At 57.8% G+C, this 115343-nt stretch carries 105 protein-coding genes, 1 tRNA gene and 2 pseudogenes (2 of these 108 cut by a window edge); 84 read left to right on the top strand and 24 right to left on the bottom strand.

Annotated elements, in window-relative coordinates; all coding sequences use genetic code 11:
• The 4 genes from hisD to L2D14_05340 form a co-directional block, all read left to right on the top strand.
• Positions 1-41: the 3' portion of a histidinol dehydrogenase gene (gene hisD, locus L2D14_05325; protein WNK00847.1), read on the top strand. It extends 1267 nt beyond the left edge of the window; only the last 41 of its 1308 coding nucleotides appear in the window; its start codon lies beyond the left edge, outside the window; the stop codon is at positions 39-41.
• 36 nt (positions 42-77) lie between these two features.
• On the top strand, positions 78-488 hold the full coding sequence (locus L2D14_05330) for a universal stress protein (GenBank protein ID WNK00848.1): 411 nt from the start codon (positions 78-80) through the stop codon (positions 486-488).
• A gap of 96 nt (positions 489-584) precedes the next feature.
• A complete protein-coding gene (locus L2D14_05335; protein WNK00849.1) occupies positions 585-1346 on the top strand; it encodes an SDR family oxidoreductase in 762 nt (253 codons plus the stop codon).
• Between the two features lie 9 nt (positions 1347-1355).
• Entirely contained in the window at positions 1356-2360 is a 1005-nt protein-coding gene (locus tag L2D14_05340; protein WNK00850.1) for an alcohol dehydrogenase catalytic domain-containing protein, read from the top strand.
• A gap of 3 nt (positions 2361-2363) precedes the next feature.
• Here the strand turns inward: L2D14_05340 and L2D14_05345 are convergent, their stop codons facing one another.
• Positions 2364-3194 (bottom strand): SDR family NAD(P)-dependent oxidoreductase, encoded by an 831-nt coding sequence (locus L2D14_05345; GenBank protein WNK00851.1) that lies wholly within the window; start codon positions 3192-3194, stop codon positions 2364-2366.
• Positions 3195-3333: 139 nt separating this feature from the next.
• On the opposite strand from L2D14_05345, the gene L2D14_05350 reads away from it, so the two are divergent.
• Entirely contained in the window at positions 3334-4116 is a 783-nt protein-coding gene (locus L2D14_05350; GenBank protein ID WNK00852.1) for an SDR family oxidoreductase, read from the top strand.
• Here the strand turns inward: L2D14_05350 and L2D14_05355 are convergent, their stop codons facing one another.
• Positions 4117-5892, bottom strand: coding sequence for an NAD(P)/FAD-dependent oxidoreductase (locus L2D14_05355; GenBank protein ID WNK00853.1), 1776 nt, complete (start codon positions 5890-5892; stop codon positions 4117-4119).
• 189 nt (positions 5893-6081) lie between these two features.
• On the opposite strand from L2D14_05355, the gene L2D14_05360 reads away from it, so the two are divergent.
• The 16 genes from L2D14_05360 (at position 6082) to L2D14_05435 (ending at position 21237) form a co-directional block, all read left to right on the top strand.
• Complete coding sequence (locus L2D14_05360; GenBank protein WNK00854.1) at positions 6082-7056, top strand: aldo/keto reductase; 975 nt, start codon at positions 6082-6084, stop codon at positions 7054-7056.
• A 34-nt stretch (positions 7057-7090) separates the two neighbouring features.
• Complete coding sequence (locus L2D14_05365; protein WNK00855.1) at positions 7091-8101, top strand: aldo/keto reductase; 1011 nt, start codon at positions 7091-7093, stop codon at positions 8099-8101.
• Between the two features lie 325 nt (positions 8102-8426).
• A complete protein-coding gene (gene urtA / locus L2D14_05370) occupies positions 8427-9662 on the top strand; it encodes an urea ABC transporter substrate-binding protein (protein ID WNK01651.1) in 1236 nt (411 codons plus the stop codon).
• A gap of 81 nt (positions 9663-9743) precedes the next feature.
• Positions 9744-11360, top strand: coding sequence for an urea ABC transporter permease subunit UrtB (gene urtB / locus L2D14_05375; GenBank protein WNK00856.1), 1617 nt, complete (start codon positions 9744-9746; stop codon positions 11358-11360).
• Positions 11357-12496 (top strand): urea ABC transporter permease subunit UrtC, encoded by a 1140-nt coding sequence (gene urtC / locus L2D14_05380; GenBank protein ID WNK00857.1) that lies wholly within the window; start codon positions 11357-11359, stop codon positions 12494-12496. Before urtB ends, urtC begins: the two co-directional genes overlap by 4 nt.
• 8 nt (positions 12497-12504) lie before the next feature.
• Positions 12505-13245 (top strand): urea ABC transporter ATP-binding protein UrtD, encoded by a 741-nt coding sequence (gene urtD, locus L2D14_05385; GenBank protein WNK01652.1) that lies wholly within the window; start codon positions 12505-12507, stop codon positions 13243-13245.
• A gap of 4 nt (positions 13246-13249) precedes the next feature.
• Positions 13250-13945, top strand: a complete 696-nt coding sequence (urtE, locus tag L2D14_05390; protein WNK00858.1) for an urea ABC transporter ATP-binding subunit UrtE — start codon at positions 13250-13252, stop codon at positions 13943-13945.
• Positions 13920-14786, top strand: a complete 867-nt coding sequence (locus L2D14_05395; GenBank protein WNK00859.1) for an urease accessory protein UreD — start codon at positions 13920-13922, stop codon at positions 14784-14786. The genes urtE and L2D14_05395 overlap by 26 nt, the downstream gene beginning before the upstream one ends.
• Positions 14787-14804: 18 nt before the next feature.
• On the top strand, positions 14805-15107 hold the full coding sequence (locus L2D14_05400; protein ID WNK00860.1) for an urease subunit gamma: 303 nt from the start codon (positions 14805-14807) through the stop codon (positions 15105-15107).
• Positions 15108-15120: 13 nt separating this feature from the next.
• Positions 15121-15435, top strand: a complete 315-nt coding sequence (locus L2D14_05405; GenBank protein ID WNK00861.1) for an urease subunit beta — start codon at positions 15121-15123, stop codon at positions 15433-15435.
• Positions 15425-17137, top strand: coding sequence for an urease subunit alpha (ureC, locus tag L2D14_05410; protein WNK00862.1), 1713 nt, complete (start codon positions 15425-15427; stop codon positions 17135-17137). The genes L2D14_05405 and ureC overlap by 11 nt, the downstream gene beginning before the upstream one ends.
• Before the next feature lie 8 nt (positions 17138-17145).
• Positions 17146-17655: an urease accessory protein UreE gene (locus L2D14_05415; protein ID WNK00863.1), complete on the top strand. Its 510-nt coding sequence runs from the start codon at positions 17146-17148 to the stop codon at positions 17653-17655.
• 5 nt (positions 17656-17660) lie between these two features.
• A complete protein-coding gene (locus L2D14_05420) occupies positions 17661-18335 on the top strand; it encodes an urease accessory protein UreF (protein ID WNK00864.1) in 675 nt (224 codons plus the stop codon).
• Positions 18332-18985 carry an urease accessory protein UreG gene (gene ureG, locus L2D14_05425; protein ID WNK00865.1) on the top strand — a complete coding sequence of 218 codons (654 nt, stop codon included), beginning with the start codon at positions 18332-18334 and terminating at the stop codon, positions 18983-18985. Before L2D14_05420 ends, ureG begins: the two co-directional genes overlap by 4 nt.
• A gap of 274 nt (positions 18986-19259) precedes the next feature.
• Entirely contained in the window at positions 19260-20228 is a 969-nt protein-coding gene (locus tag L2D14_05430; GenBank protein WNK00866.1) for an LLM class flavin-dependent oxidoreductase, read from the top strand.
• Positions 20229-20274: 46 nt separating this feature from the next.
• On the top strand, positions 20275-21237 hold the full coding sequence (locus L2D14_05435; protein WNK00867.1) for an NAD(P)-dependent oxidoreductase: 963 nt from the start codon (positions 20275-20277) through the stop codon (positions 21235-21237).
• A gap of 21 nt (positions 21238-21258) precedes the next feature.
• Here L2D14_05435 and L2D14_05440 read toward each other — a convergent pair whose 3' ends face one another.
• Positions 21259-22491: a D-amino acid dehydrogenase gene (locus tag L2D14_05440; GenBank protein ID WNK00868.1), complete on the bottom strand. Its 1233-nt coding sequence runs from the start codon at positions 22489-22491 to the stop codon at positions 21259-21261.
• A 380-nt stretch (positions 22492-22871) separates the two neighbouring features.
• Here L2D14_05440 and L2D14_05445 point away from each other — a divergent pair, with 380 nt between their 5' ends.
• A complete protein-coding gene (locus L2D14_05445; protein ID WNK00869.1) occupies positions 22872-24692 on the top strand; it encodes a DEAD/DEAH box helicase in 1821 nt (606 codons plus the stop codon).
• Between the two features lie 35 nt (positions 24693-24727).
• On the opposite strand, the gene L2D14_05450 is transcribed toward L2D14_05445, so the two are convergent.
• Both L2D14_05450 and L2D14_05455 read right to left on the bottom strand, forming a co-directional pair.
• Entirely contained in the window at positions 24728-24988 is a 261-nt protein-coding gene (locus L2D14_05450; protein WNK00870.1) for a GIY-YIG nuclease family protein, read from the bottom strand.
• A 111-nt stretch (positions 24989-25099) separates the two neighbouring features.
• The gene (locus L2D14_05455; protein ID WNK00871.1) at positions 25100-26038 is read right to left on the bottom strand and encodes a LysR substrate-binding domain-containing protein; all 939 of its coding nucleotides are present in this window, start codon (positions 26036-26038) and stop codon (positions 25100-25102) included.
• 88 nt (positions 26039-26126) lie between these two features.
• Between L2D14_05455 and L2D14_05460 the strand changes: the two genes are divergently transcribed.
• From L2D14_05460 to L2D14_05495, 8 genes are all read left to right on the top strand, one after another.
• Entirely contained in the window at positions 26127-27140 is a 1014-nt protein-coding gene (locus L2D14_05460; GenBank protein ID WNK00872.1) for a class 1 fructose-bisphosphatase, read from the top strand.
• 23 nt (positions 27141-27163) lie between these two features.
• Positions 27164-28036, top strand: coding sequence for a phosphoribulokinase (locus L2D14_05465; protein WNK00873.1), 873 nt, complete (start codon positions 27164-27166; stop codon positions 28034-28036).
• A gap of 39 nt (positions 28037-28075) precedes the next feature.
• Positions 28076-30094, top strand: coding sequence for a transketolase (gene tkt, locus L2D14_05470; protein WNK00874.1), 2019 nt, complete (start codon positions 28076-28078; stop codon positions 30092-30094).
• 2 nt (positions 30095-30096) lie between these two features.
• Complete coding sequence (gene fba, locus L2D14_05475) at positions 30097-31176, top strand: class II fructose-bisphosphate aldolase (GenBank protein WNK00875.1); 1080 nt, start codon at positions 30097-30099, stop codon at positions 31174-31176.
• 36 nt (positions 31177-31212) lie between these two features.
• Entirely contained in the window at positions 31213-32592 is a 1380-nt protein-coding gene (locus L2D14_05480; GenBank protein WNK00876.1) for a ribulose-bisphosphate carboxylase, read from the top strand.
• A complete protein-coding gene (gene gph, locus L2D14_05485; protein WNK00877.1) occupies positions 32589-33251 on the top strand; it encodes a phosphoglycolate phosphatase in 663 nt (220 codons plus the stop codon). Before L2D14_05480 ends, gph begins: the two co-directional genes overlap by 4 nt.
• Positions 33248-33934 (top strand): HAD family hydrolase, encoded by a 687-nt coding sequence (locus tag L2D14_05490; protein ID WNK00878.1) that lies wholly within the window; start codon positions 33248-33250, stop codon positions 33932-33934. Before gph ends, L2D14_05490 begins: the two co-directional genes overlap by 4 nt.
• Before the next feature lie 192 nt (positions 33935-34126).
• Positions 34127-34822, top strand: coding sequence for a nitroreductase (locus tag L2D14_05495; protein ID WNK00879.1), 696 nt, complete (start codon positions 34127-34129; stop codon positions 34820-34822).
• Here L2D14_05495 and L2D14_05500 read toward each other — a convergent pair.
• The 6 genes from L2D14_05500 to L2D14_05525 form a co-directional block, all read right to left on the bottom strand.
• Positions 34819-35946: a thiolase family protein gene (locus L2D14_05500; protein WNK00880.1), complete on the bottom strand. Its 1128-nt coding sequence runs from the start codon at positions 35944-35946 to the stop codon at positions 34819-34821. The two genes, L2D14_05495 and L2D14_05500, sit on opposite strands and share 4 nt — an antisense overlap.
• Before the next feature lie 10 nt (positions 35947-35956).
• A complete protein-coding gene (locus L2D14_05505) occupies positions 35957-37399 on the bottom strand; it encodes an AMP-binding protein (GenBank protein WNK00881.1) in 1443 nt (480 codons plus the stop codon).
• Positions 37396-37950: a biotin transporter BioY gene (locus L2D14_05510; GenBank protein WNK00882.1), complete on the bottom strand. Its 555-nt coding sequence runs from the start codon at positions 37948-37950 to the stop codon at positions 37396-37398. The genes L2D14_05505 and L2D14_05510 overlap by 4 nt, the downstream gene beginning before the upstream one ends.
• The gene (locus tag L2D14_05515; protein ID WNK00883.1) at positions 37950-38594 is read right to left on the bottom strand and encodes a CbiQ family ECF transporter T component; all 645 of its coding nucleotides are present in this window, start codon (positions 38592-38594) and stop codon (positions 37950-37952) included. The genes L2D14_05510 and L2D14_05515 overlap by 1 nt, the downstream gene beginning before the upstream one ends.
• A complete protein-coding gene (locus L2D14_05520) occupies positions 38564-39286 on the bottom strand; it encodes an ABC transporter ATP-binding protein (GenBank protein ID WNK00884.1) in 723 nt (240 codons plus the stop codon). Before L2D14_05520 ends, L2D14_05515 begins: the two co-directional genes overlap by 31 nt.
• 231 nt (positions 39287-39517) lie before the next feature.
• Positions 39518-41050, bottom strand: coding sequence for a DHA2 family efflux MFS transporter permease subunit (locus L2D14_05525; protein WNK00885.1), 1533 nt, complete (start codon positions 41048-41050; stop codon positions 39518-39520).
• Positions 41051-41124: 74 nt separating this feature from the next.
• On the opposite strand from L2D14_05525, the gene L2D14_05530 reads away from it, so the two are divergent.
• The 3 genes from L2D14_05530 (at position 41125) to L2D14_05540 (ending at position 44036) form a co-directional block, all read left to right on the top strand.
• Positions 41125-41625, top strand: coding sequence for a MarR family transcriptional regulator (locus tag L2D14_05530; GenBank protein ID WNK00886.1), 501 nt, complete (start codon positions 41125-41127; stop codon positions 41623-41625).
• Positions 41618-42739 (top strand): HlyD family secretion protein, encoded by a 1122-nt coding sequence (locus L2D14_05535; protein ID WNK00887.1) that lies wholly within the window; start codon positions 41618-41620, stop codon positions 42737-42739. Before L2D14_05530 ends, L2D14_05535 begins: the two co-directional genes overlap by 8 nt.
• Positions 42740-42875: 136 nt before the next feature.
• The gene (locus tag L2D14_05540) at positions 42876-44036 is read left to right on the top strand and encodes an acyl-CoA dehydrogenase family protein (protein WNK00888.1); all 1161 of its coding nucleotides are present in this window, start codon (positions 42876-42878) and stop codon (positions 44034-44036) included.
• Between the two features lie 235 nt (positions 44037-44271).
• On the opposite strand, the gene L2D14_05545 is transcribed toward L2D14_05540, so the two are convergent.
• From L2D14_05545 to L2D14_05565, 5 genes are all read right to left on the bottom strand, one after another.
• On the bottom strand, positions 44272-45987 hold the full coding sequence (locus L2D14_05545; GenBank protein ID WNK00889.1) for an IlvD/Edd family dehydratase: 1716 nt from the start codon (positions 45985-45987) through the stop codon (positions 44272-44274).
• Between the two features lie 329 nt (positions 45988-46316).
• Entirely contained in the window at positions 46317-47495 is a 1179-nt protein-coding gene (locus L2D14_05550) for a CaiB/BaiF CoA-transferase family protein (protein WNK00890.1), read from the bottom strand.
• A 325-nt stretch (positions 47496-47820) separates the two neighbouring features.
• Positions 47821-48936, bottom strand: coding sequence for a C4-dicarboxylate TRAP transporter substrate-binding protein (locus tag L2D14_05555; GenBank protein ID WNK00891.1), 1116 nt, complete (start codon positions 48934-48936; stop codon positions 47821-47823).
• 125 nt (positions 48937-49061) lie between these two features.
• On the bottom strand, positions 49062-50369 hold the full coding sequence (locus tag L2D14_05560; protein WNK00892.1) for a TRAP transporter large permease: 1308 nt from the start codon (positions 50367-50369) through the stop codon (positions 49062-49064).
• Positions 50370-50380: 11 nt separating this feature from the next.
• Positions 50381-50923, bottom strand: a complete 543-nt coding sequence (locus tag L2D14_05565; protein WNK00893.1) for a TRAP transporter small permease — start codon at positions 50921-50923, stop codon at positions 50381-50383.
• Positions 50924-51135: 212 nt separating this feature from the next.
• Between L2D14_05565 and L2D14_05570 the strand changes: the two genes are divergently transcribed.
• Positions 51136-52527 (top strand): MmgE/PrpD family protein, encoded by a 1392-nt coding sequence (locus L2D14_05570; GenBank protein ID WNK00894.1) that lies wholly within the window; start codon positions 51136-51138, stop codon positions 52525-52527.
• A gap of 37 nt (positions 52528-52564) precedes the next feature.
• Positions 52565-53350 carry an SDR family oxidoreductase gene (locus L2D14_05575; protein WNK00895.1) on the top strand — a complete coding sequence of 262 codons (786 nt, stop codon included), beginning with the start codon at positions 52565-52567 and terminating at the stop codon, positions 53348-53350.
• Between the two features lie 48 nt (positions 53351-53398).
• Here L2D14_05575 and L2D14_05580 read toward each other — a convergent pair whose 3' ends face one another.
• Genes L2D14_05580 through L2D14_05590 form a run of 3 tightly spaced genes read right to left on the bottom strand, consistent with a single transcriptional unit; the run spans position 53399 to position 57294 of the window.
• Entirely contained in the window at positions 53399-54136 is a 738-nt protein-coding gene (locus tag L2D14_05580) for an enoyl-CoA hydratase/isomerase family protein (GenBank protein ID WNK00896.1), read from the bottom strand.
• Positions 54133-55725 carry an FAD-binding protein gene (locus tag L2D14_05585; protein ID WNK00897.1) on the bottom strand — a complete coding sequence of 531 codons (1593 nt, stop codon included), beginning with the start codon at positions 55723-55725 and terminating at the stop codon, positions 54133-54135. Before L2D14_05585 ends, L2D14_05580 begins: the two co-directional genes overlap by 4 nt.
• A gap of 30 nt (positions 55726-55755) precedes the next feature.
• On the bottom strand, positions 55756-57294 hold the full coding sequence (locus tag L2D14_05590) for a carboxyl transferase domain-containing protein (protein ID WNK00898.1): 1539 nt from the start codon (positions 57292-57294) through the stop codon (positions 55756-55758).
• A 207-nt stretch (positions 57295-57501) separates the two neighbouring features.
• Here L2D14_05590 and L2D14_05595 point away from each other — a divergent pair, with 207 nt between their 5' ends.
• Complete coding sequence (locus L2D14_05595; GenBank protein ID WNK00899.1) at positions 57502-57735, top strand: acetyl-CoA carboxylase biotin carboxyl carrier protein subunit; 234 nt, start codon at positions 57502-57504, stop codon at positions 57733-57735.
• A gap of 78 nt (positions 57736-57813) precedes the next feature.
• On the opposite strand, the gene L2D14_05600 is transcribed toward L2D14_05595, so the two are convergent.
• Positions 57814-58311, bottom strand: coding sequence for a flavin reductase family protein (locus L2D14_05600; GenBank protein WNK00900.1), 498 nt, complete (start codon positions 58309-58311; stop codon positions 57814-57816).
• 216 nt (positions 58312-58527) lie between these two features.
• On the opposite strand from L2D14_05600, the gene L2D14_05605 reads away from it, so the two are divergent.
• The 7 genes from L2D14_05605 to L2D14_05635 all read left to right on the top strand — a co-directional run bounded on the left by L2D14_05605 (position 58528) and on the right by L2D14_05635 (position 66425).
• Positions 58528-59682: an acyl-CoA dehydrogenase family protein gene (locus tag L2D14_05605; protein WNK00901.1), complete on the top strand. Its 1155-nt coding sequence runs from the start codon at positions 58528-58530 to the stop codon at positions 59680-59682.
• 22 nt (positions 59683-59704) lie between these two features.
• On the top strand, positions 59705-60163 hold the full coding sequence (locus L2D14_05610; protein ID WNK00902.1) for a MaoC family dehydratase N-terminal domain-containing protein: 459 nt from the start codon (positions 59705-59707) through the stop codon (positions 60161-60163).
• 11 nt (positions 60164-60174) lie between these two features.
• Positions 60175-61788, top strand: coding sequence for a rhodanese-like domain-containing protein (locus tag L2D14_05615; GenBank protein WNK00903.1), 1614 nt, complete (start codon positions 60175-60177; stop codon positions 61786-61788).
• Positions 61789-61895: 107 nt separating this feature from the next.
• Entirely contained in the window at positions 61896-62654 is a 759-nt protein-coding gene (locus tag L2D14_05620) for an alpha/beta fold hydrolase (protein WNK00904.1), read from the top strand.
• 159 nt (positions 62655-62813) lie between these two features.
• Complete coding sequence (locus L2D14_05625) at positions 62814-64286, top strand: 3-oxoacyl-[acyl-carrier-protein] synthase III C-terminal domain-containing protein (protein WNK00905.1); 1473 nt, start codon at positions 62814-62816, stop codon at positions 64284-64286.
• Positions 64279-65481 carry an acetyl-CoA acetyltransferase gene (locus tag L2D14_05630; protein WNK00906.1) on the top strand — a complete coding sequence of 401 codons (1203 nt, stop codon included), beginning with the start codon at positions 64279-64281 and terminating at the stop codon, positions 65479-65481. Before L2D14_05625 ends, L2D14_05630 begins: the two co-directional genes overlap by 8 nt.
• Positions 65482-65510: 29 nt before the next feature.
• A complete protein-coding gene (locus L2D14_05635) occupies positions 65511-66425 on the top strand; it encodes an SDR family oxidoreductase (protein ID WNK00907.1) in 915 nt (304 codons plus the stop codon).
• A 31-nt stretch (positions 66426-66456) separates the two neighbouring features.
• Here the strand turns inward: L2D14_05635 and L2D14_05640 are convergent, their stop codons facing one another.
• Positions 66457-67842 carry a PLP-dependent aminotransferase family protein gene (locus L2D14_05640; GenBank protein WNK00908.1) on the bottom strand — a complete coding sequence of 462 codons (1386 nt, stop codon included), beginning with the start codon at positions 67840-67842 and terminating at the stop codon, positions 66457-66459.
• 397 nt (positions 67843-68239) lie between these two features.
• Between L2D14_05640 and L2D14_05645 the strand changes: the two genes are divergently transcribed.
• From L2D14_05645 to L2D14_05665, 5 genes are all read left to right on the top strand, one after another.
• Positions 68240-69853, top strand: a complete 1614-nt coding sequence (locus L2D14_05645) for an AMP-binding protein (GenBank protein ID WNK00909.1) — start codon at positions 68240-68242, stop codon at positions 69851-69853.
• A gap of 62 nt (positions 69854-69915) precedes the next feature.
• Complete coding sequence (locus L2D14_05650) at positions 69916-71532, top strand: AMP-binding protein (protein ID WNK00910.1); 1617 nt, start codon at positions 69916-69918, stop codon at positions 71530-71532.
• A 4-nt stretch (positions 71533-71536) separates the two neighbouring features.
• Positions 71537-73159: an AMP-binding protein gene (locus tag L2D14_05655; GenBank protein ID WNK00911.1), complete on the top strand. Its 1623-nt coding sequence runs from the start codon at positions 71537-71539 to the stop codon at positions 73157-73159.
• A gap of 35 nt (positions 73160-73194) precedes the next feature.
• Complete coding sequence (locus L2D14_05660; GenBank protein WNK00912.1) at positions 73195-74583, top strand: hypothetical protein; 1389 nt, start codon at positions 73195-73197, stop codon at positions 74581-74583.
• Positions 74584-74635: 52 nt separating this feature from the next.
• On the top strand, positions 74636-75409 hold the full coding sequence (locus L2D14_05665) for an enoyl-CoA hydratase/isomerase family protein (GenBank protein WNK00913.1): 774 nt from the start codon (positions 74636-74638) through the stop codon (positions 75407-75409).
• Here the strand turns inward: L2D14_05665 and L2D14_05670 are convergent.
• Positions 75406-76659 (bottom strand): MFS transporter, encoded by a 1254-nt coding sequence (locus L2D14_05670; protein ID WNK00914.1) that lies wholly within the window; start codon positions 76657-76659, stop codon positions 75406-75408. The two genes, L2D14_05665 and L2D14_05670, sit on opposite strands and share 4 nt — an antisense overlap.
• A gap of 155 nt (positions 76660-76814) precedes the next feature.
• On the opposite strand from L2D14_05670, the gene ribB reads away from it, so the two are divergent.
• The 13 genes and pseudogenes from ribB to L2D14_05735 all read left to right on the top strand — a co-directional run bounded on the left by ribB (position 76815) and on the right by L2D14_05735 (position 90781).
• On the top strand, positions 76815-77963 hold the full coding sequence (gene ribB, locus L2D14_05675) for a 3,4-dihydroxy-2-butanone-4-phosphate synthase (protein WNK00915.1): 1149 nt from the start codon (positions 76815-76817) through the stop codon (positions 77961-77963).
• A 231-nt stretch (positions 77964-78194) separates the two neighbouring features.
• Positions 78195-78968: a 3-oxoacyl-ACP reductase FabG gene (gene fabG, locus L2D14_05680; GenBank protein WNK00916.1), complete on the top strand. Its 774-nt coding sequence runs from the start codon at positions 78195-78197 to the stop codon at positions 78966-78968.
• Positions 78969-78998: 30 nt separating this feature from the next.
• On the top strand, positions 78999-80657 hold the full coding sequence (locus tag L2D14_05685; GenBank protein WNK00917.1) for an AMP-binding protein: 1659 nt from the start codon (positions 78999-79001) through the stop codon (positions 80655-80657).
• 35 nt (positions 80658-80692) lie between these two features.
• Positions 80693-81856, top strand: coding sequence for an acyl-CoA dehydrogenase family protein (locus tag L2D14_05690; GenBank protein WNK00918.1), 1164 nt, complete (start codon positions 80693-80695; stop codon positions 81854-81856).
• A 16-nt stretch (positions 81857-81872) separates the two neighbouring features.
• The gene (locus L2D14_05695) at positions 81873-82310 is read left to right on the top strand and encodes a MaoC/PaaZ C-terminal domain-containing protein (protein WNK00919.1); all 438 of its coding nucleotides are present in this window, start codon (positions 81873-81875) and stop codon (positions 82308-82310) included.
• Positions 82310-83167, top strand: coding sequence for an alpha/beta hydrolase (locus L2D14_05700; GenBank protein ID WNK00920.1), 858 nt, complete (start codon positions 82310-82312; stop codon positions 83165-83167). Before L2D14_05695 ends, L2D14_05700 begins: the two co-directional genes overlap by 1 nt.
• Positions 83164-84525 (top strand): biotin carboxylase N-terminal domain-containing protein, encoded by a 1362-nt coding sequence (locus L2D14_05705; GenBank protein WNK00921.1) that lies wholly within the window; start codon positions 83164-83166, stop codon positions 84523-84525. Before L2D14_05700 ends, L2D14_05705 begins: the two co-directional genes overlap by 4 nt.
• A 37-nt stretch (positions 84526-84562) precedes the next feature.
• A complete protein-coding gene (locus L2D14_05710; GenBank protein ID WNK00922.1) occupies positions 84563-85138 on the top strand; it encodes a biotin transporter BioY in 576 nt (191 codons plus the stop codon).
• A 126-nt stretch (positions 85139-85264) separates the two neighbouring features.
• The gene (locus tag L2D14_05715; GenBank protein ID WNK00923.1) at positions 85265-86131 is read left to right on the top strand and encodes a TauD/TfdA family dioxygenase; all 867 of its coding nucleotides are present in this window, start codon (positions 85265-85267) and stop codon (positions 86129-86131) included.
• 359 nt (positions 86132-86490) lie between these two features.
• The gene (locus L2D14_05720) at positions 86491-87390 is read left to right on the top strand and encodes a DUF2877 domain-containing protein (GenBank protein ID WNK00924.1); all 900 of its coding nucleotides are present in this window, start codon (positions 86491-86493) and stop codon (positions 87388-87390) included.
• Entirely contained in the window at positions 87390-88979 is a 1590-nt protein-coding gene (locus L2D14_05725) for a gamma-glutamyltransferase family protein (protein ID WNK00925.1), read from the top strand. Before L2D14_05720 ends, L2D14_05725 begins: the two co-directional genes overlap by 1 nt.
• Before the next feature lie 245 nt (positions 88980-89224).
• Positions 89225-89674: pseudogene (locus L2D14_05730) on the top strand (DDE-type integrase/transposase/recombinase).
• 216 nt (positions 89675-89890) lie between these two features.
• On the top strand, positions 89891-90781 hold the full coding sequence (locus L2D14_05735; protein WNK00926.1) for a hypothetical protein: 891 nt from the start codon (positions 89891-89893) through the stop codon (positions 90779-90781).
• A 396-nt stretch (positions 90782-91177) separates the two neighbouring features.
• On the opposite strand, the gene L2D14_05740 is transcribed toward L2D14_05735, so the two are convergent.
• Entirely contained in the window at positions 91178-91801 is a 624-nt protein-coding gene (locus tag L2D14_05740; protein WNK00927.1) for an XRE family transcriptional regulator, read from the bottom strand.
• A gap of 112 nt (positions 91802-91913) precedes the next feature.
• Here L2D14_05740 and L2D14_05745 point away from each other — a divergent pair, with 112 nt between their 5' ends.
• From L2D14_05745 to L2D14_05780, 8 genes are all read left to right on the top strand, one after another.
• Positions 91914-93482 carry an ABC transporter substrate-binding protein gene (locus L2D14_05745; GenBank protein ID WNK00928.1) on the top strand — a complete coding sequence of 523 codons (1569 nt, stop codon included), beginning with the start codon at positions 91914-91916 and terminating at the stop codon, positions 93480-93482.
• A 72-nt stretch (positions 93483-93554) separates the two neighbouring features.
• Entirely contained in the window at positions 93555-94469 is a 915-nt protein-coding gene (locus tag L2D14_05750) for an ABC transporter permease (protein ID WNK00929.1), read from the top strand.
• Positions 94470-94474: 5 nt separating this feature from the next.
• On the top strand, positions 94475-95377 hold the full coding sequence (locus tag L2D14_05755; protein ID WNK00930.1) for an ABC transporter permease: 903 nt from the start codon (positions 94475-94477) through the stop codon (positions 95375-95377).
• A gap of 11 nt (positions 95378-95388) precedes the next feature.
• Positions 95389-96381, top strand: coding sequence for an ABC transporter ATP-binding protein (locus tag L2D14_05760; protein WNK00931.1), 993 nt, complete (start codon positions 95389-95391; stop codon positions 96379-96381).
• Complete coding sequence (locus tag L2D14_05765) at positions 96382-97377, top strand: ATP-binding cassette domain-containing protein (protein ID WNK00932.1); 996 nt, start codon at positions 96382-96384, stop codon at positions 97375-97377.
• Positions 97378-97427: 50 nt separating this feature from the next.
• Positions 97428-98438, top strand: coding sequence for a dipeptidase (locus L2D14_05770; protein ID WNK00933.1), 1011 nt, complete (start codon positions 97428-97430; stop codon positions 98436-98438).
• 59 nt (positions 98439-98497) lie between these two features.
• The gene (locus L2D14_05775) at positions 98498-99748 is read left to right on the top strand and encodes an FAD-dependent oxidoreductase (protein WNK00934.1); all 1251 of its coding nucleotides are present in this window, start codon (positions 98498-98500) and stop codon (positions 99746-99748) included.
• 13 nt (positions 99749-99761) lie between these two features.
• The gene (locus L2D14_05780) at positions 99762-100703 is read left to right on the top strand and encodes an ornithine cyclodeaminase family protein (GenBank protein WNK00935.1); all 942 of its coding nucleotides are present in this window, start codon (positions 99762-99764) and stop codon (positions 100701-100703) included.
• 884 nt (positions 100704-101587) lie between these two features.
• Here L2D14_05780 and L2D14_05785 read toward each other — a convergent pair.
• Positions 101588-101676: transfer RNA gene (locus tag L2D14_05785), tRNA-Ser, on the bottom strand.
• Positions 101677-101928: 252 nt separating this feature from the next.
• Between L2D14_05785 and rplU the strand changes: the two are divergent.
• The 15 genes and pseudogenes from rplU to L2D14_05860 form a co-directional block, all read left to right on the top strand.
• Positions 101929-102237, top strand: a pseudogene (gene rplU / locus L2D14_05790) (50S ribosomal protein L21).
• 234 nt (positions 102238-102471) lie between these two features.
• Positions 102472-102732, top strand: a complete 261-nt coding sequence (rpmA, locus tag L2D14_05795; GenBank protein ID WNK00936.1) for a 50S ribosomal protein L27 — start codon at positions 102472-102474, stop codon at positions 102730-102732.
• A gap of 148 nt (positions 102733-102880) precedes the next feature.
• Complete coding sequence (gene obgE / locus L2D14_05800; protein ID WNK00937.1) at positions 102881-103924, top strand: GTPase ObgE; 1044 nt, start codon at positions 102881-102883, stop codon at positions 103922-103924.
• Positions 103921-105036, top strand: a complete 1116-nt coding sequence (proB, locus tag L2D14_05805) for a glutamate 5-kinase (protein WNK00938.1) — start codon at positions 103921-103923, stop codon at positions 105034-105036. The genes obgE and proB overlap by 4 nt, the downstream gene beginning before the upstream one ends.
• A gap of 10 nt (positions 105037-105046) precedes the next feature.
• Positions 105047-106315 (top strand): glutamate-5-semialdehyde dehydrogenase, encoded by a 1269-nt coding sequence (locus tag L2D14_05810; protein ID WNK00939.1) that lies wholly within the window; start codon positions 105047-105049, stop codon positions 106313-106315.
• 126 nt (positions 106316-106441) lie between these two features.
• Positions 106442-106930, top strand: a complete 489-nt coding sequence (locus L2D14_05815) for a YtoQ family protein (GenBank protein WNK00940.1) — start codon at positions 106442-106444, stop codon at positions 106928-106930.
• A gap of 6 nt (positions 106931-106936) precedes the next feature.
• On the top strand, positions 106937-107521 hold the full coding sequence (locus tag L2D14_05820; GenBank protein ID WNK01653.1) for a nicotinate-nucleotide adenylyltransferase: 585 nt from the start codon (positions 106937-106939) through the stop codon (positions 107519-107521).
• A 131-nt stretch (positions 107522-107652) separates the two neighbouring features.
• The gene (rsfS, locus tag L2D14_05825; protein ID WNK01654.1) at positions 107653-108006 is read left to right on the top strand and encodes a ribosome silencing factor; all 354 of its coding nucleotides are present in this window, start codon (positions 107653-107655) and stop codon (positions 108004-108006) included.
• 95 nt (positions 108007-108101) lie between these two features.
• Positions 108102-108557 carry a 23S rRNA (pseudouridine(1915)-N(3))-methyltransferase RlmH gene (gene rlmH, locus L2D14_05830; GenBank protein WNK00941.1) on the top strand — a complete coding sequence of 152 codons (456 nt, stop codon included), beginning with the start codon at positions 108102-108104 and terminating at the stop codon, positions 108555-108557.
• Positions 108558-108639: 82 nt separating this feature from the next.
• Positions 108640-109071: a heme-binding protein gene (locus L2D14_05835; GenBank protein WNK00942.1), complete on the top strand. Its 432-nt coding sequence runs from the start codon at positions 108640-108642 to the stop codon at positions 109069-109071.
• A 73-nt stretch (positions 109072-109144) separates the two neighbouring features.
• Positions 109145-110719, top strand: a complete 1575-nt coding sequence (gene gpmI / locus L2D14_05840; GenBank protein WNK00943.1) for a 2,3-bisphosphoglycerate-independent phosphoglycerate mutase — start codon at positions 109145-109147, stop codon at positions 110717-110719.
• Positions 110720-110801: 82 nt separating this feature from the next.
• A complete protein-coding gene (locus L2D14_05845; GenBank protein ID WNK00944.1) occupies positions 110802-111944 on the top strand; it encodes a peptidoglycan DD-metalloendopeptidase family protein in 1143 nt (380 codons plus the stop codon).
• Positions 111941-113266: a S41 family peptidase gene (locus L2D14_05850; GenBank protein ID WNK00945.1), complete on the top strand. Its 1326-nt coding sequence runs from the start codon at positions 111941-111943 to the stop codon at positions 113264-113266. Before L2D14_05845 ends, L2D14_05850 begins: the two co-directional genes overlap by 4 nt.
• A gap of 80 nt (positions 113267-113346) precedes the next feature.
• Positions 113347-115029, top strand: a complete 1683-nt coding sequence (locus L2D14_05855) for a divergent polysaccharide deacetylase family protein (GenBank protein WNK00946.1) — start codon at positions 113347-113349, stop codon at positions 115027-115029.
• Between the two features lie 16 nt (positions 115030-115045).
• A protein-coding gene (locus tag L2D14_05860) for an RNA pyrophosphohydrolase (GenBank protein ID WNK00947.1) crosses the window boundary here: on the top strand, positions 115046-115343 show its 5' portion. Its footprint extends 212 nt past the window's final position; the window shows 298 of its 510 coding nt (coding positions 1-298); it begins with the start codon at positions 115046-115048; its stop codon lies beyond the right edge, outside the window.

The following is a 115343-nucleotide window of genomic DNA, read 5'->3' on the forward strand; positions in this document are numbered from 1 at the left end:
ACTTCCCAGGTGAAAACTTCGACCTTACAGCCAAAGGATAGTTTGGCGTAGGGCACGGAAAATCAAAGGGAGCAACGATGTATCAAAAGGTCCTAGTACCCATGGCATTGGACCATGGAATTTCACCACAGACTTTGGAGATCGCCCGGGCACTTTTGTCGCCGGGAGGGTCGATCGTCGCCCTGCATGTATTCGAGGTGCCGAAGGGTTCGGTCTCCGCCTATGTTGGTGACGATGTCATCCAAAAGGGTTTCGATAAGGCAGCCGAGATTTTGCGGGAGAAGGTCTCTCATCTTGACGGTGTCGTCACAGACATCATTCGCGGAGAAGCCCATCGCAAGATCATCGATTACGCCGTCGAGCATGGTTGTGATTGTATCGTCATCGGGTCCCATAAACCGGATATCACTGACTACTTTATCGGTTCGACCGCCGCGCGGGTGGTCAGGCACGCGCCCTGCGCAGTCCATGTGCATCGCGACTCCTGACGGTGTGGCAGGATCGGTGATTGCACCTGGCTGAAGCGTTGCTGGCTGAAATAGTCTTACGTCATCCTTGAAGGGATGGGATTGGAAAAACGACCTATGCCGTCGCAATTTGATCTTACTGGTTCTGTCGCTCTGGTCACCGGCGCATCTTCCGGCATCGGCCGGCGCATGGCCGGTGCGCTGGCGGGGGCCGGTGCCAAGGTGATACTTGCCGGTCGGAACGAAGCGCGTCTTGGCGAGGCGCAGGCGTCGATTACAGAGGCAGGCGGCGCGGCAGAGACCGTGACCGCCGACCTGAACGACAAGGCCGTCATCGACGATCTGTATGCCCGCGCCACCGCACCGTTCGGGGCGCCGACGATCCTCGTCAATGCGGCGGGCATAAACCTGCGTGAACCGTGGGCCGAGATCAGCATGGAAAGTTGGGACAGGACCATTCACCTGAACCTGAGCGTGCCGTTTTTCCTGGCCCGCGCCTGTGTGCCGGGGATGGCCGATAAGGGCTATGGCCGGATCATCAACATCGCATCGCTGCAAAGCTACCGGGCGTTTGCCAACTCCATGCCGTATGGCGCGTCGAAGGGCGGGGTCGTGCAATTGACCCGCGCCATGGCCGAAGCGTGGTCGAAGGATAAAATCAACGCCAACGCCGTTGCCCCCGGGTTTTTTCCGACCGAGCTGACTCAGGCGGTTTTCAACAATCCGCAACTCGTCGCGCACAATGCGAAAATGACGGCCATCGGGCGCAACGGCGAACTCGCGGACCTTGACGGCATAACGGTATTTCTGGCCTCGCCCGCGTCGGCCTACATCACCGGCCAGACGATCCCCGTCGACGGCGGCTTTACCGCCAAGTAGGAGGCTTCGATGAAAGCACTCGTCTATACCGGTCCGAAACAGATCGTCTTTCAGGATTCCCCGGACCCCGAAGCCGAAGCAGGCGATGTCCTGATCGAGGTCGGTGCGGTCGGCATTTGCGGATCGGACATGCATGCCTATCTCGGTCATGACGAGCGCCGTCCGGCGCCGCTGATCCTGGGACACGAGGCCGCGGGCGTGGTCCGTGGCGGCATGCATGACGGCAAGCGCGTGGTCGTCAATCCGCTGGTGACATGCGGGGTGTGCCGCGATTGTCTGTCGGGCCGCGAGAACCTGTGCGCCAAGCGGGAAATCATCTCGATGCCGCCACGCCAGGGCGCGTTCGCCGAAAAGATCGTGATCCCGGCGCGCAACATGATCGAGGTGCCGGAAAATCTCGACCTGACCCATGCCGCGCTGGCCGAGCCGCTGGCGACGTCGTGGCACGGGGTGGCGCTGGCCGACCGTCACGCGGCGAGGCCGCTGGCCGAAGCCCGTGCACTGGTCATGGGATCGGGGGCCGTCGGGCTGGGGGCGGCACTGGCGCTCAGGGCCTTCGGCTGCTCAGACGTGACGGTTGGCGAAACCAACGAATTGCGCCGCAAGACGGCCTTCTCGCAGGGCTTCGACAAGGTCGTCGATCCCACTGTTGACGGCGCGCTGGATGCGGGCTTCGCCGATGTCGTCATCGATGCGGTGGGCAACAAGCATACCCGCGCCGCGGCGGTGCGTTCGGCCCGGCCCGGTTCGGTGATCGTGCATATCGGCTTGGGCGATGGGACCGACGGCTTCGATGCCCGGCGCGTAACGCTGCAGGAAATCACCTTCGTCGGCGCCTACACCTATACCATGACGGATTTTCGCGCCACGCTGGCGGCGATGGCGTCAGGCGCGCTCGGCGATCTCGACTGGATCGAGGCACGCGGCCTCGAAGACGGTATTCAGGCCTTCGACGACCTGCTCGAAGGCCGCACCGGGGCGGCCAAGATCATCCTCCACCCGGCTTCTTTGTAGGTTCTAATCCGTCTCGAAAGCCTTGAAGGCATCGCCGTAACCGCCGTGCCAGCGCGACAGCGCCGGACGGTTTTCGGTGACGTCGCCGGCGCTCCACAGGATGCGGGCGCGGTCCATGCCCGGCGTCACTTCGCCGTCGGGGCAGACGATATAGAAATCGCCGTTCTCGATCCGGGGCATCATCACGTCGACGACCTGTTCGGGCAGCCACGCGCCGGGTTTGTGTTCGCGGTGCCCGGTGGTTGTCCAGCCGGGGATCACCAGATGCGCCGAGACGTTCGGATTATCGCCGTTGCGCAGTTCGTGTTGCAGGCTTTCCGTGAAGGATTTGATCGCCGCCTTGGTCAGGTTATAGACGGTGTTGCCGGGCGGATTGGTGATGCCCTGTTTGGAGCCCATGTTGATGACGTATCCCGGCCGGCCGCTTTCGATCATCCCGGGTACAAAGGCCCTGACGCCATGAATGACACCCCACAGGTTGACGTCGACGGTGCGCCGCCAGTCATTGAGGTCATCCCAGAAACCGGGGCCGACACGGCTCACGGCATTGTTCATCAGGACATCGACAGGGCCGAACCTGCCGGTGACGGTGTCGCGCAGTTTGCTCATCTGGCCCAAGTCGGCGACGTCGGCGCTGACGGCCATGACGTGTTCCGGATCGGCGGCGGCTTTGCGGACGACGTCCAGTGCGGCATCGAAATCTTCGGACGCCAGATCGGCCATGCAAACCCGCATGCCGAGAGCGGCGAAACGGTGCGCGGCGGCACGGCCGATGCCGAGCGCGGCACCGGTGATAACGGCGGTGTTGCCGGCCTTGAAAAGGGTTTCGGGCATATGGACCTCCCTCGTTTTCGATTCCGTAAGCATGCCATGCCGAGGATCGTGGTCAACGCTCAACGCATCAAGGTACACTCTTGAAAGACGCCGTTACAGGCAGCACCTATGAACAAACACATTTGGGGAGGACACATTCATGGAAGTACGTATGGACGGCCGCAACGCGATCATCACCGGCGGCAGCGCCGGTCTCGGCAAGGCCATGGCCCGGGAATTCGTAAGCTCGGGCGGCAATGTCGCCATCGTTGCGCGGCGTCAGGAAATTCTCGATCAGGCCAAGGCGGAAATCACCTCGGCGGGTGGCGGCAAGGTGGTGGCGATCTCGGCGGATATCCGCCAGGCATCCGAATGCACCCGTGCCTTCAGCGAAGCCCAGGCAGCGCTCGGCCAGATCGACATTCTGGTTAATAACGCCGGCACGTCCCGGCGCGGTCCGTTTCTCGACATCAGCGACGAAGACTGGCAGGAAGATTTCGACCTCAAGGTTTTCTCGGCGATCCGTTTCGCCCGCCTTGTCATCCCCGGCATGCGTGAACGGAAATGGGGGCGCATCATCAACGTGCTGAATTCCGGCGCCAAGACCCCGCCCGCCGAAGGGGCGCCGACCGCCGTTACCAGGGCTGCCGGCATGGCCATCATGAAGGTGCTGGCAAACGAGAATGCCGCGCACAACGTGCTCGTCAACTCGCTGCACGTCGGCAAGATCCGCAGCGAACAATGGGAAAAACGCCATGAAAAAGACGAGCGCGGGCTGACGCTCGACGAGTGGTACGACGAAGAAGGCAAAACCCAGCCCATGGGGCGGCTCGGCACGCCCGAGGAATTTGCCGCCATCGCGTGCCTGCTGTGCTCGGACCGGGGGTCTTATATTTCCGGTGCGGCGATCAACGTCGACGGTGGTCTCTCGAAGGCTGTGTGATCAGGTGTCGTGTGTGATCAGGCCTTCTTCGAGGGCCTTGATCTGCAACGCCAGGAAGCGGGAATAGATCCGGCACTGCGCCAGCGAGCCGGCGGTGAACCATAACCCCGGCTGCGGCGTGCGGCACCACATGTTGTTCAACTCGCCGCCGTCGCTGAATCCCCAGACCGGGCCGACCTTGTCGGCGATCTCGTCGCCCATGAACTGGCGCACGGTTTCCTGCTGCATCTTGTAGCCGGTGGCCATGACGATCAGATCGGCCTCAAGAACGGTGCCGTCCTTGAGCCGGGCGCCCTTGTCGCAGAAGCTATCGATGTCGGCATAATTGACGATATCGATTTCACCGTCGGCGATCAGTTCCGAGCAGCCGACGTCGAAATAATATCCGCCGCCGCGCTGCAGATAGCTCATCTGGAAGCCGCAGTCGTCGACCCCGTCATTGGTGCGAAAGCCGCGTGCTTCCAGTCTGTCGAGCAGGGGCTTGTCGATCTCCTTCGACATCTGCGTGGCGCGTTTGTAGGCGACCTTGAGAACCGGAAACGGGAACGATGTCGCCAGCAAGTCGCAATCGTCGATCGACGGTCCTTCGGCATACAGCAGATACACCCGCTGCGCTTCCTTAAGGCTGACGATGTGCGACGATGCGCGCTGGATCATCGTCGTCTTGACGCCGCAGGCGTGCAGGTCCTGGGCAACATCGTGCGCGCTGTTGCCGGTGCCGATGACCATCGCTTTCTTGCCGGCCCATTTGTGGCCGATTTCATAGGCGCCGGAATGCATCACCTCGCCCTTGAAATCCTTCAGCCCCGGCAGCTCCGGCATGATCGGAATGCCGCTGGCGCCGGTCGCCATGATGACGTGGCGCGGGCGGACGATACGTTCGCTGCCGTCGCTCTTTTTCAGTGTGACGATCCACTCATTCCTGTCGTCGTCGTAATCGGCCGACGTCATCTCGGTGCCGGTCCAGTAATTCAGTTCCAGCGCCTCGACATAACATTCGAACCAGTTGGCCAGCATGTCTTTCGGGATATACACCGGCCACGTCGGCGGGAACGGCATATAGGGCATGTGGTTGACGTAGACTTCGTTGTGCAGCGTCAGCGAGTGGTAGCGCTTTCGCCAGTTGTCGCCGATGCGTTCATGCTTGTCGATGATCAGCGTATCCACGCCCAGGTGCGTCAGCCGCGCCGCCACGCCAAGCCCGGCCTGACCGCCGCCGACAACCAGCACCGCCGGGTCGCGGTCTTCATAGGCGCGCTGGCGGTCGCGAAAATCCTGCCAGTTCTCGCCACCCCATTCGCGGCTGAAGGCATCGCCGCCGGCGCGCTCGGCGCTGGTGCGCTCGGGAAAACCGTTCAGCGCCTGCAACGTTGTCGACAGGGTCCAGGCGCGCCATTCATTATCCGCATCCATGTCCTCACGCAGCCGGAGCACACCCGAGCCGGTGCCGACGGCTGTTGAAAAATCGAAGATAACCTCGATGGAATCGCTGCCCGCGCGCGTCACCATGCGCGGTCCCGCGTGGTCGTCGCTGAGATGAAAATCGGAGGGTTTCGCCGTGGCCAGTGTGGCGGCCAGTTTTGCGGCGATGGCTTCAGGGCCGCTGACCGTCGCAATCCGCCAGTCGAACGCCAGAACATCGCGCCAGTGGCCGTCTTTCATGAAAAGCGCGGCGGCGGCGGCTGTGTCGCCCGATGCCAGGGCATCGTTGAACGCGGCGAGCCAGGTTTCGGCGATTTCCAGCAGCGGAAGGTCGGTATCGGCGTCTTTGGGCATGTTCGAATCCATCTCTTATTGAGGAGGCGATGGTAAGGCACAGGCCACAGGGATCAAGGGCCGAGAGACCGGTAACAGGGCTTTGCATGGTCTGTCCGCGCTATATACTTGCCCGTCAGAACTTGAATGCAAGAATGGACACATTACGTGTCATAACGGATCAAGAAGACAGAAATTCCGGGGGGACTTATGGATTACAAATGGCTCGGCAGCACCGGCGTCAAGGTGTCGCAACTGTGTTTCGGCACCATGTCTTTCGGCGGCGATGCCGATGAGGCGGAATCCGCGAAAATGTATGCCGCGTGCCGCGATCGGGGGATCAACTTCTTCGACTGCGCCAACGGCTATTCGCAGGGCAAGGCGGAAACCATCCTCGGCAAGCTGATGGCGTCCGAACGCGACGATCTGGTGATCACGTCGAAATGCTTCGTCCCCATGGGCGACGACATCAACATGCGTGGCGGCAACCGCCGCCATATCGCCACGGCCGTCGAGGCCAGCCTGAAGCGCCTGAAAACGGACCGGCTCGACGTTCTGTTCATGCACCGCTGGGACACGCAGGTGCCGCTCGAGGAAACGCTCCGCGCACTGGAAAATCTCGTCTCCCAGGGCAAGGTCATTTACCTCGGCGCCAGCAACTATACCGCCTGGCAGACCGCCAAGGGTCTCGGCATATCGGAACGCATGGGCTGGCCGCGCTTCGACGTCATTCAGCCGATGTACTCGCTGGTCAAGCGTCAGGTGGAATCCGAGATATTCCCGCTGGCGCTGGAGGAAAACCTCGGCGTCATCACCTACAGCCCGGTTGGCGGCGGCCTGCTCAGCGGCAAGTACGGTCCCGGCCAGCGCCCCGAACAGGGCCGTCTGATGACGAACAAACAGTACACCGACCGTTACGGCGAGGAATGGGTGTTCGAGACCGCCGGCAAGTTCACCGAACTGGCGAAATCGAAGGGGGTGCATCCGGTCAGCCTTGCGGTCGCCTGGGCGGCGGCACATCCGGCGGTGACGTGCCCGATCATCGGCGCCCGAAGCCTGGAGCAGCTTCAGCCGTCACTGGACTCGCCAAGCATCGACATGACGCCGGAACTGCACGCAGAGATCGCCCAGCTCGGGCGCACACCGCCGCTGGCAACGGATCGGCTCGAAGAACAGCAAAGCTGACGCGGGTGCGTCCGCGTGCGAATGGGGGAATAGCATGAAATACGCCGGGCTCGGGACCAGCGGTCTCAAGGTGTCGCCGATTTGTCTCGGTGCGATGACGTTCGGTAAACAGACCAGCCCCCAGGTCGCGGCGAAGATGGTCGGGCTGGCGCGGGACGCCGGGGTCAACTTCATCGATACGGCTGAATCCTATGTCATGGGGGAATCCGAAAAGATCGTCGGCAAGCTGATCAAGAAGGATCGGTCCGACTGGGTCGTCGCGACCAAGCTCGGCTCCAAGGCCGTTGGCGACGGCCCCAACCAGCGCGGCCTCAGCCGGGCGTGGATGATCGACGGATTGAACGCAAGCCTGAAGCGGCTTGGCACGGATTACGTCGATATCTATTACCTGCACCGGGCCGACCCGACGACGCCGCTGGTTGAAACCCTCGAGACGATGGGCGAGCTGATCCGTGCCGGCAAGGTCCGCTATTGGGGGTTCAGCAATTTCCGCGCCTGGAAGATCGCCGACATGGTGCACCTGTGCAGGGAACTGGGCGTGCCCAAGCCAGTCATCGCGCAGCCGTTCTATAACGCGATCTATCGCGTGCCGGAACTGGAATATCTGCCGGCCTGTCAAGAATTCGGCATTGGCGTTGTCCCTTACAGCCCGCTGGCGCGGGGCGTGCTGACGGGGAAATACGGTCTGGATGTCGGATCCGCCAAGGACACCAAGCGCGGCGCCGGGGAAATCGATACCTATGGCGATGTCTATACCCGCGATTGCCTGCGCATAGCGGCGAAGATCAAGGCCCGTGCCCAGGCGCGCGGCATGACGGCGGGCGACATGGCGATCAACTGGCTTTTGAACAACAGGATCGTCAGTTCGATTGTCACCGGCCCGCGTACGCTGGCGCACTGGAAAGCGTATCTCGGCGCGCTCGAGCACGCATTCACCGCCGCAGACGAAGCGTTCTTCGAAAAGCTCGTGCCGGGATGCTATCCGCTGGGAATCGGTTACACCGAACAAAAGGATCCGCCGCAGGGCCGCGTCACATATACATGAGCTAAGCGTATATCAGACAGAGTGTGATTAATTATTTATGAATAAAATTTAATCACACCGTATAAAATGCCTATTAAATAATCTGTTTTTGCCATGGCAAGCCTTGCGGTCGCCCGTATAGACCCCTTGATCCGGCCCCTGCCTCTTCCCGTTTATCCATTTTTATCAATCTTCTAGGTGCGGCCTTCGGGGTTATACACAGCGTCCCCGGATTCTTGGCCCATTTTTTGTAATGCCTTGCTGCAGTGCAACAACATCCTAGGGGAGTCACTTCATGCAAATGAGATGTAAATCACTCGTCACTGCCGGCGTTCTTGCCGCGTCCATGGCGATCAGCAGCGTCGCATCGGCGGCGGACACGATTAAGGTCGGCATTCTTCACTCGCTTTCCGGCACCATGGCGATCAGCGAAACCACGCTGAAAGACGCCATGCTGATGCTCATCGAAGATCAGAACAAAAAGGGCGGCATACTCGGCAAGAAACTTGAAGCCGTCGTCGTCGACCCGGCCTCCAACTGGCCGCTGTTCGCCGAAAAAGCCCGCGAACTCATCTCCGTCAACAAGGTTGATGTTGTTTTCGGTTGCTGGACGTCCGTTTCGCGCAAATCCGTTCTGCCGGTGTTCGAGGAACTGAACAGCATTCTGTTCTACCCGGTGCAGTACGAAGGTGAAGAAAGCCAGAAGAACGTTTTCTATACCGGTGCGGCCCCGAACCAGCAGGCTATTCCGGCTGTCGATTACCTGATGGAAGAAGGCGTAAAGCGTTGGGTGCTTGCCGGTACCGACTATGTGTACCCGCGGACCACCAACAAAATTCTTGAAGCCTATCTCAAGGACAAGGGTGTCGCCGCTGGCGACATCATGATCAACTACACGCCGTTCGGTCATTCCGATTGGCAGACGATCGTCTCCGACATCAAGAAGTTCGGCTCGGCCGGCAAGAAAACCGCTGTGGTTTCGACCATCAACGGTGACGCCAACGTACCGTTCTACAAGGAACTGGGTAACCAGGGCCTCAAGGCCGAAGACATTCCGGTCGTCGCGTTCTCGGTCGGCGAAGAAGAACTCGCCGGTCTCGATACCGCACCGCTGGTCGGTCACCTGGCTGCATGGAACTATTTCATGTCCGTCGACAGCCCGGAAAACGCCGACTTCATCAAAAAGTGGAAAGCCTTCACCAAGGATCCGAAGCGCGTATCCAACGACCCGATGGAAGCACACTACATCGGTTTCAACATGTGGGTTAAGGCCGTTGAAATCGCCGGGACCACCGACGCCGACGCGGTCATCGACTCGCTCGTCGGTGTTGCGGTGCCGAACCTGACGGGCGGTTACTCGGCGATGATGCCGAACCACCACATCACCAAGCCGGTCCTGATCGGCGAAATTCAGGCCGACGGCCAGTTCGAGGTCGTGACCTCGACGCCGGGCCTGGTCCCGGGTGATGCCTGGTCCGACTTCCTGCCGGGTTCCAAGGACCTGATCAGCGATTGGCGTGCGCCTATGTCGTGCGGCAACTTCAACACCAAGACCGGCAAATGCGGCGGTCAAGGCAGCTAAGCACATGATCGTTCGGGGGTGGCATCATGCCACCCCCGGGCATCTGCTCTTCACATCTTTACTGATGGCGGACCTGCCTCCATGAATACGCCTACAAAGACCGGAACACCCTTCTTCCTTTTCCTGTTTATTCTTTTTCTGATCTCGCCGGTGCGTGCCGACGATCTGGGCGCACAGATCGATGCTCTGGCCGAAGGCGGATTCAGTGCCCGCGCCAAAGTCATCGACGCGCTCGCGGCAACCGGCGATAGCCGCGTCATCCCGGCGCTCGAAGCGCTCGGTGACGGCAAGCTCTACCAGCAAAAACTCGGCGGCAAGGTCTTCATTACCGAAAAGACCGGCAGCCAATACAAACTGATCGATCCGCTGACGCTGGCGCCCGGCGAGACCGTCGCCAAGGGCGCGCTCAAGAAAATCAAGGTCAACAACCGGCTGCGGCGTGCCGTCCGGGACGCGCTGGGCGGGCTGCAGCTTCGCTCCAAAAAACCCGAAGACCGTATGGCGGCAGCCGAGTCCGTCTTTAAATCCAAGGATCCGAACGCCATTCCGCTGCTCGACAAGGCGCTTGCGCAGGAAGCCGATGACGCCGTGAAAAAGGTCATGCGCGAGGCGCGCGCCACGGCGGTGCTGGCGAGCGGGCTGGACGAAGCGGCCAAGCTCGACGCCATCAAAGTCCTGACCGAACGGTCCGGGCGCGATTCACGCTCGATCCTTCTGGCCTTCGCCAACACCGCCGAGGGCACGCTGAAAACCGCGGCCACCGAAGCCGCCGCGCTGATCGAACGCTCGCTCGCCGCCTGGGCGACGGCACAGAACGTCTGGTACGGCCTGTCGCTGGGCTCGGTGCTTTTGCTTGCCGCCATCGGCCTTGCCATCACCTTCGGCGTGATGGGCGTGATCAACATGGCGCACGGCGAGATGGTGATGCTCGGCGCCTATACGACGTTCGTCGTGCAGGACGTGATCCGAACGTCATATCCGCAACTGTTCGAAATTTCCCTGCTGATCTCGATCCCGCTGGCGTTCCTTGTCGCCGGCGGCATCGGCGTCGCCATCGAACGCGGCATTATCCGGTATCTGTACGGCCGGCCGTTGGAAACGCTGCTTGCGACATGGGGCATTTCACTAGCGCTGCAGCAGACCGTGCGCTCGATCTTCGGGCCGACCAACCAGGAAGTCGGCACCCCCGATTTCATGTCCGGCGCCTTCGAGATCGGTCAGATGACGATCACCTATAATCGGCTTTATATTCTTATCTTCGCGATGGTCGTGCTTTTCGTCCTCATGCTGGTCATGAAAAAAACGCCCTACGGTCTGCAGATGCGCGCGGTCACGCAAAACCGTTCGATGGCCGGGGCCATGGGAATTCGCACCGACTGGGTCGACGCGCTGACCTTCGGACTCGGCTCCGGCATCGCCGGGATCGCCGGTGTCGCGCTCAGCCAGATCGATAACGTCAGCCCCAACCTGGGCCAGTCTTATATCATCGACAGTTTCATGGTCGTCGTCTTCGGCGGTGTCGGAAATCTGTGGGGGACGCTGGTCGGCGCCATGACGCTGGGGGTCGCCAACAAATTTCTTGAACCCTTCGCGGGCGCCGTGCTCGGCAAGATCGTCGTGCTCGTCTTCATCATCCTGTTCATTCAGAAGAAGCCCCGCGGCATGTTCGCGCTCAAGGGCAGGGCGGTGGAAGCATGATGACCAACTTCATGGCCGGGGCGCTGGGACTGCGCACGTATCTGTTCATCGGCATTCTGGCGGCGGTTATCGTGACGGTCGGCATCCTCAATCTCGCCGTGCCGGAAAGCCACCCGCTGCACACCTCGACGTACGTCGTATCTCTGTTCGGCAAATATCTCTGCTACGCCATGCTGGCGCTGGCGATCGATCTGGTGTGGGGCTTCTGCGGCGTGCTGTCGCTGGGGCACGGCGCGTTCTTCGCGCTCGGCGGCTACGCCATGGGCATGTATCTGATGCGCCAGATCGGCACGCGCGGCGTTTACGGTCACCCGGAGCTGCCGGACTTCATGGTGTTTTTGAACTGGAAGGAACTGCCCTGGTACTGGTATGGCTTCGACAGTTTCTGGTTCGCCGCCCTGATGGCGGTTTTGGTGCCGGGGCTGCTGGCGTTCGCCTTCGGCTGGTTCGCGTTTCGCTCTCGCGTGACCGGCGTTTATCTGTCGATCATCACCCAGGCCATGACCTTTGCCCTGTTGCTGGCGTTCTTCAGGAACGACATGGGCTTCGGCGGCAACAACGGCCTGACCGACTTTAAGGACATCCTCGGCTTCGACGTGCAGACCGACGCCACGCGGTTCGGCCTGTTCGCGGCCAGCGGCATCGCACTGATCGCCGCCTTCCTGATCGCCCAGGCGATCGTGCATTCCAAGCTCGGCAAGATCCTGATCGGTGTTCGTGATGCCGAAAGCCGGACCCGTTTCCTTGGCTACCGGGTCGAACACTACAAGCTGTTCGTGTGGGTGTTGTCGGCGATGATCGCGGGGGTCGCAGGGGCGCTTTATGTGCCGCAGGTCGGTATTATCAACCCGTCCGAGTTCTCGCCCGCCAACTCCATCGAAGCGGTGATCTGGGTCGCCGTCGGCGGGCGTGGCACGCTGGTCGGCGCGGCGCTGGGCGCGGTGCTGGTCAACGGCGCCAAGACGATCTTCACCGGCATCCTGCCGGAAGTCTGGCTGTTTGCGCTGGGCGCGTTGTTCATCGCCGTCACCCTGTTCCTGCCGAAAGGCATCCTCGGTCTGGCGAACCAGATCATCGCCCGGCGCAAGACCCGTGCCGCGACAAGTGCGCAACCGCAACCGCAAGAGGCCGACTGATGACGCAAATGGGCGATACGCTTTTGTATGTGGATAACGTCTCCGTCAGTTTTGACGGGTTCAAGGCGTTGAACGGTCTGTCGCTGTATATCGCCGAAGGAGAGATGCGCGCCATCATCGGCCCCAACGGCGCCGGCAAGACAACGATGATGGATGTCATCACCGGCAAGACCCGGCCGGATACCGGCATCGTCGCCTTCGGCGCATCGCACGATCTGACGAAAATGGATGAAGCCGAGATCGCCAAGCTCGGCATCGGCCGCAAGTTCCAAAAACCGACGGTGTTCGAAAGCCATACGGTGTACGACAACATCCTGCTGGCGCTGGACCGGCCGCGCGGCGTGCTCAGCACCCTGTTCGACAAATCGAACGGCGCCGATCACAAGCGGATCGACGAGATTCTCGAAATTACGCGCCTCGGCGATCTCAAGAACGAGCTGGGCGCCAACCTGTCGCACGGTCAGAAACAGTGGCTGGAAATCGGCATGTTGCTGGCGCAGGACCCGATGCTGTTGCTGGTCGACGAGCCGGCCGCGGGCATGACGGATGCGGAAACCGCCGAGACGGCAAGGCTTCTCAAGGAAATCGCCAGGACCCACTCCGTCGTCGTCGTCGAACACGACATGGATTTCGTCCGCGATCTCGGCGTCAAGGTGACGGTGCTGCACGAAGGTTCCGTGTTGGCGGAAGGCTCGCTTGAACAGGTGAGCGCAAATCAGGACGTCATCGACGTGTACTTGGGGCGCTAGGAACATGCTGAACGTTGAAAACGTCGATCTTTTCTATGGCGCGGCGCAGGCGCTGAAAAGCGTTTCGTTACAGGCCGAAACCGGCAAGGTCACCTGCGTCATGGGCCGCAACGGCGTCGGCAAGACCAGTCTGATGCGCGCTGTCGTCGGCCAGCAGCCGCTGACGCGGGGCGCCGTCAAATGGGATGATAAGGATATCTCGACAATGCCCGTGTTCGAGCGTGCGCGGCTCGGGATCGCCTTTGTGCCGCAGGGGCGCGAGATTTTTCCGCTGCTTAGCGTCGAGGAAAATCTCGAAACCGGCTACGCGTGTCTGCCGCGCGGTGAGCGATCCGTGCCCGACGAAGTGTTCGAACTTTTCCCGGTGCTGAAGGACATGCTGAAACGCCGGGGCGGCGATCTGTCCGGCGGCCAGCAGCAGCAACTCGCCATCGGCCGCGCGTTGGTGACACGGCCGAAGCTGCTGATCCTCGACGAGCCGACCGAAGGCATTCAGCCATCCATCATTCAGGATATCGGCCGCGCGATATCTTATCTCAGGGATACCGGCGAAATGGCGATCGTCCTGGTTGAGCAGTATTTTGAGTTTGCGCGTGACCTTGCGGACCGCTTCACTGTCATGGACAGGGGCGAGGTTGTTCTCGCCGGCGACAAGGCGGATATGAACGAAGCCGATGTTCGACGACACCTCACCGTTTAATGCGTCCGCGATCGATGCCGCACCGGCCCTGCAACGGACCCGGGGCCGGGCCGAATGCACCTTCAAACAACGCGACGGCAAAACGGTTCTGGACCGGCTGCATCAGTCCGGGTCGTTCAAGGTCAGAATGCCGCGTCTCGATCCCGGCCAGTCCCCGGAAGCGGTTTTGCTGAACACGGCGGGCGGCCTGACCGGCGGCGACGTGCTGTCGTTCGAGGGTGGCGTCGATAGCGGGGGCGATGCGGTCTTCACGACCCAGGCCAGCGAGCGGGCGTATCGATCCATATCGGGTTGGGCTCGGGTGACGACAAAGCTTCACGCCGGGGCGGGTAGCCGTCTCGCCTGGCTGCCGCAGGAAACAATTCTGTTCGACGGCGCGCGGCTCAAACGGTCCTTCGACGTCGATCTTGCCGGCGACGCCGTACTGATCGCGCACGAGTCCGTTATTTTCGGCCGCGCCGCCATGGGCGAAGTGATACGCTCGGGCGCGTTTTCCGATATCTGGCGCATCCGCCGCGATGGCACACTGATCCATGCCGATGCGCTGCGCGTCTCGGGCGACGTTGCCGGAACGCTGGCGGGTGCTGCCGCGCTGGACGGTGCGCACGCCATGGCGACGATCCTGTACGCTGCCGCCGATGCCACGGAACGGCTGGACGCGGTACGCGAACGCATCGACACTATCACCCCCGCAACGGGCGTCGCCGGGGCCAGCGCATGGTCCGGCAAGCTGGTCATCCGCTGCATCGCCGAAAGCGGCCGGCATTTGAGAAAAATCGTGGAACCGCTGATTTCCGAACTGCGCGACGGGCAGCCGATGCCCCGCGTGTGGTCGACATAAAAGAGTGAGGAGAGGGACATGAACCTGACCCCCAGGGAAAAGGACAAGCTTCTGGTGTCGATGGCGGCGATGGTCGCCAGACGCCGATTGGAACGTGGTGTCAAGTTGAACCACCCGGAAGCGATTGCGCTGATCACCGATTACGTGATCGAAGGCGCACGCGACGGACGCTCGGTCGCCGATCTGATGGAAGCAGGGGCAAGCGTCATCACCCGCGATCAGGTCATGGAGGGCATCGCCGAAATGATCCACGACGTGCAGGTCGAAGCGACCTTCCCCGACGGCACCAAACTCGTCACCGTTCACGAACCGATCCGCTGAGGAGAACGCCGATATGATCCCAGGAGAAATCATCCCCGCCGACGGCGAGATCGAACTGAACGCCGGGCAGCCCACCGTCACCATCGAGGTTTCGAACACCGGCGACCGCCCGATCCAGGTCGGCAGCCATTATCATTTCCATGAAACCAATTCGGGCCTCGACTTCGAGCGCGAAAAAGCACGCGGCATGCGGCTCGATATCGCCGCCGGCACGGCTGTGCGTTTCGAGCCGGGGCAAAGCCGCGAAGTGACGCTGGTGCCGTTGCTGGGCGTGCGCGCCGTATACGGCTTCAACCAGAAAATCATGGGAGGCCTCGATGCCGGCTAAAATCTCACGCGCCGCCTATGCGGACATGTTCGGCCCGACGGTCGGCGACAAGGTCCGCCTCGCCGACACCGAACTTTTTATCGAGGTCGAGAAGGATTACACGACCTACGGCGAGGAAGTGAAGTTCGGCGGCGGCAAGGTGATCCGCGACGGCATGGGCCAGTCGCAGACCCCACGCGCGCTGGGTGCGGTCGATACCGTCATCACCAACGCGCTGATCGTCGATTACTGGGGCATCGTCAAAGCCGACGTCGGCCTCCGTGACGGCCACATCGTCGGCATCGGCAAGGCCGGCAACCCGGACACGCAGCCCGATGTCGACATCGTCATCGGCCCCGGCACCGAGGCGATTGCCGGCGAAGGCAAGATTCTGACTGCCGGCGGCTTCGACGCACACATTCACTTCATTTGTCCGCAGCAGATCGAAGAAGCGTTGATGTCGGGCGTCACCACCATGCTGGGCGGCGGCACCGGCCCGGCGACCGGCACCAACGCGACGACCTGCACGCCCGGCCCCTGGCATATCGGCCGCATGATCCAGGCGGCGGACGCCTTTCCCATGAACCTTGCGTTTTCCGGCAAGGGCAACGCGTCCAGGCCCGAAGGTCTTTATGAGCAAATTCTGGGCGGTGCCTGCGCGCTGAAACTGCACGAGGACTGGGGCACCACACCCGCCGCCATCGATTGCTGTCTCGGCGTTGCCGATCAGATGGACGTGCAGGTGATGATCCACACGGACACGCTGAACGAATCCGGTTTCGTCGAGAACACCGTCGCGTCGTTCAAAGGCCGCACCATCCATGCCTTCCATACCGAAGGCGCCGGCGGCGGCCATGCGCCGGACATCATCAAGGTCTGCGGCGAGGAAAACGTCATCCCGTCGTCGACCAACCCGACGCGGCCCTACACCGTCAACACGCTCGAAGAGCACCTCGACATGTTGATGGTCTGCCATCATCTGGATAGCAAAATCCCCGAAGACGTCGCCTTTGCCGAGAGCCGTATTCGCCGCGAGACCATCGCCGCCGAGGATATCCTGCACGACTTGGGCGCGTTTTCGATCATCGCGTCGGACAGTCAGGCCATGGGCCGGGTCGGCGAAGTGCTGATCCGCACCTGGCAAACCGCCGACAAGATGAAACGCCAGCGCGGCGCGCTGCCGGAAGAAACCGGCGACAATGACAACGTGCGGGTCAAACGCTACATCGCCAAATACACCATCAACCCGGCCATCGCGCAGGGCATGGCGGCGCACATCGGCTCCATCGAAGTCGGCAAACGCGCCGATCTGGTTTTGTGGTCGCCCGCGTTCTTCGGCGTCAAACCGGATATGGTGCTGATCGGCGGCACCATCGCGGCGGCGGCCATGGGCGATCCCAACGCCTCGATCCCGACGCCTCAACCTGTCCACTACCGGCCCATGTTCGGCGCCTTTGGCAAATCCCTGACGGCCAGCGGTGTGACCTTCGTGTCGCAGGCGGCTCTCGAACAGGGTTTGCAACAGATCCTCGGCGTTTCCAAGGAGATGCTGCCCGTCGCCAACACGCGCGGCGGCATTTCCAAGAAATCCATGGTCCTGAACGATTACCTGCCGCAGATCGAGGTCGATCCGGAAACCTATGAAGTGCGTGCCGACGGCGAGTTGTTAACCTGCGAGCCGGCGGACGTGCTGCCGATGGCGCAGCGCTACTTCCTATTCTGAGGTCCGTCATGCTGCGCGCCACCGACATCAAACGCAAAGGTACCTGGGACGGCATCGCCGTGGATACCGTGGTGCTCGGCTATGACGACCGTTATCGCCGGCGCATGGCGATGACCGGCACCGGCGGGTTGGGCTTCGTGCTCGACATGGCAAGCGCCAGCGTTCTCGCCGACGGCGATGCGCTGGTCCTCACGGACGGACGGCTGGTTGCGGTCAAGGCCGCCGCCGAGCCGTTGTTGGAAATCACCTGTGCCGACCCGGTGCATCTGGCCCGTGTCGCCTGGCATCTCGGCAACCGGCATCTGCCGACCGAAATCGACGGGACGCGTATCCTGATCCGCGAAGATCACGTCATTGCCGACATGGTGCGCGGGCTGGGCGCCGACGTGAAGCGTGTAGACGCACCCTTCACGCCGGAAGGCGGCGCGTATTCGGGCGGTGGACATCACCATCATCACCACGACGACGAGGACAGCGACGGGCACGGTCATCATCACGCAGGACACCATCATGGATAATGCCCATGAATAATTCCGGTCTTTATCGCCTGATGGCGTGGCTGTCGCCGAGCTATCCGGTCGGTGCCTTTGCCTATTCGCACGGCATCGAGTGGGCGATCGAGGACGGCCGCATCCGCGACGAAGCTACCCTCGCCCATTGGATCGGCGGCATCGTCCGCTTTGGCGCCGGGTGGAGCGACGCCGTACTGTTTTCGGAGACGTATGCCTGTGACGGCGATGCCGCGGCACTCGGTGCGTTGAACGCGTTCGCCGTCGCGCTCGCGCCGTCGTCGGAACGGCATCTGGAAACGACGGCGCAGGGCACCGCGTTCCTCAAGGCCACAAGGGACGCCTGGCCATGGGACGGCGTCGAGGACATCAAGGCCTCGCTCGGTGCCGAAATCGCCTATCCGCTCGCTGTCGCCGCCGCCGCGCACGGACACGGTATCGACAAGGCACCGGCGATCCATGCCTACCTGCACGGCTTCGCCGCCAATCTGGTATCGGCGGGCGTGCGGCTGATCCCGCTCGGTCAAAGCGCCGGACAGCGCGTGCTGGCCGGATTGGAGGGCGTCATCGACGAAACTGCGGCTGCAGCCCTGGAAGCCACGCTCGACGACGTCGGCGGCATCGCGGTGCTTAGCGATATCGCCGCCATGCAACACGAAACCCAATACACGAGGTTATTCAGATCATGAGTTCTTCGCATAACGGACCTTTGCGGGTCGGAATCGGCGGGCCGGTCGGCTCGGGCAAGACGGCATTGATGGAGCGGTTATGCCAGACCTTCCGCGACGTCTATGACATCTGCGCCATTACCAACGATATCTATACCAAGGAAGACGCGCTGATCCTCAACCGCGCCGGCGCGCTGCCGGAGGAACGCATCATGGGCGTCGAAACCGGCGGCTGTCCGCACACCGCAATCCGCGAAGATGCGTCGATCAACCTTGCCGCTATCGACACCATGAATGCCAAGTTCCCGAACCTGGACCTGATCCTGATCGAAAGCGGCGGCGACAACCTGGCGGCGACCTTCTCGCCGGAGTTGGCCGATATCACGATTTATGTGATCGATGTATCGGCGGGCGAAAAAATCCCCCGCAAAGGCGGCCCCGGCATCACGCGCTCCGACCTTCTGGTCATCAACAAGACCGACCTGGCGCCGTTGGTCGGCGCCTCGCTCGAAGTCATGGACAGCGACACCAAGCGCATGCGGGCAGACCGGCCCTATGTCTTCACCAACATGAAGACCCGCGACGGCGTCGACACCATCGCCGATTTCATCGTCGCCGCCGGCGGGCTCGGCCCGGTTTCCCTGGATAAGCCGCTATCTCAAACGCAATAAGGGCTTATCGACGGCTCTGTGATAAATGATTGCGGATTATTAGAAGCTTACCTCCCGGTATTCTCGCCATGCACCGATTGCGGCGGAGTCTTATGAGTAAACGGCGACCCCTGAGCAATGTTCGAACTTTTTTGTGTCTCCGTCGCAGAAATCCAAACAAAACGCCGGTGCAAGGGTTGCGGCTCGCACCGGCGGCAGGGAAACTGTCAGCGATGATTATCCGCGTGCCGCATGCATATATGCATGCGCCGCAGGCTCGGAATGGTGATAGACGATGAGCGGCAAGGTCAAATTCGGTATCCGTCTGGCGGTACAGGGCGAAATGGGCGCGACGTCGGCGGGCTTCACGTATGCCCTTGAAATGGCGCAAATCGCCGAGGATCTGGGATTCGATTCCGTGTGGATTCCCGATCACGTCGAAAATGCGCATCTCGACCGTTCCAAGCCGATCCTCGAATACTGGACCGCGATGTCGGCCATCGGCGCGCTGACCAAGCGGGTTCGGCTCGGCGGGCATTCCATCAACAACACCTTCCGCCATCCGGGTCTGACGGCGAAGATCGTCTGCACGCTCGATGAAATCACCGGCGGCCGGGTGATTTTGGCTCCCGGTTCCGGCTGGTTCGCAACCGAGGCAAAATCCTACGGCTTTACGGAATGGTCGGACGATGGCCTGACGCGGATCGCACGTCTCGATGAATGCCTCTCGATCATTCGCGGCTTGATCACGAACGAAGAACCGGAAGGATTCAGTTTTTCGGGCGAGTTCTATAACCTGAAGGATGCTTTCTGTAACCCGAAGCCCCCGCAGAAACCCTATCCGCCGATCTGGATCGCGGGCGATTCGCCACCGACGCAGGAACTCATGGTCAAACATGGCGACGTCTGGTTCATGTACTCGAAGGCGCCGGCGATTGTCGCGGAACTCATCAAGGGTATGAAGGAGAAATTGACGGACCGGGCCTGGGAAACCGCGATCTCGACCGTCGGGTTGACGGGAACAAGCGAAGCGGAAACCCTGAAATGGGCCGAGATGTACGCGGAAGAGCGCAAACACCGTTTTCCGATTCCGCCGACCGTCGATGATATTCTGCAATCCAACCTGTATGGCGATGTCGGGCAGGTCTGCGGCCGGATCGATGAATGGATCGATGCCGGCGTCACCAACATCGTCATTCAACCGATGCCGCCGATGGACGGGATGCGGTTCTTCGGCGAGAAAATCATTCACCGCTATAGTTGATGCGGCTTCGGGTTCGTGCCACTTTCGCCGCCGAAAGGGCATATCCATGACTTATAAAATCCACGTCGAAGGGCCGATCCACGCGCATGGGCGCGCCATGCTGGAGGCGCGGTCGGACATCGACTTCGAGGTACACGAGAAGCTCGCGCCGGACGAGATCAAGGATGCGCTCAGGGACGCGGATGGCATGATCCTGCGCCTGTCGCCGCTCACCGCGGACATGATCGAAACCGCAGCCAGTCTGAAAATCGTGTCGCGCTATGGCGTTGGCTACGACCATGTCGATGTCCAGGCCTTGAGCAAGCGCGGGGTTCCTCTGGCCATATGCGGCGATGCGCTGTCGTCATCGGTGGCCGAACACACGCTGCTTTTGATGCTGGGCGTCTCGCGCCGGATCGCCATCCTGGACCGCAATTCGCGCAACAGGGATTACGCCGAGCGCTATACCATCCCCGGCCACGATATCTTCGAAAAGACCGTTCTGCTGATCGGTCTGGGAAAGATCGGGTTGGAAACGGCGAAGCGATGCCGGGCGTTCGGCATGCGGGTCATCGTCGCAGGCCGTGAAAGCTCCCGCGTCCGCGCGCGCGAACACGGCTATGAATTCGTCGACGATTTCCACGACGCCCTCGGCGAGGCGGATTACATCAGCCTGCATCTGCCGGGCCAGGAAGAACTGGTCGTTCTGGGCGCCGCCGAGTTCCAGGCGATGAAGCCCGGCGCCTATGTCATCAATACCGCGCGCGGATCGCTGATCGACGAGGATGCGCTTTATCATGCCCTGACGGCGGGCACGCTCGGCGGTGCCGGGCTCGATGTCACCGTAAACGAACCGCCGCTGGCGGATTGTCCGCTGCTGGGGCTGGATAACGTTTTGTTCACGCCGCACAACGCGGCACTGACCGAAGAAACCGGCCTGCGCGTCAGCGATGTCTGTGTGCGGAATCTGTTCGATGGCCTCGACGGCAAGCTGGATGCAAGCTGTGTCGTCAATCCGGAAACCCTTTGAAACAAGATTTCGGCCGCTTTTCTAAGGGGCGTCCGCGTCAATGATTTCGGCAATGCGCTGCGCCGTTCCGGCCGACAGGGTCCAGCCCAGATGTCCGTGCCCGGTGTTGTAATAGACGCCTGGCAATCTGCCACGCCCGATATGGGGCACCATTCTGGGCATCATCGGCCGCAGACCGGCCCAGGGGGTGGTGTTTTCCTGTGCTAAGTCCGGGAAACGCGCCCGGCACCAATGCGACAGAATGCCGATCCGCCGCGCATCGATGGTTTTGTCGGCGCCGTTGAATTCCGCCAGTCCGGCAATGCGCAACCGGTTGGCGAGCCTGCTGGTGACGATCTTTGCGGCTTCATCCAGCAGGCAGACACGGGGGGCTGCGTCCGGCGCATCGGACAGATCGATATCGACGCTCAGGGAATACCCCTTGACCGGATAGACATTGACGCGATCGCCCAACATGCGGGCCAGTCTGCGCGATCCGACACCGGCACAGACGACGATTTTGTCGAAGACCGCAACGGCGGGCCGGTCGTTTGCCGGTGCCGTAACATTGCGATGGTGGACATGAATGCGGTCGCTGTCCGCTTCAAGGGCCAGAACGTCATGCTCCAGACAGGCGCGCATCCCGAGGGTGCGGCAGACATCGAAAAGGCCCCGGGTGAAAAGGTGAACGTCGCCGGCAAAATCGTCGGGTGAGAACAATCCGGCATAAAAATCGCCTCGTAGCGCGGGTTCGATGGATTTTATTTCGTCTTTTGTGACGGCGTAGCGTTTGAGGCCTGATTGCGTCAGCAACACATTGGCCTTGGCGGCGTCAGCAAACTGTTCTTGCGTCTTATAAACGTGCAGCAGGCCGCTTTCATTCATGTCGAAGGCGATTTTCTCCCGCGCCGCGATCTCACGCAGGGCGCGCCGGCCGTGCATGGCCATGGCCGCCAGTTCGGCGGTATTGCGGCGGTGATGAAAACCGGCAGTCAGGAAGGCGGCAAACCAGCTGATTTTGTGCCAATCGGGCAGGGGGTGGATGCGGATCGGCGCGTTGCGGTCGAATGCCGCGCCCAAGGCCTTGCGGATGGAAGGCCAATTATTCCAGACTTCGGCATTGGAGACGGAAATTTGGCCGCCATTGGCGAAGGACGTTTCCATCGCTGCGCTGTCATGAGCATCGAAAACACACACCTCATGGCCGTTTTTCAAAAGCTGATAGGCGGTCGTAATGCCGGTCACACCGGCGCCGATGACGGCTATTCGGGGCATGGGGTACTCATTAGCGGAGGCATGTGGCGGTCACGCAAGAAAATCATTCATTCGTCGCCGCGGACAATCGTATGTAGAGCTGTAAGTGTCAAATCGAGGCTTCATGGTGCGCATAAAATACAGTCGAAACACACTGTTGCCTGTTGGCGCTTCAATTTTCTTGAAGATCGGCGTGCCGCTTTGAACAAGCTGGTGCACGTCAGAATGCAATCCAACTCTGCCAAACGTGTTGCCTCGACGGAGCAAACAGGGGAAAACCCTATTCCCTGAAAAGACAATCATCGTTCTGATATCGAACAGTTAGCTGTTTCCGGGATTTTATGGCTATTTCATGCAAACCGTGCATGCTAGTGGGCTTTGTTTCTTGAGTTAGGATTTTGATGCAGCTCCGCAATTGGCAGCAGAAGATCATCGACGATTTTCCGACGATCACGGCCAACTACAAACGGTTTATTCTGAAAGCGCCGACCGGTGCGGGTAAAACCGTGCTCGCCCGGCAGATCATCGATCAGTTTTACGCCGACAAGAAAGTTATCGTGCTCTGCCATCGGCTGGTGCTGCTGGACCAGCTGCAATTGGCATTGGGCGAAAGCCGGCGGGTCCGCACGCTGGCCGTCTCTGAAAAGGGAACGGCTTTCGACGACTACGATATCCTTCTGTCCACCAGCATGCGCGCGAAGGATGTCCTTGATGATGCGATACCCAAAGCGGACCTGATTATCGTCGACGAGGCGCACCGTGTATCGCCGAACGGCCGAGGATACCGGCGGATCATCGAGAAGTTCTATCAGGAAGGTAAGCGGGAAGCTCATTTCATGGGGCTGACCGCCTCGCCGGAACGCCGTACGGGCGATCAGCGCGATCAGTTGAGCCTGGCGTTCGATGCGATCATCGACTGTGCGGATATCCAGGAACTGATATCCGAAGGCATTCTTGTCCAGCCGGAATACCGCCCGCACTTCGTCCACGATCTGGATCTGGACGATATCGACGTCAGCGCAGGCGAGTATCCGGTCTCGCGGCTGACCGATGAGATCATCAAGTCATCCATGCTCGATTACGCCATGCATGCTTATCAGGAAGAGCGGGCGGCAATTGGTACATTGCCGATTTCCGCCTGGTTCTGCCCCGATATCCGCGTTGCCGAAATCACCCGCGACAGGATCGAAAGCTCCGGCATCACCGCGGCGATCATCACGGCCGGGACACCGTTGAAGGAACGCCGGCGTATTCTCGCCGGGCATGACTGCGGTGATATTGAAGCGCTGGTTTCAGTCGGGGTGCTGACGGAAGGCTGGGACAATCCCGAGTGCAATATCATCGTACATATGCGGCCGACGTTGTCGAAAGTGTTGTGGGGGCAGTCGGTCGGTCGTGGATTGCGCTCTTCGCCAGGCAAAACGAAATGCGTCGTCATCGACGTCAGCTCGAACTGGACGACGTTCGGGCCGGTGGAAAAGCTGAAGTGGACCCTGTGGTCGCCGCCAAGATCGTTTTTGCAGTATAAGAACCGCTTTAACTGGATCGGACAGCAACAGGACGATGAAGAAGAGTCGGAGACCTATCTGCTGTGCAAGAACGATATCGCGCGTGGCCGGCCTTGTTCGCATATTTATAAAAAGAACGAGACTGAAGGCGATGCCTGCCCCGTATGCGGGACGTACTCGGCGGTGGATATCTATAAGGAGCGCAGGCTCGATCTGACGATCAACGACAACAAGCTGCATAAAATCTTCTTCACCAAGGTGCCTGAAATTTATGACGGGCTGAATATCTCGGTCTGGAACAGTCTCGGTGACAGTGCATGGCGCACGGCGACGCGCCAGGAAATCGCTTATCTGCTGTTTTGCGATGCCTTTGTACGGGCCTCGGCCGAGACGGCGGCGTCTGAAGGCGAGTACTGGGAGGCAACGTTGCAGACAGAAGCCGAGATGCGGGCCGATATTCTTGAACGCGGCTACAGTGTCGACAAGCAGATGGAGTTCGACCTGGGCTGGATTGCCGACGGTCTGGAAACCCGCCGTGAAGTGCGGACTCTGCAGGCCAATTACGGCGTCGCCATCGTCGGCCCTGTTCTGAATGCAGTGTCACGCAGCGAAAGCGAGACGAAATACCAGCGTGCGGTCAAAATTACCGAACGCCTGGTGACGCTCGGCTGCACGGTGAATGACGACTTGCCGTACTTCAAGGCGCAGCCCTGACGCATGGCGCCTGACGGTCCGCCGATTTCCTTTTTTCAGTAATCGACCTGTAAGGCCTGCCGAAGGCGGTCCCTGAGGGCGCGGTCTTTTTTCAAATACCACTCGCGGCTCATGGCTTCGCTGCGAGTCTCGTATTTTTCCAGATACAGAAGCTGCCAGTCGCGCCCCCGTGTGCTTTTCGCGCCTTGCCCGGCGTTGTGCGCGCCAAGCCGCGCTTCCGGGTCGACCGTCCAGCCGACATAAGTCCGGGACGCCGGTTTGTTTTTCGATCCGATGACGTAAACGTAGGCTGCCATGAATGCCTGCCGGTACAATTGATGCTCACCCTGACAAGGGCGTCATTTTATAGCAGTGAAATAGGTAATGCCGGGTTAATCCTCTGTTTTGCCGACAACCTGTAAAACATGTCAAACGTGCGGCAGGAACGATCCGTTCAGGCTGATGACAAAATCGCGGCAGTGCGTCGCGGCAGGCGTCAGCTTCCTGTCTGCGCTGTGCACGACAAACCAGCGACGGACAATCGGCAGGCCTTGCATGTCGATGGTCATGAGCCGGCCGCTTTCCAGTTCCGCAATGACCGTATGTGCGGAAATAAGCGCAATCCCGAGACCGGCAATCACCGCCTGCTTGATGGTCTCGTTGGTCCCCAGTTCGATCTTGTCGTACGGTTGACCTTCACCGATCCGGTCCAGATAGCGTTCCATCAGAATACGCGTCCCGGATCCCAGTTCACGGCAAAGGAACGTCTCTTTCAGCAAATCTTCTGCCTGGACCTGTTTGCGCGCAAGCAGGGGATGGCCCGGCGGGGCAATCAACAGATGCGGGTGCGGCCCAAGGTCTTCGGCATCGACGACGGGCTCGCGCGGCGGGCGCCCCATGATCGCCAGATCGACATCGTGATTCCGCAGCTTTTCAATGATTTCGCCACGGTTGCCGACGACCAACTCCAGATCGATATCGGGCAGCGCCTCTCTGATCTGAACAAACAAACTGGGCGCGTAGTACTTCCCGGTACTGACGACACCCAGAATCACATGACCTTCCTTGCCGGATTTGAGTGCGTCGACACGCTTCATACAGTGCAGCAGCGACGTTTCGATCTCGTCCACGGCCGTCAATACCGCCTGCCCTGCCGGCGTGACGTCAACATAGCCGTCCGGGCCGCGCACCAGCATGGGGGTGCCGAAATTCTCTTCCAGATTGCGCAGTTGGGTGGACACCGCAGGTGTCGTGACATTCAAGGCTGCTGCGGCTTTCGACAGGTTACCGAACTCCACGATCGCGGCCAGCGCACGCAGTTGTTTGAGGGTGAGAGATTTCTCGAAGATCATAGTTTTATTTAACACTATGAAAAAAATATTCAATTTATTTTTATGCTGGTGACTGGCACCAATTCGTCCCAAGGGAAACGCGCTTCACGCTTGGGAAAAAATAATGACATCCAAGACCGAACTGGACGATTACCTGAAGGCGCATGTGGACAGTGAGCTGTCCACCGTCATCTCGGCTGTTGCCGACGTCGCCGTGCAACTCTCCGCCCGCATTTCGGCCGGCCCGCTTGGCGGTGCACTTGGTGATGCCGCCGGTGTAAATACCGATGGTGATCAGCAAAAAGTCCTCGATATCGAAGCGCACGAAGCGTTCGTCGCGGCTTTCCATGGGACACCGGTCCGCTGGATTGCTTCGGAAGAGTGCGAAACGGCCATCGAACAATCGTCTGATGGCAAACTAGCGGTCGCCATCGATCCGCTGGACGGCTCGTCGAATATCGATGTGAATGTTTCCATCGGCACGATTTTCTCGGTTTTCGATTCTGGAGAGACAGCCGACGAGACGTTTCTGCGCCCGGGAAGCGAGCAGCTGGCGGCGGGTTACGTAATCTACGGGCCGCAGACGGCATTCCTTCTCACCTTCGGCAACGGCGTTCTTCATTTTGTACTCGAACCGGCATCGCACAAATTCGTGCTTGTCTCTGGCGCGCTTCAGATCCCGTCGACGGCCACCGAGTTCGCCATCAACGCTTCCAATTTCCGTCATTGGTCAGCGCCTGTGCGGGCTTATATCGACGACTGCCTGGCTGGCGACGAGGGACCACGTGGAAAGAACTTCAACATGCGCTGGGTCGCTTCACTTGTCGCCGAAGCGCACCGGATCATCATACGCGGCGGCATCTTCCTGTATCCGGCGGATGCACGCGCGGGATACGAAAAAGGCCGGTTGCGCATGGTTTATGAATGCGCCCCGATCGCCATGCTGGTCGAACAGGCCGGTGGACAAGCGACGGACGGTTCCGAGCGCATTCTCGACCAGGTTCCCGCAAACCTGCACGCACGCTCACCGCTGGTGTTCGGTTCAACCGACAAGGTCGCCCGCGTGACCGCTTATCACGACCTGCCTGCCGCCGAGGTTTCGCCATTGTTCGGCACACGCGGCCTGTTCAGCGCCTGAACAAAAGAACCCTGAGGGACACCATGAGCAAAAAGCATCCGATCATTTCCGTAACCGGCTCATCCGGTGCAGGCACATCGACGGTCAAGCATACGTTCGATCAGATATTCCGCCGTGAGAACATCAATGCGGTATCGATCGAAGGCGATGCGTTTCACCGATATGAACGCGCTGAAATGAAAGCCGAGCTGGACAGGCGGCTTGCCGAAGGGGATGCCACATTCAGTCATTTCAGTTATGAGGCCAATATCCTGGAAGAGCTTTCCGAGGTGTTCCGCATCTATGGCGAAACCGGAAAAGGCCAGACACGTCATTACGTACATGATGAAGCGGAATCCGAAAATTATGGCGCAGCACCGGGCACATTTTCCGCATGGGAAGATTTCGATGCCGGGTCAGACCTGCTTTTTTACGAGGGCCTGCACGGTGCGGTCGTCACCGACAGCGTCAATGTCGCGCAGCATGCGGATCTGAAGATCGGGGTGGTGCCGGTCATTAATCTTGAATGGATTCAGAAAATCCACCGAGATCGCGCGATGCGCGGTTACACAACCGAAGCCGTCACCGATACGATCCTGCGCCGTATGCATGCATATGTTCATTGCATCACGCCGCAATTCACCGAGACGGATATCAATTTCCAGCGCGTCCCGGTTGTCGATACCTCGAATCCGTTCGTTGCGCGCTGGATCCCGACAGCCGATGAAAGCCTTGTGGTTATCCGCTTCAAGAACCCGCGTGGCATCGATTTCGCCTATCTGAGCAGCATGATCCAGGGCAGCTGGATGAGCCGTGCAAACTCCATTGTGATCCCCGGCGGCAAGCTGGATCTCGCCATGCAATTGATCCTGACACCGATGATTCTCCGCCTGGTCGATCAATCGAAACGCGCCTGAAACATGTCCCTGAAGTGAGCCCCGGAGAGGAGTTGTTCCATGAACGTTCAAGCCGCAGCAGCCAGGCAAACAGCCGTATGGAGCGAGAAGGAAATGGCAACGGCAATCCGGGCACTGGCGATGGATGCCGTCGAAGCCGCCAACTCCGGTCATCCCGGCATGCCGATGGGTATGGCTGACGTTGCTGCGGTGCTCTTCAACCGGTTCATGGACATCGATCCCACCGATCCGGCGTGGCCGGACCGGGACCGGTTTGTGCTTTCGGCCGGTCACGGATCAATGCTGCTGTATGCCATCCATCATCTGCTCGGCTACGGCGATATGGACGTCGAGGAACTGAAGAATTTCCGCCAGCTTGGCCGCCGAACGGCGGGGCATCCGGAATACGGGCACGCCGCAGGTATCGAAACCACGACCGGGCCGCTGGGGCAGGGGGTATCCACCGCCGTCGGCATGGCGCTCGCAGAGCGTATGATGAACGCGCGTTTCGGCGACGACCTTGTCGATCACTTCACGTACGTCATCGCCGGCGACGGTTGCCTGATGGAAGGCATCAGCCACGAAGCCATCGATTTAGCCGGGCACATGTCTCTGGGGAAGCTGATTGTGCTCTGGGACGACAACGAAATTTCCATCGACGGGGCGACGTCGATCTCGACGTCGACGGACCAGCTCGGACGATTCCGCGCCGCCGGATGGCACGTCCAGGCCATCGACGGCCATGACTATGAAGCCATCGCCGCCGCCATTCACACGGCGCGCTTCGATCCGCGTCCGTCCATGATCGCGTGCAAGACGGTGATCGGTTTCGGCGCACCGAACAAGCAAGGCACGGCGGCGACGCATGGCGCACCGCTCGGCAAGGATGAAATCGCGGCGGCCCGCGAAACGCTAGGATGGCCGTACGCGCCGTTCGAAGTGCCGGCCAGCACCGTCACCTTGTGGCGGAGTATCGCCGCGCGTGGCCGAGAACGGCGTCAACGCTGGTCCGGGCGACTACAAGCCAGCGATTCACAACAGGCGTTCAACGATGCGCTCTCGTACAAGCACCTGAATGACCTGAACGCGGCCATCTGCACCTTTAAGAAAGTGATGTCGGAAACCACGCCAACGGTCGCAACACGTAAAGCCTCCGAAATGGCGCTTGAGGTCATCAACGCGACACTGCCGAACACCGTCGGCGGATCAGCGGACCTGACCGGGTCCAACAACACACGGTCCAGCGGCATGACACCGGTCAGCCGCAACGACTATTCCGGCAATTACATTCACTACGGCGTGCGCGAGCACGGCATGGCCGCCGCCATGAACGGCATTGCGCTGCACGGCGGGTTCATTCCCTACGGCGGCACATTCCTGGTGTTCGCGGATTATTGCCGCCCGGCCATCCGCCTGTCCGCGCTGATGAGAAAACGGGTTATCTACGTCATGACCCACGACAGCATCGGCCTTGGCGAAGACGGCCCGACACACCAGCCGGTCGAGCACCTGGGCTCGTTGCGCCTGATGCCGAACGTCAAGGTCTTCCGGCCCTGCGACGCCGTTGAAACAGCCGAATGCTGGGCGCTTGCGCTCAATGACAATACCGGTCCGTCGGTGCTGGCACTGTCACGCCAAAACCTGCCGACGGTACGCACCGATCACACCGACGACAACTTGTCGGCAAAAGGCGGCTACGTGCTGCGCGTGGCATCTTCGAAGCCCACCGTGACACTGGTTGCGACCGGCTCGGAAGTGGAACTCGCCATCAAGGCCCGGGACATGCTCGAAGCCGACGGCATCCCCGCTACCGTCGTCTCCATGCCGTGCTGCGAACTGTTCGACGCCATGGATGCGACGTACCGAAACACCGTTCTGCCGGAAGACGCCGTCACCGTCGTCATCGAGGCCTCATCAGCGGACGCATGGGCGCGTTACGCGGGCTGCGACGGCGGCGTCATCGGCATGCACGGGTTCGGGGCGTCGGGCCCGGCGCCGTTGCTGTACGAGGAATTCGGCATCACCGCCACAGCCGCCGCCAATCTGGCGAAATATCTGCTCGCGAAGAAAGGAAGCTGAAGATGGCCATTATCACGTTACGTCAACTGCTCGATCACGCCGCCGAACACGGCTACGGCGTGCCCGCCTTCAACATCAACAACATGGAGCAGGGCCTCGCCATCATGAAGGCGGCCGAAGCCTGCGACGCGCCGGTGATCCTGCAGGCCAGCCGGGGCGCGCGGTCCTATGCCGGCGACGTGATGCTGCGCCGGATGATCGAGGCGTTCGCCGAGATGTACCCGCAGACCCCGATCTGCATGCATCAGGATCACGGCAACAACGAAGCAACCTGCATGTCGGCGATCCGGCACGGCTTTTCGTCGGTGATGATGGACGGCTCGCTGGAAGCCGACATGAAGACGCCCGCCAGCTACGACTACAACGTCGATATCACCGAGCGGGTGTCGCGCATGGCGCACTGGGTCGGCGCGTCCGTCGAAGGAGAGCTGGGGTGCCTCGGCTCGCTGGAGACCGGCATGGCCGAAAAGGAAGACGGCAGCGGCGCCGACGGCAAGCTTTCCGAAGGCCAGTTGCTGACTGACCCGGACCAGGCCGTCGATTTCGTTGCCCGCACCAAGGTCGACGCGCTGGCCATCGCCTGCGGCACGTCGCACGGCGCCTACAAATTCTCGCAAAAGCCGACCGGCGAAACGCTCGCCATGTCGGTGATCGAGGCGATTCACGAGAAGCTGCCGAATACGCATCTGGTGATGCACGGCTCGTCATCGGTGCCGCAGGAACTGCAGGACGTCATCAATGCGTTCGGCGGCGAGATGCCGCAAACCTACGGCGTGCCGGTCGAAGAGATCGAACGCGGCATCCGCTCCGGCGTGCGCAAGGTCAACATCGACACCGATTGCCGCATGGCCATGAGCGGTCAGTTCCGCAAGGTCGCCAGCGAAAAACCGGAAGAATTCGATCCACGCAAATTCCTGGTCCCGGCCATGCAGGCCATGGAAGACATCTGCCGTGACAGGTTCGAGCGGTTCGGCACCGCCGGCAACGCGTCGAAGATCGACGTCATCCCCATGGACGACATGGCGAAACGATACGCCGACGGCACCCTGGATCCGCGCGTCGCGGTTTCCGAAGCAGCCTGAACAGACCAAGAAATCATAGTTGGAAGGAACAGACACATGGACCAGTCAAATCGATACGCCAATCTCGAGCTCCGCGAAAGCGACCTGATCGCAGGCGGAAAACATGTTCTCTGCGCGTACATCATGAAGCCGAAGGCGGGATACGGTTACCTTGAAACGGCAGCGCACTTCGCGGCCGAAAGCTCAACCGGCACCAACGTCAATGTATCGACGACGGACGATTACACCCGCGGCGTCGACGCACTGGTTTACGAGATCGACGAAGCCACCGAGCTCATGAAAATCGCCTACCCGGTGGAGCTGTTCGACTTCAACATCACCGATGGCAAAGCAATGATCGCGTCCTTCCTGACGCTCACCATCGGCAACAACCAGGGCATGGGCGACGTCGAATACGCGAAAATGCACGACTTTTATGTGCCCAAGGACTACCTGAACAAGTTCGATGGCCCCGAGACCACGATTTCCGATCTGTGGCGCGTGCTTGGGCGTCCGGAAAAGGACGGCGGTTTCATCGTCGGCACGATCATCAAGCCGAAGCTCGGCCTGCGTCCGCAACCGTTCGCGACGGCGGCTTATGAATTCTGGCTCGGCGGGGATTTCATCAAGAACGACGAACCGCAGGGCAACCAGTCGTTTGCGCCGATGAAGGAAGCTATCCCGCTGGTTGCCGACGCCATGCGCCGCGCTCAGGATGAAACAGGCATGGCAAAGTTGTTCTCGGCGAACATCACAGCCGACGATCATTACGAAATGCTTGCACGCGGTGATTATATACTCGAAACTTTCGGCGAGAATGCGGACCACGTGGCGTTTCTGGTCGACGGTTACGTGACCGGTCCGGCGGCGATAACCACCGCGCGACGGAGTTTCTCCAAGCAGTTTCTGCACTATCACCGGGCGGGACATGGCGCCGTGACGTCACCGCAGAGCAAACGTGGTTACACTGCTTATGTGTTGTCGAAAATGTCGCGTCTGCAGGGCGCATCCGGCATTCACACCGGGACGATGGGATACGGCAAGATGGAAGGGGAATCCGCAGACAGGATTATCGCGCACATGTTGGAGCAGAATTTTGTTAAAGGCCCTTACTATGCACAGGAATGGCACGGGATGAAGCCGACCACCCCGATTATTTCCGGCGGCATGAACGCTCTCAGGATGCCCGGGTTTTTCGAAAACCTGGGGCACTCCAACCTGATCATGACAGCGGGTGGCGGAAGTTATGGGCATATTGACGGCCCGGCCGCGGGCGCCACATCGCTCAGGCAGGCTGAAACCTGTTGGCGTGAGGGTGCCGATCCGATCGCGTTCGCACGCGAGCACCCTGAATTTGCCCGCGCATTCGAAAGCTTCCAGAGCGATGCCGACAAGTTGTATCCGGAATGGCGGCAAGCGCTGAACATCGCCGCATGAGTGCAATCGTCTTCGATCTCGACGGGACAATGGTGCATTCCGCACCTGACCTGCACGCTGCTGCTGTCAGAATGTTGGGCGATTTTGGCCTGCCGCCGCTCTCACTCGGCAAGGTAACGTCCTTCATCGGCAACGGTGTGCCGGTACTTGTTGCAAAATGTCTCGGCGAATCTGGGGCCGCCGATGTCTCTCATGACGATGCACTGGCGTGCTTTCGTGAGCATTACATGGCGGATCCGGCGACGCTGAGCCGACCCTTTCCCGGCGTGCTTCATATGCTGCATATCCTGCGGCACAACGGTTACCAGCTTGGAATCTGCACCAACAAATCGGCGGATCTGACGCTGGAGGTCCTGAAGCGGCTCGATCTTGTCGTCTATTTCGATGTTGTCATCGGCGGGGACAGCCTGGCGAGCCGGAAACCCGATCCTGCACCGCTGTTAGCCGCCTTCGATAGGCTGGGTGCAGATATTTCCAACGGGCTTTATGTCGGCGACAGCGAAGTTGACGCAGCAACCGCAGCAGCGGCGCACTGCGATTTTGCGTTGTTCAGCGGCGGGTATCGGAAAACGCCGGTCGAACAACTGCAGGCAAGATACGTATTCGATTCATTCGAAGCCCTCACGGATTACATTCTCACGAACAAGAAAACTGCATGACGCTCTCGGCTATTATCTTCGACGTTGACGGCACGCTTGCCGAGACCGAGGAGCTACATCGTCAGGCCTTTAACGCTGCCTTTACCGAGGCCGGGATGGACTGGCATTGGGGCCGGGAACTGTATGGCGAGTTGTTGAAAACGACGGGTGGAAAGGAGCGGATCCATGCCTACCACCACAACTATAAATCAAACCGGGCGATTATAACCCGCGAACAGATCGCCGAGCTACATCGTGCGAAAACGCTGCGCTACGGGGAATTGCTGGATGGTGGCGGCCTTGAACTGCGTCCGGGGATTGCGACGTTGATCGAACAGGCCCGGCAAGAAGGAATCCGGCTTGCCATTGCCACCACGACCAGCCGCGCCAACGTCGACGCGTTATGCCGTACATGCTGGAAATCAGAACCTGAACGAATATTCGAGGTCATAGCCGCCGGTGACGAAGTGCCGAATAAAAAACCGGCGCCGGACGTCTATCTTCTTGCCCTTGAGCGGTTGGGACTGGCGGCGAATAAATGTGTTGCGATCGAGGATTCGCGGAACGGCGTTTTTTCGGCAATCGAAGCGGGGTTGCGCGTTCACGTTATCCCGAGCACTTATACCGCTGCCGAGGAGTTCGGCGACCGGGCGAGGATTTGGCAAAGTATGCCGACCCTGGAAGAAATCCTGCAAATATTCTAGTTTCTGATCGCTGAAACCCACAGAACCGGTCTTGTCTCAACGATTCCCTTCAAAGTCGGCAGGGAATAACATGCAGACAATAAAATGAAACATGTGCCGCTCAGAGAATGATTGGCATGTCATAAGTGTTGATAGGGATAATCAATTTGAAATGTGAAAGTGCCCTTTGTTTGCTGAATGTAGGAACACCCAATGTTGCACGATGAGGGAAGAAGTTTTTCTGACCTGATGCGCGCGCGTTTCTCGACGCGCCGGTTTAAGGATATGCCGGTAAGCCGTAACGAACTTGAGGAGATTTTCGAGACTGCGCGGCGGGCACCGAGCGGCGCTAATATTCAACCGGGAAAACTGTATGTGATGAACGGTGCGTCGAAGATACGTCTTGCCGATGCGCTGAGCGCCGCTTTTCTGTCGGGAGATAAGGGAAGCGAGGAATATTCATACTTTCCATCGCCGATGCCGCCGCATCTAAAGCAACGCCAGCATGCGACCGGATGGGCCCTGTACGGCAGTTTGGGTATCGAGCGTCGGGATGTTGCCGGGCGCCGCGATCAGCACCTGAAAAATTACCGGTTCTTCGATGCCCCCGTCGGCCTGATCGTCACGATCGATAGGGCAATGGGTGCGGGTTGTTACATGGACCTCGGTATGTTTCTGCAATGCCTGATGCTGGCGGTTAAGGCACGCGGCCTTGATAGCTGCGCGATTGGCGCGCTTTCCCCATATCATCGTATCGTTCGTGAATTTGTACCGGTCCCGGATGAAGAGATTGTCATTTGCGGGATGGCGATCGGATATGGAGACGATGAAGCCCCGGAAAACAATTTCCGGACGACGCGGGCGCCATTAGAGGAATTTACGGATTTCTCGGGTTTTGATCAGGATTAAACCCGCTTAAGCAGAATGCATGAAGCGAGGCCGCCGGCCCCTGCGATAGCTGCTAAGCCCATACTTCCCGGCGGAAGCCGGCGCAACTCATGAACCAATCTAACGACCAGGATTGCACCACTCGCACCAATTGGATGGCCTCTGGCAAGGGCGCCGCCGGAGATGTTGAGCTTAGATGATGGTAAGCTGAGCGCTTCAATAAACGCCTGCGCCTGCGCGGCAAACGCTTCCATGATTTCGATGCAAGCCAAATCCCCGGCGTGTAGCCGGTTTCGATGCAGTAAAGCCTTCGCAGCATCTATGGGGGCTAACCCGGGCATTGCCGGATCGCCCCCAAGGCTCAAATCGTCGAGGACCCTGATCGCAGGCGTGGCCGCGGGCGGTGCATGGTGCAATGTCACGAACGCTGCAGCATCGGCTTCAACCGCCGTGGTTGCCGTCGTGATTGCCGTCGGGCCTTTGCCTGCCAGATCAGGCAGGCGTTCGCATAGCCGTTGGCTGAGTTCGCGCGTGAATTCGTCATTCGACGTTCCGGCAATCGGGACGATCTCCGCAGAGAAATTTCCGGCGGCAATCGCAATGCGTGCCTTCGCATGACTCTGGATGGCGAATTCTTCCTGATCCGAACGGGTAATATTATGTGAAGTTGCCAGCTCAGCAGCAGCGTCGAGCATGTCTGGGTCCCGTTCCGGCCACGGTGTAAATGGGGGCCGGTTATACGGAACGTGTTCGTCTGCGGGACCGTACCCGCGATGCATGCGGATCGGGGCGCGGCTGAAACTCTCGACCCCTCCGGCGAGGGCATATTCCGCCCGGCCGGATCGAATGGCGCCGGCTGCCAGCGAAATCGCATCCATACCGGCGCAGCATTGCGTATCGATGGTCATGGCAGGCACCCGTTCACTGATACCGGCATCCAGGGCAATCAGACGCGCGGGATTGCCGCCGCCATAAAGCGCGTTACCGATCACAACCAAATCCACGGCCGATAATGAAGACGCCGGGTCATGCATCGCGCCGATTACCGGCGTGCAAAGATCCTGGACACGCAAGGAGGAGAATGCCCCGCCACGGGGGGCGACAGGTGTCCGCCTGGCGTCAGAGATGAAAACATCATTGCTCATTGCGGTATGTTCATAATTGCGGCAACGCTTCGGGGGCGTTTGCCATCGCCAGCAGGGCTTGATGATTAGTCTTTCCGGATGCGGCCAGCGGCCAATCATCGACGAGATAGAATTTAGAAGGTATCGCGTGCCGCCCTAACTGCGATCTGCAAATTGCGGCAAATTCCCGGGCATTCGGCTTGCACCCGTTCTGCTTGAGCTTCAGAAACGCAATTACACGCTGCCCGCGGAGCGCCTCATCTATTCCGATTACCGAGACATTCTCGACGGATTCATGTACGCCGATTGCGGCTTCGACGGCTTCTGCATAAAGATTGGCACCAGAGGTTATAATCATCCGCATTTCACGGCCGGCTAAATACAGAAACCCGTCCGTGTCCAGATAGCCGTGATCGCCGACCGTAAAAAAACCTTTGTCCCACATGCATTCAGGGCTTTCACCGATCACATAACGGCTGAACAGCATCGGACTCCTTACCCAAATCGCGCCGGTCCGCCCTTGTTCCAGGCTGGTGCCGTCAGCGCCACGGATATCTATTTCAACCCCGTCGAATGCTTTGCCGACGGAATTTGCCGGCGGGTTATCGCCGGGGCGGGCGATGCTTACAAAACTAAGTTCGGAAGCGCCGTAAAACTCCAGTATTTCCGCATTCTGTATTGCGCACTGTTGGTCATTCGTGATGCCGCCACGCCATTTTGCACCGCTTGTAATTATTAAACGAAGCGAGTCCGAAAGCGGCACGCCGGATCGACTGGCCATGTCGATAAGAAGCTTGGCCTGGGTTGGAACGGCCAGCAATACAGTGCTCCTGTCAGAGCGCATGTCCGCAAGAATATTCTTTGGCTGGAACTGCTGGCAAAGCCTTAGGCTGGCGCCGACATAAATGCAGTGCGCCAAAGCATAAAGAAACAAGGAAAAAGACACCGACCCCGGTGCACAGACGCGGTCGTCATGGCGCATTGAGAATTCGGATTGCGCCGCAAGGATGCTTGAGACCCAAGAGCCATGCGTCCGCTCAAAGCCTTTAACCTTGCCGGTCGAGCCGGACGTGAAGCCGACCATCAATGGGGTGTCTGCGTCAGGTGTTTTTATCGAGAGGCTCGCGCATGGAAGGGTGCGGATATCCGGGAACGATGTCTGCGAAACACACAGATCAACCTGCACCGATTTCTCGACGTCCGATCGGATTGTCGGCGACCATGTGTTGTCATAGATAATAGCCCGGCGACCGGCGTTCGCGGTCGCAAGGAACGTCACCGCAAACTCTATTGATGTTGGGATATCTATCGCAACACTCCCGTCCTCGGGTGTTTGCGATGCTATCCATGCCCCCAGAATCTCAACCTGATTGAAAAGTTCGGCCCATGTAAGCTGTGACTTGCTGCAGTACAAGGCAACGTCATCTGGCCGTTCGGCAGCATGAGCTCCCAAAAATTCAGTTAAGTAAGTCATGACCTGCTTAACAACGACTCGGGTTGAAAGCGGTCAACGGTTCTGGCGATGAGTGCGCAGATAATGACTTTGAGAATATCGCCAGGAATGAAAGCCATGCTCCCGACTGCTGCGGCAGTAATTGTTAGATCCGCCATCGCGGCGAGCACGGGAATACCCAAGATATATACGACGCCTATTCCGCCGACGGATGCGGCAATTAAGGCCGCGGTGAAGACCGGCAGCCTTTTTAAAGACGTCATCAGCGCACCAGAGACAAGCGCGCCGAGCGGGAACCCGATAAGAAATCCGGCAGATGGGCCAAAGAATACGCCGAGGCCGCCGCGACCGCCGGCAAGCAGGGGCAAGCCGATGGCCACAACAAATAAAAACAGCAGACACGCGAGAAACCCGCGGACAGGGCCAAGCATCACGCCGGCAAGCATCACGCCAAGGGTTTGCGCGGTAATGGGTACACCGCCGGCAATCGGGATGTTGAATTTTGGCAGCAGCCCCAGGATGCCAATCAGGGCTGCGTATATTGCAATGTGCGAAACGGATCGTGCGTTCATTAGGCTTCCTTACCCTTGGTATTTTGCCGTGAAAAACCGCGTGCTTCCAAGGCCGTGCCGATATTGTTCGATAGTTGCAGGACACCTAGAAAATAGGCGGGCAGCAATCGCCAGGTATTTCTCCCGCCGCCACGCGCGCGCCATGAACGTTCCCGGGCATCCCACTCGGCGAACAGTACGGGTATGAACCGGAGGACAAGCGCTACAGCCAGCGCAACCGTTGTCGGCTGGAGACCAAACCGCCGAAATGGAGAGAACAGCGGGATAACTGCGTCCATCATGTCCGACATAGTTGTCGTCATGGTTACGGCGTTTGCCAACAATACCATCGCCAAGAGGCGGCTTACGGCGACGAGTCCAACCTGCCAGTCCGTGACCCAAAGATGGAGTGCGAACAGCATGGCCAGGATTGGAAGCAGCGGTCGCAGGACGGATAACATCCGGACGGCTTCCTTGCCGAGCGACACATAGAGCAACAGCACGGCCGCAAGAACGCCAAGCATAATCCCGGTGTCGTTTACGGGCAGTATGGAAATGCTGATCAAACATAATGCGACCAGTTTGACGCCCGCCGAAAGCTGATGCGCCCATGTCTTATTTGAAAGTTGGAGGTTTAAAATTCTATGCCTCCTGCAGAATTCCACGCATCTTCGCGGTATTCCGGCAATACGTCCGATGGCTTTCCGTCAGAATGAACCTGTCCGCTATCCAGCCATATAATGCGGTCGAAATCGCTGAGTACCTCCAGATCGTGGCTGATCAAGAATATCTGCTGGGTAAACTTGGAAATCCACTTCACAAGCCGATACCTGTTGAGGAGATCCAGGCTGGAGAAAGGCTCGTCCAGGACAAGAACTTTAGGTTTGGTAACGAGAACCGCATGTATGCATAGCCACTGCTTCTGACCTTCGGACAACATATGAACGGGGCGATGCGTTAAATTTGAGGCACCCAGAGAGGTCAGGTATTCGGCGGCTATCGATTTGGCATCTTTCCGTTCGGTGCCGGACATCTCCAATGAGAATGCGATCTCTTCAATGACCGTCGGAAAAATGATCTGATGGTCTGGGTTCTGAAAAATATACCCAACATTCGCGCGTCTATCGCGGCCCTTGTCCGTAACGTTGACACCGTTTATCAGCACTTGCCCTGATGTCGGCTTCAACATGCCGTTGAAAAGGCTCACGAGTGAACTTTTGCCCGATCCGTTTCGGCCTATCAAACCGATGCGTCGTTCCGACAGCTGCAAACTGACATTGTCGAGTACGCAGTTTCCTGCGCGCTCCAACGTTACGTTTCTGAGCGTCAGTGAATCCGTGATGGGGATACTATTCATTTTGGAAATTCTAGCACCGAATGACGATTATCAGGAAAAACCTATTTAAAGAGCGATAGCATCGGATTTTAATGTTGCTCTAACTCTATGACAAATCGATAAAATATCCGCCTTCGTACGGATAAATTAATGATCAGGCAGAGGGCCGTTCAATCGTGGCGCCGGCCCGATTGGGGACGATTCCGGAAAGAGAGTTAATGCCGAAGTTCGATTACCCTGCGGCCCTTTCTGTTACCCTGTGGGTCGTGGACGGCTGACAAACAAGATCAACGGGATTGCCGCTGCCGAGGCGATTGTATACAGGCCGAATGCGTTCAGGTAACTGATCAGCGATGCCTGATGGACAATTTCCCTGGATAGCCGTTCAAGCCCGACAACAGTTCCCACATCCCATTGCCCCATTGCCCATGGCATTTTCAATATTGGATTGAAGTTCGAAATGTTTTCCGTCAGTCGCTCATAATTGGTTGCGGTTGAGCGGATAATTTCTGTCACGGACATGGAAATGAAAAAACTGGAACCGATATTCCGCAACAAATGATAGACGGAACTGGTCTCGTCAAAATCTTTCGGATCTAAAGTCGAGAACGTCACGACGGTCAACGGAACCCAGATCGATCCGACGGCGAGCCCTTGGACGATCCCATTGAGGACGAATTCGACGGGTGCCGTATTCAGATTTACCGTCATCAGCCACAGGCCGGCGATGACCTGAAATGAAAAGCCCAGGGCGATCGATTGCCTGGGAAACTTCTGGCCAAAGAAAATGGCGGCAAAAAAGCCGACCATTGCCCCGACGCCGCGCGAGCCGACGACATAGCCGATCAGGGAATCCGGCAAGCCGACATGTTCCCTCAACAACCCGGGCAGAATCACCATCGGCGTAAAGTTCAGCATGCCGTAGATCGTCACCAGGACCAGTCCGATCGAATAATTCCGGTTCAGCAACAGTTTCAGATTCAGAAATGGTTTTTCGTGCGTCAGGCTATGCACGACAAAAAGGTAGAGCGTCAGCACCGCCAGAAAAACCTCAATCAGGATCTCGGTGGATTGGAACCAGTCAAGCCGTTGCCCGCGTGACAGCGCCAACTGGGTGCAGGCGATTGTCACGGTTAACAGAAGAAATCCCGTCCATTCCAGTCTGACGGGGGATGCATTTCTCATGCGCGGCAAAGTCAGCATTACGCCGATAGAAGCAATGGCGGCGACCGGAACGATCAGATAAAAAGCATACCGCCAGGTATAGAGTTCCGCCATCACGCCGCCGATCATTGGCCCAATGAACGCGCCCATGACGACCCCGATCCCGAACAGCCCGATGCATATGCCATGCTGGTGCTTGGGAAAAATAGCCAGTGTGATGGTTTGGCCGATGGGGGCGAGCGGCGCACCTGCGGCGCCTTGTACGATCCGCCAGAAAATCAATGCTTCCAACGACGTTGCAGCACCGCAAAAATATGTGGCGACGGCAAAAATAGCGACGCTTCCAGCCATCAGGTTGCGCCGTCCAAGACGACCTGCAAGCCAGCCCGATAAGGGTGTCGCCACCGCCGTCGCCAGGATGTTGAACGTCATGGTCCAGGAGATTTCATCGGGCGTCGCCGATAGCGATCCCTGTATCTGCGGCAAAACGGCGGCACCGATCAGGATCGACGTGCCGTAAAGTGTCACGCTCAGGACAACCATCGACAGGATCACATAACGCCGTGCCGGCGTTATTTCCGGGGGCTGTGCAGCAGCATCATGTGAGTTGGCGGCAGACATCTAAAAGGTATATGTGTTGACAGTAATCTAGGCAATAGTAACAATCATTACTATATTTTATGAGGTTTTCAGCCATGGCTAAAAACAGCCCGCCGGCGCTTTCAGAGGGGCGCTCACTGGCACTGATGATTCAGGAGGCGGCGCGTCTGCAGCGGACGGTTTTCGATCGCCGTGTGCACAAGATCGGCTTTACACGTACGCAGTGGCAGGCCCTTAGACAGGTCATTGATCTGCCGGGCGTCAGCCAGTCGGAATTGGCGGAACTTCTCGAAGTTGAAAAAGCCTCGGCGGGACGTTTGATTGACAAGCTCGAAGCCTTCGGATGGCTAGAACGTCGTCCGGATAAGGCCGACAGGCGGGTCAAGCGTATCTATGCGACCGAGCTTGGGCGCCGCATCCATCGGAAGATTACACCCGTCGCCGAGGCCATGGTCGAAGAGGAATTATCAGGATTAAGCAAGCGTGAGCGGGAAATGCTGTCCGGGCTTCTGCTCAATATCAAGCATCGGCTTCAGGAGATGGCACTGGCAAATGATTTGATCGATTTGAAAGAGCTCGAAAAAGACAATGCCTGATGACGTCTCTATTTCCGGCATCGGCGAGACCGAGTTGCCTATTCTCAAGCGGTCCAGAAAAAAACTGCTGACACGCCTCGTCCTGCTTGGTGTCGTGCCGCTGATTGCGATCGTTTTTGCTGTCGGATACTGGATGTATAGCGCCCGCTATGTCTCGACCGAAAACGCATATGTGAAGACCAACATCGCCAAATTGGCGGCTGAGGTTTCCGGCAGGGCAATCACGGTCAACGCGCACGCCCATCTGAAAGTCAGGAAAGGGGATGTTCTGGTCCAGATTGATCCACGTCCCTTTGAGATTGCTGTCGAGCAAGCCCAGGCGGACCTCGACGCCGCCAGACAGGAAATCGAAACTCTTGCCGCCACACTGAAGGAAGCCAGAATTGAGCTCAAGGACGCACAGGACCGGGCCGCATACTTTCGCAAGCGCTTTGAACGGCAAATTCAACTGACAAAACAGGGCATTACATCCGCAACCCGGAGTGATGAGCTGGAAAACGATGCCAATGCCGCCGCCGATCATGTCACGTTGGTGCGCCAGAAAATACAACGGGTAAAAGCGGCATTAGGCGGCAACGATCAACAACCGATAGACAAGCATCCGCTGGTCCGGGTGAAGATCGCAGCGCTCGAACAAGCCCGGCTGGATCTTGAGAACACGACGATCAAATCGCCGGTAAACGGGACCGTGGTCACCGTGCCGTTGCTGCCTGGTGAACAGATAACGGCAGCAGAACCGTTGTTCGCCATCGTCAGCGATACGGCCCCCTGGGTCGATGCCAATTATAAGGAAACAGAACTGACACATGTCAGCGTTGGACAGAAGGCTACGGTGGTCCTGGATATTTACCCGGACTATACCTGGCAAGCCGAGGTGCAAAGCATTTCGCCTGCAACGGGGGCGGAATTTGCCATCCTGCCGCCACAAAACGCTTCGGGTAACTGGGTCAAGGTCGTGCAACGGTTGCCGGTTCGCCTGAAACTGTCTCCATCCCCCGAAGCGCCGGCCCTGCGCGCCGGGATGACCGCCACGGCAACCGTCGACACAGGACAGAAAAGAACACTTGCCGATTTGCTGGGCGGCATTCAGGCAATGGCGAAATCGCTGCAATAATTTTAAGGTAAAAAGGTGCCGGATTCCCTGGTTGACCCGACTTGGTCAAATGCTATGTGCAGTGCGCTACCGGCGCAGGCGCAAATAGGCGAACAACCGACAAACGCAAAGTATTAATAACAGTAAGAGTGAGACGATGGATTTTTCGCTGAATGATGAACAACGCGCGATGCAGGAATCTGCACGGCGATTTGCTGAGAAAGAGTTGGCCGAGCCTGCCAAGGAAATTGAAGAGACCGGCCATGCGGCGGGCCTCAGTGTCATGAAACGCTTCGCCGATATGGGGATGTTAGGTATTAATTTGCCGTCGGAACTTGGTGGTGCCGGGCTTACACATTTTGATGCGGTATTAGCGCTTGAAGAAATTGCCAAGGTGTCTTGCGGCGTTGCATTTCCGGTTTTCGAGTCTTGTTTCGGGCCCGTCTTGGCCATTGCTCATTTCGGCAGCGAAGAGATGAAGCAGCGAATTGTTCCGAAAGTCTGCGCCGGCGAAATGATTGTTGCCGTCGCCATGTCTGAACCAAACGCCGGAACAGCACTGACGGATCTGACGACGCGCGCCGATGTGAATGGCGATAAGGTCGTGGTTAACGGCACCAAACGCTGGTGTTCCGGTGCCGGTCATTCGGATGTCTATGTTGTATATTCACGGATGTCCGATCAGCAGGGGGCCGCAGGCATCGGCGCCGTTCTGGTTGAAAAAGACCGCGATGGCGTTTCGTTTGGCAAGCCTGAGATTCATATGGGGCTGCGCGGGATGGTCAGCGCCGATATCTTTTTTGATAATGTTGAAGTGCCGGCCGAGAATGTTCTGGTTCCGGCTGGCGGTTTTAAAAAGCTTATGGAGGCTTTTGATCTGGAACGGTGCGGCAATACAACGATGAGTCTTGCCGTGGCCCAATCGTCACTTGATTACGTTCTGGATTATGTTCAGGAACGCCAGCAGTTCGGGCGGCCTATTGTCGAGTTTCAGGCCGTGCAACTGCATCTTGCTGAAATGAAAATGAAGGTCGATGCAGCGCGCCTGCTTTTATACCGTGCTGTCGTAAATGCATCTCAAGGATTGCCATCGGTTGGCGACAGCTCTGTTGCCAAGTGTTATGCCAATGAAATCGCTCGCGAAGTCACCGGCAAGGCGATGCAACTGATGGGCGCTTATGGGTATTCGACCGAATTTCCTATCGAGCAAAAGATGCGCGATGCGTGGGGCTGGGGTATTGCCGGCGGTTCAATCGACATTCAGAAAGTCAACATTGCCGCATCGATGGTTGGGCGGCGTTTCTCGCAGCGGAACTGACCAAACGGATTAGATGATCGAAACCTGCGGTTGGGGGGCCGTTGTGAGTAAGCTTGCAAAGCTGCCTAGGCCGGCTTCGATTATCCCATGCTGAGGAATGATGCCGACGGAAATACGGACGCCGCGTGGCGCGCTGATCCTGCCTGCCGCAGAGTTTTCAGCGCTTACCACGGCCACGCCGTGCATTTCTTCTCTATCAGGATGATGAATAAGCCCGTCCGCGCCCCGAACACGGTTAAGGCGTTGTGTCCGTGTATGGCTGCTTTACGAGAAAGTCGAAATCAACACCGCTTCCGGCTTGCTGGATGTGTTCGTTGAACAGCTTGGCATAGCCACGCATGGGGGGCGTGATCGGCGGTGTCCATGCTGCCCGCCGGCGGTCGAGCTCCTCGTCCGTCACCTCGAGTTGCAAAAGCCGTTTCGGGACGTCCAGGCGGACGATATCACCGCTCTCAACGAGGGCCAATGGACCGCCGATGGCGGCTTCCGGCTCTGCATGCAGCACGATGGTGCCGAATGCGGTGCCACTCATCCGGCAGTCGGAGATTCTGACCATATCCTTGATCCCCTGGGCCGCCAGTTTCCTGGGGATCGGTATATATCCCGCTTCCGGCATACCTGGGGCACCCTTCGGGCCGGCGTTGCGCAGGATCAGGATATCCTCGGCAGTGACATCAAGGTCGGGATCGTCAATTCGTGCGGCCAGATCCTCCAGGGAGTCGAAGACGACGGCGCGACCGGTATGGACAAGTAGATCCGGGGAACAGGCCGACTGTTTGATGATGGCGCCGTCGCCCGCAAGATTACCTTTAAGGAACGCAATGCCGCCGCCCGAATGGATCGGATCGGAAAGCGGGCGGACCACGTCCTGGGCGTGTCCCGGCGGCAAAGCCTCGATTTCCTCGCCGAGGGTGCGGCCGGTCACGGTCATGCATTCCAGATTCAAAAGCGGTTTGAGTTCACGCAGGATGGCTGCTGTCCCGCCGGCGCGGTGCAGGTCATCCATGTAATATTTTCCGGACGGGTTCAGATCCACCAGCACGGGCGTTTCCTCGCCCATGCGGTCGAAAGCCTCCATATCGACCTCAATACCGAGTCGGCCGGCGATCGCCGCAAGATGCACGACACCGTTCGTCGACCCGCCGATGGCGAGCAACATGCGCAGGCCGTTGGCGATGCTGTCCGGAGTCAGGATCTTTGAGGGGCAGAGGCCTTCCGTCGCAATTTCCATAGCCCTGGCGCCGGCGGCTTCCGCATGACGCAGGCGGTCGGCATACACCGTCGGAATGGTGGCGCCGCCGGGCAGCATCATGCCCATCGCTTCAGTCATGCAGGCCATCGTCGAGGCCGTCCCCATAACGCCGCATGTGCCGGCTGTCGGGACCAATCGGCCTTCCACCCTGTTGATTTCATCGCTGTCGATGTTTCCAGCCCGATATTGCCCCCAAAAGCGCCGGCAATCTGTGCAGGCGCCAACACGTTCCTCGCCATGGGTTCCCGAAAGCATCGGGCCGGTGACGACCTGAATGGTCGGAATGTCGGCGCTGGCCGCGGCCATCAGTTGCGCGGGCACCGTCTTGTCGCAGCCGCCGATCAGGACACAGGCGTCCATGGGCAACGCGTGCATCATTTCTTCCGTGTCCATGGCCATGAGGTTGCGCAGGTACATGCTGGTCGGAAATGAAAACGATTCGTGAAGCGAGATCGTCGGGAACGTCATCGGCAGACCACCGGCCAGCATGACCCCGCGCTTAACGGCTTCGGTGATCTTGGGCACGTTGGCATGACAGGCATTGTATTCGGAAAAGGTGTCGGCAATCCCGATCACTGGGCGCGACAACGCATCATCCGAATATCCCATGGCCTTGATGAACGCCTTGCGCAGATAAAGCGCGAATTCCTCATCGCCGTAGCGGGTAAGCCCGCGCCGCATGCCTGTTAGTTTTGCCATCTTCTGATTTTCGCTCCCAATTGGTATCAGTTCGTTGCCATCCTGCCGCCGAAAAATGGTTCCGGCAACTGGATCAAGGTCGTTCAGCGCTTACCGGTGAGACTGAAATTTATCGCACACACTGATTCGCTGGTTCGGCACGCCGGTATAACGGCAACCGTCGATATGGGCCAGAGATGGCCACTTTCCGGCCTGTTGAGCGGCATCCAGGCGAGGGCGGAACCCTTACAGTAACGTCGGTCTGCGTTTTTGCCAGACGGTATCGGGTTTTAATATCTTTTTATGAGCCCGTTCGATGATAAGACGTTTGTATATTTCCCGGTCTCAATTCATTCATGCTCAGCGGCCTGATAGAGCACCTTTTTCTCGATAAGCGTATCAATTTCATTCTTTTTATATCCCCATTCGGCAAGCGCCGAGATGGTGTCCGCGCCTTCCCTGGCGGGGGCATTCTGGATCGCCCCGGGCGTTCGCTCAAAGCGTGGGGCAGGCGCAGGTTGGATATCGCCGTTCACATCAATGAATGTCCCGCGCGCCTGATTGTGCGGTTCTGCAGGTGCTTCCGATAATGTCATCACCGGTGATAGGCATGTTTCGGCATCGGCAAAAAGACGCGCCCACTGATCGCGGGTTTTCTCACGGATCACAGCGGCGATACGTTCCTTTAACGCAGGCCATTTCGCGCGGACGTTCTGGTCTTGCGCCAAAGATACCGGTAGACCGAGACGGCGCAAAAGCTCTGTGAAGAATTTGGCTTCGACAGCACCGACAGCAACAAACCTACCATCGGACGTCTGATAGCAGGTATAGAAAGGCGCGCCGCCATCGAGCACATTGTTGCCGCGATTGCTGTCAGACCATTGTCCCGCCCGCATCATGCCGAAAAATGACGTCATCATGCTTGCGGATGCATCAATCATCGCAGCGTCAATAACCTGCCCGGTATTCGAGTTTGATCTTTCGAAAAGCGCAGCGACGATACCGAAGGCAAGCAGCATGCCGCCGCCATAATCACCGACAAGATTGAGCGGCGGCACAGGGTATCCATCCGGACTGCCGATGCCCGCCAATACGCCCGTGGTCGCGATGTAGTTGATGTCATGTCCGGGAAGGCCGGCATTCGGGCCTTCCTGTCCCCAACCGGTCATGCGCCCGTAAATGAGCCTGGGATTCTTTGCCTGAGCAACATCGGGACCAAGGCCCAGCCGTTCCATGACGCCTGGGCGCATGCCTTCTACCAGTACGTCGGTTTTGGCGATGAGATCCAACGCAAAGGCTGTCGCCTCGGTGTTCTTGAGGTCTATGGCAATGGACCGGCGTCCCCGGTTCATGGGGTCATGTTGCGTCTTCGCCATGCTGGCGTCCGCCACCGCGCGGTCCAGCCGCAGAATGTCGGCGCCTAAATCCGAAAGCAACATGCTGCAATAGGGGGCCGGTCCCTTGCTTGCGAATTCAAGGACCCGCACGCCGACAAGTGGCCCTTGTGCTTTTTTAGGAGACTCAGTCATCTGCGATCACGTTTGTCGGGACCGCTATTAAGTGCCACGTGCGGCAAACGATGCGGTTCTCAAAATCATGATTTGCGATAAATTGAATCATCACACCTAAACCAATTCCATCAGATTGTTGTAGTATTTAACCCTAAAATTCCCAGCTTCACATATCAATCAAGATCGCTGAAAAGCCAAGGCTTCACGCACATAACATGAATCTGCGTGTAGATATTCCGGACGAACAGCAGCGTAAAAAAAACGGGGAGCAAATTAGATTGCTCCCCGTTCAGTTGGCTAGCGGAATGTCAGGGAGGACACCGCTGAGAGATAATTTTTCGAATTATTTGACAGGCATTTTGCTGTAAATTTCCTGCCACAGCAGTTTCTCGAGGGTTTCCGGCGTACGGCCGTTATCCGCAATCAGCTTTTTCCATTTGACCGTCAGACGCTGCATCGAAGCGAGGATTTTTGCAGGATCCTTGATGCCGCGCGATTTGCCTTTGTCGACGACTTTGTTCTTGATGAAATCAGCCCGGAACTCCGTGATGAATTTCGCAAGGTCAGGGTCGGCTGCATAGAACTTGTTACCCTTGGCTTCCATTTCCTTTTTCACGGAAATGTCCTGATTGACGTAGTTAAAAACGCTGCTGGAGATCAGCTTCGGCAGGTTTTTCAGGATTGCCGTCTTTTCGTCTGCTGTCAGGTTGTCCCATTTGTCCGTGCGAAGGTTGATCAGGGATGCGCCCATGAAACCACCAAGAGAGTTGGTGATGATGTTGTGCGCCACTTCACCCAGAGAACGCGTTTTCTGGCTGGTGATGCTGTGGGTGGCACAGTCGATGATGCCTCTTTCGAGCGCTTCGTACATTTCGTTGGCGGAAACGGAAACCGGAACGGCATCCATACCCTTGATCATTTCAGTCCAACCCGCAAAGCCGCGTGCTTTCTTCCCTTTGAAGTCAGCAAGGCTCTTGAGCGGTTCTTTGCACTGGAAAAGATAGTCCGTCAGCGCATACGTACCCAGGAACTGGGTGTTGAAATTCTCGCGGTATTCGTCCGCGCATTCATCACATTCGAACAGAACCAATTCGTTGAGAGCGCCGGTCATCGCGATGGCGTCATCGTTCAGGAATGCGAAATCACCGATGAAGTTATCTACCGGCATTTCCGAAGGCACATACACGCCAACGAAATAACCGGCATCGGCAATACCGTCACGAATGCCGGCGGGAATGTCCTTTGGGCCGAGCAGTGAAGATGCGAAGTGCCATTCCCATTTAAGGCTGCCGTTGGAATCTTCTTCAACAGCCTTGAAGAACTTTTCTAGTTCAGGGTTGGTCGAGTGTTTCAATCCAAGGTAGTTGGCGTATACCAGTTTTTTCTCTGCTGATGCAGGATAGGCGAACGCCAGGACGGCAAGAGCAAGTGCCGCCATTTTCAATATTGAGTGTTTCATTTCCGTCTCCCAACTAAGGTAGTGGTGTTAATTTTTCGATTCTCAACTGTTTACACCACGGAAACAGATGAGATGTTGGCCGTAAAAAATTCTGATGGCCGCATGTGGTTGTGATGCATATCCCGTTACCTCAACATCATTGTCGGCAACAGCAGGGATATGTCCGGGAACGCAATCAGCAGGGCCAGCGTGACGATGTCGGCCAGGACAAACCACAAGACGCCCTTGAAGATCGTCTCAAGTGGAACTTTGTCGCCAACGACACCCTTGATGACATAAACATTGAGGCCGACCGGCGGCGTGATAAGGCCGATCTCGAGATATTTGATCACCAGCACGCCAAACCAGATGATGTCGGCGCCCGATGCCTCAAACAGCGGCAACAGAACGGGCAGCGTCAGGAGCATCAGGCCGATAGAGTCCAGGAACATCCCGAGGACGATGAATATCACCGAAGATGCGATCACCAGAACGATCGGGTCCAGGGCGTGGTCGCCAAGCGCCAGGCTGAGGGCTGCGGGAACGCCGGACATGGCCATGAAGCGGGTGAGCATGATGCCGCCAAGGGCGATGAAGAAAATCATCGATGTCGCTTTAAGGGATTCGATGACTGATTCTTTGAAGACCTGCATCGTCAGTCGACGCTGCATCCCGGCGATAACGAAGGCCAGGAAGGCGCCGCCGGCACCGGCTTCGGTCGCTGTGAATACGCCTGAATATATGCCGCCGAGAACACCGAGAATGAGAACCGGCAGCGGCCAGATATCGCGCAGCACGGCAATACGCTCGCCCCAAGTGACGCCGCCTTCGACCTTTGGTGCCAATTTCGGATTGATGATGCACCGGGTCACGATCATCGTTGCGAACACCAGAGCCGAAAGAATGCCGGGTAAAATACCCGCGATCAGCATTTGACCAATTGATGCTTCGGCGAAAATAGCAAACAGAATGATCAGGATGGACGGCGGGATCAGCGATCCCAGCGTGCCCGCCGCAGCGACAGTGCCGGTCGCAAGGCCCGGATCGTACTTGTATTTCAGCATTTCCGGGATGGCGATCCGGCCCATGGCGGAGGCGGTGGCGACGCTTGAGCCCGAGGCTGCAGCAAACAGTGCGCATGCCGCAGTGCTGGCGATGGCAAGGCCACCCGGCAGTGAGCTGAGCCAAAGACGCGTCGCGCGGTACAGGCTCTGCGTCAGACCCGACTTATACGCGACGTTCCCCATCAGCAAGAACATTGGCACGGCGGACAGCGACCAGTGCGCAATGAAGTTGAATGTCAGCGTTTCCAGGGCGGCAACGGCAGGCATCGGGCCTCGAATAAGGGCAATGCCGCCTAGTGAAACAAGACCGAGAGCAAACGCGATTGGAATGCGAAGAGCCAACAGCACGAGCAGGACGGTAAGTCCTATGATTCCGATAGTCAGGGCCATTTATAGATTACTCACACTTGTTCGGAATCTTCGGCGTGCATCGGTTCTTGATAATGCTCGCCGGTGATTGCGGATTGGAATTCACGGATGGCTTGAAGAAACATAATCAGCATCATGATGCCGAGGCCAAAAGGCAGTGCCCAACGCGCCGGCCAAATGGTGACCTCGATCATACCGATCCACATTTCGTTCTTTGCCGTCATCTTTATGGCTTTGTCGAAGGTGGCGTATGTGAAAACCGCGAGGGCGCCGCCACAGATTATGTAGACAAAGCCGTCGATCCAGGCCTTCAGACGCGGACCGGCCTTGAGAGTAAACAACTCGATAATGACGTGACCGCGTTCAAGCTGCACGTAGGCAAGCGGCAGAAAAACCACGGCGACCATATAGTAGCCGGAGACAATTTCTTCCGTTCCTGGAATGGATTTGTTGAACAAGGTCCGCAGTATGACTTCAAGCATGACATGCGTCATCATCAGGACGATTGCTACGGCGCCTACGAACAGCAGGGCTCGTGCGCACCAAGATATGAGTTTTTCCGTAATCTCCAGCATGTAACCACCCATTAAAAGGCATCTATTCCGATTCCGGATCGTCCAAAATCGCCAGTGCCTATTTATCAATTTGATAACGCAAACTATAACATTGTATCAATTCTAATCAACACAAAGATATCAAATCGCCTAAAAAAAAGTAATCAATATTGGTGCTTTGCCTCTATATAAGAGGTGCGATAATGTGGAGAAGCAAGGAGTGACATAAACGGATGCCGGATAATGGGATTATAGAAGACGTTACAAAGTCCTGCCATGACGACAGCAATCGGCTTCTGGCATCGTTTGTTGCCAGCGGGGATTTCGGCGCCTTAACCGAGGAGGGATGGATATCCGCCGCTCGGCAGATTGCCGATACCGTTGCTGTCGGCTGGGCCGGCAGTGTCGAGGCGGGGGCTTCCCAGGCGGCGGAGCTTGCGCTGCTCGAATCCGCAGCACCGGCCGCACGTTTATGGGGCCGCGCCGAATCGGTCAGTGTCGCGCAAGCGGTTTTTGTGAATGCGGTTTCCGCCGCGGCATTGGATTACGATAGCGTGCATCAGGAATCGCTGCTGCATCCAGCGGCCATTACCGTTCCCGTCGCTCTGGCCATCGGCGAGGACATAAAAGCGAGCGGCGAACAGATCGTTGCCGCGCATATTGCCGGCTGCGAAGTCATGTGCCGGATATCGCTGGCGACGCCTCGCCAGTCGAACTGGTTCCCGGCCTCGGTCTATGGCGTATTTGGCGCAACGGCAACGGCGTCGGCGCTGCTCGGTCTGAGCACCGAGCAAACGCTGAATGCCTTCGGTCTGGCCTTAGCCCAGACTTCCGGAACAAAACAGGCGATTGTTGAACGCGCCCTTGCGAAACGATATCAGACGGCTTTTGCCGCGCGTGCGGGTGTGCTTTCGGCGGCGCTGGCGAAGCGTGGGGTTACGGCGGCGCACCGTTTTCTTGACGGTCCGGCGGGGCTTTTTTCGCTGTACGAGGAAGGTCAACCTGAGCAGGTGGTGGCCGGTCTGGGGCAGACATACGTCTTTCAGAACGTGACAATCAAGCTTTTCCCGACCTGCCTGTGCACCCACGTCATCATTGATGCCGTGCTGTCGCTGATGGCCGCGCACGGTTTTACCAAGGATGACGTCAGCGCGCTGAAGGTGTGTATAACGCCTTATATGAATCGCATCATCGGCGGCGACTACACGCCGGACGCCAACCCGCAGGTCGCGGCGCAGTTTTCCGCCCGTTACGCGGCGGCACGCGCGCTGTTTTCCGGCGGCGTCAAACTGGCCGATATCGAACCCGCGCAGGCGCTGGACCCGGAGGTCGTCCGCTTTGCCCGGGCATTGGATTTAACGCTGTTCGACGATAGAGACGGCCACGTCGCGCCGTGCGAGGTGACGGTTGAGCTGAAGGGGGGGCAGACACATACGCAGCATGTACGCGATGTGCCGAATGCCGCCGAGGGCGCGGATGCCCACGCGGTGCTCGCCGAAAAAGCCGGCGATTGCCTGACGCGCGGAGCCAGCCCGATGCAGCCGGATGCAGCGCGGCGTGTCTATGAGCGGCTGGTCGGTCTGCGGCAGGCCCCCTCGCTTGATGGTTTGTACGACGGCGCCTGAGACGGCCCATACATTATAAATAAGAGGAGAGAACATCATGGAGCGCATGCTTGAGGGGAAAACCGCCTGGATTACCGGGGCCGCCGGCGCGTTGGGCGCGGCGATCACCCGCCGTTTCGCCGCCGAGGGTGCCAGCATCGCGCTTTCCGGCCGGAACGCCATAACCCTGGCCGAGGTCGCGGACGGGCTGCCCGCCGGGACCAAATCGCAGGTTTTCGTGATGGACGTTGTCGACCGCGATCAGGTGGATGCCACGGCGAAGGCGGTGTTCGACAGCTTCGGCGCAATCGACATTCTGGTGAACTCGACCACATGCCCGATCTTCGCCGATTTCTTCGATCTTTCCGACGATGACTGGATGGCGGTTCTGGATGCCAAGGCGCTGGGCTATATGCGCACATCGCGCGCAGCACTGCCGTTTATGCTCGAAAATGGCGGCGGCAGTATCGTCAATGTTTCAGGGCGTGGCGGCCACCAGCCGAATTCCCCTTCGCACCTGGCAGGAAGTTGTGCCAATGCTGCCGTGAATACGCTGACCAAGGGCTTGGCGAATATTTACGGTCCGCAAGGGGTCCGCATCAATGCCATTGCGCCGGGACCGGTCCGCTCGCCGCGCTATGACAAGATTGCGGCCGCCAACGAAAAGATTTCCGGTGCCACCGGCAGCGATTCCAGAAGCGGCGCCAAGGCCGCGAACCCGCTCGGCGAGATGGCCGAGGTCGACGATATTGCTGATGCTGCGCTGTACCTCGCTTCTGGAATGTCACGGTTTGTCACCGGTACGATCATGCAAATCGACGGCGGCGGGACGGTCTCCCTCTGAACATCGTCAGGGGGGATTGGTCAGGGGGGATTGATCAGGGGGGATTGATCAGGATTTGTCCCTGAGTTCCAGGCGTGCCCGCGCATTCATGCGCCGAGCGATGCCCAGTCCGTCTTCGAGAGACACATTCTCACAGTCCTTGGTGAGTTCCTTGATCCAGGCGAGAATCCTCGGGTCGTGCGCCTTGATCGCCGCGGCCCACGCCTGTGCTTCGCCAAGCGCTTCTCCCACGGCAACGACTTTGCTGACAAGTCCGAGAGCGAACATGTCCTCGGCGCTATACTGCTTGCCGCTCGCCAGAAACTCGAACGCTCTGCGCGGCCCCACCCGTTTCACAAGGTTTGGCGTTACCAGTGCCGGCATGACGCCTTTCTTGATCTCCGGATACCCGAAAACCGCATTGTTCGAGGCGATAAGGAAATCGCAGGCCAGCGCCAGACCGCAGCCGCCACCGAGCGCATAGCCTTCGACCGCCGCGAATGTCGGCTTGGTCATGCGCGGAATTGCCAGGAACAGATCGGCCACGCGGCCTGCATGGGCGACGATCTCCGTTTCTTCCTTGAGGGCCGATGTTTCCTTAAGGTCCACGCCGGCACTGAAGGCCTTGTCGCAGCCCCCTAGTACGACGGCCTGTACCCCGGCATCATCCTCCGCGTCATGCAAGGCGACGGTGAGGGCTTCGATCAGTTCGCGTCCAAGTGCGTTGAGTTTTTCAGGGCGCGACAGCGTCAAGGTGCGGACGCCGTTGTCGTCATCAAGTCGAAGGCATGAAGACGTGCTGCTCATGGCGCCGGTTTCCGGCTTTCCAGTTTGCTTGCCTCGCTGGCGGCGATGCGGCCGCCGACGAAGCATTCCGCAAGATTTCCGCCACCGACATACAGATGTCCGAACACACTGCCCAACTCGCCGGCGGCATACAGCCGCGGGATCGGTTCGCCGAACGGGTTGAGGATTTCCTGCCTGACGTTATGGCGCGGCCCACCTTGCGTGTTGATGACGACCGGATAGATCTCCGCGAAATAATATGGCGGGGTTTGAATAGGCACCATGGTGTCGGGCTGTCGGCCGAACTCTTCATCGTGGCCGGCGGCGACGGCGGCATTCCAGGTTTCGAAGGTGCGCTTCAACTGGTTTGCGCCGACATTCAGCTTGGCGGCCAACTCCTCGATCGTGTCGGCTTTGATCAGGATGCCGTTCTCGACCTCTTTGAGGTTGTCCGGACTCCAGTCGTAGTGCGCATCGGCGTCGTTGTAGGCTGTGCGGCCCATGGCGTACATCTGCCGGCCGTGTTCATCGAAGATAGCATACGCCGGGATGCGCGGGAATTTCTGCCGTTTCGAATCGTACTGATCGAGGGGCCGGATACCGGTGTCGCCAGGATAGGGCGGGTATTCGTCCATGAACCGCTTGCCGTCCTGATCGACCAGTATCCACGCGATCTTGGCGAGCGATTTCTGTGACAGCGGCTTGCCCGCGTCATCGACGACACCAAGATCGGAAACGCTTTCCGGGTGCCCCGGCGTCCACATCGGCACGGCTTTCATGTACAGACCGAATGGATATTTCCCCGAAGGATCCTTCATGCCGTAGGGGCCGTGATAATGCCACATGTGCCAAAGGTCGGCGCCGACCGCCTGCGCCATGCGGATGCCGTCGCCGGTATTGCCGGCGAACGAGCCGGTCAGGACCGGCTGCGCCTGGAAATACTGTTGCTTCATTTCGTCATCGTTCTCAAAGCCGCCGCAGGTCAGGATCACCGCCTTGGCGGCATGAATCATAACGTCCTTGCCGTCGATGCGGGCCATGATGCCGCAAACCTCGCCCTGAGAATCGGTAATCAGTTTTTGCGCCGGCGCATTGTAATGAACCGGTATATTGCGTTTCTGGACATTATCTTCGAGGACCTTGAACAGCCGCCCGCCGTTTTTCGTCGCGTGGGTCGCGTGGTAGCGCGTGCCGTTCTCGAGTGCCGGTACTTCGCTGACTTCGCAATACGCCAATGCCTCGCAGCCCGGGAGCGGATAGTTGCCGAGCGCCGGCGTGACCTTGACCGTGGCGCCGTTGATCTCGGCCAACCCTCGCAGATAGGCCGGGACCTGGGTCATCCCGTCGGCAAGAACTTTGAGAATATCGTCCGGGGTTCGTCCGCCGCAGGTCGCCTTCAGATAGGCAAAGGCCTCGTCGGCGCTTTCGGAAACACGGATGCCCCCGGCGGAAACAGCGGAAAGCCCGCCCGGAAAGGGCATCTTTTCAAGGATCATGACACGGGCGCCGGCGTCCGCTGCATCAATTGCGGCGACGCCGCCGGCAGCACCGAAGCCGACAATGACGATATCGGTTTCGATATCCCAGGCAGCAATGTTTTCAAGTTTCATAGGACAGGCGTTCCTGTTGGGCGTAATGGATCAGGGGTCGATACGGTGCTTGAATCCGGTGGTGCGGACACTTTGTGCGCGCGCGAACGTGCTTTTGATTATGTCGCGCGTTTCGGCGGGAAGAATGACGTCATCGATCAGCGCCATCTCCGCTGCATGGTGCGCGGCGGCGACCTCTTCGGCTTCCTTCAGATAGGCCGCGCGGGTGGCGGCCGGATCAGGCGACGCGGCAATCTTCTTGCCGTAGCTCAATTCGACACCGGCCGCAGGCCCCATCACGTCGAACTGTGCCGTCGGCCAGGCGACGATCGTGTCCGGTCCCATGGTCTTGCCGCCCATTGCAAGATAGGCGAGGCCGATGGCCTTGCGGATAACGATCGTGGTGATCGGAACGGTCGTTGCGATCATTGTATTCAGGAACCGCGCAGCCAATGAAACCATACGCTGATTCTCGATCTCAGGCCCAACGACGAAGCCGGGGCAGTCGGTCAGGAACACCAGGGGTATGTGATATGCGTCGCACAGCTCGACGAATTTCCGGGCCTTGCGGATGGCCTTGTCGTCCAGCGCACCGGCCCAGTGTTTCGGCTGGTTGGCGACGATCCCGACCACTTCGCCGTCGATGCGGCTCCAGGCTGTAATCAGGTTGCGGCCGTACAGTTCGCGGTAGTGGAAGAATTCCCCATTGTCGACGATCAGTCGGACCAGTTTTTCCATGTCGTAGGCGCGCCGGTGATTGTCGGAAACGAGGGCATCGATTTCTTCGCGCCCCTCTGGCGTGTCGATCGGTGCCGGTGCCGGTTCGGCGCGCGGCGGCAGCTCGTCGCAGTTGTTGGGAAAGTAAGACAGGAATTCGCGGATAGAGCGGATGCAGTCCTGTTCGTCGCTGGCCATGTAATCGACCTGACCGGTTTCCTTGGCAGCTTTCTCGGCGCCGCCGACTTCCTCTGCGGTGACGTCGCGGCCGATGCCGACCTTAACCACAGGCGGGCCGGACATCCCCATGTATCCCGTCGGATTGACGATCGTGACGAAGTCGGACTGCATTGCCGTGAAGGACGGGCCGCCGAAGCAAGGCCCCATGAAAGCGGAGACGACGGGCGCGTGGCCGGAAAGTCTGTAGTGTTCCCGGAACCGGTCGCCGATACCGGCGGCAATGGCGCCGTTGGCTTCCTGGAAACGGCCGGCGCCGGCCTCCATCAATGCGATATAAGGTGCGTTATGCTTGGCGCAAAGTTCGCGGATGCGGCGCGTTTTCGCTTCGCCGATGCGACCGCGCGTGCCGGCCAGCACGGTGTAGTCATCGGAGGTGACGTAGACGGTGCGGCCATGAATTTTTCCGGACCCGGCGATCAAGCCGTCCGCCGGCGTGCGGTCATGAAGTGTCGGGTGCTGGCTGCGGGCCAGGATGCCGATCTCTTCGAATGTGCCGGGGTCCAGCAATAAATCGATACGCTCGCGTGCGGTTAGTTTGTTTTTTTGATGCAAAGCATCGATTTTTTCCTGACCGCCCATTTGCATAGCTTCCCGGCGGCGGCGTTCAAGCTCTTCAATCGTCGTTTTTTCCATGTTCGCCCCAAATATTCTCATCGCCCGGCGGGACTGCGGCAGTATATTAGCATTGTTTTGGCCGATAATTCCCGAGGGCACTTGCCTCATTTTTGTTGTTTCTTATTCCATAATGTCCTAGGTCATATCAACACATTTAACGAATATTGAATCGGTTTTGATCATGACAAGCGCATCTTCAATGCGCTGAAGAAACACGAAGGGGGCATGAAAATGGCACAAATCGAGGTCTTGGCATCGGTGACCGGCTCGGTCTGGAAGATTGAAAAAAAAGTTGGCGAATCGGTCAGCGCAGGCGAGGAGATTATGATCTTGGAGTCCATGAAAATGGAAATCGGTATCGAAGCCCCTGCTGACGGAACGGTCTCTGCCATCAATGTTGCAGAACAGGATGCCGTTGATGAAGACCAGGTATTGGCGCTTATCGAAACGGCGGATTAAACCTTCACGATCTGTGGGGTGGGCGTTGGCGGGCGGCACCCCTCAGGCCGCACCCTGCCGGCGCCGTCCGGTTGGGGCTCAGGAAAACGGCTCCACGCTCAATCCCGAATAGCATCCGTTATGATACAAAAGCGGCCGGCCGTCGACATCGGCGAAGCGGATGGCGGCGACTTCACCGAAGAATACCGTGTGTGAGCCTGCTTCAACCGCATTGACGACACGTGCATCGAAATTCACAAGGGCATCGCGAATGGCCGGCGCCCCCGTTTGAAGCCTGTCCCAATCGCACAGCTTGAATCTCTCCGCGCCGCTGACAGACAAGAATTTTGACGCCGTACCAAGCTGGCGTTCGTCCAGAACACTGACGCAGAAACAACCACTCTCAACGACGGCGGCATGCATTGACGCACTTTTGTTGATGCAGACCAGCAGTGTCGGCGGTTCCGCGCAGACCGAGCACACTGCTGTTGCCAGCATGCCGCGCGGCTCGTCGTTTTCCATCGTCGAGATGACGCTTACGGCCGCTGCAATATGGCGCATGCCGAGCTTGAAGTCGTCGCTAGATACCAGAGTCATGGTTGTTTCCTGCGTGAATCATAATAGCCGCGGTTAAGGTTTGTCTCTTGCGGCACGATTTATGCGATATTGGAAAACAAATGCACTTGGCGCAAGAAAAAATGTACCCATCAAAGATTGACAATTAATGCAAAAAGTAGCGTTATATATTGATACAATATAAGAATATTGATCTGGAACCGCGCCGCGATTCTGGATGTCCGGGCAGGAGGAAACATGGACTTTGCACAAACCGAGAGCCAAAAGGAACTCGTTGAGGCCGCACGTGAGGCATATGCCCGCAAGCTTGAGCCGTTAACCGCCGACAAATCGCCGGAAGGTGTCCGCAAGCTGCGAAAGGCAATGGCGGAACAGGGATTGCTGGGACTGAACATGCCCACGGAATATGGCGGTCTCGGCTTGCCTCTTCTCGACACGGTGATGGTCATTCAGGCACTGCATGCCTGCTCGCCTGCTACAGGCGGTCTGGCGCACCGGACGTCGACGGGCGCTTGCGGTGCAATCGAGGCTTATGGGACAGACGAGCAGAAGGAAAAATACCTGCGCGGAATCTCGCAGGGCGATATCGGTATTTCCATTGGTATCACCGAACCCGAAGCGGGATCGGCGGCGACGGCGATGCGGACAAGGGCGGAAGTTGTCGGTGACGAAGTCGTTATCAACGGCAGCAAGCAGTTTGTCAGCGCGGTCGATGTTAACGATTTTACCGTCTTGTATTGCCGCTTCGGCAACACCGGCAAGTCCGCCGATATCGGTGCCGTGATCGTGCCGCACGACGCGCCGGGATTCAGCCGCTCGACCGGAACGGTAAACATGGCCGATGAGCTGTTGTTTGAATTGTACTTCGACGACTGCCGGGTGCCGAAATCCAATATCCTGCTGGACGGCAATGCCTTCGGTAAACTGATCAGCGTCTATAACGCCGAACGACTTGGCAGTATTTCCAGGATGCTCGGCTCGGCCCAGGCGGCGTACGAATATGCGCTCGAATATTCCAAGGAGCGCCGTCAGTTCAATCGCGAGATCAGCGACTTCCAGGGCATCCAGTGGATGCTGGCGGAAATGCGGGTCAAACTGGATGCGGCGCAACTGCTGACCTACCGGGCAGCATCCACGGCGCAGGCGACAGGCCTGCCCGATGCGCTTGAGACCTCGATCGCCAAGGTCTTTACGGCGACGGCGGCCAAGGAAATCTGCGACGACGCAATCCAGATCATGGGTGCCAACGGATATACCAAGGAATATCCGCTTGCGCATCGCTATGCCGAAGTACGTGGCGGCTCGATCTATGGCGGCACCGTGCAGATCCACAAGAACATGATCGCCGGAAAGATTCTCGGGCGCAGTAACAGTCAGTGGAAAAAGAACTAAGAATAACTCCGGAGGAAACACCGTGTCGGAAATTGACCGCTCATTGATCGGATCGGAATCGGCCCCTTATGTGGTCGAAGTCGAGAAAGGTGCCATACGTAAATTTGCGGACGCCATTGGCGACGCTTCTGCGTTTTATCGTGATGAGGCTGCTGCGAAAGAAAACGGATATCCCGGGATCATTGCCCCGCCGACATTTCCGGTTTCATTCTATCCGCCGGAAGAGCCGGCGTGGACGCGTGATCTCGACCGCAAACGCATCCTGGCCGGTGAGCAGGGCTTCAGGTATTCCCGCCCGATCGTCGCCGGCGACGTGCTGACCTGCAGGATCGTTTTCAAATCCGTTGAGGAAAAACAGGGCAAGTCCGGCCGCATGGAAATCCTCTATCAGGAAGTCATCGGCGAGGACGGTGACGGCAATCACGTCTTCACGAACTGGAAGTCCACCGTCTACCGGGAATCCCCCAACGAGCTTAAGTAAGGACGCGCGTCATGGATTTTACTTCGGTCCAGGATCTACATTCGGCTTGCAATGCAGAAGACGGCATCTGGCCACACCGCAGCTGGGCGCTATTTGATGTGCGTGAGCTTGGCGAAGCGCAGAAGGGGCATATTCCCGGCGCGACGTTCCTGCCGCGTCGCATGATCGAACTCAGGCTGGAGGAACTCCTGCCTGCGCCGAAAACCCGCATCGTCGTTTATGACGATGGCGGCGATGACAGTCGTGCGACGCGTGCGGCGCAAACCATGTCGGATTTCGGATACGTGAATGTCAGTGTGCTGGAAGGCGGCTTGCGCTCCTGGCAGGCGGCAGGCCATGAAGTGGCAACCGGTTGGAACGTGCCGTGCAAGGACTTTGGCGAGCGATTGCTGGTTTCGAGCAAGGTTCCCTATATCACGTCGGATGATCTGGCTGCCCGGATCGATGCCGGCGAGAACATCGGTGTGTTCGATGTCCGCACACCGCAGGAATACACGGAAGGGTCCTTGCCGGTCAGCACATCCGCGCCATCGTTCGACTGGAGTCTGCATGTCGATGACTGGGCCAGGAACTATGACGGCATCGTCATTCATTGCGCGGGGCGGACGCGCTCGATCTTCGGTACGGAAACAGGGCGTCTGCTCGGGATGAAGAATCTGTGGGCGCTGGAAAACGGCACCATGGGATGGCGTCTTTCGGACCGCGAGCTGGCCGCCGGGCAGAACCGCACACTGCCGCCACCGAGCATGGACAGCATCGCCGGGGTGCGAGACCGGGCGCTGGAACTCGCCAGTGCCGAGGGGGCGAAAATCCTCACACCGGCCGAACTGAGCCAGCGTGTCGACGCCCGGCTCGAAAAGCCGATTTACATTTTCGATACCCGCGACGTCGCGGCTTTCAAGAACGGCCACATCTGCAGTTCGATCCTGCTGCCCGGCGGTCAGGCGTGTCAGCGGGCCGACGATTTCGCCGCCGTACCGGACGCGGATATTGTCTTCGTGGATGATAACGATTCCCGTGCCGGCGTGACGGCGTACTGGTATCGCCGCATGGGCTTCCGCAATGTTTTTGTTTTGCAAGGCGGTGTCGAGGCGTGGCGTGTGGCAGGCTTGCCGATCGCGACGGGTCGCGGCCGAACGCCGCCGCTGGGTTTATCCGAAGCCGAGACGGCGACGCCGTCATGCAGTCTTGATGAACTGAACGCGGCTTTGGCGGCAGACGCGGCGTTAGTGGTTGTCGACGTCGGCAAAGGCAGCGATTACAAGGCATGCCATGTCAAAGGCGCGCACTGGATACCGAGAGGATATCTTGAGGACCGGATCGCCGACACGGCGACGCCGTCGCAGCCGGTCGTTATCACGGCCCGCGATCCTGCGCAGGCGGCGTACGCGGCCGCAGCCCTGGCCGGCATGGGCTACGGCGATGTCCGGTGGCTGAATGCGCCGGGCAAGACCTGGCAGGGGGCGATTTCAACGGAGGCCGGTTCGGCCGGCGACGATGCGCTGATCGATGACGCGCTCGCCATTCCATATAAGAAGACCAAAAAAGAGATGGTCGAATATCTGGAATGGGAAGAAAAGCTGGGCGAGAAGTATAAAGCTGCCGGCTCGGACGAGAGTGCGTAAGCGGCATGGTACCGTCTTCCGGAAATCGGGCCTGGCTTGGAATGGCGGAAGTCGAGCGCCTGGACCGGTCGGCGAAGAAACATGAAACCCCTTGCGGGGACGGCATCATGGTTTGGCGCGAATGGGGTGCCGGCCCGGCGCTGGTTCTGCTGCATGGCGGTTTCGGCTCGTGGAAGCACTGGGTCAGCAATATTCCCGCACTGGCGGACACGTTCACCGTTTATGCCGCGGACCTGCCGGGACTGGGCGATTCCAATATGCCGCCGGAACCCATCAGCGCGGAAAGTGTCGGCGACATTATCGGGGACGGCATCGATGCACTGATTGGCCCCGATGCCCGTTTCAGCATCGGCGCGTTTTCCCTGGGCGCGGTCATCGCGACGCTGATCGTTAAGTCGCGTTACGCGCGTGTCGATCAGGCCGTGTTTATCGGCGCCGGCGGCCTGGGGCCTTATTGGCGCAACGCGGTCGGCGATTTACGCCGCCGCAGTTCGTCAATGACCGAGGAAATGCTGCGCGATCTGGTGCGCGAGAACCTGAGCCAGACCATGATCGGCAATCCGGCATTGATCGATGAGGATGTAATCACATTGCAATTGGGCCTGCTGAACAGGCGGGAGCGCCTGATCGGGCTGCCCATGTCGGAGTCAGATATTGTCCTGCGCTGCCTGCCGGTGATCGCTGAAAAGTCGGTTTTCGTCTGGGGGCGTATGGATCCCTATCTGGATCCGGATGTCGGGCAGGGCATTGAACGGTTGCAAAAGGAATTCCCTTCGCTCGATGCGCGGATCATCGAGGATGCCGGGCACTGGGCCAATTTCGAGCAACCCAAGCGCATAGAGCAACTTTTCCTTGAGCGGCTTTAGGGTAACATTTTTCTATAATTGCCACGTTATATTTGATACAATACGTCACAATTGACTTGAAAACAGGGCTCTCAGGGGGGACAATCCTGAAAATGAAAACGGACGGCGCATGCTTGCGTGCGAGCGTCCTGTTTCAAACATGTGATCTGGAGGAAACGAATGGTAGGTCTGACCGGCTTCGGTGGATATGTACCTCGGTTGAGGTTGTCGAGGAAAAGCGCCGCGGATGCGAACGGCTGGATACAGCCGGGTGTGAAGCGCTTCGGCAAGGGTGAACGAAGCATCTGCAACTGGGATGAGGACAGCGTCACGATGGCGGTCGAAGCCGCACGTGATTGCCTGGAGGAAAAGCCGGACCGCGAGATCGCCTCGATCTACATGGGATCGACGACGTTTCCGTTTCAGGACCGTCAGAACGCAGGCATCGTCGCCGCGGCCATGAACCTCGATGAAAATCTTTCCACTGTCGATATCGGTGCATCGCAACGCGCCGGCACCTCGGCATTGGGTGCGGCACTCGACGCGGCCAAGGGTGTGGACAACCAACATATTCTTGTGCTCGCCAGCGATGCCCGGCGGACACGCGCCGGCGCCCAGGACGAAATGATTTTCGGCGATGGTGCGGCATCCCTGATGGTGGGCAATACCGGTGTCCTCGCAGAACTGGTTGGGCGCCATTCCGTTGCCATCGATTTCGTCGATCACTATCGGGGTGAAAACCGCGCCTACGACTACAACTGGGAAGAACGCTGGATCCGCGATGAAGGCATTCTGAAGATCGTGCCCGATGCAATTAACACCGCCTTGTCGAAGGCCGGGGTTGCGCCGGATAGCGTGAACACATTGATCGTCCCCTCGGCGATGAAACGGGTGCCTTCGAAAATTGCCAAAATGACCGGAATCGCCGAAGACGCGCTGATGGAATCCATGGATGGCGTGATCGGTGAAACCGGCTGTGCGCATCCGTTATTGATGCTGTCGCTGGCGCTGGAAAGCGCGGTTGCGGGGCAGATCATTGTAGCGGCGTCGTTCGGTCAGGGATGTGACGTGCTGATCTTCAAGGTCACGGATGCAATCGCGTCATATAAAAAGAAAGCCGGTGTTTCCGGTTACATCGCGCGCCGCCGCGAAGAAACCAACTACGGCAAATTCATGGCCTTCAACGACCTGGTCGTACAGGAAAAGGGCATGCGCGCCGAGCTGGATAATCAGACCGCGCTTACCCAGCTATATCGCCGCCGCGACATGCTGAACGGTCTTGTCGGCGGTGAGTGCGAGAAATGCGGCACGCGGCAGTTTCCGCGCTCCAGGGTCTGCGTCAATCCGAACTGCAATGAATGGAATTCGCAAAAGCCGTTCGTATTTTCGAATGTGCCGGCAAAGATCATGACATGGTCGGCAGACCACCTGACATACTGCCCCGATCCGCCGTTGCATTACGGGATGATCCAATTCGAGGGCGGTGGCCGGTTTCTTGCCAACTTCACCGACGCCGATGTCGGCAAGGTCGGGGTCGGGCAGGATGTCCGCATGATGTTCCGGATCAAGGATTTTGATAACAACCGCGGGTTCCGGAGATATTTCTGGAAAGCAGCACCCGCTATGGCAAATGAGGCACAGAACAATGGCTAATGGAATCAGAGATAAAGTCGCGATCATTGGCATGGGGTGTTCGAAGTTCGGTGAACGCTGGGATTGCGATGCCGAAGACCTGATGGTTGAAGCGTTCGAGGAATGCATTGAGGACGCGGGGATCGACTTCAAGGAAATCCAGGCCGCCTGGCTGGCCACGGCGATCGAGGAAATCCACGTCGGCAAGGGCGGCCTGCCGCTCGCCTTCGCGCTACGCCTGCCGTATATCCCCGTGACGCGGGTCGAGAATTTCTGTGCCAGCGGTTCCGAAGCGCTGCGCGGCGCGACCTATGCGGTTGCGTCGGGAGCCTGCGATATCGCCCTGGCGCTTGGCGTGGAGAAGCTGAAGGACACCGGCTATGGCGGCTTGCCGCAACGCAGCCGGGGATCGCTCAATTCCATGTGGTGGGCCAACTATTCCGCGCCGGGTTCGTTTGCCCAGTTGGCGTCGGCATACCGGGGCAAGCACGGCATTGATGCAGCCGAATTGAAGCGCGCCATGGCACACATTTCAATCAAAAGTCACGATAACGGCGCCAAGAATCCGAAGGCTCACCTGCAGCGTCAGATCACCGAGGAACAAGTGCTGTCCGCACCGATGGTGGCCGAGCCGCTTGGCATTTACGACTGTTGCGGCGTCAGCGACGGTGCCGCCTGCGCCATCGTGACCACGCCGGAAATCGCCAAGGCGATGGGCAAGAAGGATCTGATCACGGTCAAGGCACTGCAGCTTTCCGTCTCCAATGGGATCGAAGCCGGCCACAATTCATGGGATGGCAGCTATTTCATGACGGCGCGGATTGCCAGCAAGCGTGCCTATGAAGAAGCCGGGATTCGTAATCCACGTGAAGAGATCAGTCTTGCCGAAGTACATGACTGCTTCTCGATTACCGAGTTGGTGACGATGGAAGATCTGTATCTGTCACCCGAAGGCGGCGCGGTGAAAGACGTTCTTGACGGATTTTACGATTCCGACGGTGGGCTGCCGTGCCAGATCGACGGCGGCCTCAAGTGTTTCGGCCACCCGATCGGATCGTCCGGGCTGCGCATGATCTATGAATTGTATCTGCAAATGCAGGGTCGTGCCGGCAAACGGCAGGTCAGCAATCCGACGATGGGCCTGACGCATAATCTGGGCGGCGCGCCGCATCAGAATGTGTGCTCGGTTGCGATTATCGGTCAAATGGGCGCGTGACGCCTTCTAGCGGACGAAAGGGATCGAACATGGGGAAAATGCTTGAGGGCAAGGTAGCGATCGTTACCGGTTCCGGCCGCGGTATTGGCCGTGGCATTGCCGAGATGATGGCCGAGAATGGTGCCCGGGTCGTTATCAACGACCTTGGCGCGACGGAAGCCGGCGAGGGGCAGGATACGGGGCCGGCCACTGAGGTCGCCGAGGCGATCAAGTCCAAGGGCGGCGATGCCATCGTCAACGGCGACAGCGTCGCAAGTTGGGATGGCGCGCATGCGATGGTCGACGCCGCGCTTTCAAAATGGGGGCGCATTGATTGCGTCGTCAATAATGCCGGCATCTTGCGCGACACCATATTTCACAAGATGGAAGAAGCGGATTTCGATGCCGTGATCGGCGTGCACCTGAAAGGCGCCTTTAACGTATCGCGCGCCGCCGCACCGCATTTCAGACAACAGGGTAGTGGCGCATATGTGCACATGACGTCGAATTCAGGGCTGATCGGCAACTTCGGACAATCGAACTATGCCGCCGCAAAAATGGGGATTGTCGGCCTGTCGAAATCGATCGCCCTGGATATGGCCAGATTCAATGTCCGCTCGAACTGCATCTCACCGACGGCATGGAGCCGGTTGACGGGTTCCATTCCGCAGGAAACGGAAGATCAGAAGGCGCGCGTGAAGAAAATCATGGCGATGACGCCTGATAAAATCGCGCCGCTGGCGACATTCTTATGCAGCGATGATGCCGACGCCGTTAACGGTCAGATCTTTGCCGTGCGGAACAATGAAATTTTCTTCATATCCCAGAACCGGCCAATTCGCTCAGTGCACAATTCCGAAGGATGGACGCCGGAACGGATCAAGGATCACGCGATGCCGGCCTTGCAGGCCTCGTTCTATGACCTTGATCGTTCGGCGGATGTCTTCAGTTGGGACCCGATCTGAGCCGGAGGCCGTCACGGGCATCCGGAAAAAATCAAACGACTGCAAATCTGGGGCTCGGATGTTCTTCGGCGACCTTTCGCATGATGCGAAGGGCGTCCTTCAAGCCTGTCATGTTGGTTTGCGGGTTGAGGGAAATGCGAACGCCGCGTGGCGTCTCTCCTCCGCCTGCGTTGAAGTTCTCCGACTGTACCACCGACACGCCTGCGCGTTGAACGGCATCCGAAAACTCACTGGACGTCCAGTGGTCAGGTAAGTTCAGCCACGCGAAGAAAGCTGCCGGATTGTGGCTGACGTTCATTCCCTTGAGCTCTTTCATGAGGAGGTTGTGGCGGATTGCAAGCTCCTCATTGTTCTGTTTTGCGATCTTGTCGGCGACGCCGTCCATGATCAGGACCGACGCCGTTTCGAAAATAAGCGGCGGATTCGCCAGCGACAGAGTATGGATGGTGTTGGACAGCGGCTCGACCAGTGCCGTTGGCGCCGCCATGAAGCCGGCGCGAAGAGCCGGGCTGACGCATTTCGACATGCTTGTGATATAGATGGTCCGCTCAGGTGCCAGTGCGGCAATCGGCACATCGCGTTCCGTCTCTCCGGCGGCAGCAACATCGTCCTCGATGATGATCAGATCATAGGCTCGCGCGATTTCGGCAATCTTTTCACGGCGTTTCATGGACATGGTGCAGCCGAGCGGGTTATGCACGGTCGGTTGCACGTAAACGATCCGGCCGTTCGATTTCTTGTGCGTGGCTTCCAGCGCTTCCGGGAGAATGCCCTCTTTGTCCATCTCCAAGGGTTCCAGCGGAATTTCGCGCAGGGCTGCAATTGATTTCAGGCCGGAATACGTCAGTCTTTCCGACAGAATCGGCCCGCCAAGGCTGGCAAGCGTCATGATGGCCGTCAGCAATGCCTGCTGCCCACCGTTGCAGACAATTACCCGTTCGGGCGGGACATTGAGCCCGCTACGGCTGATCCATGCCGCGCCCGCCGTGCGATGCGTGGTGAATCCGGATGCCGGCGGGTAGGCAATCAGAGGCAGCAACACGGTATGATTGGCGACTTCGGCGAATGAATTCGCGAGCGAGCTCACAATGTCGTCAACGGGGATCCTGAAGCAGGCGAGATCAATCGTGCCTGGCTTGCGCTCGGGCAGAAAGTTGGCATATGCCCCCTTGTCTTCCAACTTCTTGACGAAAGTACCCCGTCCAACTTCGCCGCTCACAAGTTCACGTCTTTTCACCACCATGTAAGCTCGGCCGACAGTGCCGACGGTAACGCCGAGCTTTTCCGCGAGTTCCCGTTGCGGCGGCAATTGTGTGCCAGCCGCCAGCTCCCCGCTGTTGATCGCTTCGGCGATAGCGCTGGCCAAGGCCAGATATCTTGGTCCGCCTATACCTGAAATATCAGGTGTCCACATCATTGTGCTCCTCTTGTCCGCAAACAAATTTGATATCAATTTTGCAAAATTATACCTTAAAGCATTGTTACATTGATCTCATATTGAAACGATATTATTGTAACCTCTCTGGCGCATTCGCTATGTCAGATGCTCAGGCTTTCTCTCGTTCCCGAGGGATTTGGGCAATTATAGCAGATAATTGAAAATGTTACAGCCAAGACCAACACAATATCACTACTCAAATACGTGTCAGAATCGCATACAGCTCATTTCATTTTCTTCAAAATGGAATGCTTGGGTGAAACAACACAATTTCCCAAGATTGAATAGTGAAACTCAACAAGTAAGTCGTTGTGGCACCTGTGTCTATTAAAAGATGTATTTCTATAATCGCTAGGTGCTAAAGCCTGGAGTAAATATGAACGAGTTTGCAGGAAAAACATACGCTGAAGCGATCTCCATGGTTTGCACCCGCTATGCGGACCGGAAAGCGCTGGTTTTTCAAGGCATGCATTATTCCTTCGCAGATATCAAAGATGAAATCGATAATGCATCGCGCCGTCTTCTTGAACTTGGTCTGCGTCGGGGCGACAAAATTTCCGTCTGGATGCCGAATTGCCCTGAGTTCATCTTTATCTGGATGGGGGCGTCCCAGATCGGGCTGGTAACGGTCATGTTGAATACCCGGCTCCGCATCGAAGAAGCGCAATACCAGATCATGCAGTCCGATAGCCGTGCGGTCGTCGTCCCGGGCGGCGGCGCGTACCGGGATTTCCTCGGCGATGTGCTGACGATGTTGCCAAAGGACAGCGGCGCGGCGGGTGCAGGTATTGGTGGCGGCAATCTGCCGATGCTGGAATACATCATTACAACCGGGCTGAAAGGGGAACATGGGCCAGGCATGTACCACTGGCCGGACATAACGTTCGCGGAAAACAGTGCCATCGACTATGAAACCGATCCCCAGGCTCCGGCGCAGATTGTTTACAGTTCGGGCACGACGGCGCTGCCGAAGGGCGTGATGTTGTCGCACGCCGTCTGGCGCAAGGCTGCCGACCATGGCGCGCGGTTCTATCAGAATCCTGACGACCAGCTATATCTCTGCATTCCGCTGTTCTCGATATTATCGACCGTAAACGGGGTAATGACGTTCTGGGTCGGCGGCTCGTCCGTTGCGCTGGACGATCAATTCGACGCCGAGAGGCTGCTTTCGACGGTGCAGGCCGAACGAAGCACGGCGATTTATCTTCTGCCGGTCATGATGAACCGGATGCTCGAACTGCCGGATTTTGACAGTTATGACATTTCAAGCCTGCGGACCGGCATTCTGCTGACGCTTGAGCGGGACGTCTATATGACGGCGGTCGAAAAATTCGGGATCGATGGCGTCTTTACCAGTTACGGGATGACGGAAACCTCAAGCGCATGCACGCGGACCTGGGCCGACGATCCTTTGGAAACACGCATTACGACGCACGGCAAGCCCTTGCCGGATATTGAGGTACGCATCGCCGATCCGGATACGAACCGGGAACTGCCGCCGGGACAGATCGGCGAGATCCAGGTGCGCGGCTACAACACGATGATTGGTTATTACAACAAGCCCGAGGAAACCGCGCGCGCGTTCACCGCCGACAGGTGGTACAAAACCGGCGACGCCGGCGAAATGCTCAGCGACGGATCGTTCAGATTTATCAGCCGTCTGGTCGATGGCTACAAACACAAGGGATTCAATGTCTCCACTGCGGAAGTGGAGACGGTTTTATCGCGTCACCCGTCGGTCGCGGAAGCGGCGGTAACGGCCATACCTCACAAGGATTTCGGCGAAGTTGGCGTTGCTTTTGTCATCCTTGCGCCGGACACCGCTTTCGATGAAGCGGGGATGATCGAATTCGTCAAAGAGCATCTGGCGACCTTCAAGGTGCCGGCACATGTGTTTGAGACGGATTCCTTCCCGACGACCTCAGGCACCGGAAAAGTCCAGAAGTTCAAGTTGCGCGAACAGGCGCTCGAACTGCTGCAAGCGAAATAAGCCTCAATCTATAAAAACAAGATCTGGTATGGAGACACGAACGGATGAATCCTTTTCTAAATATGACATACGCTCAGAGCATTGCCTATATCGCCGACAAATTCGGCGATCGGGAAGCGGTTGTCTTTCGTGATCAGAGATTTACCTACGCCGATGTTAAACGCGAAATCGACAGTGCTTCGGCGCGGTACGCCTCGCTCGGTTTAAAGCCGGGCGACAAGGTTGCCATCCTGCTGCCGAACCGTCCCGAATTCATCTGGTGCTGGCTGGGCGCGTCGCAAATGGGGCTGGTCGCCGTGATGATCAACACCAGGCTGCGTCAGGAGGAATTGTCCTATCAATTGGCACAATCCGATACGCGTGCCGTCGTCATCCCGGGCGAGGGGGCGTTCCGCGACTTTCTTGATGAACTGAGCGAGCTGGCACCGGCCATTCGCGATGGCGCGCCCGGGGCGCTGGGCAGCGAGAAGCTACCCGAGCTTTCATATGTGCTGGTGGTTGATGATTTCGATACTCAGTACAAGGGGGCGCTTTCATGGTCCGAACTGGCGCTTGATGATCTGCCATTGCCTGAAATGGAAAAGGATCCAAACGTCGCCGGGCTGATAAGCTACAGTTCCGGCACGACGGCCCTGCCGAAGGGCGCGATGATTACGCACTGCGTCTGGCGCAAGGCCTATGACATCGGGGATCGTGTGGATATGACGTCGGAGGACTGCCTGTATATGGCAATTCCGATGTTCGGCTCCATGGCGGTTCTGAACGGCGTTCTGCCCTATCTGGCGCGGGGGGCGAAACTGGTCATTGGCGAGCAGTTCGATGCCGATAAATGTCTGGCAGCGATCGAACAGGAAAAAGTGACGGCGATGCATCTGTTGCCGCCAACGGTCAAGCAGTTGATCGAATGTCCGAACTTCGATAAGTATGACCGCTCGTCGCTTAAAATCTCATATACTTTATCGATCGACCCGGACATTCTCGATGCAGTTGCAGACGTCATCGGCATCCCCGGCGTGATGACCGGATATGGCCTGACGGAGACGACGACCGTGGCCACGCGTAACCGTTGGGATGACTCACGCGAGATCCGTCATACGACACAGGGATGGGCGCTGCCGGACGTCGAAATCAAGGTTGTCGATCCCGAGACCTTCAAGGAACTGCCTGAAAACGAACCCGGCGAGCTTTGGGTGCGCGGTTATTGTGTGATGCTTGGATACTACAAGAAGCCCAAGGAAACCGAAGCCGCCATTCGCCCCGATGGCTGGTTCAGGACAGGGGACATGGGAAAGATGGATTCCACCGGCAGGATTCAATTCCTGGGCCGGTTGGGCGACGGTTATAAATCGCGCGGCTTTAATGTCTCGCCGGAAGAAGTCGAATTCACGATTAACCAGCACCCGTCGGTCTATGCCGCCGCCGTGATCGGCGTGGCGGACCCGGTCGCGGAAAAAATCGGCGCGGCGTTCATCGTCAAGCGCAAGGGTTGCGAGCTTGATGAGCAGGCGCTCCTGGATTTCCTCAAGCCGAAACTCTCCGGCTACAAGATGCCGAAGTACGTTTTATTCGTCGATGAGCTGCCGCTCACCCCGGGAACCGGCAAGGTGCAGAAATTCAAGCTGCGTGAACTTGCCGCGGACCTCCTGGAGTTGGAAAATTTTTCTGCAAAGAGGGCATGACTCCATGTCCCATGGCAAGGAAAACAACCCGTTCAGGGGACTGACATATGCGCAGTCGATCAATCATATCGCGGATACCTATGGCGATAAAACTGCCCTGACATTCCAGGGGCGGTCATACTCGTTTCGCGACCTGAAGCGTGAAGCGGACCTGGCATCGTCCCGTCTTGTTGCGCTTGGGGTGCGGCCTGGCGAAAGCATCGGAATCTGGATGCCGAACCGTCCCGAGTTTCCTTTCCTGTGGTTCGGCGCGGCGCAGATCGGCGTCATACCGGTTATAATCAATACACGCCTCAAACAGCACGAGTTCGAGTATCAGATCAGGCAATCCAAAAGCGTGGCGATCTTCGTGCCCGGGGCGGGGGCGTTCCGGGATTTTATCGGTGAATTGACGCAATCCCATCCCGCCATCGCATCGGGCAAACTCCCATCTGACCCGTTCCCCGATTTACGATCCGTCGTTTCCATGGATCCGGTGCCCGACAATGCCGGCAACGTTATCGGCTGGCATGATCTTGGAGAAGATCATCCGGTGCCGGCATATAACACGGACCCCGATTCCGTCGGCCTCATCGCCTACAGTTCCGGGACGACATCCCTTCCCAAGGGCGCGATGCTGTCGCATTGCATATGGCGCAAGGCGTTCGACGGTGGCCGGTATCTGAGGCTGACGTCGGCGGACAGCCTTTACCTGACGGTGCCATTGTTCGGCGTGCTTGGATGCCTCAACGGGTTGTTGATGTTCTGGTCCAGGGGCTGCGAGATTCATTTGCGCGAACGATTTGATGAAGAGGACTTCATAACGTCGCTGAGCGAGACAAGGTGCACGTTTGCGCATTTGCTGCCGACCATGATCGAACGCATCGCCAGACACCCTGCTTATGACAAGGACAAATTCAAATCCTTGCGCGGCGGCGTGATCCTGAGCAGCCAGGGCAGTCATTTCCTGCGCGCCATCGAGGTTTTGGGGGCGGAGGGATTTACCTCGGGTTACGGACTAACGGAATCCACAGGGTTGGTCAGCCGGTGCTATCTGGATGACCCGCTTGAGGACCGGTTGGGCCATCAGGGCTGGCCTTTGCCGGACTGCCCGATCCGCATCGTAGACCCGGAAACGAGGGAAGACCTGCCACCTGGGCAGGAAGGCGAAATCGTCATCGGCGGATACTCGGTAATGTTGGGCTATTTCGACAAACCGGAAGAAACGCAAGCATGCATATCGGATGACGGCTGGCTTTATTCAGGCGACCTCGGGGTCATGAGCGAAGCCGGTGCGCTGAAGTTCCTGCGACGGGTCAAGGACGGCTACAAACACAAGGGGTTCAACGTTTCGACGCCGGAAGTGGAAGCCGCCATCCTGAAATTCCCCGGGATCCGCGCAGCGGCAGTCGTCGGTGTACCGGACCCGGAATTCGGAGAAACCGGCGCGGCCTTTGTCATTCCCGACGGCGATGTGGAACTGGATGAGCATGAATTGCTGACATACCTCGACGCCGAGATTTCTTCATTTAAGGTGCCGGGCGCGGTCTTTGTTGTGAATGAATTCCCGCTGACAGGGGGCACCGACAAGGTCCAGAAGTTCAAGCTGCGCGAGCAGGCGATGTCCAGACTCGGGATTGCGGGTTGAACATGGATCGGACGCAAACAGGAACCATCGGGACGATGCAGTCCACCAGGTTGCAAATCGGCAATCTGAGCGGTGCGATGTTGCTTTTCCTCTGCAGTTCCCTGGCGAGTGCTGGGATACTCGGTGGCTGGCCGCAATCGACCACGGCCGCAACCGTGGTGCTGGCGATCTTCGTCGCATTACAAATATACAAGGTCCCCCGCCAGCAACTGTTCACAGGACTGTTTCTGGTGCTGATCGGCAGCCTGGCCGCTTTTCCGGAAGGCGGCATCATCGATTCAGCGATCAAGGCGTCAAAGGGGACGTTGATCTTTGTCGCTTTGTTCGTCGCCGTGGCGTTCCTGCAATACCCGGCGCTGAACAGTCCCTCAATGTTTGCTGTCAGAGAGGTGATCGTCAGCCAGCCGGCCGGCCGGCGTTATGCGACACTTACCCTGTCGGCGCACTTCTTCGGTGCCTTGACGAATTTTGCCGCGCTCAGTCTGCTCTCCACATTCCTCTTCGGTAATCTCGATACCAATGCCCGTGAGCGGATGGCGTGTGCCATGATTCGCGGTTTCGCTCTCGCTGCGTCATGGTCTCCGTTCTTCGTGAGCGTCGCCGTAATCCTTTACATCATGCCGGACCTGAGCTGGTTCAGAATTGCCTTGCCGGGCGTGCCGCTGGCTTTTCTGCTGCTTGTATACGGTTGGGGGTTCGATCGTATGGCGCATCGCAAGCCGCCGCCGCCGGGATCGAAGCCGATACAAGCCCCGGCGCCGGTAAAGCTGGAAGCGGAAACGATTTACAAGATCGGTGTGCTTGGTCTGGTGCTTGTCGGCTCGATCCTTTTCGTTTCGGAAACGCTGGCGGTTTCCATGCCGATCGCCATCTTTCTCGTCACACCGCTGATCTCTGTTATCTGGCAGGCATTGCTGTCGAGGCGGGATGGGCACGGCAGCCTTGGCGAAATGGCGAAAAGCGTCATCGAGAATATTTCCAAGTTGCGTGCGGAGATCGTGGTTTTTCTTTCGGCAAATTTTCTGGGGTATTCCGCCGCGCTGATCATTGATCCGGCGACGATTTCATCGACCCTCATAAACGCCGGGATATACGGATGGTCGGCGATCTTCGTGCTGTTGGGTTTCATGTTGATGTGTACCATGCTGATGGTGCACCCACTGGTCCTGATCGTCCTGCTGGGGCAGATATTCCCGGGCGAGGCGCTCGGGGTGCAAAGTGTGAGCCTCGCTTTATGCATGTCGGCGATTTGGGGTGTCGGAACGCCGTCTTCGCCCGGCTCCGGGTTGACCCTGTTCATGACACGTATTCTGGAACGCTCGCCTTGGTATGTTTCATGGCGGTTGAATGCTGCGTATTCTGTGGGCGGTATTGTTGTGGCGGGTGTTTACATCGCGATCGTTAACCGCTGGTTTTTGCTGTGATCGCTTAAATGGCGGTGTTTCGCCGCAGGGAAGTTTGGGAAGGAACGAAACAATGAACGATAGCCAGATCGTCGTCACCGACTATCCGAGTGAATACATTGCCAGAATCAGCCTGAACCGGCCGGAAAAAAGGAATGCGTTGGGGCCGGAATTGCGCGAAGGCCTGCTGGTCGCGTTGCACGATGCCATGGTCAATGCGGATATCCGGGTACTGATTATCACGGCCAACGGCGGACATTTTTCCGCCGGCGGCGATCTGGCGAGCTTGGCCGATGTCGACATGGTGTCCGGGCGGCACCGCATCAAGCGCGGACACATGGTGGCGCGCGCGATCCTGACGTCTGAGAAACCGGTTGTCGCCGCCGTCGAAGGTTACGCGATGGGCGCCGGCGCGGCGCTGGCCATTGCCTGCGACACGGTCGTGGTGGATGGCGAAGCAACGCTCGGCTTCCCGTTCCTGAAGGTCGGCCTGGGGCCGGACTTCGGCGTTTCCTATACCCTGCCCAGGCGTATGGGGGCCGGCCGGGCCCAGCATGCCTTTCTGCACGCGAAGAATTTCAAGGGCGAAGCGGCGGTCGATTGCGGGCTCGCGGATGTATTAGCGGAAACGGGCCAAGTTCAGGCGCAGGCGCTGGATTTGGCGAAGGATCTGGCGGCGTTACCGCCGAATGCGCTGGCGCTCGCCAAAAGACAATTCGCGGCGGCGCCGTGCGATTTCGAAACCGCGGCGGAAATGGAGGCCATGGGCCAGGCGCTCTGTTTCGCGGGAACGGAATTTCCAGAAGGCGTGGCGGCCTTTCAGGAAAAGCGGAAACCGAAATTCTAGCCTTTCGGCGGGATATCCTTGGTCCGGCGATAGGATAGCATCATCAGGAAGAACGCGACGCCAACCGACGCGAACACGAGCCGGTAGCCGAGCGTCGATCCGGTGACGTTCGGATCGTCCGTCACCGAGGATATGAGAAAACCTGTCAGATACTGCATTACGAAGATGCCGGAAATCGCCAGCAGATTGACCAGCGAGACGACCCGGCTTGCGAACTCGGCGTCGAACAGAGCTTGGGTATGGGCCAGCACGAGGACGAAAAAGGGCGCGCTGACCGTGATCACAACAAATAACGGCACAGCCATCCATACATGCGCATAGCCGACCGCGGCGAGGAATACAAAGAGGGCGGAAATGAACGACATGGCGCAGAGGATGACTTTGCGCCGGGTGTTGAAATACTGCTCGATGGGCGCATAAATCAGCATGCCGATATTCATGCCGATGGCCATGAAGAAAAGGATATAGCTGCGGTCGATTGCCGCAATGTGATGCACGTCCTTCAGGAATGGTCCCGCCCACAGACCGATCAGAACCTGTAACGGTGCATACATGAACATCGATATGCTGAGCGCCGGCCAGATTCGACGATCTTTCAGAACGGATAGCAGTCCGATAACGCTGCTGCGCAGGGTTACCGGCTCTGACGGCTCGCTGGCGTTGTCTTTCATGGTCGGGACATCGCGGACAGAGATGTAGGTTGCGATGGCCATGCTCAGAGTCGCGATGCCGATGAACAGAAAAACCACCCGCCAGGAAAATATTTCGATCAGATAGGCGAACGGCGCCGTGGCGAAAAGCCCGCCGAAACTGCCGAAGAACAGGAACCGGCCGGTCAACGAGGCGATGTTGCGGGGCTCGCCCCATTTGACGAAAACGGTATAGGCCCCGAGCAAGGACGCGGCAAAGCCGATGCCGAGCAAGAACCGGCCGGCCAGTATGCTGGTCCAATCACTGGCGTATGAGATCAGAAGGGAGCCGGCGACAGCGATGAGCGCCGTCGACGCCATGATGATACGGCACCCATAACGGTGAATGAGCAGACCGAAAGGTATCTGTATAAGTCCCTGAGCCAGGAACATGCTGCCCATGACCATGCCGATTTGCTGGGCGTTAAGGGAAAGCTCGTCGACCAGGACCGGCGCCAGCACGGAGCCGGAACTGCGGTGAAATTGGCCTAATGCGAATAGCAGGCACAGCACGCAGAACATGAATATGAAGCGGAATGATTTCGTCGGTTGTTCGGGCACGGTGCGAACTGATATTGGTCGTGGTGTCACACTTGAGGCTTTCATGTAGGGCGAGCAGAGGATACATTATGATCGAATCACACCCATTACAGCGAGTCATTTTGTTAAAATTGTACTTGGCAAATTTTTAGATTTATCGGACCGAATTGTAGGACATGGAAAAACAAGCCGAAGCATATGAGAAGCCGGTGACGGATGCGCGCGATGAGGCCTCGAATCTGGCGCCTATCGAAGAAGTCATCTCCGATATACGTCAGGGCAAGATGGTTATTCTGATTGATGATGAGGATCGCGAAAACGAAGGCGATTTCATCATAGCATCCGAGTTTGCGGATGCCGCGGCGATCAACTTCATGGCGCGATACGGGCGCGGGCTGATCTGCCTTTCTCTGACGGAGCAGAGGATCAAGGAACTAGGCCTGTCATTAATGCCCCGTCGTGAAGGGGATCGGCAAAGCACCGCCTTTACCGTGTCGATCGAAGCCCGCGAAGGCGTCACGACAGGTATTTCCGCGGCTGATCGCGCGCGAACGGTTTCCGTCGCCATTGACCGTGACAAAGGGCGGAATGATCTGTCGACGCCGGGCCACGTCTTCCCGCTTTGCGCGCGTGACGGCGGGGTGCTGGTGCGCGCAGGGCATACGGAAGCCGCCGTTGACCTGGCGCGGCTGGCGGGGCTGACGCCATCCGGGGTGATCTGCGAAATTATGAACGAAGACGGTACGATGGCCCGGCTGCCGGACCTTGTGAAGGTCGCGAAAGAGCATGATCTGAAAATCGCCTCGATTGCCAATCTGATCGCTTATCGGCGCCGCAATGAGAAACTCATCGAACGTGTCATGGAACGTGAGCTGGAATCCCGCCATGGCGGCCAATTCAAAATCATCGTCTATTTAAATCGGGTCGATGGCGTTGAACATGTCGCCATGGTGAAGGGCGATATCGGTGGCGACGAACCGACGCATGTGCGCATGCATTCGGTCAATCTGCTCGATGATATCGTTGGCGATTTGTTTTATGAACATGGCGGCGAAATCTATCGCGCCATGGAACGAATCGGTGAACTGAGCCGTGGTGTCGTTGTCTTTCTTCGTGAAACGCACAATACCAGCCCCTCGGATGCCTTGCGCCAGCGTGAGCAGTCGGTGCAGACAAGTGGCAGCAATCTCCGCGATTACGGCACCGGCGCGCAAATTCTCGCGGATCTCAATGTCTCGGACATGATATTGCTGACCAACAGCAATCGCAGTGTTGCGGGTCTTGAAGGATACGGCCTGCGCATCGTTGGTCGGGAACCGCTTTAAGGCCGCACGGCCCCCTGCGCGCATCATAAATAACATCTGGCGGCTGGCATTGTTTCGATGCCAGCCATTTTTTTTGGCTAATTTGTAAAAATTGATACTATTTAATGCGTGACAATATCAAAAAATAGTGTTGGTATTAAACGTCACATTGTGACGCAACCTCTTGCCCATGGCGTCTTGCCTTGGCCAGGGAGGGTTTAAAAAGAATATCGAATTGGGTGGAAATAAAATATGTCGAAAAAATTCTCCGGCCGGACGGCCGTTGTAACAGGTGGTGCGGGCGGGATTGGCCGGGCGACAGCCGAGGAATTTGCCCGTGGCGGGGCGAACGTTGCTATTTGTGAAATCAATATCGATGCTGCATCGGCAGCCGCGGAAGAGATCGCCAAGCAGCATGGGGTCATATGCAAGGCATATAAGTGCGATGTATCCGATGTCGCGGATGTTGATGCGATGGTCAGCGATGTCGTCGAAAACCTCGGCTCGCTGGACATCCTGGTGAACAACGCCGGAATCACCCGTGACAATCTTATTTACAAGATGAGCGATGACGACTGGGACCTGGTCATGGGCGTGCACCTGAAGGGGACGTTCGTGTGCACACGGGCGGCCCAGCGCGTGATGGTCGAAAATCAGTACGGCAAGATCGTGAATATTTCCTCGACATCTGCGCTCGGCAACCGCGGGCAGGTCAACTATTCGACAGCGAAAGCCGGCTTGCAGGGATTTACCCGGACATTGGCGCTCGAGCTTGGCCGCTACAACATCAACGTCAATTGCGTGGCGCCTGGTTTCATCGATACCGAGATGACCCAGGCCACGGCCATCCGTCTGGGCTTCGACCCCGAAGACTACAAGGCGGAGCGGGCCAAGAATATCGCCGTGCGCAGGGTCGGCGTGCCGCAGGATATTGCGAATACCGTCTCGTTCCTTTGCAGCGACGACGCCAGCTTCGTCAGTGGTCAGGTGATTTACGTCAGCGGCGGTCCTGAGACGCGGCGCTAACAAAGGCGGCTGGAAACAGGGCCGGAACGAATGTCGAAAGAGTGGAGAGATCATACATTTTCCGAAGCCCTCGATTGGGGGCGGCGGGTGCATGGTGAAAGACTGGCGATTGTTTCCGGCGAGCACCGTTTGACATTTTCGCAACTGGCGGACCGTGCGGAATCCCTGGCCCGGGGGCTTATCGAAAGCGGCGTCCGGAAGGGCGACTGCGTTGCGCTGTGGTCAACCGACTGCCTTGAATGGCTGCTGGCCAGATGGGCGGTGCCGGCCATGGGGGCCGTTCTGGTGCCGATCAATACCCGCTTCCGTGACGAGGAAATCCGCTACATCCTTGGGCAAAGCGATGCCAAGGCCCTGATCATGTCGCGGGGCATCCCCAGTGTGAATTACTACGATATTCTGTCGCGGATCGATCCCGGCGTGTCCGGATATCAACGCGGTGACTGGTCAAGTGAGATCTTCCCGACGTTGAAAGCGGTCGTCGGTATCGGTAATGAGATGCCGGACAGCGTCCAGCCGATAGCGGACGTTGAGGCGCAGGGCAGCGAGTTGATGACGCGGGACGATGTATATCGGACTTTCGCTGAAGATTGCCTGCCGTCGGATGTCGCGCAGCTTATGTACACGTCGGGAACGACGTCCTTCCCGAAGGGGGCGATGGTTTGTCATGGCCCGCTTTTGCAGAACAACTTCAACACCATTGCCAGGATGCGTCTTGATCACACCGACAGGTATCTGGCGTCGGTGCCGCTGTTCAGTGCCACGGGAACGTCGTTTACGTTGTCGCCGTTCCTGGCCGGTGCCGCCATCGTGCTGATGGAGGACGGATTCAGCGCCGAGCGTTTCTGCCGGCTTGTCGAAGCAGAGAAAGTGACGATGAGTTTTTTCGTCGAGCCCATTGTCAGGGATCTCAGAAGCCTCCCCGAGTTGTCCAAGTACAATCTGACCTCGCTTCGCACCGGCACCGGCGCGCCGTTGCGGGCGGAATCGTTCCGCTGGCTTGCCGAGGATCTGGGTGCCGAGCACCTGACGAACGTATATGGGCTTTCCGAAACGTCGAATGCGGTTTGCCGCAGTTTCTGGAACGACCCGCTCGAAGACCGCATTGAAAGCTGCGGCCGCCCGATGCTGGATGTGCGGATTCGAATTGCGGATCCGGAGACGGACAGCGATCTCGGATGCGGCCCGATGGGCGAGATACAGGTGAACGCCTACACGGTGTCGCCGGGATATTACAAAATGCCGGAAGAAACGGCTGCCTCGCGCAGTGCGGACGGCTGGCTGAAGACGGGTGACCTGGGCGTGCTGCGCGAGGACGGCCAGCTTCTCTTCAAGGGGCGCATCAAGGAAATGATCAAGCCGGGTGGCTTCAACGTTGCCACGCTTGAGGTCGAAAACTTCATCAAGAAATTGCCCGGCATCAAGGAAGTTGCACTCGTCGGCGTGCCTGACGAACGGATGGGCGAGATCGGTTATGTCTACATTGAAACCGAGGATCAGGCGAACGTCACAAGCGAGGACGTGATCGCCCACTGCAAATCGCATATCGCTGGCTACAAAGTCCCGCGCTACGTCAGCTTCATTGAGGACTGGCCGATAACGGGAAGTGGAAAAATTCGCAAACTCGATCTTCGCGATCGGGCAATCGAGAGTATATCGCGGCAGCAAGATGAAGCCGTGGTCGGATAAACACCAGTAATCAGATGGACTTGGGAGACAGATAAATGATTGATCCGGTTGATGCCCTGCAAAGCAAGGAAATTCAAGAACTTCACGAAATAGCAATTAACGAATTTGCACCGCGGGGCCGTAAGTACGACGAGAATGCGGATATGCCCGTTGAGAATATTCAGACCCTGTTCGAAAAGGGCTGGCTCTCGACCACGCTGCCGAAGGAAAAGGGCGGCAAAGGCAGCAACCTCGATACGGACGATCCGGCAACCTATCTGCAGGCGTTGCGGGTTATTGCCCGAGGGTGCAGCGGGACCGCGCACTGCTATCAAGTCCATAACCACACGATTTGGGCGATCAATGACCTTGGTACCGATGATCACTTCGAACGTTACATCAAGCCTGGTTTCGAGCGTCCGTTCCTGGGCTCTTTCGTCGGCTCGGAAGCCAAGCGCCGACACATGTACATGATGAACACGACGGCGACGCCGACCGAAGGCGGATTGATCGTGCGAGGCGAGAAGAACTACGCAACCAACGGCCCGACAATGGGCTTCGCGATCATCTTCACCGCGTTGGCGGGTGTCGAGGACTTCAACGAGAACCACCAGATGGTCATCATCAGACCGGATATGAAAGGCGTCAGCGTCGATCTGGATTGGTATCGTCCGGCCGGTATGCGTTGCGCGTCGAGCCCGGTGATCACGCTCGACGATGTATTCATTCCGGATGCAGATGTTTTCTGCGCGCCGGGTACGTACCCGAAAGCACGTCTGCAGGGTAAGTTCCACCTGGGCTTTGCCGCCAACTATCTCGGTACGGCCGAGGGCATGTACGACTGGTATCTTCAGTATGTCGGCGGCCGCGGCAAAGGCGGCGACGGCATCGTGCAGATGCGCACCGGGGAAATGAAAATTCAGCTCCGCGCCGCCGAAGCGCTTTTCCACGACGCGATCCGCTCATGGAAAACCAAAAGCGTTGTCGAAGCCGAACTGATCTCGATTGCAGCGAAGTCGATGGCAGCCCATGTCGCATTCGAGCTTTCGCACAAGATCATTCATAACTCGGGTTCGACGGCGATGTTCGATCAGTTCCCGCTCGCGCGTTACATTCGCGATCTGGAAACCCACGTGCTGCATGCCGGTCACGACCGTTCGGCGCAGATCATCGGTCAGGCAGAATTCGGCCAGACGTTCGATTCCACCTTGCAGCGCTAACACTTGAGGTAGCCCCATGAGTACCGAAGCCACGGAAAGGCGGTATGAGGACGTGAAGGAGAACGACTTCTTCATGTTCGAAAAACCGCCGGTCACCAAACAGCAGCTCGTCATGTATGCGGGGGCTTCCGGAGATTATAACCGCATCCATTATGATCATCATTTCGCCGTCGAGGCAGGCCTCGGCGGGGTGATCGCCCACGGGATGCTGGTTATGGGCTTTCTCAGTCAAACGGTCGTGATGTGGGGCGGCAAGGGAGCCTTCGTGACAGAAGTCCGGAGCCGCTTTGTCGCCCCTGTCCGACCCGGGGATTGCGTGGTGTTCGATGGCAGGGTTGTCAGCAAAGAAGTGGTGGATGGAAAGAAGCTTTGTCGGCTGGAGGTTGAAGGCGTTGCCAACGAACGGATCGTTATCAAGGGGGCAGCCGTAGTTCAACTTCCTGACGGCAACTGATGGGCGTCTCCCAAGCGATGAATGAGCTTTCTGTGGCGGGGACTCTCCATACAGAGCGCTGGCGTGAAGGGAAAGTCGCATGGCGGGTGTGGGGCAAAGGACCTGCGGTCGTGCTCATACATGGTGGTTTCGGTTCATGGACTCACTGGATACGCACCATTCCGTCGTTGTCGAAGGACCGGTGCGTGCTGGTTCCCGATATGCCAGGGTTCGGAGACTCCGATGATTTTTCGATGGAAGATGCCGCCGAGGAAATCTCTGAGGCACTAAAGGACGGGTTGGGGAAACTCGTGGATCTGCGCAAGGGGATAGATGTCGTCGGTTTCTCGTTCGGCACGGTTATCGCGGGAACCCTGGCCAGTATGCTGGTTGAATCAGACCCCAACGTTCTCCGCTCGCTGAGCCTGATCGCGCCGGCGGGGCTCGGCATTCACGTCAGAAATTACCCCAATCTCCGCGGGATGTCGCCGGGTATGACGGTGGACGAAGTTCGCGATATGCACCGTCACAACCTTGGGGTTGTGATGATCGCAGATCCGGCCCGAATTACCGATGAAACGATAGATTTGCAGATTGCCAATACGGCCAGAAAACGCCGGACCGCAAAGCCGTATTCCAGGTCCGACCGCTTACTCGGATATTGTCGGAAACTGCCCCTGGCGCATGTTGACGTGATCATGGGCGAGGAGGATGCATACGTGCGCCAGAACCAACCGGAGTATGGCGAAGCCCTCAAAACGCTGCATCCGGGATTGCGCATTCACAAGATTGCGGGGGGCGGCCATTGGGTCATGTATGAGTGTCCTGAAGCGTTCAATCAAATCATTCAAAGTTGTCTGGAAGATGTAGGGACATGAAAAAAATACTGGTCGCCAACCGGGGTGAAATCGCCTGCCGAATTTTTGAAACGTGCAAAAAAATGGGATTGCAAACAGTCGCCGTTTATTCCGAAGCCGATGCCAATGCACTTCACGTTCAGCGCGCCGATGAAGCCGTTCTGATCGGCCCGTCACCGGCGCAGCAAAGCTATCTGAACGTCGATGCAATTCTGGCGGCGGTGGAGAGCACGAACGCGGATGCGGTCCACCCGGGATATGGATTCCTGTCAGAGAACACGGCTTTCGCGAAGCGCATCATGGATGTTGGAAAGAACTGGATCGGCCCGTCGCCGGAGACCATAAAGCTCATGGGAGACAAGGAACGGGCGCGGAATATCGCTGCTGCGGCCGATGTGCCTGTTCTGCCGGCCAGTGAGCCGTTTGACGAGAACAACGTCGCGGCGATTGTGCAGGCGGCGGAAGATATCGGCTATCCGTTGCTGGTGAAGGCTGCTGGCGGTGGCGGTGGCATCGGCATGCGGCGTGTGGATGCACCGGAAAAGCTTGAGGCCGCGCTGCTTGCGACGCAAAACCAGGCGGCCCGCTCCTTCGGGGACGGTAAGGTCTATCTGGAGAAGTTCATAGAAAAAGCCCGCCATGTGGAAGTGCAGGTTTTTGGACTGGGTGACGGCCGCGCGACAACCTTTTCTACGCGCGATTGTTCCGTGCAACGACGTTTCCAGAAAATTATCGAGGAAGCGCCGGCGCCGTTCCTGCCCGCCGAAATGGTGGAGGCTATTTGCGCGGCGGCGTTGTCGCTTGCGCAAACACAGAAGTACGCCAGTGCCGGGACCGTTGAATTCGTTGTCGATACGGAAACCGATACCTTCTTCTTCCTTGAAATGAACACCCGCCTTCAAGTGGAACATGGGGTCAGTGAGCTTGTTCTCGGTATCGATATTGTTGAAAAGCAACTTCGTCTTGCCGCCGGCGAGACGTCTGATGAACTTCTGGAAGCACGCGCGCTGCAAGGCCATGCGATCGAGGTGCGTGTTTGCGCGGAGAAACCCGAGAAGGGGTTCCTGCCACAACCAGGCAGCCTGGACACGCTCGTCTGGCCGAGCGATATGGAAGGCATTCGCATCGATACTGGGGTGCAGCAAGGCGACAGCGTCACGCCTTTTTACGATCCCATGATTGCAAAAATCATGTCGACCGGCGCGGATCGCACGCAGGCCGCCGACCGTTTGGTTCGCGCCCTGCGGGACGTCCGGATCGAGGGCGTCTCGACCAACCTTGCGTTTCTGATCAACGCGCTTGAGCATCCGGATTTTCGCGAAGGCAATATTACAACGGCGTTCGTAGAGCATCATTTGAGCGATTTAATCGGCACCTGACCGGTCCACAGATATTCGAAGCACTAAAGGAAGTCATATGAGTCTCTATACGCACATCCGCAGGGAACATGCCGGCAATATCTTCTTTGAAATCGCCATTGCATTCGTTCTGACGCTGCTGATTGCCTTGGCTGCGAAGATCAGTGTTCCTTTTTATCCAGTGCCGATGACCATGCAGACCGCCGCGATTTTGGGAATCTCGTTGATCGTGGGGATGAAACGGGCGGCATTCGTTATCGGGCTTTATCTCTTTGAAGGAGCGCTCGGCCTTCCCGTATTCACGGGCACACCGGAGCGAGGGATCGGGCTTGCCTATATGACCGGGCCGACAGGCGGGTATCTGGCCGGGTTCATGATGGCGGCAATATTCGCCGGCTATATGGCGGATCGTGGCTGGGGCATATCTGCTTTGAAAGCCGTTGCCGTCTCCGTGATGGGAACAGCGATCATACTGCTGCCGGGTTTGCTTTGGCTCGGCGTGTTGTTCGGGTGGAGCTTTTCGCTTCTTGAAACGGGCCTGTATCCGTTTGTGCTGGGTGGTTTGTTTAAATCGTTGCTTGTCGGGTTGGCTGTCAGTGGTGCCTGGCGGTTGATGCGAAAATCTGGCGATTGAAGAATTATGGATCGTCTCAGGATTGCTGAATGGTCGATGGTTTCTCACCAGGGCGGCATGACGAATTGCAGGATGGTCCTGCCGATCGATACGTATATTTAGGAGGATGCAGAGATGAGTGTCACAATGACCGATACCCAAACAGATGAAAATCAGTCGGTTGATATAACAGGTCTTCAGGTGCGGCGTTTGTCGCCAGCACTTGGTGCGGAGATTTCCGGTGTCGATCTGGGCGCGGGTGTTGATGATGCGACGTTTGCCGCGATCCACGATGCCTTGATGGAACATCAGGTTATCTTCTTTCGTGACCAGGATATGTCTGTCGAGCGGCACCTCGAACTGGCAAAGCGTTTCGGCTCGCCGACATATTCGAAGAAACTGCCGAAGTATGACGGCAACGATTTTGTGTCACTGATTCAGAGCAACGGCAGCAAGATCAACGTCGGTGGCCGCTGGCACACTGACAATACCGATTTCAAAGAGCCGCCGATGGGCGCCGTTCTTTACTGCGAGGAAACGCCCAACTCCGGTGGCGATACCCTGTTTGCCAGCATGTATGCGGCTTACGACGCGCTGTCCGAGGGATTGAAGCGCCACCTCGACACCCTTGTTGCACAGCACGACAACAGTCTCGTTGTCCTGCGTTTTGCCGGCACCGAATTTGTCGGCGACAAGGGCTTGTCCGTTGAAGCGCCGGTCGAGCATCCGGTGGTGCGTGTGCATCCGGTGACCGGCCGCCGCGCGCTCTATGTCAATTCGTCCTATACCCGCCGCATTCTTGACGTGCCGGATGTGGAAAGCCGGTATCTGCTGAACATGCTGATGGAACACGTGATGACACCCGATTTTCAGGTTCGCTTCGAATGGCGCCCGGGCAGCGTTGCAATCTGGGACAATCGGTGCACGCAGCATTACGCGCCGAACGATTATACTGAACCCCGGAGGATGCGCCGTGTGCAGATTGATGGTGATGCGCCGTACGGCGTCAGCTGAGATCACGCAAGGCAACCTCAAAAGAATCAGGCGGGTACGCTATCTGAGGCATTGTCACGCTAACCGCTAGTGTAAGGCCCATGATCGACTGGCGAGATGAACCCCATCTCATATTCTCGCAGTCAACGGTTGCGAAGTACATGGCGGAGCGTTGTGGCCCGCCGTCTCGGGGCTGACGTACTTTCCTCGGAAACCATGCAGACAGTATTGCTGCGATCGATCGATTCGCCGTGCCGACGATCGGGTTCAAGTTATTGTTTGGGATCGTCCGACGACGTCACGTTCGCCATGTCAGTATGCCTGCGTCGGGCCGTCATAGGATCAACTCGCAGAAACCTGTTATACGGTATTCGGTTTCGGTGATCGGCAGCAAAGTTGCGGATTCATTGCGTGAACTTGTCGGCGGACGGGTACAGGCTGTTTTCGAAAAAACCTTCTATATAAAATCTGGAACCCTACTATTCTGTGTGGGTGGTGCAGACATGGTGGCTGGCCCGATAAACTGTATCACGTCGGTGCCCAGCACTGTTGATTGGAGGGTGACAGGGATTAATAATTACACGCGCGTCAGGGGCTCTTCGGAGATAATCAACGTTGGCGGAATTTTTCAATTCCTCCTGTCCAACTCGTCCACATGGATGCCCGAATTCAGTGCACAACCAGCCTCAATCCCGTTAGTTACGCGGGGCGTCGATGACTTTCGTCGCGCCGTTGCCGGCCGCGATGACATTGACGGTCTCGGGAGGTTTCTGATTTCCGGTTATCGGCCGAGCAACCTGCAACATATATGCATCGCTGCTGAAGAAGCACTGTTGGACGCTGGCGAATGGTTATCGGATGCATTTCAGAATTCGGATCAGAAATCGAGAGACGGGCTGGTTTGGATCGATAAACTGAGCGGACTTGGCCAAGGACTGACCCCATCAGGAGATGATGTTCTTGGTGGCGTGATGATTGCTCTGCATCAATTAGGCGAAACCGATTTGTGCCGGGTGCTTTGGCACCCGATCAAGCGGTGCACGGAAGAGAATAGCAATGAAATTTCATTGGCGCACTTGTCAGCAGCCGCGAGCGGGTCTGGAAGTGCCAGTATCCATCATATAATACAGGCAATTATGAACGGCGATACGAATGGGATCCATGCTTCTATCGATACTATCGCGGCCATTGGTCATTCCTCAGGCTGGGACATTATGACCGGCGTCATCATTACCCTTGAAGCGTGGCTCAGCGCGCATACAGAATATGAGAAAACATAATGCTTGAAACAATGCGTTCATACAGGGGCATGGTTACCGCCCCTCATCATCTTGCAGCACGTGCGGGGCTGAGGGTTCTGGAAGATGGTGGGAATGCCATTGAGGCAATGGTTGCCGCTGCGGCAACGATCACCGTTGTTTATCCGCATATGAATTCCCTTGGCGGTGACAATTTTTGGCTTATCCATGCCCCGGGAAAAGACGTTATTGGTATTGATGCCTGCGGCGGCGCGGCGGCAAAAGCTGATATCGAATTCTATAACAGCCAAGGTTATGAAACCATCCCCTCGCGTGGCAAACTTGCCGCGTTGACCGTCGCGGGAGCCGTGTCGGGGTGGGAGGCAGCGCTGCGGGTCAGTGCCGATTGGGGTGGCACGATGTCATTGGAGCGCTTGCTCGAAGACGCTATTTATTATGCGGAAGATGGCGTTTCTGTTACCAGAACACTTGCCGATAACACCCGTTTGAAGTTAGGTGAAATGAGCGATGCGCCCGGATTTTCTGATAATTTTCTGGTTGACGGGAACTTACCGGAGCAGGGCGCGCGATTCCGTCAACCTCGTATCGCGACGACATTGCGACGGTTGGCCGCAGCCGGACTTGATGATTTTTACCGGGGTGAGTTGGCCCGCACTGTTGCCGCAGATTTAGAACGCGCCGGCGCCCCTTTGCGCTTAGATGATCTGGAGCGCCATAATGCCATTCAGCTCAAGCCTTTGGCTCTCGATACTTTCGGCCATAAAGTTTATAATATGCCGCCACCGACACAGGGCTTGGCATCATTGCTATTGCTTGGAATTTATGAGCGCCTGAAGGTCCGTGAGGCTGAAACTTTCGACTATGTGCACGGCCTCGTAGAATCGACTAAACGGGCTTTCCGGATTCGGGATTGCTACGTAACCGATCCGGCCTATATGAACGTCGATCCACTTGAATTTCTAAAAGCTCATCGTCTTGATGAGATGGCCGCAGATATAGATCCGGCAAAAGCCATGACTTGGCCAGATGCCTCATCGAAAGGCGATACTGTCTGGCTTGGTGCCGTCGACGGCGAAGGTCGTGCTGTAAGCTTTATTCAAAGTATTTACTGGGAATTCGGGTCCGGCACGGTGCTGGATGAGACAGGAATCACTTGGCAGAACCGAGGCACGAGTTTTTCACTCGACCCAGCTCATCACAATTGCCTGAATCCCGGGCGACGCCCATTCCACACCATCCAGCCTGCCTTGGCGCGCCTGTCCGATGGTCGGGTCATGCCATACGGCACCATGGGTGGCGAGGGTCAGCCTCAAACACAAGCCATGATCTTCTCACGTCATGTTCTTCACGGTCAGGAATTACAGCAGGCAGTGACCGCGCCGCGCTGGTTGCTTGGCCGGACATGGGGGACTGAAACCACAAATTTGCGTATTGAGAATCGATTTGATCCTGGGGTAATCCGAGCTCTTGCAAATGCTGGTCATGACATTGAGGAAGTGGGAGCTTTCGACGAAGTCATGGGCCATGCAGGGGCTTTGGTTCACCATCCAGATGGTCTGATAGAAGGTGCATCAGACCCGAGAGGGGATGGTCAGGCCGCCGGATTCTGAGCACACTTATTCGAGGCGGTAGCGTCAGAGCAAACCAGTTTGAGACTGGCCGGTCCGGCCTTTAGCTTCTTTGGATGAAAAATCCATTCCGCTATTTTAATAGTTCGCCCGAGGTTATTCGCCTGGCGGTGATGATGTGCATCCGTTATCCGCTGTCGCTACGTCAGGCCGAAGACATGCTATTCGAACGCGGAATCGACATCTGCCACGAAACTATTCGATTTTGGTGGAATCGCTTTGAACCAATGTTCGCAGCCGAATTGCGGAAGCGCCGGGTTTATTGTCATTCGTATTCAAATTGGCGCTGGCACCTGGGTGAGGTGTTCGTGCGGATCAACGGAGAGACGTACTATCTATGGCGCGCGGCGGATCACGAAGGCGAAGTGCTCGAGGTTTTTGCTACGTAACGGCGGGACCGAAAGGCCGCGCTCAAGTTTTTAAAACGGGCAATGAAGAGGCACGGTGGACCAAAGGTAGTCGTTACGGATCGCCTTCGGTCACACAGCGCAGCACTGAAGTTAATCGGTAATGCTGCCAAACAGGAATACGGTCGCTGGCTCAACAATCGAGCCGAAAATTCACATCAACCGTTTCGACGACGAGAGGGTGCGGTGTCGAAGTTTCGGGACGTGAAGACCTTGCAGAAATCCGCATCAGTACAATCTATAATCAGTTCAACCACGAACGTCATCTGAACCGCCGCGACATTTTCAAACAAGATCGAGCCGTTGCCTTGGCCGAGTGGCGTCAGATTGCAGCCTTATCGCGGAGAGTCCCCGTATTTAGGCGCACGTTCGTTTTAGTCTGACAATGCCATATTTTGCCAGGGATGCAGGAGGACGCGGCCACAAAGCATATTGAATTGCTGTCTGCAGTCTATGAAAATGCAAAGTCCTGATGAGTGAAATTTTATGGTAGATGACAGTTTAGTCGTAAAGGTATTTGGCGAAATAGCGTCAGAGTATCTTCCTTGCGCGAAAGATATAATCAGCAAGGTAGACGGGCAATCATATTTCTTTATGGATACAGCGCCGTTCGAAGAAATTGCATTCGATGCCGATAGAATATCGGAAACAAATCAAATTTACTGGACTGAATTATTGGGTAGAACGCATTTAGCTGCAACTACAAGCATCCAGAGAAACCTGTCATGGATTGAAGGGGCCGCAAGATCCTATGAAGATGATAATTTCCTCTCATTTGCTGCAAATCTCCGCGGCCTTATTGAATCGGTTGGCGATGCGATGGAAGTGTTGGTCCCATCTGCTCGGTTTATCGCTAAACATCATTCTGCGATAAAAAGTGCAGTCCAAAGTAAGCTGGAGACAATTTTTATAAGTGATGATTTTGAGAAGTCTCTAATCCACTATAGCCATGCTAGACGAGTGAAAAAGAGTGACGATGCACCCGAGGAGCACAAGGCTAAGCAGACTTTTCATTACATTAATATCCTTGCAGAAAATGCTGCAATTCCTGCCATCAAACCGATGTACGCTGACTTGTGCTCAATAATGCATCCCGCCGCAATGTCGGTCTTGTGCTTTGTTGAAAATGGCGATGATAGGGAAAATGGGGTGGAATGGAGAAATTCACCGAGCGCATATACTTTTCGTGCTCAAGATTTACGCGGACAGTATGAAGAAACTTTGCCCTACTTGGTTTTCCAAGCGTTTGATCCTGCTTTCATTACCCTTAGGGCACTGCATAGATTTGAAATGTTCCCCCAATTGTCAGGGCTGAAAAATTTCTCTTTTAGGCTCAGATCCCTGATAGAGAACGTTGATTCAGACCTCCGAAAATAGCTGAGAAATTGCGTTCAGTTTGTAAAATGTTTGCAGATAGCATTGGTTCGCCATCTATTCGTGAAAAATAGGACAGGGATTCTGGGAGAAAGTGGCGGTGGGCGCAGTCCGATGCGAACCCGTCTCCGCCATTTCCCTGATCTACAGGGAAAATACAGGGAAATCTTGAGTCTTCGGCATTGCAAATTGCAGCGGCGAGCGCTGCGGGGCGCTAGTCTTTTGGCTTTTCCATCAATTCCCTATGAACTGGAATAGGGAATTTTCCGATCGGATTAGGGAATAACGGCAACGGAACAGGTAAAATTTGAGTTGAAAGTTTTGTAAGAAATCGTGGCCTCTCTCCCCTTCCGCAGTGCGGGGCACAGGGTCGACCCATGTCGCGCCCACAATTAACCCCTAGTCCTTTGATAAATTTTCCTGCTCGTCCTGTTTGATGTGGGTGCATACCCAGAAAATCTTCGCATCCGCTTCACCAGCCGAAATGAGTGAATGGCCCATTGTACTATCGAAATACGCGCAATCACCTTCGTCGAGGACGATCGGCTCGTAATGCTCGAAATGGACGGCGACTTTGCCTGAGAGCACGTAGACCACTTCTTCGCCCTCGTGTTTCCCAAGTGTTTCAGGCCCTAGAAACTCGTGCTGTTTTACGGTCGCAAATATGGGGATGATCCGTTTCTGCGAGATTGAAGTGCAGAGCATTTCGTAAAGATACTCGGGGGTGGAATGGGGGCGACCGTCTCCGCGTCTGGTTATCGCATACCTGGCGGTCGCAATGTCTGGCGTTCCCTGAGCGAACAACTCTTCGATATTGATATGATAACCGGTAGCGATACGGACGAGGTTCTCGTATGTCGGCGACATCTGGCCGTTTTCGATCTTGGATAGCGTGGATGCTGCCAGCCCGGTCTGCGCGCCGGCGGCTTGAAGAGTCAGGCCGAGCCGACGTCTGATTCGCTTGACTCGCTCCCCGAGGGCTTGGCGCAAACCGTCCCGTGATTTTGTTTCCATTACGCTCATAAATTTTCCTATAAGAAATTTTTATTGACAATATTTTTTCGTATAGTAAAAAAAATGTCAATTCCGAATTAATATTTGACAGCCAAACCGAAAATAGGGGGATTAAAAAACCATGTCACCTTTTGACAGTTTCATCCGTTTCCTGCCGCGAAAACTGAGGCAGTCTTCACGAATCGCACTTGCAGCGGTCACAGTCTTCGTGTCCTCCGCCGTGTGGTCAACGGACGTCAGCGCAGGAAAAAGCGATGATACGCTCAATGTTGCGCTGGGCTCCGAAATTGCGACGCTGGAATACTATATGTCATCCGGTAGGCCTGCGATCTTTATGTCGCATCACCTCTTCGATACGCTGCTCTATAAGGATGCGAAGAGCGGCGAAATCGTGCCCGCGCTCGCGTCGTCTTACGAATTCACGAACGATACGACGATCGAGTTTACGCTACGCAAAGGCGTGAAGTTCCACGATGGCAGCGACCTGACCGCGGATGACGTCGTTGCGACCTTGAACCGGGCTGCCGATCCGAAATACGGTGCCGTTTATCAGATCGCCGTTAAATGGATCGATCGCGCAGAAAAGCTTGATGACTACAAGGTCCGGGTGACGATGAAGGAACCTTATCCCGTCGCCCTGGAGTGGGTGGCCGGATTTCTTCCGATTTACCCAAGCGACTACTACGAAAAAGTCGGCAAGGAAGGTTTCGCCCTGAAGCCGGTGGGTACGGGGCCCTACAAGCTCGCCGCAATGGATCCCGGGACGCATTGGCGCCTCGAGCGGTTTGCAGACCATTACGAGGGCAGCCCTAAGGGTAACGCCATCAAGTTCATCGATATGCGTGTCTATCCGGAAGTCAACACGCAGCTCACCGGCCTGATGACTAAGAAGATCGACTTCATGTGGAAGTTCAGTGCCGACATCGCCAAGCGCCTCGAAGGGCGCGACGGAATCGACATCAAGAACGCGTCAATCATGAGGATCAACCAGATTGCGCTCAACCCGGCTAAAGGGAAGCCGACGAGTGATATCCGCGTGCGACGTGCGTTGAACCATGCCGTCAATCGTGAAGCGATCATGAAATCGATCATCGGCGGTAGCTCGTCGGTCATCGCGACCGCTTGCAATCCGGTACAGTTCGGTTGCTCGACCGACGTAACCAGCTATTCCTACGATCCTAAAAAAGCCAAGGCCCTTCTGAAGGAAGCGGGTTATGGCGAAGGGATGCCGTTGAAAGTGCTGGTCATGAAATCCGGCGCGGTGTCCCGCAACATGGTTGAGGCCGTGTTGGCCGATCTGGCCAAAGTGGGCGTGACTGCTGATATCGAGACTCAACAGTGGGCCGCGGCGCGGAAGAAATGGATAAACGACGAAGACGATATTATGATCGCATCGTGGGGGTCTTGGGGCATCGGCGATGTCGCGATGATCACCAGCGAATGGTTCGGTTCCAGCAGCGTGAACCGCACTGGCGACCAGAAGGTCGTTGAGCTCCTGAATGTCGCTGACCGTTCGACCGACCGAAGTGTACGTGAAGAAAAGTACGCGCAGGCGCTCAAGCGAATTGCGGATCAGGCCTACTGGATCCCGCTGTGGACGTTCAACGTGAACTACGCCCTCAATGATGAGGTGAATTTCACGCTCGACGCCGACGAGATCGCGCGTTTCTTCAACGCAACCTGGAAATAGTCGGCCAAATCCCGGGTTGGGGCGGCAGCGAAAACGTTGCCGCCCCCGTTCCGGGAGAGACGGAGCTGGAATATGTTGCTGTTCATATCCAAACGTATGTTTCTTGCGGTATGCGTGTCGCTCGTGGTTTCCGCCGCCAGCTTTGCGCTCCTGTACGTGTCCGGCGATCCGGCAACATCGCTCCTTGGCCCGAATGCGACCGACGACGACATCAAGCATATTCAGGTCCTGTACGGTTTCGACCGTCCGATATGGGAACAGTTTTTCGGCTGGCTTGCCCGGGCCTTGCAAGGAGATTTCGGGCGCAGCTATTTCTTTCAGGTGCCCGTCCACAACGTTTTGTTGGAACGCTTGCCGACAACACTGAAACTCGGTCTTTGCGCGATTGTCTTCGCGTTGGTTGTTGCAATACCCCTCGGTGTCGCCGCCGCGGCGAAGCCCAATAGTGTATTCGATCGTCTTTCCCTGATCTTATCGGTTGCGGGACAGGCTATTCCGAGCTTCTGGTTCGGATTGATGCTGGTTGTCCTGTTCAGCGTCATTTGGCCGATACTGCCGTCCTCCGGGTCCGAAACGTGGCGGCATTTTGTGCTGCCGACCATCGTGCTCGGGTACTATGCGACGCCCGCCGTGATGCGTCTTACTCGATCGGGCATGATCGAGGTCCTCGATTCTGATTATATCCGTACGGCGCGCGCCAAGGGCCTGAAGAAACGCCGGGTGCTCTATGTTCATGCATTGCGCAACGCCGTTATTCCCGTGGTCAGTCTGGCGGCCGCACAGTTCGGCTTCATGCTCGCGGGCTCCGTCGTGGTTGAGAGTGTCTTCGCATTGCAAGGAGCAGGCATGCTGGCATGGGAGTCAATCATCCGGGGCGATCTTCCCACGGTGCAAGCGATCATTTTGATCTTCTCAGTAACCTACGTCGTGCTCACGTTCCTCGCGGATGTCCTGAACGCGTGGCTCGACCCTACGATCAAGGTCTAGCGACAATGACCGACGCAAAACTAGACATGACTATCGCAGAGGTGACTGCACCGAGTCCAATGACGGTCCTCGTTCAGCGTGCGCTGAACCACAGGGGCTTGTTGGTTGGGGGCTCGATCCTTCTGCTGATTATTCTCGCGGCCGTATTCGCGCCTTTGCTGTCGCCTTACGATCCCTATGAGCAAAATCTCCTGGCGCGTACTGTTCCGCCTATATGGTCCGCTCAGGGCACTTGGGAACATGTTCTCGGCACCGACCATGTGGGCCGAGATTATCTCTCCCGTTTGCTTTACGGAGCGCAGATTTCTCTGCTGATCGGCGTTGCCGCTGCCGTGATTTCCGGTGTGATCGGACTGACATTGGGTGTCATCGCAGGATTTTTCGGCGGTCGTGTCGATACGTTGGTAATGTTCCTGATCACGTCGCGTTTGGCCACGCCTGTCATTCTCGTCGCGCTTGCCGTCGTAGCTTTGATCGGCAGTTCGCTTCAGACCGTCATCTTCGTGCTAGGACTGTTGTTATGGGATCGTTATGCCCTGGTCATTCGCTCCGCGACGATGCAGATCCGTTCGACGGACTATGTGCTTGCAGCGCGTGCACAGGGCGCATCGAATTTCCGGATCATCGTCTCCGAAATTCTTCCCAACCTGACCAACAGCATCATCGTTGTTGGCACGTTGGAAATGGCACATGCCATTATCCTCGAGGCTGCACTTTCGTTCCTCGGCCTGGGCGTTCAGCCGCCTCTGCCGTCCTGGGGGCTGATGGTGTCGGAAGGAAAGGAATTTATCCTTTTCGAGCCGTGGCTGATTACCATACCGGGTGTATTCCTGTTTTTATTGGTGCTTTCCATCAACCTCTTTGGTGACGGCATCCGGGATGTTGCATCGCCGGACGGTCGGAATTGAGGAGGTATGAAATGTCTCTTCTTGAAGTAAAAAACCTGACGATCGATTTGGACGTGCCGGCCGGCGCGCTACATGCGATCCGTGATGTGTCTTTTGAGGTCGAGCGCGGCGAGACGCTGTGCATTGTCGGTGAGTCAGGGTGTGGAAAATCCATGACTGCCCTGTCGCTGATGGGGTTGCTGCCAAGGGTCGCCAGACACGTCTCCGGAGAAATTCTTTTTGACGGAAAGGACCTGATGAGAGCCCGCGAGGAAGATTTGGAGGCTCTACGCGGAGACCGTATCGCGATGATCTTTCAAGAGCCGATGACCAGTCTGAACCCATCTTTCACGATCGGCGATCAGATGATCGAAGGGTTCGTCCAGCATAAGAAGGGATCGACCCAGGAAGCCAAGCGGCGCGCTATCGAGTTGTTGGACAAGGTCGGCATCAGTGCCGGTGAAGAACGCCTTAAACAGTATCCACATGAACTTTCGGGCGGCCTTCGCCAACGGGTGATGATCGCCATGTCACTCATGTGCGAGCCCGAGTTGATCATCGCCGACGAACCGACGACGGCGCTCGACGTGACAGTTCAGGCACAAATTCTTTCTACACTGACCAAACTTTGCAAGGAGCTCGGCCTGGCGCTCGTGGTTATCACGCATGACCTCGGCGTGGTTGCGCGTATCGCCGATCGTGTCGCCGTAATGTATGCGGGGCAGGTTGTGGAGTATGCCGGCGTGGACGATGTGTTCGAACGTCCGGAGCACCCGTACACACTCGGGCTTCAAAGATGCATACCGGTCCCCGGAGCAACTTCGTCACGACGCCTGGAGGTTATCCCCGGTCGTGTGCCGAGTTTGGTCGGGCAGTTGACGGGGTGCAGTTTTCGAAACAGATGTCTCTACGCCAGCCAGCCGTGCACCGAAACGGATATCGAGAGCCGAGACGCCAACGGCAATCATCGATATCGATGTCTGCTCGAGCCTGGTGCAGCCCGGTCGGCACAGGGGGCCCAATAAATGGTTGAGCACGAAGCAAGGCACGACGGTCTGGAGTTGATCGACGTCGTCCGGGAGTTCCCGATACGGCAGGGGATTTTCGGCCGGCCCAAATCGTTGAAAGCCGTGAACGGTATCTCGTTGTCCCTGAAAAAAGGGGAAGTTCTCGGCCTCGTCGGAGAATCCGGTTGCGGGAAAAGCACGCTGGCTAAAATTCTGCTCGGCCTTATGTCGCCGACGCGCGGCGAGGTGCTACTTGATGGGGAACCCATTTCCAGGCAAAGCCCATTGGAGATTTCGCGCCGCATTCAGCCGGTTTTTCAGAATCCTTACGCTTCGCTGAACCCGCGTAAGCGCATATCCGAGATCGTCGAGTTTCCGCTGAAGATTCATGGTATCGGAACAGCCGAAGAGCGACGCAGGCGCGTCGCCGAAATCCTAGAGCGAACCGGGTTGTCGCCGGCATTGGCGAACAATTATCCGAGCCAGCTATCGGGGGGGCAGCGCCAGCGTGTCGCTGTCGCCCGTGCGCTTGTGATACAGCCGGATATCGTGATTCTGGACGAGCCGACGTCCGCGCTCGATGTGTCCGTGCAGGCGCAAATTCTAAACCTGCTGCTGGATCTGCGCGAGGAGTTCAACCTCACCTACATGATGATCAGCCATGACCTGGCGGTGATTGAGTACCTTGCGACCAAGGTGGCCGTCATGTACCTGGGATCGATCGTCGAAGAGGCGACGACGAGCGAAATATTCAAGAATCCCCGCCATCCTTATACCCAGGCCTTGCTTGGCTCGGTCCTTACGCCTGATCCGAAGCTTGGCATGCCCGACGTCGAGCTGGGCGCCGGTTTCCCCAATCCCCTCAATCCACCCAGCGGATGCGCATTTCATCCGAGGTGCTCTCAAGTCATGGAGACATGCCGGGTATCGGCGCCCCTTGAGCACATGGACGGCACTACCACGGTCGCATGCCACTTGTTCGATACCGACAACAAATCTGCTGTCAGGACGTGACGCGCACCCGGACAAGACTTTCAAGAGATACTTCAGGAAGGAGAAGACTAATGGCGAATACAGATCCGGCTAAACTTCATGATGATGCCGTCATCATCGATGCGGTTTGTCCGTTGTTGATGGAGAAGGAATACGTCGACTGGTACATCGAAGGGGGCCTGACGACCATCGCGCCGACGGTCGGTGGCTTCGATCCGACGATCCAGACCCTCAAGACCCTTGGCGCATGGCTCGAGTTCATCAAAAACCGCGATGATTTGATCCTGGTGCGCAAAGCATCGGATGTTGTCGATGCGAAAAAGCAGGGTAAGCTCGGCATCGTTCTCCATTTTCAGGGCACGGAACCGATCGAGGACAGTGTCGACCTGGTGAACGTCTACAAGACGCTCGGCGTGGGCATCATCCAGTTGGCCTATAACGTCAAAAACAGGATCGGCGACGGAGCGCAGGAGCGCACCGACTGCGGGCTCAGTCATTTCGGCGTCAACTTCATCAAGCGTTGCAATGAACAGCGCGTCATCGTCGATTGCTCGCACACTGGATATCGCACGACGATGGAGGCCATTGAGCTCTCGGAGCAACCGGTCGTGTTCTCGCATGCCAACTCGAAAGCCGTGTATGCATCGCAGCGGAACATTCAAGACGATCAGATCAAGGCCGTCGCTGATACGGGTGGTGTCGTCGGTATCGTCGGTTTCCCGGCATTCGTTTCCGACTCGCCGCGGCCGACCCTTGATCAGTTCATCGCACATATCGATCACACGGCCGAAGTCGCGGGCATCGACCATGTTGCACTCGGCATCGATTATTACACCGGTCAGGATCCTGTCGTCGATCCCGTCACGGCCAAAGCGAAATACGACAAGACCATCGCCGCGGGCCGGTGGCGCTCGGATGCTTATCCGCCGCCGCCGCACTATTACCCGGAAGGTATTGAAACGCCGCGCACGTTGTCTGCTCTGACCGCGCGTCTGCTTGAGCGCGGCTATTCTGAGACGGACGTTCGTAAGATTCTCGGTGAAAACTGGCTTCGCGTTTATCGCGACGTCTGGGGTGATTAGTCCGTCGCTTCGAGTTCCGTTTCCTTCAATTTGCCTGGAAAGCTTGAACTGTGTTCGTTGTGCTCGGTGCCGGGATTGTGGGCCTGTTGACGGCCTACAATCTCTCCGAAAAAGGATATCGCGTCACGATCGTTGACGAGGCGTCGGCGCCGGCTAATGGCTGCAGTTACGGCAACGCCGGTATTATCGCCGTCGGTCACGCGAAGGCGTGGGCGGGCCCCGAAACACCCCGGCTGATGCTGAATGCTTTGCTCGGTCGTGATCCGGCGGTGAAGGTGGCGGCGATCCCCGACTGGAATTTGGTTCAGTGGGGCGCCGCCTTCCTTGGGAATTGCAGCGGCGCAGCACAACACCGCAACTCCGAGCGCATGAGGCGCCTCAGTCTCTACAGTCGCGAACTGCTTCGTGGTTTGGATGCGGAACTGGCAATCGATTACCACCAGCAACATGAAGGCGTTTTCTACATCTTTCGCGATACTGCTCGTTTCGAGGAACATGTTTCCGTTTCCGAGGACGGTCCGGATAGCAGTCAATTCCGTACGCTTTCTGCCGCGGATATCGGGCGAATGGAACCGGCATTGTCGTATCTCGGCGATGGAATCGCCGGCGGGTTTTACTCGTCGGTCGATTCTAGCGGCGACTGTTACATGTTCGCCCAAGAGTTGGCGCGGAGGTTGGTTCAACGTGGCAATGTCACATTCAGGTTCGGTCAACACGTCTCGGGGTTCAATATCCGGAATGGTGCTGTCGAGTCCGTCACGACGCAGGAAGGCTTAGTTTCGTGTGACGGTGTTGCGGTCGCCTTGGGAACGGGGGCGCGACGGCTGCTGCGGACACTAGGTGTGAACACCCGGATTTATCCCGTCAAAGGGTATTCCGCGACGTACCCGGTACGGGATCCGAAGCGATTGCCGGACCGGCCGTTTATCGACGAAACCGAACTCGTCGCCGTATCCCGCTTCGGGCAGCGGTTGCGCATAACAGGGATGGCGGAGTTCGACCGTGGGCGCTCACGAATGGTGCCTGGCCGTTGCGATGTTCTCGACGCGTATGCAAAGCGGACATTCGGCAGCGCGATCGACATCGGTGATGGCCAGTACTGGGCGGGCAGTCGTCCATCCACGCCGCAGGGGCCGCCGTTCCTCGGCGCCGTAAAGGGTTATGACAATCTTTGGGTCAATGCCGGTCATGGACAACTTGGCTGGACCATGGCGGCTGGTGCAGGGCGGGTTGTTGCTGATCTTGTGGCGGGGAAAACCCCGGAAATAGCAAATGTTTCGGCTGAAGCCGAATGGTTGATCAGCGTTTGATGGAGAATAGACGATGAAGGTGCTCGATCTCGAACACACACGAAATGCGCTTCCATATGCCAGCCTGATTGCCGCGTTGGAAGAGGGATTCATGTCGGAGTACGATGCGCCGTTGCGTCATCATCACTTTCTCGAGAACAAGGACGAGCCGGATTCGGTGCTGTTGCTGATGCCAGCTTGGCAACGTGACGGCTTTGGCGGCGTAAAACTGGTTAATGTCGTTCCGGGCAATAACCACCGTAGCCTTGCCGCCATATCGTCCAGTTACGTGCTTTTTGACAGAAAAACCGGACAGCACTTGATGATCGTAGACGGCGGAGAGCTCACCGCACGCCGAACGGCGGCTGCTTCAGCTTTGGCGGCGAAGCGCCTGGCGCGTCCCGACAGCCGGACGCTTCTCGTCGTGGGTGCAGGCCGGGTCGCCCGCAACGTACCGGCGGCGTTCAAGGCGGCGCTGCCGATCGAACGCGTGATGGTGTTCAATCGAAATTTCGACAAGGCGGCAGCCTTGGTTCAGGATCTTCAAAATGACGGTTTCGACGCGGAAGCGGTTTCGGAATTGGAAGCCGGTGTAAAACGTGCCGATATCATCAGTTGTGCGACATTGTCTCGCGAACCGATCGTCAAAGGGGATTGGTTGAAATCCGGACAGCACCTCGACCTGATCGGCAGTTTCACGCCGGAGATGAGGGAATCGGACGATGACGCAGTGCGGCGGGCGGATGTGTATATCGACACCCCCCACGCACTTGTCGAGGGCGGCGATATTACGATCCCGATGTCGGCAGGCGTGCTGAAGGAATCGCAGATAAAGGGGGTATTGTCCGACATGTGCCGCACGGGGGATCGCGGTCGCACGTGCGCGGAGCAAATCACCATGTTCAAGAGCGTCGGTTCCGCGATAGAGGATTTGGCCGCAGCCAAACTCGCATATGCAACGGCATTGTCAGACTAAAACGGGCGCGCTGCTAAAGGCGGTCGCTCTCTGTGTTTATGCCGCAAGCTGACGCCATTCGGTCAGGGCCGCAGCTCGGTCTTGTTTGAAAATGTCGCGGTGGTTGAGATGACGTTCGAGATTGAAATGGTTATGGATTGAAGCTTGGGCTGATGCGAATTTTTTTTAATGTCTTCACGTCCCGAAACTTCGACATCGCACCCTCACATCGTCGAAACGGCTGATGCGAATTTTCGGCTCGATTGTTGAGCCGCCGACCGCACTCCTGTTTGGTAGTATTCCCGATTGCATTCATCGCTGCCCTGTATGACCGAAGCCGGTCCGTGACAATCATCTTTGGAAGACCGTACCGCTTCATTGCTCGCTTCAGAAACCTGAGCGCGGCCTTTCGATCCCGCCGTTTCGTAGCGAAAACCTCGAGCACTTCACCTTCGTGATCCACGGCACGCCATAGATAGTGCGTCTCTCCCTTGATCCGCACGAACACCTCATCCAGATGCCAGCGCCAATTCGAATACGAATGACAATGAACCCGGCGCTTCCGCAACTCGGCTGCGAACATTGGACCGAACCGGTTCCACCAAAACCGGACAGTTTCATGACAAATGTCGATACCGCGTTCGAATAGGATGTCCTCGACTTGCCGTAGCGATAGTGGATAACGGATGTACATCATTACCGCCAGGCGGATGATCTCGGGCGACGAGTTGAAATAGCGGAATGGATTCTTTATCCGCAGAGGCTAAAGTCCGGATTTGCCGACCTCAAGTCGGTTTACTCTGACACTGCCCGCAGCCGGTACCAGCCGGAAAGCCCGGACTTCCTGGCCGGAATAGGCGGTCTCTAAATCTCATTTTATTGAATGATATCAATAAGTTAAGGAATGGCGGAGAGACAGGGATTCGAACCCTGGGTACGCAAAGCGCACAACGGTTTTCGAGACCGCCCCGTTCGACCACTCCGGCATCTCTCCGCACGCGTGGGCATGGCCGATGGCCACGCCGGGGAGCGCGGAATGTAGACAATCGGCCCGCTTCGGGCAAGGCAACAATCGGCGAATTTTCAGGCTTTGTGCCCTATATATAAGACGGCATCAAAAAAGCCCTGAAAACCTGAGTTTCCGCCATTGACAATGGGTCTTATGCAAGTATATTGCCGCCCTTCCGAGCGAGGCCGTGGGCGAGGTGCCCTCAGGCCCCTTCGACTTGTGATTTTAGAGGCGATCATGTTCGCAGTAGTAAAAAGCGGTGGCAAACAATACCGGGTTGCCAAAGACGACAAACTGGCCGTCGAGAAACTGGCTGGTGAAGTCGGTGATGTAATCGAGGTCGGCGAAGTGCTGATGCTCGGCGAAGAAGGCAAAGCGCCGACCGTGGGTGCGCCCACTGTCGAGAAAGCCGCCGTGTTCGCGGAAGTGCTGGAGCAGTCGCGCGGCGATAAAGTCATCGTCTTCAAAAAGCAGCGCCGACAGAACCATCGCCGTAAAAAAGGTCATCGTCAGGACCAGACGGTGCTGCGCATCGTCGAAGTGAGCCCGACCGGCACGAAGCCGAAAACGGCTGCCAAGGCGGCGCCAGCGAAGAAGGCCGACGACGCGGCTGAGGCACCTGCCAAGGAAGCCAAGACAGAAACGGCGAAAAAAGCGCCGGCCAAGAAGCCGGCAGCAAAGAAAGAAGCTGCTGCGAAGAAGCCGGCTGCAAAGAAAGCCGCCGCCAAGAAGCCTGCGGCCAAGAAGGCCGCAGCCAAGAAATCCGAGGAGTAAGACCTTATGGCACATAAAAAAGCAGGCGGTAGTTCCCGCAACGGTCGCGACTCAGCCGGTCGCCGTCTCGGCGTCAAGAAATTCGGCGGTCAGGTCGTGATCCCCGGCAATATCATCATTCGTCAGCGCGGCACCAAGGTTCACCCGGGTGACGGCGTCGGCATCGGGCGCGATCATACGATCTTTGCGACCGCCGAAGGCGAAGTGAAGTTCAAGAAAACGACCGGCGGCAAGACCGTCGTGTCGGTGCTGCCGCCGGCGAGCTAAGCCTCGCTTGCCAGCGTTGAAGGTTTAAGCGAGGGAATGGCCTGACCATTCCCTCGTTTTTTTTTTATGACCCGACGCCTGCGAAACCGGGCGTCATATATATAAGGAATCGCAGACGGGCCTAACGGGCCGGATGCGGATCGAAACGATGAAGTTTCTCGACGAAGCCAAGATATTTCTGAAAAGCGGCGATGGCGGCAACGGCTGCGTCAGTTTCCGCCGCGAGAAATATGTCGAATACGGCGGCCCTGACGGCGGCGACGGCGGACGCGGCGGCAGTGTCGTGTTCGAGTGCGCGTCCGATCTCAACACCCTGATCGATTTCCGCTACAAGCAGCATTTCAAGGCGGCACGTGGCACCGATGGTATGGGTAAGAACCGGTTTGGTGCGAACGGCAAGCCGCTGGTTATCAAGGTGCCGCCCGGCACGCAGATTTTCGACGTGGACAAGGAAACCCTGCTGGCCGACATTACCCGGCCGGGACAGAAGATTGTGTTCCTGAAGGGCGGTAACGGCGGTTTCGGTAACACGCATTTCAAGTCGTCGACCAATCAGGCGCCCCGCCGCGCCAATCCGGGGCTGGAGGGCGAGGAGCGCTGGGTCTGGCTGCGCCTCAAGCTGATCGCCGATGCCGGCCTGATCGGCCTGCCCAACGCCGGCAAGTCGACGTTTTTGGCTGCCTGCACCCGCGCACACCCTAAGATCGCCGATTATCCGTTTACGACGCTGCACCCGAATCTCGGCGTCGTCGCGGTTGAGGACCGGACCTTCGTGCTGGCCGACATTCCCGGTCTCATCGAAGGTGCCAGTGAAGGCGCCGGTCTGGGCACCCGTTTCCTGGGCCATGTGGAACGCTGCCGGGTCCTGTTGCACCTGGTTGACGGTACGCAGGATGACGTTGCCGATGCGTACCATACCGTTCGCGGCGAACTGGAAGCCTATGGCGGTGGTCTGGTGGACAAGACCGAAATCGTCGCGCTCAACAAGATCGATGCGCTGGATACGGAAACCATCGACGCACGCCGCAAGGAACTCGAAGAGGCCTGTGGCAAGACCGTGCATGCGATTTCCGGCGTCGCCGGGATGGGTGTGCGGGAACTGACGTTCGAACTGGAACGCGAGATACTCTCCGACCGGGCACGTGAAGCAGCGGAAGAAAGCGACGAGGTGGACGAGGGCTATCAGCCATGAGCGCCATCGAAAACGCCAAGCGCATCGTTATCAAGATCGGCTCGCAGCTTCTTGTCGACCCGGATACCGGTCACGTGCACAAACGCTGGCTGGAAACCCTGGCCGAAGATATTGCCGCTCTCCGCGCCGATGGCCGGGAGATCGCCATTGTCTCGTCGGGCGCCATTGCGGTCGGGCGGCGGTATCTGGGATTGCCGACAGGTAAGCTGATGCTGCCGGAGCAGCAGGCGTCGGCGGCGACCGGGATGGTGCGACTCGCGCATGCCTATCAGGACGTTCTCGGAAAACATGATCTGACCGTCGCGCAGGTTCTCCTCACGCTGGACGACTCCGAAAACCGGCGCCGTTATATCAATGCCCGCAATACCCTGACCGAGCTTTTGCGTCTCGGCGCGGTGCCGCTGATCAACGAAAACGATACCGTGGCGACCGATGAAATCCGCTTCGGCGACAACGACCGGCTGGCGGCACGCGTGGCGTCGATGATTTCCGCCGATCTGCTGATCATGCTGTCGGATATCGACGGGCTTTATACGGCCAACCCGCAGGTCGACCCCCAGGCGGTGTTCGTGCCTGAAGTGCATGGCCAGATCACATCCGAGATCGAGAAGATGGCCGGTGTTCAGCTATCGGGGGATTCGCGCGGCGGCATGGTGACCAAGATCGCCGCCGCGAAGATCGCCACCGGGGCCGGAACCACGGCGATGATCACGCTGGGCAAGGGCTTCAATCCTTTGCAGCGGATTCGGGACGGCGCGCGCTGTACGGTGTTCATCCCGGACGCCAACCCGAGGACGGCGCGCAAGGAATGGATCGCCGGATCGCTCAAACCCACCGGCAAGCTGCATGTCGATAGCGGTGCCCTGAAGGCCCTCAAGAGCGGCAAGAGTCTGTTGCCCGCAGGCGTCAAGCGGATCGAAGGCAAGTTTGAACGGGGTGATGCCGTGGCTGTGATCGATCCGGACGGTCGCCAAGTTGCGCGCGGACTGGTCGCCTATCACCATGACGAGGCGGCGCACATCGCCGGACACAAGACCGGTGAAATCGAAGAGATTTTGGGCTATCGTGGCCGTGACGAGATGATCCACCGCGATGATCTCGTCCTGATTTGAGGACAAGACGATGGACGGACAGGCGAATATTGCAGCATTGATGCGTGACATCGGCGAGAATGCCAGGGAAGCCGCGAGCGTGCTTGCTGTTACGCCAACCGATGCCAAGAACACGGCGCTCAAGGAAATGGCGGCCAGTCTGCGCCGCCGCGCCAACCATATTCTTTCCGAGAACGCGAAGGACATCAAAGCGGGCGAGGACAAGGGGCTGTCGGGTGCCATGCTCGACCGTCTATTACTGAGCGAGGACCGCATCGATGGTGTCGCCAAGGGGCTGGAAGCGATTGCCGAACTGAACGACCCGGTCGGCGCTATCGAAAGCGCCTGGGACCGTCCCAACGGCTTGCATATCGAACGTGTGCGTGTGCCGCTCGGTGTGATCGGCGTGATCTACGAAAGCCGCCCCAACGTTACGGCGGATGCGGGCGGGCTGTGCCTCAAGGCCGGCAACGCGGCAATCCTGCGCGGCGGCTCTGAAAGCTATCATTCGAGCCACGCGATCATGGAAAGCCTGAGCGAAGGGCTGGTCGCCGCCGGTCTGCCGGAACACGCCATTCAACTGGTGCCGACCACGGACCGCGCCGCCGTCGGCGAGATGCTGCGCATGACGGACTATATCGACGTCATCGTGCCGCGCGGTGGCAAGTCGCTGATCCAGCGGGTCTCGGACGAGAGCAAGGTGCCGCTGTTCAAGCATCTGGAAGGCATCTGCCATACCTATGTGCATGCCGCCGCCGACCCGAAAATGGCGCGCGACATCGTGGTGAATGCCAAGATGCGCCGGACCGGTATTTGCGGCGCGACGGAAAACCTGCTGATCGACCGGGCGGTCGCTCCGGACCTGCTGACGGATATTGTCGACGGTCTTGTCGATGCCGGATGCGAAGTGCGCGGCGACGCGGATAGCTGCAATCTGGATGCGCGTATCGCCAAGGCGTCGGACGACGACTGGGACACGGAATACCTCGACAGCATCATTGCCGTGAAACTGGTCGACGGTGTCGGCGACGCGGTCAAATTCATCCGCGATCACGGCTCGGCGCATACCGAGGCGATCGTCACGAACGACGCCCAGGCGGCGGAAACCTTCCTGAACAACGTCGACAGCGCCATCGTCATGTGGAATGCCTCGACCCAGTTCGCCGACGGCGGCGAGTTCGGCATGGGCGCGGAAATCGGCATCTCGACCGGCAAGCTGCATGCGCGCGGCCCGGTCGGCGTCGAACAGCTCACGTCCATGAAATACAAGGTGCGCGGCACCGGACAGACGCGGCCGTGACCGGGTTTCATCTTTCGAGACGCCGCGAGAGCGGCTCCTCAAGATGAGGGATAAAAGATAACCTCGTCCTGAGGAGGGCGAAGCCCGTCTCGAAGGACGGGCGGGAAAATAAAAAAGGAGAACACCATGAGCGACATCTGGACTGTCTATCTTTCCGGCGAAATCCATTCCGACTGGCGCGAGCGCATCGCGGACGGCGTCAAGGCTGCCGGGCTGCCGGTCGAGTTGGTGTCGCCGGTGACGGTGCACGAGGATTCCGACGACTGCGGTGTTGCCGTGTTCGGTGCGGAAAGCGACAAGTTCTGGCACGACCGCAAGGGCGCACAACTGAACGCGATCCGCACGCAGACGCTGCTGAAGAACGCCGATATCGCGATCATCCGCTTTGGCGAGAAATACAAGCAGTGGAATGCCGCCTTCGATGCCGGCTATGCGGCGGCGCTGGATATCCCGTACATCACGTTGCACCCGGCGGAGCACGATCACGCCTTGAAGGAAGTCGACGGCGCTGCCAACGGTGTGGCGCGCGAACCGGAACAGGTCGTCGCCGCGCTGGCCTATATCATTCTGGGTGAGATGCCGAAGGCCGAAGCCAGCAAGTCGGCGGCGGAGTAAACGGTTCTGCCTTCTGATTATCGCCGCGTCGGTCTTTTAGGGGGGTCTTTCAACCCGGCCCACGACGGACACTTATATATAAGTGAACAAGCGCTGAAGCTTCTCGGCCTGGACGAGGTGTGGTGGCTGGTCTCGCCGCAGAACCCGCTGAAATCCGCCGACGGCATGGCCGCGTTCGAAAAGCGCATGGCGGCTGCCGAAAAGGTTGCCGCCGCCAATCCCCGTATTCATGTCAGCGATGCCGAAGCGAGGCTCGGCACCCGATACACGGCCGACACGCTGGCACAGTTGACGGATATCCAGGGACAGCACCGCTTCGTCTGGCTGATGGGCGCGGACAATCTGTTGCAGATTCACCACTGGCGGAGCTGGTCACGAATTTTTCGCATTGTCCCAGTTGCAGTATTTGGCCGTCCGGGATACTCTTTAAGGGCTACATCTAGTGTAGCAGCCCGACGTTTTGCGCGGGACCGGTGGCCCCAAGAAGCGGCAAAGCGTCTGGTGGATGCGGAATTGCCGGCTTGGGTATTTCTTAGAATTCGTGAAAACCCATTATCGGCCAGCCGGATCCGGGCTGAAGGCGGATTTTGATCCGCCCAAGCCGTTAATTGGGCACGCCCCGTCCGAGATAAGGGGCGTAGATATGAAACCTGGTGGAAAGGACCATAACTATACCAAGCAAACGCAAGCTTCGCCCGTCTGGGGACGCTCTCCGGACGTTGGTGGAAACATCTCTCGATGATGACAAGGCGCAGGACGTCGTCGTTATCGAACTCGCCGGCAAGACCCAGATCGCTGATTACATGGTCATTGCCTCCGGTCAATCCAGCCGACAAGTCGGCGCCATGGCCGATCACCTCTGTCAGAAAATCAAGGAATCAGGCATAAAGGACGTCGCTGTCGAAGGCGCCGGTCAAAGTGACTGGGTGTTGATCGATGCCGGCGATGTGCTGGTTCACTTGTTCCGGCCCGAGGTGCGTGATTTCTACGGCCTGGAAAAACTGTGGTCGGTGCCCGATGTGGTTGCCGGTTCCGGTGCTGCGGTACAGCAACCTGCTGCCGGGACAGTGGCCTGAGAGACGTTTTCGTCCGGACCGGATAGCGGTCCGGGGGGTATACGGGCGGATAAACAGCGGGGCGGCATGTCCGCCGCTCAAACAAGGATGTCGACGTGCGGTTGACACTGATCGCGGTCGGGCGCGCCAGGCGCGGCCCGGAGCAGGAACTTTTCAACTTATATCTGAAGCGGCTTCGGCCGGCCTTGGACCTGATCGAGGTTGAGGAGAAGCGCCCCCTTGCGGGCGACGAACTGAAGGCGCGCGAAGCCGAACTGATTTCCGAAAAAATACCCGACGGCAGCTTTCTGATTGCGCTCGACGAGCGGGGCAAGGCGCTCGCCAGCCGGAAATTCGCCGAAAAGATCGGCGATCTCAGGGACACAGGCCGCGACGTTGCATTCATCATCGGCGGCGCCGACGGGCTTCAGGACGAACTGCGCCAAAGCGCCGATCTGCTGCTCGGGTTCGGCCCGCAGACATGGCCGCATATGCTGGTCCGTGCCATGCTGGCGGAACAGGTTTACCGCGCCCAGTCGATTCTCGCCGGTCATCCGTATCATCGCGATTGAGGGTGATCTTCGACTTTAACCCTCCGGGTCCGGATGATAGTGTCCGCGGCAAATAAACCAGAGCTGCCACAGGAGAGAAGTTATGGCCGAACTGACCCTCGACAAGGCCCGGGAAATCATTGCCGGCGCACGCGCGGAAGGCCGCAAGCTGAATCTCAACCCCCTGACCGTGGCGGTGCTCGATGCAGCGGGGAACCTCAAGGCGCTTGAGCGCGAGGATGGTGCTTCGAACATGCGACCCGAAATTGCCACCGGCAAGGCAAACGGTGCGCTGGCCATGGGATTGGGTTCGCGCGCCTTGTTCGAACGGGCGAAGAGCGAGCCGTTTTTTATCCAGGCCATGAACGAGCTTGCCGGGGGCTCTCTGGTGCCGGTACCGGGTGGTGTGCTGATCAAGGACGGAAACGGCAAGATCATCGGCGCCACCGGCATTACCGGCGACAATTCGAACAATGACGAAGCTGCTGCAAAGGCGGGGATCGAAGCCGCCGGTTTCGTCGCCGATGGCGGTTGAGAGCCTGCGACTTATATATATGTACATTCAACGATGAGCTATACTGCCGCTGAAGACAGGATTTGCTAAGACCATGAGCGCGAAGACCACATCATCACCTCCCAAACCCGTTGTGTTGTGCATTCTCGACGGCTGGGGGGAGCGTGAACCGGCGGCGGATAACGCTATTTCGCTGGCCAATACCCCTACTTGGGATGCGATGTGCGCGAAATATCCCCGATCGCGGCTCAACGCGTCCGCCTTGGAAGTCGGCTTGCCTGAAGGGCAGATGGGCAATTCGGAGGTTGGGCACATGAACCTGGGCGCCGGCCGTGTGGTCATGCAGGAATTGCCGAAGATCGACAAGGCGGTCCACGACGATACACTGAAGGATGCGCCGGCGATGCGCGATTATATCGCGGCGCTCAAGGAAAGCGGCGGCGTCTGCCATTTGCTGGGCCTGCTGTCGCCGGGCGGGGTGCATTCGCATCAAAAACACATGGCGGCCATCGCCAAGATCATGTCGGATGCGGAGATTCCGGTCCGCGTGCATGCCTTTCTCGATGGCCGCGATACACCGCCGAAAGCGGCGAAAAGTCATCTCGCCCAGTTTGCAGCGGATATCGAAGGTCTTGCGGATTGCCGGATTGCCACGGTTTGCGGGCGTTATTATGCGCTCGACCGCGATAACCGCTGGGAGCGGGTCGCTCAATCCTATGCCTGCATGACGGATGCGGCGGGGACGTCTCAACCAACGGCCGAGGCCGTCGTCGATGCCGCCTACGCAGCGGATCTGACGGATGAATTCGTCCTGCCGGCGCCGATTGGCGATTATGCCGGTATGAAAGACGGGGACGGCATCATGATGGCCAATTTCCGCGCCGACCGTGCACGTGAAATTCTCGCGGCGCTGCTGGCCCCGGAATTCGATGGCTTCGCGCGTCCGCGGAAGATCGATTTCGCGGCTGCGCTCGGCATGGTCGAGTATTCATCGAAGCATGCGGCATACATGACGGCGATTTTTCCGCCGACACAGCTCACCAAGATACTGGGCGAGGTCGTGTCGGAAACCGGTCAGCGCCAGCTGAGAATTGCCGAGACCGAAAAATACGCACATGTGACGTTTTTCCTGAACGGCGGACGCGAAGAAGTGTTTCCGGGCGAGGAGCGCATTCTGGTGCCGTCTCCGAAGGTCGCGACCTATGACCTTCAGCCCGAGATGTCGGCCCCGGAAGTCACCGATCGCCTGGTGGACGCAATCACGGGCGGCACATTCGATCTTATCATCGTCAACTTCGCCAATGGCGACATGGTCGGGCATACGGGCGATCTCGATGCGGCGATCAAGGCGGTGGAAACCCTCGATGCATCTCTGGGCAGGCTGGAAAAAGCGATCCATGAGGCCGGCGGCGTAATGCTGGTGACGGCGGATCACGGCAATGTGGAGCAGATGCGTGAAGCCGATGGCGGCGCGCATACACAACATACTCTTAACCTGGTGCCGTTTATCATGGTCAATGCGCCGGCATATGTGGACGGATTGCATGAAGGCCGCTTGTCGGATGTAGCGCCGACGTTGCTCAGGCTGCTGGAATTGCCGCAGCCCGATGAAATGACGGGAAGATGCCTGATCGAGGAGAATTCTGCTGATAGCGCAGCGGCCGAATAACCACCTCTTAAAAATTGCCAGAAATCCGGCAACTATGCTGGGGGCGGCCTTGCTTTGCTTTTGGTTTGTGCCGGCTTCGAGCATGGCGCAGGAAACTGCCGTCGGCGCCAGCCAAAATCTGAAACAGATCGAAAAGAAGATCGGCCAGGAAAAGACAGCTGCCGAGCAGGCTCGCGCACGTGCCGAAATCATGGCGCGTGACATTACCAATCTGCAAAATGAAATGGTGACGACGGCACGTGCCGTGCAACGCCATGAAACGCAGGTGGCGGCACTGCAAACCCGCCTTCAGGCGCTGGAACGGCTGCTGGAACGCAAGACGACAGACCTGCGTGAAGGCCGGGCAAAATTCGGCCGGGTTCTGGCTGCCATGCAGCGCATCGCGCAATTCCCTCCCGAGGCTTTGATTGCGCAGCCTGTGAAGCCGGCGGACACGGTGCGCACCGCGATACTGCTTCGCACGGCTGTTCGCGAAATCGATCATCAGGCCACCGAGCTTCGTGATGAACTGGATTTTCTGGTCAAGGCGCGAACGGAAATTGCGTCACGCGAGACGGCGCTAAAGGAAACATCGGTTCTGCTCGACCGCGAACGCCGCCGCCTGGGGGCGCTGATGTCGCGTAAAAAGGTTCTGAAACGTCGTGCCGACAAACAAGCGCTCGAAGCGGAGAAGCGAATCGCCGAACTTGCCGGAAAGGCGAAGACCTTGAGAGAACTCCTGAAAGGGATCGAACAGGAACGTAAAAAGGTGAAAAAATCACCGCCGCCTGTTTCCAAAAATGATCCTGCCTATGCTGCTGTGCCGCCGCTGCGACCGATCAGCAAGGCGCGCGGAACTCTCGGTTTACCTGTTTCCGGCAAAATATCGGGGCATTACGGGGAAAAAACCGATGGCGGATTGTCCAGGAAAGGGCTGACCATTGCCACGCCGCCCGGTGCCCAGGTCACGGCGACCTATGACGGGACGGTCGTTTACGCTGGAAAGTTCAGGGGCTATGGGCTTCTCTTGATCATCGAACATGGCGAAGGATATCATAGTCTGCTCGCCGGGATGACCCGGATCGATGTCGAACAGGGGCAAAAGGTACTGGCCGGAGAACCTGTCGGCGTCATGGAGCAGAGCGAGAGCGGCCAGCCAGTATTATATGTAGAGTTACGTCGTGACGGCCAACCGATAAACCCCAAGCCGTGGTTGGCGGCGCGCAAAAATGAGGTAAACGGATGAAAAATCGGATGATTGCCAAGCTTGGTGCGACAGCTCTTGCTCTTGGCGTACTTGCCTGGTCGGTGCCGGCACTTGCCGTCGATGCAAAGAAAAATGACGAAGAGACGTATAGGCTCCTGGCTTTGTTCGGCGATGTCTTCGAACGGGTCCGCGCCGAGTATGTGGAGCCGCCGAGCGAAGAAGAAATGATCGAAGCCGCGATTACCGGCATGTTGGCCGCCCTCGATCCGCATTCCAGTTTCCTCAACGCCAAAAGCTTCAAGGAAATGCAGGTTAACACGCGCGGTGAATTCGGCGGTTTGGGGATTCAGGTGACGATGGAAGCCGGTTTCGTAAAAGTGATTTCACCGATCGACGATACCCCGGCGTACCGTGCCGGGATTGAATCGGGCGACATCATCACGCATCTCGACGGGGAATCCGTGCAAGGTCTGACCCTGGCGCAGGCCGTCGACAAAATGCGTGGCAAGGTCGGCAGCGATATACGCCTGTCCGTTGCACGTGAAGGCCGCGAGCCGTTCGATGTGACGATCACCCGCTCGATCATCAAGATTACGTCCGTTCGCTCGCGTGTCGAGGGTAAGGTTGGCTATGTCCGCATCACGTCCTTCAACGAACAGACCGACAAGGGATTGGATCGCGCCATCAAGAAGCTGAAGGACGAAATCGGCAAGGATATTCAGGGTTATGTTCTTGATCTCCGCAATAATCCCGGCGGACTTCTGGATCAGGCAATTGCCGTTTCCGACGCGTTTCTCGACCGTGGGGAAATCGTTTCCACGCGTTCGCGCAAACCGGAAGATACGCAACGCTTCAATGCGCGCGAAGGTGATTTGGCCGATGGTCTGCCGGTTGTCGTGCTGATCAACGGCGGCTCGGCGTCTGCATCCGAAATTGTTGCAGGCGCGTTGCAGGATCATCGCCGCGCTGTGCTGCTCGGCACCAAATCATTTGGTAAGGGGTCCGTGCAGACGATTATGCCATTGTCAGGGAATGGCGCCATGCGGCTGACCACGGCTCGCTACTACACGCCTTCGGGACGGTCGATCCAGGCAAAGGGTGTGGAACCGGATATCGAAGTCAAGCAGGCGAAGTTCGAAGAAATTGCAAACAATCGGCCTCGTCGCAGCGAAGCGGATCTGCGCGGTGCCCTCGACCTCGACAAGAACAAGAAAGAGGATGCGGAGTCCGAAAAAGCGGCGCCCGAGGGTGAGGCTAAGACCGAGGAGAAAAATCCCGAAGCGCAGGATTACCAGCTATCTCGGGCACTCGATCTGATCCGGGGGCTGGCTATCATGTCACAGAATGCTTCGGCAAAATGACGGCATTTTGGAAAAACGAACCTGAATGACAGGGGTGCGGCCGGCGTGTGACGCTGGCCGCTGCCTTTTTGGAGGACGGCTTGAAGTTCCCGAAAATATTCGGAAAGAAGAAAGACGAAGACGAGGACTTCGACGAGGACGACTTCGATGTTGAGGAACTCGAAGAGGGCTTCGACGATGAACTCGAGGAAGCCTTGGGTGCGTCTGCATCTCGCGAAGCCGATGATTTAGATGACGAAGAACATGACGATGATGAGCCCGAAGCAGAAACACCCGTCAGGAGCCAGGCCCCCATCGCCGATGAGGACGAGCACGAAGAGGAGATGGTCGGTAGCGACGATACGGTGGTCAATCCGTTCGATGGCCATGACGATCACGACGACGAATACGACGACGACGACGAATACGACGACGACGAATATGACGACGATGAATACGAAGATGAAGCTTCCGACAAGAAGAAGGCCATCATTTTCGCCGCTGTCGGATTTGGTGTTCTTCTGATCAGTATCCTTGGCGGTGTCGGATGGTGGTTCTTTTCCGACCCTGCAGTGGAAGCGAAAGCGCCGGAAAGCGCCCCCGGCAGTGTGGAAATGGCGATGCCGGCACCACCCGGCAGCCTGAATGCCGGCGGCGTTGGCAGTCTGAACAATCTGGCGGGAAGCCCCGCCACGGCACCCATAAATGCCGCAGCAGGAAGCGAATCGACTTCAACAACGGCTTCTGCCGAGGCGCCGCCGCCAGCCGCCAACCCGTCGCCTACGCAAACCGAAGGCATGGCGTTCGCGCCGGCTGGAACGGGAGCTGCCCCGGTAGGCGGGCTCAATTCATTGAATAATCTTAACGCGCTCGGTGGGACGAGCTCAACGGGGGGCGGACTTGTGGTGCCGGCTGTTGCGGGATCGGCTATGGCTAAAATCGCTGATCAGCCGACGGCTGCCGATCAGAGCCAGGCTCTTTCAGGGGCGCCGGTGCGGGGCCTGCTCGAGGAAAAGGACGGCATTGGCGAACTGCCGAAAATCAGCAATGCCGGCGCCGTACCGTGGCAGGTTTACGCACGCCCTTCCGATCCCGGCATCGCCGAGCCGAAAATAGCGCTTATGATTGAAGGTATAGGCCTCAGTCGGCAGGCGTCATTGGGCGCGATCAACAAACTGCCTGCGGAAGTAAGCATGGTGTTGAGCCCTTACGGCCGGGATTTGAACGACTGGGTCTTTCGCTCACGGTTGGCGGGGCATGAGGTGTTCATTTCACTACCGATGGAAAGCGACGATTTTCCGCTAGAAGATGCGGGGCCTCTTGCGCTGGATACACGCATCCAGCTTGCCGAGAATCAACGCCGTTTGGACAACGTTATGGCCAGTGCTGCGGGATACGTTGGTTTGGTGACATATATGGGCTCGCGCTTTATGAAAGCGGAAACCCAGATGCGTCAGTTGTTCGCCAATATCGGGGAACGAGGGGTAATGTTTGTCATCGGAGGAAACCGTAGCCGGAATGACGCCATGCCGGTCGCCAAGGAGCTGAAGCTGGTCAATGCGGAAAGCGAAATTTATATCGACGATGTCCCGCGTATTCAGCAAATCAGGACAAACCTCGACCGGTTGGAGAGCATTGCCAAGGAACGGGGGAGCGTTCTGGCGACCGCACGCCCGTATCCTGTAACGATCAAAAGTATTCTCGACTGGTATGCGACGATAAAGGACAAGGGGGTCGTTCTAGTGCCGGTCTCTGCAATCGCCAATATTCCCCCTGCCGAGTGAACCCGGAACCGTTTTTATGAATGCTTATGATGACTTGCCGTACGGTTATCGTCCGTGTGCCGGTGCCGCGGTCTTCAACGCCAAGGGCGATGTCTTTGTCGGCTGCCGTGTCGAACTGAAACCAGAGGAAGATTATGCGTGGCAGATGCCGCAGGGCGGTCTGGACAAGGGTGAAGACCCCGAAGCAGCAGCCCGGCGTGAATTATTTGAGGAAACGGGCATTCTCTCGGTTTCACTTCTGGGCGCTTATGACGATTGGCTCGTCTATGATTTTCCACCGGAAATCCTCGGTAAACGGTTCAAGAAATACAAAG

Source organism: Thalassospiraceae bacterium LMO-JJ14 (assembly GCA_021555105.2).
GTDB lineage: Bacteria > Pseudomonadota > Alphaproteobacteria > Rhodospirillales > Casp-alpha2 > UBA4479.

Coding starts and splice junctions, on each gene's coding strand:
- L2D14_05330 (WNK00848.1), top strand. CDS start 78: ATGTATCAAAAGGTCCTAGTACCCATGGCATTGGACCATGGAATTTCA.
- L2D14_05335 (WNK00849.1), top strand. CDS start 585: ATGCCGTCGCAATTTGATCTTACTGGTTCTGTCGCTCTGGTCACCGGC.
- L2D14_05340 (WNK00850.1), top strand. CDS start 1,356: ATGAAAGCACTCGTCTATACCGGTCCGAAACAGATCGTCTTTCAGGAT.
- L2D14_05345 (WNK00851.1), bottom strand. CDS start 3,194: ATGCCCGAAACCCTTTTCAAGGCCGGCAACACCGCCGTTATCACCGGT.
- L2D14_05350 (WNK00852.1), top strand. CDS start 3,334: ATGGAAGTACGTATGGACGGCCGCAACGCGATCATCACCGGCGGCAGC.
- L2D14_05355 (WNK00853.1), bottom strand. CDS start 5,892: ATGCCCAAAGACGCCGATACCGACCTTCCGCTGCTGGAAATCGCCGAA.
- L2D14_05360 (WNK00854.1), top strand. CDS start 6,082: ATGGATTACAAATGGCTCGGCAGCACCGGCGTCAAGGTGTCGCAACTG.
- L2D14_05365 (WNK00855.1), top strand. CDS start 7,091: ATGAAATACGCCGGGCTCGGGACCAGCGGTCTCAAGGTGTCGCCGATT.
- urtA (WNK01651.1), top strand. CDS start 8,427: ATGGCGATCAGCAGCGTCGCATCGGCGGCGGACACGATTAAGGTCGGC.
- urtB (WNK00856.1), top strand. CDS start 9,744: ATGAATACGCCTACAAAGACCGGAACACCCTTCTTCCTTTTCCTGTTT.
- urtC (WNK00857.1), top strand. CDS start 11,357: ATGATGACCAACTTCATGGCCGGGGCGCTGGGACTGCGCACGTATCTG.
- urtD (WNK01652.1), top strand. CDS start 12,505: ATGGGCGATACGCTTTTGTATGTGGATAACGTCTCCGTCAGTTTTGAC.
- urtE (WNK00858.1), top strand. CDS start 13,250: ATGCTGAACGTTGAAAACGTCGATCTTTTCTATGGCGCGGCGCAGGCG.
- L2D14_05395 (WNK00859.1), top strand. CDS start 13,920: ATGTTCGACGACACCTCACCGTTTAATGCGTCCGCGATCGATGCCGCA.
- L2D14_05400 (WNK00860.1), top strand. CDS start 14,805: ATGAACCTGACCCCCAGGGAAAAGGACAAGCTTCTGGTGTCGATGGCG.
- L2D14_05405 (WNK00861.1), top strand. CDS start 15,121: ATGATCCCAGGAGAAATCATCCCCGCCGACGGCGAGATCGAACTGAAC.
- ureC (WNK00862.1), top strand. CDS start 15,425: ATGCCGGCTAAAATCTCACGCGCCGCCTATGCGGACATGTTCGGCCCG.
- L2D14_05415 (WNK00863.1), top strand. CDS start 17,146: ATGCTGCGCGCCACCGACATCAAACGCAAAGGTACCTGGGACGGCATC.
- L2D14_05420 (WNK00864.1), top strand. CDS start 17,661: ATGAATAATTCCGGTCTTTATCGCCTGATGGCGTGGCTGTCGCCGAGC.
- ureG (WNK00865.1), top strand. CDS start 18,332: ATGAGTTCTTCGCATAACGGACCTTTGCGGGTCGGAATCGGCGGGCCG.
- L2D14_05430 (WNK00866.1), top strand. CDS start 19,260: ATGAGCGGCAAGGTCAAATTCGGTATCCGTCTGGCGGTACAGGGCGAA.
- L2D14_05435 (WNK00867.1), top strand. CDS start 20,275: ATGACTTATAAAATCCACGTCGAAGGGCCGATCCACGCGCATGGGCGC.
- L2D14_05440 (WNK00868.1), bottom strand. CDS start 22,491: ATGCCCCGAATAGCCGTCATCGGCGCCGGTGTGACCGGCATTACGACC.
- L2D14_05445 (WNK00869.1), top strand. CDS start 22,872: ATGCAGCTCCGCAATTGGCAGCAGAAGATCATCGACGATTTTCCGACG.
- L2D14_05450 (WNK00870.1), bottom strand. CDS start 24,988: ATGGCAGCCTACGTTTACGTCATCGGATCGAAAAACAAACCGGCGTCC.
- L2D14_05460 (WNK00872.1), top strand. CDS start 26,127: ATGACATCCAAGACCGAACTGGACGATTACCTGAAGGCGCATGTGGAC.
- L2D14_05465 (WNK00873.1), top strand. CDS start 27,164: ATGAGCAAAAAGCATCCGATCATTTCCGTAACCGGCTCATCCGGTGCA.
- tkt (WNK00874.1), top strand. CDS start 28,076: ATGAACGTTCAAGCCGCAGCAGCCAGGCAAACAGCCGTATGGAGCGAG.
- fba (WNK00875.1), top strand. CDS start 30,097: ATGGCCATTATCACGTTACGTCAACTGCTCGATCACGCCGCCGAACAC.
- L2D14_05480 (WNK00876.1), top strand. CDS start 31,213: ATGGACCAGTCAAATCGATACGCCAATCTCGAGCTCCGCGAAAGCGAC.
- gph (WNK00877.1), top strand. CDS start 32,589: ATGAGTGCAATCGTCTTCGATCTCGACGGGACAATGGTGCATTCCGCA.
- L2D14_05490 (WNK00878.1), top strand. CDS start 33,248: ATGACGCTCTCGGCTATTATCTTCGACGTTGACGGCACGCTTGCCGAG.
- L2D14_05495 (WNK00879.1), top strand. CDS start 34,127: ATGTTGCACGATGAGGGAAGAAGTTTTTCTGACCTGATGCGCGCGCGT.
- L2D14_05500 (WNK00880.1), bottom strand. CDS start 35,946: ATGAGCAATGATGTTTTCATCTCTGACGCCAGGCGGACACCTGTCGCC.
- L2D14_05505 (WNK00881.1), bottom strand. CDS start 37,399: ATGACTTACTTAACTGAATTTTTGGGAGCTCATGCTGCCGAACGGCCA.
- L2D14_05510 (WNK00882.1), bottom strand. CDS start 37,950: ATGAACGCACGATCCGTTTCGCACATTGCAATATACGCAGCCCTGATT.
- L2D14_05520 (WNK00884.1), bottom strand. CDS start 39,286: ATGAATAGTATCCCCATCACGGATTCACTGACGCTCAGAAACGTAACG.
- L2D14_05525 (WNK00885.1), bottom strand. CDS start 41,050: ATGTCTGCCGCCAACTCACATGATGCTGCTGCACAGCCCCCGGAAATA.
- L2D14_05530 (WNK00886.1), top strand. CDS start 41,125: ATGGCTAAAAACAGCCCGCCGGCGCTTTCAGAGGGGCGCTCACTGGCA.
- L2D14_05535 (WNK00887.1), top strand. CDS start 41,618: ATGCCTGATGACGTCTCTATTTCCGGCATCGGCGAGACCGAGTTGCCT.
- L2D14_05540 (WNK00888.1), top strand. CDS start 42,876: ATGGATTTTTCGCTGAATGATGAACAACGCGCGATGCAGGAATCTGCA.
- L2D14_05545 (WNK00889.1), bottom strand. CDS start 45,987: ATGGCAAAACTAACAGGCATGCGGCGCGGGCTTACCCGCTACGGCGAT.
- L2D14_05550 (WNK00890.1), bottom strand. CDS start 47,495: ATGACTGAGTCTCCTAAAAAAGCACAAGGGCCACTTGTCGGCGTGCGG.
- L2D14_05555 (WNK00891.1), bottom strand. CDS start 48,936: ATGAAACACTCAATATTGAAAATGGCGGCACTTGCTCTTGCCGTCCTG.
- L2D14_05560 (WNK00892.1), bottom strand. CDS start 50,369: ATGGCCCTGACTATCGGAATCATAGGACTTACCGTCCTGCTCGTGCTG.
- L2D14_05565 (WNK00893.1), bottom strand. CDS start 50,923: ATGCTGGAGATTACGGAAAAACTCATATCTTGGTGCGCACGAGCCCTG.
- L2D14_05570 (WNK00894.1), top strand. CDS start 51,136: ATGCCGGATAATGGGATTATAGAAGACGTTACAAAGTCCTGCCATGAC.
- L2D14_05575 (WNK00895.1), top strand. CDS start 52,565: ATGGAGCGCATGCTTGAGGGGAAAACCGCCTGGATTACCGGGGCCGCC.
- L2D14_05580 (WNK00896.1), bottom strand. CDS start 54,136: ATGAGCAGCACGTCTTCATGCCTTCGACTTGATGACGACAACGGCGTC.
- L2D14_05585 (WNK00897.1), bottom strand. CDS start 55,725: ATGAAACTTGAAAACATTGCTGCCTGGGATATCGAAACCGATATCGTC.
- L2D14_05590 (WNK00898.1), bottom strand. CDS start 57,294: ATGGAAAAAACGACGATTGAAGAGCTTGAACGCCGCCGCCGGGAAGCT.
- L2D14_05595 (WNK00899.1), top strand. CDS start 57,502: ATGAAAATGGCACAAATCGAGGTCTTGGCATCGGTGACCGGCTCGGTC.
- L2D14_05600 (WNK00900.1), bottom strand. CDS start 58,311: ATGACTCTGGTATCTAGCGACGACTTCAAGCTCGGCATGCGCCATATT.
- L2D14_05605 (WNK00901.1), top strand. CDS start 58,528: ATGGACTTTGCACAAACCGAGAGCCAAAAGGAACTCGTTGAGGCCGCA.
- L2D14_05615 (WNK00903.1), top strand. CDS start 60,175: ATGGATTTTACTTCGGTCCAGGATCTACATTCGGCTTGCAATGCAGAA.
- L2D14_05620 (WNK00904.1), top strand. CDS start 61,896: ATGGTTTGGCGCGAATGGGGTGCCGGCCCGGCGCTGGTTCTGCTGCAT.
- L2D14_05625 (WNK00905.1), top strand. CDS start 62,814: ATGGTAGGTCTGACCGGCTTCGGTGGATATGTACCTCGGTTGAGGTTG.
- L2D14_05630 (WNK00906.1), top strand. CDS start 64,279: ATGGCTAATGGAATCAGAGATAAAGTCGCGATCATTGGCATGGGGTGT.
- L2D14_05635 (WNK00907.1), top strand. CDS start 65,511: ATGGGGAAAATGCTTGAGGGCAAGGTAGCGATCGTTACCGGTTCCGGC.
- L2D14_05640 (WNK00908.1), bottom strand. CDS start 67,842: ATGATGTGGACACCTGATATTTCAGGTATAGGCGGACCAAGATATCTG.
- L2D14_05645 (WNK00909.1), top strand. CDS start 68,240: ATGAACGAGTTTGCAGGAAAAACATACGCTGAAGCGATCTCCATGGTT.
- L2D14_05650 (WNK00910.1), top strand. CDS start 69,916: ATGACATACGCTCAGAGCATTGCCTATATCGCCGACAAATTCGGCGAT.
- L2D14_05655 (WNK00911.1), top strand. CDS start 71,537: ATGTCCCATGGCAAGGAAAACAACCCGTTCAGGGGACTGACATATGCG.
- L2D14_05660 (WNK00912.1), top strand. CDS start 73,195: ATGCAGTCCACCAGGTTGCAAATCGGCAATCTGAGCGGTGCGATGTTG.
- L2D14_05665 (WNK00913.1), top strand. CDS start 74,636: ATGAACGATAGCCAGATCGTCGTCACCGACTATCCGAGTGAATACATT.
- ribB (WNK00915.1), top strand. CDS start 76,815: ATGGAAAAACAAGCCGAAGCATATGAGAAGCCGGTGACGGATGCGCGC.
- fabG (WNK00916.1), top strand. CDS start 78,195: ATGTCGAAAAAATTCTCCGGCCGGACGGCCGTTGTAACAGGTGGTGCG.
- L2D14_05685 (WNK00917.1), top strand. CDS start 78,999: ATGTCGAAAGAGTGGAGAGATCATACATTTTCCGAAGCCCTCGATTGG.
- L2D14_05690 (WNK00918.1), top strand. CDS start 80,693: ATGATTGATCCGGTTGATGCCCTGCAAAGCAAGGAAATTCAAGAACTT.
- L2D14_05695 (WNK00919.1), top strand. CDS start 81,873: ATGAGTACCGAAGCCACGGAAAGGCGGTATGAGGACGTGAAGGAGAAC.
- L2D14_05700 (WNK00920.1), top strand. CDS start 82,310: ATGGGCGTCTCCCAAGCGATGAATGAGCTTTCTGTGGCGGGGACTCTC.
- L2D14_05705 (WNK00921.1), top strand. CDS start 83,164: ATGAAAAAAATACTGGTCGCCAACCGGGGTGAAATCGCCTGCCGAATT.
- L2D14_05710 (WNK00922.1), top strand. CDS start 84,563: ATGAGTCTCTATACGCACATCCGCAGGGAACATGCCGGCAATATCTTC.
- L2D14_05715 (WNK00923.1), top strand. CDS start 85,265: ATGACCGATACCCAAACAGATGAAAATCAGTCGGTTGATATAACAGGT.
- L2D14_05725 (WNK00925.1), top strand. CDS start 87,390: ATGCTTGAAACAATGCGTTCATACAGGGGCATGGTTACCGCCCCTCAT.
- L2D14_05735 (WNK00926.1), top strand. CDS start 89,891: ATGGTAGATGACAGTTTAGTCGTAAAGGTATTTGGCGAAATAGCGTCA.
- L2D14_05740 (WNK00927.1), bottom strand. CDS start 91,801: ATGAGCGTAATGGAAACAAAATCACGGGACGGTTTGCGCCAAGCCCTC.
- L2D14_05745 (WNK00928.1), top strand. CDS start 91,914: ATGTCACCTTTTGACAGTTTCATCCGTTTCCTGCCGCGAAAACTGAGG.
- L2D14_05750 (WNK00929.1), top strand. CDS start 93,555: ATGTTGCTGTTCATATCCAAACGTATGTTTCTTGCGGTATGCGTGTCG.
- L2D14_05755 (WNK00930.1), top strand. CDS start 94,475: ATGACCGACGCAAAACTAGACATGACTATCGCAGAGGTGACTGCACCG.
- L2D14_05760 (WNK00931.1), top strand. CDS start 95,389: ATGTCTCTTCTTGAAGTAAAAAACCTGACGATCGATTTGGACGTGCCG.
- L2D14_05765 (WNK00932.1), top strand. CDS start 96,382: ATGGTTGAGCACGAAGCAAGGCACGACGGTCTGGAGTTGATCGACGTC.
- L2D14_05770 (WNK00933.1), top strand. CDS start 97,428: ATGGCGAATACAGATCCGGCTAAACTTCATGATGATGCCGTCATCATC.
- L2D14_05780 (WNK00935.1), top strand. CDS start 99,762: ATGAAGGTGCTCGATCTCGAACACACACGAAATGCGCTTCCATATGCC.
- rpmA (WNK00936.1), top strand. CDS start 102,472: ATGGCACATAAAAAAGCAGGCGGTAGTTCCCGCAACGGTCGCGACTCA.
- obgE (WNK00937.1), top strand. CDS start 102,881: ATGAAGTTTCTCGACGAAGCCAAGATATTTCTGAAAAGCGGCGATGGC.
- proB (WNK00938.1), top strand. CDS start 103,921: ATGAGCGCCATCGAAAACGCCAAGCGCATCGTTATCAAGATCGGCTCG.
- L2D14_05810 (WNK00939.1), top strand. CDS start 105,047: ATGGACGGACAGGCGAATATTGCAGCATTGATGCGTGACATCGGCGAG.
- L2D14_05815 (WNK00940.1), top strand. CDS start 106,442: ATGAGCGACATCTGGACTGTCTATCTTTCCGGCGAAATCCATTCCGAC.
- L2D14_05835 (WNK00942.1), top strand. CDS start 108,640: ATGGCCGAACTGACCCTCGACAAGGCCCGGGAAATCATTGCCGGCGCA.
- gpmI (WNK00943.1), top strand. CDS start 109,145: ATGAGCGCGAAGACCACATCATCACCTCCCAAACCCGTTGTGTTGTGC.
- L2D14_05845 (WNK00944.1), top strand. CDS start 110,802: ATGGCGCAGGAAACTGCCGTCGGCGCCAGCCAAAATCTGAAACAGATC.
- L2D14_05850 (WNK00945.1), top strand. CDS start 111,941: ATGAAAAATCGGATGATTGCCAAGCTTGGTGCGACAGCTCTTGCTCTT.